Origin of the sequence: Shewanella sp. SW24 (assembly GCF_025653395.1) — a bacterium.
Taxonomy (GTDB): domain Bacteria; phylum Pseudomonadota; class Gammaproteobacteria; order Enterobacterales; family Shewanellaceae; genus Shewanella; species Shewanella oncorhynchi.
On the sequence record NZ_JAKKSH010000008.1, the window covers coordinates 1 to 115,343 of the forward strand.

General features: G+C 45.3%; 108 protein-coding genes and 2 pseudogenes (1 of these 110 running past the window's edge). 70 read left to right on the top strand and 40 right to left on the bottom strand.

The genetic code is table 11. The features are described from left to right. The 3 genes and pseudogenes from L5M17_RS08290 to L5M17_RS08300 all read left to right on the top strand — a co-directional run. Window positions 1-234, top strand: a pseudogene (locus L5M17_RS08290) (IS4 family transposase); the annotation flags it as partial. Window positions 235-243: 9 nt separating this feature from the next. Further along, window positions 244-996: pseudogene (locus L5M17_RS08295) on the top strand (efflux RND transporter permease subunit); the annotation flags it as partial. Between the two features lie 199 nt (window positions 997-1,195). Next, window positions 1,196-3,013: a sel1 repeat family protein gene (locus L5M17_RS08300; RefSeq protein ID WP_263146611.1), complete on the top strand. Its 1,818-nt coding sequence runs from the start codon at window positions 1,196-1,198 to the stop codon at window positions 3,011-3,013. A gap of 158 nt (window positions 3,014-3,171) precedes the next feature. Here L5M17_RS08300 and L5M17_RS08305 read toward each other — a convergent pair whose 3' ends face one another. Then, window positions 3,172-6,288: a M9 family metallopeptidase gene (locus L5M17_RS08305; protein WP_263146614.1), complete on the bottom strand. Its 3,117-nt coding sequence runs from the start codon at window positions 6,286-6,288 to the stop codon at window positions 3,172-3,174. Window positions 6,289-6,697: 409 nt separating this feature from the next. On the opposite strand from L5M17_RS08305, the gene L5M17_RS08310 reads away from it, so the two are divergent. Continuing rightward, window positions 6,698-7,699, top strand: a complete 1,002-nt coding sequence (locus L5M17_RS08310; RefSeq protein ID WP_263146616.1) for an NAD(P)H-quinone oxidoreductase — start codon at window positions 6,698-6,700, stop codon at window positions 7,697-7,699. 490 nt (window positions 7,700-8,189) lie between these two features. Next, window positions 8,190-8,594 carry a hypothetical protein gene (locus L5M17_RS08315; RefSeq protein WP_105251357.1) on the top strand — a complete coding sequence of 135 codons (405 nt, stop codon included), beginning with the start codon at window positions 8,190-8,192 and terminating at the stop codon, window positions 8,592-8,594. Window positions 8,595-8,728: 134 nt separating this feature from the next. Here L5M17_RS08315 and L5M17_RS08320 read toward each other — a convergent pair whose 3' ends face one another. The 5 genes from L5M17_RS08320 to cutA form a co-directional block, all read right to left on the bottom strand. After that, window positions 8,729-9,763: an aldose epimerase family protein gene (locus L5M17_RS08320; protein WP_263146618.1), complete on the bottom strand. Its 1,035-nt coding sequence runs from the start codon at window positions 9,761-9,763 to the stop codon at window positions 8,729-8,731. A 190-nt stretch (window positions 9,764-9,953) separates the two neighbouring features. Further along, window positions 9,954-11,099, bottom strand: a complete 1,146-nt coding sequence (galK, locus tag L5M17_RS08325; RefSeq protein WP_028761840.1) for a galactokinase — start codon at window positions 11,097-11,099, stop codon at window positions 9,954-9,956. A gap of 295 nt (window positions 11,100-11,394) precedes the next feature. Further along, the gene (locus L5M17_RS08330) at window positions 11,395-13,050 is read right to left on the bottom strand and encodes a cation:proton antiporter family protein (RefSeq protein WP_131524398.1); all 1,656 of its coding nucleotides are present in this window, start codon (window positions 13,048-13,050) and stop codon (window positions 11,395-11,397) included. A gap of 181 nt (window positions 13,051-13,231) precedes the next feature. Continuing rightward, window positions 13,232-15,067, bottom strand: coding sequence for a protein-disulfide reductase DsbD (locus tag L5M17_RS08335; RefSeq protein WP_263146620.1), 1,836 nt, complete (start codon window positions 15,065-15,067; stop codon window positions 13,232-13,234). Next, window positions 15,064-15,387 (bottom strand): divalent-cation tolerance protein CutA, encoded by a 324-nt coding sequence (gene cutA, locus L5M17_RS08340; protein WP_113940010.1) that lies wholly within the window; start codon window positions 15,385-15,387, stop codon window positions 15,064-15,066. Before cutA ends, L5M17_RS08335 begins: the two co-directional genes overlap by 4 nt. A gap of 225 nt (window positions 15,388-15,612) precedes the next feature. Here cutA and L5M17_RS08345 point away from each other — a divergent pair, with 225 nt between their 5' ends. Then, complete coding sequence (locus L5M17_RS08345) at window positions 15,613-16,197, top strand: FxsA family protein (RefSeq protein WP_113940009.1); 585 nt, start codon at window positions 15,613-15,615, stop codon at window positions 16,195-16,197. A 282-nt stretch (window positions 16,198-16,479) separates the two neighbouring features. Here the strand turns inward: L5M17_RS08345 and L5M17_RS08350 are convergent, their stop codons facing one another. The 3 genes from L5M17_RS08350 to L5M17_RS08360 form a co-directional block, all read right to left on the bottom strand. Continuing rightward, window positions 16,480-17,466 carry a DUF3187 family protein gene (locus L5M17_RS08350; RefSeq protein WP_263146623.1) on the bottom strand — a complete coding sequence of 329 codons (987 nt, stop codon included), beginning with the start codon at window positions 17,464-17,466 and terminating at the stop codon, window positions 16,480-16,482. A 695-nt stretch (window positions 17,467-18,161) separates the two neighbouring features. Next, the gene (locus L5M17_RS08355) at window positions 18,162-21,248 is read right to left on the bottom strand and encodes an efflux RND transporter permease subunit (protein ID WP_263146625.1); all 3,087 of its coding nucleotides are present in this window, start codon (window positions 21,246-21,248) and stop codon (window positions 18,162-18,164) included. 3 nt (window positions 21,249-21,251) lie between these two features. Continuing rightward, window positions 21,252-22,334 carry an efflux RND transporter periplasmic adaptor subunit gene (locus L5M17_RS08360; protein ID WP_263146628.1) on the bottom strand — a complete coding sequence of 361 codons (1,083 nt, stop codon included), beginning with the start codon at window positions 22,332-22,334 and terminating at the stop codon, window positions 21,252-21,254. Window positions 22,335-22,462: 128 nt separating this feature from the next. Here L5M17_RS08360 and L5M17_RS08365 point away from each other — a divergent pair, with 128 nt between their 5' ends. After that, window positions 22,463-23,452, top strand: coding sequence for a LysR family transcriptional regulator (locus tag L5M17_RS08365; protein ID WP_113940006.1), 990 nt, complete (start codon window positions 22,463-22,465; stop codon window positions 23,450-23,452). Between the two features lies 1 nt (window position 23,453). Here the strand turns inward: L5M17_RS08365 and L5M17_RS08370 are convergent, their stop codons facing one another. Continuing rightward, entirely contained in the window at window positions 23,454-24,821 is a 1,368-nt protein-coding gene (locus tag L5M17_RS08370) for an MATE family efflux transporter (RefSeq protein WP_263146631.1), read from the bottom strand. Between the two features lie 224 nt (window positions 24,822-25,045). On the opposite strand from L5M17_RS08370, the gene L5M17_RS08375 reads away from it, so the two are divergent. The 7 genes from L5M17_RS08375 (at window position 25,046) to L5M17_RS08405 (ending at window position 31,890) form a co-directional block, all read left to right on the top strand. Further along, the gene (locus tag L5M17_RS08375) at window positions 25,046-25,336 is read left to right on the top strand and encodes a co-chaperone GroES (protein ID WP_006086113.1); all 291 of its coding nucleotides are present in this window, start codon (window positions 25,046-25,048) and stop codon (window positions 25,334-25,336) included. A gap of 57 nt (window positions 25,337-25,393) precedes the next feature. Beyond that, the gene (groL, locus tag L5M17_RS08380; protein ID WP_263146635.1) at window positions 25,394-27,031 is read left to right on the top strand and encodes a chaperonin GroEL; all 1,638 of its coding nucleotides are present in this window, start codon (window positions 25,394-25,396) and stop codon (window positions 27,029-27,031) included. 605 nt (window positions 27,032-27,636) lie between these two features. Next, window positions 27,637-27,873, top strand: a complete 237-nt coding sequence (gene hipB, locus L5M17_RS08385; RefSeq protein WP_105253052.1) for a type II toxin-antitoxin system antitoxin HipB — start codon at window positions 27,637-27,639, stop codon at window positions 27,871-27,873. A gap of 3 nt (window positions 27,874-27,876) precedes the next feature. Further along, a complete protein-coding gene (locus tag L5M17_RS08390; RefSeq protein WP_263146637.1) occupies window positions 27,877-29,178 on the top strand; it encodes a HipA domain-containing protein in 1,302 nt (433 codons plus the stop codon). Between the two features lie 488 nt (window positions 29,179-29,666). Further along, window positions 29,667-30,140 (top strand): hypothetical protein, encoded by a 474-nt coding sequence (locus L5M17_RS08395; RefSeq protein ID WP_263146640.1) that lies wholly within the window; start codon window positions 29,667-29,669, stop codon window positions 30,138-30,140. Between the two features lie 670 nt (window positions 30,141-30,810). Beyond that, window positions 30,811-31,386 carry a hypothetical protein gene (locus L5M17_RS08400; protein ID WP_263146642.1) on the top strand — a complete coding sequence of 192 codons (576 nt, stop codon included), beginning with the start codon at window positions 30,811-30,813 and terminating at the stop codon, window positions 31,384-31,386. A 117-nt stretch (window positions 31,387-31,503) separates the two neighbouring features. Continuing rightward, complete coding sequence (locus tag L5M17_RS08405; RefSeq protein WP_263146645.1) at window positions 31,504-31,890, top strand: carboxymuconolactone decarboxylase family protein; 387 nt, start codon at window positions 31,504-31,506, stop codon at window positions 31,888-31,890. Window positions 31,891-32,049: 159 nt separating this feature from the next. On the opposite strand, the gene L5M17_RS08410 is transcribed toward L5M17_RS08405, so the two are convergent. Further along, the gene (locus tag L5M17_RS08410; RefSeq protein ID WP_263146649.1) at window positions 32,050-32,301 is read right to left on the bottom strand and encodes a DUF2999 domain-containing protein; all 252 of its coding nucleotides are present in this window, start codon (window positions 32,299-32,301) and stop codon (window positions 32,050-32,052) included. Between the two features lie 356 nt (window positions 32,302-32,657). Here L5M17_RS08410 and L5M17_RS08415 point away from each other — a divergent pair, with 356 nt between their 5' ends. The 3 genes from L5M17_RS08415 (at window position 32,658) to L5M17_RS08425 (ending at window position 35,435) form a co-directional block, all read left to right on the top strand. Continuing rightward, the gene (locus L5M17_RS08415) at window positions 32,658-34,154 is read left to right on the top strand and encodes an ATP-binding cassette domain-containing protein (RefSeq protein ID WP_263146807.1); all 1,497 of its coding nucleotides are present in this window, start codon (window positions 32,658-32,660) and stop codon (window positions 34,152-34,154) included. 472 nt (window positions 34,155-34,626) lie between these two features. Continuing rightward, window positions 34,627-34,923, top strand: coding sequence for a DUF134 domain-containing protein (locus L5M17_RS08420; RefSeq protein WP_263146652.1), 297 nt, complete (start codon window positions 34,627-34,629; stop codon window positions 34,921-34,923). Beyond that, window positions 34,920-35,435, top strand: coding sequence for a NifB/NifX family molybdenum-iron cluster-binding protein (locus L5M17_RS08425; RefSeq protein ID WP_263146654.1), 516 nt, complete (start codon window positions 34,920-34,922; stop codon window positions 35,433-35,435). Before L5M17_RS08420 ends, L5M17_RS08425 begins: the two co-directional genes overlap by 4 nt. A gap of 19 nt (window positions 35,436-35,454) precedes the next feature. Here the strand turns inward: L5M17_RS08425 and L5M17_RS08430 are convergent, their stop codons facing one another. Next, window positions 35,455-35,802 (bottom strand): thioredoxin family protein, encoded by a 348-nt coding sequence (locus L5M17_RS08430; RefSeq protein ID WP_263146657.1) that lies wholly within the window; start codon window positions 35,800-35,802, stop codon window positions 35,455-35,457. A gap of 288 nt (window positions 35,803-36,090) precedes the next feature. Next, on the bottom strand, window positions 36,091-36,723 hold the full coding sequence (locus tag L5M17_RS08435; protein WP_263146660.1) for an excalibur calcium-binding domain-containing protein: 633 nt from the start codon (window positions 36,721-36,723) through the stop codon (window positions 36,091-36,093). Window positions 36,724-37,134: 411 nt separating this feature from the next. Between L5M17_RS08435 and L5M17_RS08440 the strand changes: the two genes are divergently transcribed. Together L5M17_RS08440 and L5M17_RS08445 are read left to right on the top strand one after the other, a co-directional pair. Next, the gene (locus tag L5M17_RS08440) at window positions 37,135-37,521 is read left to right on the top strand and encodes a PadR family transcriptional regulator (RefSeq protein ID WP_105251375.1); all 387 of its coding nucleotides are present in this window, start codon (window positions 37,135-37,137) and stop codon (window positions 37,519-37,521) included. Between the two features lies 1 nt (window position 37,522). Beyond that, window positions 37,523-38,485: a hypothetical protein gene (locus L5M17_RS08445; protein ID WP_263146664.1), complete on the top strand. Its 963-nt coding sequence runs from the start codon at window positions 37,523-37,525 to the stop codon at window positions 38,483-38,485. Window positions 38,486-38,628: 143 nt separating this feature from the next. On the opposite strand, the gene L5M17_RS08450 is transcribed toward L5M17_RS08445, so the two are convergent. Beyond that, window positions 38,629-39,444, bottom strand: a complete 816-nt coding sequence (locus L5M17_RS08450) for a hypothetical protein (RefSeq protein ID WP_263146667.1) — start codon at window positions 39,442-39,444, stop codon at window positions 38,629-38,631. Between the two features lie 326 nt (window positions 39,445-39,770). Here L5M17_RS08450 and L5M17_RS08455 point away from each other — a divergent pair, with 326 nt between their 5' ends. The 9 genes from L5M17_RS08455 (at window position 39,771) to L5M17_RS08495 (ending at window position 47,897) form a co-directional block, all read left to right on the top strand. Next, window positions 39,771-41,828: a TonB-dependent receptor gene (locus tag L5M17_RS08455; RefSeq protein WP_411568939.1), complete on the top strand. Its 2,058-nt coding sequence runs from the start codon at window positions 39,771-39,773 to the stop codon at window positions 41,826-41,828. 274 nt (window positions 41,829-42,102) lie between these two features. After that, on the top strand, window positions 42,103-42,945 hold the full coding sequence (locus L5M17_RS08460; RefSeq protein WP_113939990.1) for an AraC family transcriptional regulator: 843 nt from the start codon (window positions 42,103-42,105) through the stop codon (window positions 42,943-42,945). 135 nt (window positions 42,946-43,080) lie between these two features. After that, window positions 43,081-43,794: a LysE family translocator gene (locus L5M17_RS08465; protein WP_219250602.1), complete on the top strand. Its 714-nt coding sequence runs from the start codon at window positions 43,081-43,083 to the stop codon at window positions 43,792-43,794. A gap of 97 nt (window positions 43,795-43,891) precedes the next feature. Continuing rightward, window positions 43,892-44,722: a hypothetical protein gene (locus tag L5M17_RS08470; RefSeq protein ID WP_219250601.1), complete on the top strand. Its 831-nt coding sequence runs from the start codon at window positions 43,892-43,894 to the stop codon at window positions 44,720-44,722. A gap of 805 nt (window positions 44,723-45,527) precedes the next feature. Then, the gene (locus L5M17_RS08475; RefSeq protein WP_263146673.1) at window positions 45,528-45,785 is read left to right on the top strand and encodes a hypothetical protein; all 258 of its coding nucleotides are present in this window, start codon (window positions 45,528-45,530) and stop codon (window positions 45,783-45,785) included. A gap of 3 nt (window positions 45,786-45,788) precedes the next feature. After that, window positions 45,789-46,469 (top strand): hypothetical protein, encoded by a 681-nt coding sequence (locus tag L5M17_RS08480; RefSeq protein ID WP_263146676.1) that lies wholly within the window; start codon window positions 45,789-45,791, stop codon window positions 46,467-46,469. Window positions 46,470-46,521: 52 nt separating this feature from the next. Further along, the gene (locus L5M17_RS08485; protein WP_219253626.1) at window positions 46,522-46,905 is read left to right on the top strand and encodes a hypothetical protein; all 384 of its coding nucleotides are present in this window, start codon (window positions 46,522-46,524) and stop codon (window positions 46,903-46,905) included. 101 nt (window positions 46,906-47,006) lie between these two features. Then, window positions 47,007-47,420: a hypothetical protein gene (locus tag L5M17_RS08490; RefSeq protein WP_198573772.1), complete on the top strand. Its 414-nt coding sequence runs from the start codon at window positions 47,007-47,009 to the stop codon at window positions 47,418-47,420. 81 nt (window positions 47,421-47,501) lie between these two features. Further along, complete coding sequence (locus L5M17_RS08495; RefSeq protein WP_263146678.1) at window positions 47,502-47,897, top strand: hypothetical protein; 396 nt, start codon at window positions 47,502-47,504, stop codon at window positions 47,895-47,897. Between the two features lie 188 nt (window positions 47,898-48,085). On the opposite strand, the gene L5M17_RS08500 is transcribed toward L5M17_RS08495, so the two are convergent. After that, on the bottom strand, window positions 48,086-50,026 hold the full coding sequence (locus L5M17_RS08500; protein WP_263146680.1) for a GGDEF and EAL domain-containing protein: 1,941 nt from the start codon (window positions 50,024-50,026) through the stop codon (window positions 48,086-48,088). A gap of 224 nt (window positions 50,027-50,250) precedes the next feature. On the opposite strand from L5M17_RS08500, the gene L5M17_RS08505 reads away from it, so the two are divergent. Then, on the top strand, window positions 50,251-51,009 hold the full coding sequence (locus L5M17_RS08505; RefSeq protein WP_263146809.1) for a phosphatase PAP2 family protein: 759 nt from the start codon (window positions 50,251-50,253) through the stop codon (window positions 51,007-51,009). A 54-nt stretch (window positions 51,010-51,063) separates the two neighbouring features. Here the strand turns inward: L5M17_RS08505 and L5M17_RS08510 are convergent, their stop codons facing one another. Then, window positions 51,064-51,612: a DUF2799 domain-containing protein gene (locus L5M17_RS08510; RefSeq protein ID WP_263146683.1), complete on the bottom strand. Its 549-nt coding sequence runs from the start codon at window positions 51,610-51,612 to the stop codon at window positions 51,064-51,066. A gap of 180 nt (window positions 51,613-51,792) precedes the next feature. Between L5M17_RS08510 and L5M17_RS08515 the strand changes: the two genes are divergently transcribed. Both L5M17_RS08515 and L5M17_RS08520 read left to right on the top strand, forming a co-directional pair. Continuing rightward, the gene (locus L5M17_RS08515; RefSeq protein ID WP_105251385.1) at window positions 51,793-52,107 is read left to right on the top strand and encodes a hypothetical protein; all 315 of its coding nucleotides are present in this window, start codon (window positions 51,793-51,795) and stop codon (window positions 52,105-52,107) included. Window positions 52,108-52,442: 335 nt separating this feature from the next. Continuing rightward, window positions 52,443-53,303, top strand: coding sequence for a PA4780 family RIO1-like protein kinase (locus L5M17_RS08520; protein ID WP_028759534.1), 861 nt, complete (start codon window positions 52,443-52,445; stop codon window positions 53,301-53,303). Window positions 53,304-54,019: 716 nt separating this feature from the next. Here the strand turns inward: L5M17_RS08520 and L5M17_RS08525 are convergent. Further along, complete coding sequence (locus tag L5M17_RS08525; RefSeq protein ID WP_106649408.1) at window positions 54,020-54,253, bottom strand: transposase; 234 nt, start codon at window positions 54,251-54,253, stop codon at window positions 54,020-54,022. 672 nt (window positions 54,254-54,925) lie between these two features. Here L5M17_RS08525 and L5M17_RS08530 point away from each other — a divergent pair. Beyond that, entirely contained in the window at window positions 54,926-55,615 is a 690-nt protein-coding gene (locus L5M17_RS08530; protein WP_173497922.1) for an OmpA family protein, read from the top strand. A 265-nt stretch (window positions 55,616-55,880) separates the two neighbouring features. Then, a complete protein-coding gene (locus L5M17_RS08535) occupies window positions 55,881-56,717 on the top strand; it encodes a molybdate ABC transporter substrate-binding protein (protein ID WP_263146688.1) in 837 nt (278 codons plus the stop codon). A gap of 79 nt (window positions 56,718-56,796) precedes the next feature. On the opposite strand, the gene mgtE is transcribed toward L5M17_RS08535, so the two are convergent. From mgtE to L5M17_RS08590, 11 genes are all read right to left on the bottom strand, one after another. Further along, window positions 56,797-58,161, bottom strand: coding sequence for a magnesium transporter (gene mgtE / locus L5M17_RS08540; protein WP_113939980.1), 1,365 nt, complete (start codon window positions 58,159-58,161; stop codon window positions 56,797-56,799). A 250-nt stretch (window positions 58,162-58,411) separates the two neighbouring features. Then, window positions 58,412-58,687 carry an HPr family phosphocarrier protein gene (locus tag L5M17_RS08545; protein ID WP_006083073.1) on the bottom strand — a complete coding sequence of 92 codons (276 nt, stop codon included), beginning with the start codon at window positions 58,685-58,687 and terminating at the stop codon, window positions 58,412-58,414. Next, complete coding sequence (gene rapZ / locus L5M17_RS08550) at window positions 58,674-59,528, bottom strand: RNase adapter RapZ (protein ID WP_105251390.1); 855 nt, start codon at window positions 59,526-59,528, stop codon at window positions 58,674-58,676. The genes L5M17_RS08545 and rapZ overlap by 14 nt, the downstream gene beginning before the upstream one ends. After that, a complete protein-coding gene (ptsN, locus tag L5M17_RS08555; protein WP_006083071.1) occupies window positions 59,525-59,968 on the bottom strand; it encodes a PTS IIA-like nitrogen regulatory protein PtsN in 444 nt (147 codons plus the stop codon). Before ptsN ends, rapZ begins: the two co-directional genes overlap by 4 nt. Before the next feature lie 2 nt (window positions 59,969-59,970). Then, entirely contained in the window at window positions 59,971-60,258 is a 288-nt protein-coding gene (gene hpf, locus L5M17_RS08560) for a ribosome hibernation promoting factor (protein WP_028759468.1), read from the bottom strand. A gap of 28 nt (window positions 60,259-60,286) precedes the next feature. Beyond that, window positions 60,287-61,765, bottom strand: a complete 1,479-nt coding sequence (locus L5M17_RS08565; protein WP_212600140.1) for an RNA polymerase factor sigma-54 — start codon at window positions 61,763-61,765, stop codon at window positions 60,287-60,289. A 107-nt stretch (window positions 61,766-61,872) separates the two neighbouring features. Then, window positions 61,873-62,604, bottom strand: coding sequence for an LPS export ABC transporter ATP-binding protein (gene lptB / locus L5M17_RS08570; RefSeq protein WP_105251392.1), 732 nt, complete (start codon window positions 62,602-62,604; stop codon window positions 61,873-61,875). After that, window positions 62,601-63,155: a lipopolysaccharide transport periplasmic protein LptA gene (gene lptA, locus L5M17_RS08575; RefSeq protein WP_105251393.1), complete on the bottom strand. Its 555-nt coding sequence runs from the start codon at window positions 63,153-63,155 to the stop codon at window positions 62,601-62,603. Before lptA ends, lptB begins: the two co-directional genes overlap by 4 nt. Then, window positions 63,142-63,702 (bottom strand): LPS export ABC transporter periplasmic protein LptC, encoded by a 561-nt coding sequence (gene lptC, locus L5M17_RS08580; protein WP_105251394.1) that lies wholly within the window; start codon window positions 63,700-63,702, stop codon window positions 63,142-63,144. The genes lptA and lptC overlap by 14 nt, the downstream gene beginning before the upstream one ends. Continuing rightward, entirely contained in the window at window positions 63,699-64,250 is a 552-nt protein-coding gene (kdsC, locus tag L5M17_RS08585; protein ID WP_263146691.1) for a 3-deoxy-manno-octulosonate-8-phosphatase KdsC, read from the bottom strand. Before kdsC ends, lptC begins: the two co-directional genes overlap by 4 nt. Then, on the bottom strand, window positions 64,250-65,227 hold the full coding sequence (locus L5M17_RS08590; RefSeq protein WP_168825500.1) for a KpsF/GutQ family sugar-phosphate isomerase: 978 nt from the start codon (window positions 65,225-65,227) through the stop codon (window positions 64,250-64,252). The genes kdsC and L5M17_RS08590 overlap by 1 nt, the downstream gene beginning before the upstream one ends. 643 nt (window positions 65,228-65,870) lie before the next feature. On the opposite strand from L5M17_RS08590, the gene mlaF reads away from it, so the two are divergent. Genes mlaF through murA form a run of 7 tightly spaced genes read left to right on the top strand, consistent with a single transcriptional unit; the run spans window position 65,871 to window position 70,502 of the window. Next, a complete protein-coding gene (gene mlaF / locus L5M17_RS08595; protein ID WP_063882287.1) occupies window positions 65,871-66,689 on the top strand; it encodes a phospholipid ABC transporter ATP-binding protein MlaF in 819 nt (272 codons plus the stop codon). Next, window positions 66,686-67,471 (top strand): lipid asymmetry maintenance ABC transporter permease subunit MlaE, encoded by a 786-nt coding sequence (gene mlaE, locus L5M17_RS08600; RefSeq protein ID WP_105251396.1) that lies wholly within the window; start codon window positions 66,686-66,688, stop codon window positions 67,469-67,471. Before mlaF ends, mlaE begins: the two co-directional genes overlap by 4 nt. A gap of 56 nt (window positions 67,472-67,527) precedes the next feature. Next, a complete protein-coding gene (gene mlaD, locus L5M17_RS08605; protein ID WP_028759401.1) occupies window positions 67,528-68,001 on the top strand; it encodes an outer membrane lipid asymmetry maintenance protein MlaD in 474 nt (157 codons plus the stop codon). A gap of 11 nt (window positions 68,002-68,012) precedes the next feature. Further along, a complete protein-coding gene (locus L5M17_RS08610; protein ID WP_105251397.1) occupies window positions 68,013-68,675 on the top strand; it encodes a phospholipid-binding protein MlaC in 663 nt (220 codons plus the stop codon). Continuing rightward, window positions 68,672-68,956 carry a lipid asymmetry maintenance protein MlaB gene (locus L5M17_RS08615; protein ID WP_105251398.1) on the top strand — a complete coding sequence of 95 codons (285 nt, stop codon included), beginning with the start codon at window positions 68,672-68,674 and terminating at the stop codon, window positions 68,954-68,956. Before L5M17_RS08610 ends, L5M17_RS08615 begins: the two co-directional genes overlap by 4 nt. A gap of 19 nt (window positions 68,957-68,975) precedes the next feature. Then, window positions 68,976-69,233, top strand: coding sequence for a BolA family protein (locus L5M17_RS08620; protein WP_006086065.1), 258 nt, complete (start codon window positions 68,976-68,978; stop codon window positions 69,231-69,233). Window positions 69,234-69,242: 9 nt separating this feature from the next. Continuing rightward, complete coding sequence (gene murA, locus L5M17_RS08625; RefSeq protein WP_105251399.1) at window positions 69,243-70,502, top strand: UDP-N-acetylglucosamine 1-carboxyvinyltransferase; 1,260 nt, start codon at window positions 69,243-69,245, stop codon at window positions 70,500-70,502. 98 nt (window positions 70,503-70,600) lie between these two features. On the opposite strand, the gene degS is transcribed toward murA, so the two are convergent. Together degS and degQ are read right to left on the bottom strand one after the other, a co-directional pair. Further along, complete coding sequence (gene degS, locus L5M17_RS08630) at window positions 70,601-71,683, bottom strand: outer membrane-stress sensor serine endopeptidase DegS (RefSeq protein WP_263146696.1); 1,083 nt, start codon at window positions 71,681-71,683, stop codon at window positions 70,601-70,603. A 115-nt stretch (window positions 71,684-71,798) separates the two neighbouring features. Then, a complete protein-coding gene (gene degQ, locus L5M17_RS08635; RefSeq protein WP_131524126.1) occupies window positions 71,799-73,151 on the bottom strand; it encodes a Do family serine endopeptidase DegQ in 1,353 nt (450 codons plus the stop codon). Window positions 73,152-73,563: 412 nt separating this feature from the next. Between degQ and zapE the strand changes: the two genes are divergently transcribed. The 8 genes from zapE to rlmB all read left to right on the top strand — a co-directional run bounded on the left by zapE (window position 73,564) and on the right by rlmB (window position 81,470). Continuing rightward, a complete protein-coding gene (gene zapE, locus L5M17_RS08640) occupies window positions 73,564-74,676 on the top strand; it encodes a cell division protein ZapE (RefSeq protein ID WP_263146699.1) in 1,113 nt (370 codons plus the stop codon). Window positions 74,677-74,966: 290 nt separating this feature from the next. Continuing rightward, complete coding sequence (rplM, locus tag L5M17_RS08645; protein WP_105251403.1) at window positions 74,967-75,395, top strand: 50S ribosomal protein L13; 429 nt, start codon at window positions 74,967-74,969, stop codon at window positions 75,393-75,395. 14 nt (window positions 75,396-75,409) lie between these two features. After that, the gene (gene rpsI, locus L5M17_RS08650) at window positions 75,410-75,802 is read left to right on the top strand and encodes a 30S ribosomal protein S9 (protein ID WP_006083052.1); all 393 of its coding nucleotides are present in this window, start codon (window positions 75,410-75,412) and stop codon (window positions 75,800-75,802) included. A gap of 138 nt (window positions 75,803-75,940) precedes the next feature. Further along, window positions 75,941-76,129, top strand: a complete 189-nt coding sequence (locus L5M17_RS08655; RefSeq protein WP_198573776.1) for a DUF2065 domain-containing protein — start codon at window positions 75,941-75,943, stop codon at window positions 76,127-76,129. 72 nt (window positions 76,130-76,201) lie between these two features. Continuing rightward, a complete protein-coding gene (locus L5M17_RS08660) occupies window positions 76,202-77,497 on the top strand; it encodes an adenylosuccinate synthase (protein ID WP_028759421.1) in 1,296 nt (431 codons plus the stop codon). 112 nt (window positions 77,498-77,609) lie between these two features. Beyond that, window positions 77,610-78,266, top strand: coding sequence for a flagellar protein MotX (motX, locus tag L5M17_RS08665; RefSeq protein ID WP_113939975.1), 657 nt, complete (start codon window positions 77,610-77,612; stop codon window positions 78,264-78,266). Between the two features lie 39 nt (window positions 78,267-78,305). Next, window positions 78,306-80,729, top strand: coding sequence for a ribonuclease R (rnr, locus tag L5M17_RS08670; RefSeq protein ID WP_263146702.1), 2,424 nt, complete (start codon window positions 78,306-78,308; stop codon window positions 80,727-80,729). After that, window positions 80,730-81,470, top strand: a complete 741-nt coding sequence (gene rlmB, locus L5M17_RS08675) for a 23S rRNA (guanosine(2251)-2'-O)-methyltransferase RlmB (RefSeq protein ID WP_028759536.1) — start codon at window positions 80,730-80,732, stop codon at window positions 81,468-81,470. A gap of 146 nt (window positions 81,471-81,616) precedes the next feature. On the opposite strand, the gene L5M17_RS08680 is transcribed toward rlmB, so the two are convergent. Together L5M17_RS08680 and L5M17_RS08685 are read right to left on the bottom strand one after the other, a co-directional pair. Next, window positions 81,617-83,059: an MFS transporter gene (locus L5M17_RS08680; RefSeq protein ID WP_198573779.1), complete on the bottom strand. Its 1,443-nt coding sequence runs from the start codon at window positions 83,057-83,059 to the stop codon at window positions 81,617-81,619. A gap of 242 nt (window positions 83,060-83,301) precedes the next feature. Then, a complete protein-coding gene (locus tag L5M17_RS08685; protein WP_168825486.1) occupies window positions 83,302-84,045 on the bottom strand; it encodes a YdiY family protein in 744 nt (247 codons plus the stop codon). A gap of 213 nt (window positions 84,046-84,258) precedes the next feature. Between L5M17_RS08685 and rpsF the strand changes: the two genes are divergently transcribed. The 4 genes from rpsF to rplI are packed head-to-tail and all read left to right on the top strand — an operon-like array spanning window position 84,259 to window position 85,697. After that, entirely contained in the window at window positions 84,259-84,654 is a 396-nt protein-coding gene (gene rpsF / locus L5M17_RS08690; protein WP_105251410.1) for a 30S ribosomal protein S6, read from the top strand. Between the two features lie 8 nt (window positions 84,655-84,662). Beyond that, window positions 84,663-84,968, top strand: coding sequence for a primosomal replication protein N (gene priB, locus L5M17_RS08695; RefSeq protein WP_105251411.1), 306 nt, complete (start codon window positions 84,663-84,665; stop codon window positions 84,966-84,968). A 12-nt stretch (window positions 84,969-84,980) separates the two neighbouring features. Beyond that, complete coding sequence (gene rpsR, locus L5M17_RS08700) at window positions 84,981-85,208, top strand: 30S ribosomal protein S18 (RefSeq protein WP_006083042.1); 228 nt, start codon at window positions 84,981-84,983, stop codon at window positions 85,206-85,208. A gap of 36 nt (window positions 85,209-85,244) precedes the next feature. After that, on the top strand, window positions 85,245-85,697 hold the full coding sequence (gene rplI / locus L5M17_RS08705; protein ID WP_113939970.1) for a 50S ribosomal protein L9: 453 nt from the start codon (window positions 85,245-85,247) through the stop codon (window positions 85,695-85,697). Window positions 85,698-85,941: 244 nt separating this feature from the next. Here the strand turns inward: rplI and L5M17_RS08710 are convergent, their stop codons facing one another. Next, entirely contained in the window at window positions 85,942-88,140 is a 2,199-nt protein-coding gene (locus L5M17_RS08710; RefSeq protein ID WP_263146705.1) for a S46 family peptidase, read from the bottom strand. A 125-nt stretch (window positions 88,141-88,265) separates the two neighbouring features. Between L5M17_RS08710 and dnaB the strand changes: the two genes are divergently transcribed. Next, a complete protein-coding gene (dnaB, locus tag L5M17_RS08715) occupies window positions 88,266-89,672 on the top strand; it encodes a replicative DNA helicase (protein ID WP_105251415.1) in 1,407 nt (468 codons plus the stop codon). 102 nt (window positions 89,673-89,774) lie between these two features. Continuing rightward, complete coding sequence (alr, locus tag L5M17_RS08720) at window positions 89,775-90,851, top strand: alanine racemase (RefSeq protein WP_263146709.1); 1,077 nt, start codon at window positions 89,775-89,777, stop codon at window positions 90,849-90,851. 424 nt (window positions 90,852-91,275) lie between these two features. Here the strand turns inward: alr and L5M17_RS08725 are convergent, their stop codons facing one another. Beyond that, window positions 91,276-91,740, bottom strand: a complete 465-nt coding sequence (locus L5M17_RS08725) for a chemotaxis protein CheX (RefSeq protein WP_105251417.1) — start codon at window positions 91,738-91,740, stop codon at window positions 91,276-91,278. A gap of 734 nt (window positions 91,741-92,474) precedes the next feature. On the opposite strand from L5M17_RS08725, the gene dusA reads away from it, so the two are divergent. The 3 genes from dusA (at window position 92,475) to L5M17_RS08740 (ending at window position 94,346) form a co-directional block, all read left to right on the top strand. Next, complete coding sequence (gene dusA, locus L5M17_RS08730; RefSeq protein ID WP_263146710.1) at window positions 92,475-93,494, top strand: tRNA dihydrouridine(20/20a) synthase DusA; 1,020 nt, start codon at window positions 92,475-92,477, stop codon at window positions 93,492-93,494. A gap of 209 nt (window positions 93,495-93,703) precedes the next feature. After that, on the top strand, window positions 93,704-93,994 hold the full coding sequence (locus tag L5M17_RS08735) for a hypothetical protein (RefSeq protein WP_263146713.1): 291 nt from the start codon (window positions 93,704-93,706) through the stop codon (window positions 93,992-93,994). Between the two features lie 151 nt (window positions 93,995-94,145). Continuing rightward, a complete protein-coding gene (locus L5M17_RS08740) occupies window positions 94,146-94,346 on the top strand; it encodes a PspC domain-containing protein (RefSeq protein WP_113941528.1) in 201 nt (66 codons plus the stop codon). Between the two features lie 131 nt (window positions 94,347-94,477). Here L5M17_RS08740 and L5M17_RS08745 read toward each other — a convergent pair whose 3' ends face one another. Continuing rightward, entirely contained in the window at window positions 94,478-95,215 is a 738-nt protein-coding gene (locus tag L5M17_RS08745; protein WP_263146715.1) for an enoyl-CoA hydratase, read from the bottom strand. A gap of 33 nt (window positions 95,216-95,248) precedes the next feature. On the opposite strand from L5M17_RS08745, the gene L5M17_RS08750 reads away from it, so the two are divergent. Genes L5M17_RS08750 through L5M17_RS08760 form a run of 3 tightly spaced genes read left to right on the top strand, consistent with a single transcriptional unit; the run spans window position 95,249 to window position 97,451 of the window. Continuing rightward, complete coding sequence (locus L5M17_RS08750; RefSeq protein WP_028761867.1) at window positions 95,249-95,731, top strand: copper chaperone PCu(A)C; 483 nt, start codon at window positions 95,249-95,251, stop codon at window positions 95,729-95,731. Window positions 95,732-95,742: 11 nt separating this feature from the next. After that, on the top strand, window positions 95,743-96,711 hold the full coding sequence (locus tag L5M17_RS08755) for a DUF2333 family protein (protein ID WP_105251468.1): 969 nt from the start codon (window positions 95,743-95,745) through the stop codon (window positions 96,709-96,711). Between the two features lie 2 nt (window positions 96,712-96,713). Continuing rightward, the gene (locus tag L5M17_RS08760) at window positions 96,714-97,451 is read left to right on the top strand and encodes a TIGR04219 family outer membrane beta-barrel protein (protein WP_263146718.1); all 738 of its coding nucleotides are present in this window, start codon (window positions 96,714-96,716) and stop codon (window positions 97,449-97,451) included. A gap of 76 nt (window positions 97,452-97,527) precedes the next feature. Here L5M17_RS08760 and tolC read toward each other — a convergent pair whose 3' ends face one another. Beyond that, window positions 97,528-98,835, bottom strand: a complete 1,308-nt coding sequence (gene tolC, locus L5M17_RS08765; RefSeq protein ID WP_105251469.1) for an outer membrane channel protein TolC — start codon at window positions 98,833-98,835, stop codon at window positions 97,528-97,530. A 244-nt stretch (window positions 98,836-99,079) separates the two neighbouring features. Between tolC and nudF the strand changes: the two genes are divergently transcribed. Genes nudF through parC form a run of 7 tightly spaced genes read left to right on the top strand, consistent with a single transcriptional unit; the run spans window position 99,080 to window position 107,023 of the window. Next, window positions 99,080-99,682 carry an ADP-ribose diphosphatase gene (gene nudF, locus L5M17_RS08770; protein WP_028759445.1) on the top strand — a complete coding sequence of 201 codons (603 nt, stop codon included), beginning with the start codon at window positions 99,080-99,082 and terminating at the stop codon, window positions 99,680-99,682. A gap of 6 nt (window positions 99,683-99,688) precedes the next feature. After that, window positions 99,689-100,129 (top strand): DUF1249 domain-containing protein, encoded by a 441-nt coding sequence (locus L5M17_RS08775; protein ID WP_105251470.1) that lies wholly within the window; start codon window positions 99,689-99,691, stop codon window positions 100,127-100,129. A 15-nt stretch (window positions 100,130-100,144) separates the two neighbouring features. Beyond that, entirely contained in the window at window positions 100,145-100,984 is an 840-nt protein-coding gene (gene cpdA / locus L5M17_RS08780; protein WP_105251471.1) for a 3',5'-cyclic-AMP phosphodiesterase, read from the top strand. A 26-nt stretch (window positions 100,985-101,010) separates the two neighbouring features. Continuing rightward, on the top strand, window positions 101,011-101,586 hold the full coding sequence (locus tag L5M17_RS08785; RefSeq protein ID WP_263142818.1) for a YqiA/YcfP family alpha/beta fold hydrolase: 576 nt from the start codon (window positions 101,011-101,013) through the stop codon (window positions 101,584-101,586). A 56-nt stretch (window positions 101,587-101,642) separates the two neighbouring features. Beyond that, window positions 101,643-103,529, top strand: coding sequence for a DNA topoisomerase IV subunit B (gene parE / locus L5M17_RS08790; RefSeq protein ID WP_105251473.1), 1,887 nt, complete (start codon window positions 101,643-101,645; stop codon window positions 103,527-103,529). A 52-nt stretch (window positions 103,530-103,581) separates the two neighbouring features. After that, entirely contained in the window at window positions 103,582-104,754 is a 1,173-nt protein-coding gene (locus tag L5M17_RS08795) for a PQQ-dependent sugar dehydrogenase (protein ID WP_105251474.1), read from the top strand. Further along, window positions 104,747-107,023: a DNA topoisomerase IV subunit A gene (parC, locus tag L5M17_RS08800; RefSeq protein WP_263146723.1), complete on the top strand. Its 2,277-nt coding sequence runs from the start codon at window positions 104,747-104,749 to the stop codon at window positions 107,021-107,023. The genes L5M17_RS08795 and parC overlap by 8 nt, the downstream gene beginning before the upstream one ends. 165 nt (window positions 107,024-107,188) lie before the next feature. Here the strand turns inward: parC and L5M17_RS08805 are convergent, their stop codons facing one another. Both L5M17_RS08805 and L5M17_RS08810 read right to left on the bottom strand, forming a co-directional pair. Further along, window positions 107,189-108,247: a porin gene (locus L5M17_RS08805; RefSeq protein WP_105251476.1), complete on the bottom strand. Its 1,059-nt coding sequence runs from the start codon at window positions 108,245-108,247 to the stop codon at window positions 107,189-107,191. Between the two features lie 435 nt (window positions 108,248-108,682). Continuing rightward, on the bottom strand, window positions 108,683-109,747 hold the full coding sequence (locus tag L5M17_RS08810) for a porin (protein WP_263146725.1): 1,065 nt from the start codon (window positions 109,745-109,747) through the stop codon (window positions 108,683-108,685). Window positions 109,748-110,173: 426 nt separating this feature from the next. Between L5M17_RS08810 and tcdA the strand changes: the two genes are divergently transcribed. Then, complete coding sequence (gene tcdA / locus L5M17_RS08815) at window positions 110,174-110,983, top strand: tRNA cyclic N6-threonylcarbamoyladenosine(37) synthase TcdA (RefSeq protein WP_263146728.1); 810 nt, start codon at window positions 110,174-110,176, stop codon at window positions 110,981-110,983. 86 nt (window positions 110,984-111,069) lie between these two features. On the opposite strand, the gene L5M17_RS08820 is transcribed toward tcdA, so the two are convergent. Beyond that, entirely contained in the window at window positions 111,070-112,695 is a 1,626-nt protein-coding gene (locus L5M17_RS08820; RefSeq protein ID WP_105251479.1) for an ATP-binding protein, read from the bottom strand. Window positions 112,696-112,863: 168 nt separating this feature from the next. On the opposite strand from L5M17_RS08820, the gene L5M17_RS08825 reads away from it, so the two are divergent. Next, window positions 112,864-113,475 (top strand): superinfection exclusion B family protein, encoded by a 612-nt coding sequence (locus tag L5M17_RS08825; protein ID WP_105251480.1) that lies wholly within the window; start codon window positions 112,864-112,866, stop codon window positions 113,473-113,475. Window positions 113,476-113,617: 142 nt separating this feature from the next. Here L5M17_RS08825 and L5M17_RS08830 read toward each other — a convergent pair whose 3' ends face one another. Next, window positions 113,618-113,749, bottom strand: coding sequence for a DUF3149 domain-containing protein (locus L5M17_RS08830; protein WP_105251481.1), 132 nt, complete (start codon window positions 113,747-113,749; stop codon window positions 113,618-113,620). A gap of 311 nt (window positions 113,750-114,060) precedes the next feature. Here L5M17_RS08830 and L5M17_RS08835 point away from each other — a divergent pair, with 311 nt between their 5' ends. Then, a protein-coding gene (locus L5M17_RS08835) for a bacteriohemerythrin (RefSeq protein ID WP_263146730.1) crosses the window boundary here: on the top strand, window positions 114,061-115,343 show its 5' portion. It continues 307 nt past the right edge of the window; the window shows 1,283 of its 1,590 coding nt (coding positions 1-1,283); its start codon is at window positions 114,061-114,063; its stop codon lies off the right edge, out of view.

The window sequence follows — 115,343 nt, forward strand, 5'->3', positions numbered from 1 at the left end:
TTGATGGTTCAATGCCTGTTGTGGCTAGTTGGTTTACACGCACAGCAACAGGGCTGGGATAAGCATTTTCAGGCCAATACCATTGGGCATCGAACGGTACTCTCAACGATTCGCTTGGGATTGGAGGTACTCAGGCGGCCTGATTATCAAATCACGGAGAAAGAATTGCTGGCGGCCTGGGTATTATTCGCCAATCAGTTGCTCAAATATGGCTATGCTATGGCTGATTTATGAGGGGATCCTTCAGGGCAAGCACTGCCATTGTCGCAATTTGTGTCGATTAAACAGACCACGGCAGAATCTAACATTAAGACGTTTATGGGTCTTGATAGCGCTGAATTGACGGCAGATATTATGCCCGGTTATTCAACTGATGAAATCAAAACCTACTTAGATGAACAATTGCCGACATTGCTTAATGATGCCCAAGGCTTTAAATACAATGGTGTGGTGAAGGATCTTATGGATTCGCAGGCGGGCACTCAGTCGCTATTCTTGCTGGCATTGGTGTTTATCTATTTGATTTTGGCTGCGCAGTTCGAAAGTTTTGTCGATCCCTTAATTATCTTACTGACAGTGCCCTTGTGTATTGTCGGTGCGTTATTGACCTTAGCCTTGTTTGGCCAGAGTGTGAATATCTATTCGCAGATTGGTTTATTAACCTTAGTGGGGCTAGTGACTAAACACGGTATCTTGCTGGTGGAGTTTGCCAATAAGCAACAAGACCAAGGTTTGAGTGCGATTGAGGCGGCGCGAAGCAGTGCCAAATCTCGTTTAAGACCGATTCTAATGACGTCTTTAACCATGATTTTAAGTGCGATTCCTTTAGCCTTGGCATCGGGACCGGGCTCGTTAGGATTAGCTAACATAGGTTTAGTCTTAGTCGGAGGTCTGTTAGCGGGCACTTTCTTCTCGTTATTTGTAGTGCCTGTGGCCTATGTCGCTATGGCGGAATTGAAGGCCAAGGATGTGCTTGCTAGACTGCGAAGTGCTTAAGTTGAGTTTTATGTGCTGGGTTTATCGCCCCTAGGCTGACAGGCATGGGTTCAACTTGCCTGTAAATACGTTATGATTTAAGCCAACGGCTAAACGCGTTGGCTTAATTTTTTGTCGATAACTTAATGATCTTTGTTGTATTTAAGCGAGTGTTTAAGTGCGAGTGGATTTGCCTCATCAGCGACGGAGAGCTGGCATTATGAGTTTGTTACATTGCCTTCATAGGGCTTTTTTATATTTGGCTTGCTCGGCTGGATTGATGTTTGCCTCTCCCGCCATGGCCTCTTTTTGGGATTCCTTATTTCGTAGTGAGTTGCCCGTCGATCAAGTGACTGCACCTGTAGATAGTCCGCGTTTCGAGTTTGTTGGTGTATTACCTGCTAATACGCAATTAGAACTTGTCGGTTATTACGTTTCATCTGTTTGTACCCGAAAGGAAATCCGTTTTCCCAGTGGTGATATTGCTAATCCCTACCGCGCGACATTCGAAGAAACCTCAGTGCTGCGGCAAGTGATTAGCAGTGGTAGCAAAGCGAGTGAGTTTTCGCTGCCCTTAGCTTTGAACGGTGGCGGCGATTGTCAGTGGCGGCTTGAGGATTTAATGCTCGATGTGACAATACTGCCGAACCATCCGTTGTGGCAAAGGGCTAAAGCACTTAAACAACAATATCTTGCTAAGTTGCAGCGCACTTCTGTTGTGGATGCGGCACAAGTTGCTAGCCAAACTACGTTGCCGACTCAAGTGTCACCCCACGATGATTTTTATTTAAGTCATGAACTTAATATCGATCCTATTTATGCGGGTAGCGAGGCGGATAATTCGTTGCTTGCGACTACGCCTTTATCTTTAGCGCCAGTTTACTATCCAGTATTTATTCATTCTCCTAAGGAAGACAAACCCTTCGAGGCTAGGCTGAAAAGTAGTTTGCAGCAAATTTCTAGCCTATGGGCTAGTCCTTATACTCAAGCGGTTCGTCGCGGTGATGAGACTGTGATGCGGGTGAATTTTAATCCACAGATTGCCGAACAGTATGAGGTCAATGTTTGGTATCAGCCTGATACGGTTGAGGTGAATTATCCCGATGGTACTCAATATACTTATGCTAACGGTGATGTGAAATTGTATGCCTATGGTAAACCTGAATCACAAATCAATACCTTAGCTCAGAGTTCAAAGGCTGCTGATAAACGATTGTTAGCACGTATCTATGAGCTTGGGCACGCCTTACCCAAGGATAAAATTAAGGCACAGAAATATTACCGTGAAGCCGCTGAAGCTGGCGATATTGAGGCGCTGCATTGGCTGCGAGATCAAGCGGGTTACGCGGGGCGTGCCGATGAAAAGATCTATTGGCTGGAGCGCGCCGCAAGCTTTGGCGATAATGCGGCAAAGCTTGAGTTAATCCGTTTACCTTTATCGGTTATTGAGCGTGGCTTGGTTAATACAGGTGCGGATAAGGTTCGTGAAACGCAAGCATGGCAGCAGTTAAATCAGCTAGTTGACCAAGGGTTGCCTGAGGCAAGAAGTCTGATGGCGTTTTATCAAGTGTTATCTTGTTCGCCCTATTTTAATGCTACAACGGCATTGGAAAATTATCGCCAAAGCGTTAAAGCTCAACCTGATTTAGCGCGAGATGCCGCCGAAACCTATTACTACTTTAAAGAGGACTTTGAGCAGAGCGAGGAGTTTTGGATAATTGCCGCCGAGCGAGATCTTTACGCCGCCGCTGAACTTGCCAATATCCTGTTATTGGAACCCTATCGAGATACGGTTAACGCGAGATACTGGTTAGAAAAAGTGACAACCTTGGGTGCCAAACAAGGCTTGCAAGCGGATATTCTAGGCAATGCTTACTTCCAGTTCGCAACCCTGTTAGATAAAGGCGAGGGTGGACCGGCCGATGCAAAAGCAGCGTTAACGCTTTATCAGCAGAGCATTGAAATGGCAGAGCGGTTTTCAAACGACTATGCAGCAAGGGCCAAGGAGAGAGTGCAATTGCTCGAAGGGATGCGCTAATAACGTATTGCCGCTAAAGACTCTATGACGTCAGTGTCGCTTATTCAGCTTATCTTCAATAAAAATCCCTGCAGAAGCAGGGATTTTGCTATTTATTCAAATGCTTGATTTATGCGTAATGGCTAAAACTGCTTACTTAAGCGATGCAAGTCATCAAACTAGCGTAAATCAACCTGCAGTGCGACTCCCGCACTCTGGGGCTCACTCTGCACTGTGATGTAATACCAACCCACGTTTGGTGCATTGACTGTGATACTTTCCCGCGTGTTGGCGGGTGTCACAGAGGCTGCATCGAAGTGTTGAGCATTCGCCCAAGTCGTCCCCGAAAACAGGCTAACATCACCACTGCCGTGGGCGGAGTTGATGCTTAGCTGATTCGTTCCCTCTGGTACCCAAAGGTAATAGTCGTTGCGCCCATCGGCGGTGCAAATGGCTTTGCCAGCACTGAGCTCACCATAACTTAAGGGTGATTGCGTCGCGCAGGCGTTGGCAATGAGCACTGGCTCGGGTGTGTTACTCGTGCCTGTGCTTAAGGTCAGTGTTACGCCGCTAAACTCAGTGGCAGTATCAATCGTGATATAACGCCAGCCACGATTGGCGCTGAAGCTAAGCGATTCTTGATTTCCTGCTTGAGCGCTCTTTGCATCGGCATTATCTGCGTCGGCCCACTGACTGGCATTGAAGTAAATATTGGCATCCCCAACGCCGCCCTTAGTGGTGACTGTGAACTGGGTATTATCTTCCTCAACCCAGAAGTAGAAGCTGTTACGCCCGCCACTGATGCACTCATTTTTGCCTAGGGTGAGCTTACCGTAATTTAAGGTCGCTGCGCCGCAATTGGCTGGTGGCTCAGGATCCACGCCGCCATCCCCCAGATCGGGGTCGATATCAGCAAATAGCTCAGTGGTGCTGACTTGCATATCGACACCACCAAAGTCCCCCGATAAGGTAATGTAGTGCCAATACTCGTTAGGGTTTAACTGCACCTTAATCACTTGATAATTACCATTACCGATACCAGCCCCTTGGTTTTGCTCAGGGCTTGCCCAGCCTCTAGAATCGAAATAAATGTCGGCATCTCCCCAACCACCGCCAATCTTGATCCAAAGCTCTTGGGCTGTGCGATCGGTATTGGTGAAGCTGAAACTGGCGCGGCCGAGTTTTGAATCGATACATTCCATCGGCACATTAATTTTCAGGCTGGCCGATTCAGTGTAACGGTAGGCTTCATTAGTCACTTGGCAAGGCGAGTAATCCTTACTGATAGTGCCTGCTGGTCCTGTCCAGTTGCCTTCGCGGCCACTAGGCTCAGCGTCGACATCACTCGGGCCCTTATCGACTATGCCATCGTCAGCCGTGCTTAAACCACTGGCGAGCCAACCCTGCCATTCGTTATCGTAACGTGTGCCGATATTATCCATAAAGGCTTGATATTCTGCATATTGATCGTTGCGTAGGTAGGCTAGAATCTGTCTCACATCGTCCCTGTGGTGTTCAAACATGAAACGCACCGCTAGATAGCCCCAGCGATAGATGCGGTCTTGGCCAGATTCATAGTTGTTTTTGAAGATGGTCGATAACATAAACTCACCGGTTTCGCCCATGGCAATTGCCGCAGGGTTTGCGTCACGGTAAGAGATGTATTCCGCGAGGCCTTCAATCCACCAAATGGTATTGGCCGAAGTGCCACGACTAAAGTCACCAAACAGGTTATAGCGTCCATCGAGGTAGTGTACGTATTCGTGTTGCAGGTTCCAGACGTGGAAATCCGGCGTGCGCCATTCGGCTTCATAGGCGATGAAACGTGCCTGATTTTTGAGTCCGGCGGGTGAGCCTTCTAAATACATGCCGCCATTGTCGGTACTGATACCAAATATACTGTTGGCTAAGGATTTATACTCAGACGAACTGCCGAAGATCACTAGCTCTAAGTCATCGTTGTTATCCTGCCCCACGGGTTGCATGCCCGTTTCGAGTTTACTGTGGAAATAACTTTCTTGGCTGGTCAGCACATCACAGGCCCATTTGGCTTGATCTTGATAGAGATCTTGGGCGCGGATCTTGAGACTGTCGGAGCATTTCCAATTAAAAGGTAAAGCATCGGCTTCTAACTGCGCCTTAAAACCACAGATATTGTAATCGTTACAATGGCTGCGATCGTAATAGTCTGCCATTTCTGCCGCCGCGTACCAAAGCACTTTGCTCGGTTCGGTTTTGCTGGTGCTGCTGAGGATGTTTTTGACCAGCTGGGTCACTCGCGGGCGCATGGCATCAATGTAATACAGCCTAGATAACTCTTTAACTGAGTTGACCAAAAGGTACTCTGCATTGGTGCCTAACAAGTTGCGATGTTCGAGTTGGAAGTTATTCAGCGCATCTAAAATCCCTTGATCACGCGCGAACAGCGCCTGCATGTCATCATTCCATTGGGCGCGGAATAAGGTGGTAAACACTGAGTTTGCTGCGGCGTTCATGGCGAAACTGGCTTGCCAGTAAGCGTCGTAGTCCGTAAGCACTTTGATAGTGACATGATTAAACTCGGCGCCGAGCTCGGCTGAGTCAATCAGGATTAAGGCTTCTTTCAACACGCCAGCATTAGCATCGGAGACTGTCCAAATCGCAGCGTTCGCAAATAAAGCGTTGAGGGCTGATTTTAAGCTGGCCTTAGCGGCGCTGCTGTAAGCGGGCACATCATTTGGGCTGTAAAACTGCACATAGAGGGCGGCGCGGACAAAGTAAATATGGGACTCAAGATGCTGAACATCGACCCCAGTGTAGTCCTTGGCTTTAGCGGCAATGGCATTAGCCACACTGATCACATTGGCCTCGCTAAATAGCGCGGTCGCAGCACTGCCTTTGAGGCTATAGAGCTTACCGACGCATTCGGGTGTCGATTGGCTCAGTTCATTGACTAGTGCCTGACCTGATTTCCCAACAAAGTCACTGCAGTCGCTGACTTGCATCGCGGCGCTACGATTCTGCAACTTAAGTGGGGGTTGCTCCGAGACCTCTATCTGACGTTTCTGGCGTGAATGAATCTTAGGCTGCTCTGTCATCGTCGGATCATTGGGGGATGCCATCAATGGCGTCTCCCGCAGTAGCGGTCTATGTGATTCAATTAAGCTAATTGGTGCAGAGGGCGGTGGCGGGACGGGTTGAGCTGGTGAACTGTTTGGTGTGTTGTTGCCTAATGGGGGGCTTGCATGAGTGTTATGGGCAAGAACGGGAGTTGCAATCGCTAAGCTAATTGCTGCGAAGAGTAGTGTGTTTTTCATTGTGTATCCGTAGTTATCTAGTCTGCAAAGCAGATCTTCCTTGGGCGTTATTTGATGCATTTAACACAGACTTGCATCAAACCTCATTGGATTATTTGCGTGATAACAATAGCGCGACAAACATCGCAGCCAGCAAATAATGCCTCAGAATAATGGCTGTAAGTTTTTAATATATCTAGTATTTGTCATAATATTTTTTTGATACATCTTTTCTGTTCAGCTTAGGTTCAGCTTTCAGTTCAAATGGTTAACGTCAGCCGCTTGATTTAGTGCGATGGAATATAGAATGGAATAACTGTGGCTATTTGGCTTGAAATTGCGCTAGCTTAGCCGCATTAAGGTTTAGCAAACGAACCGTTTAAGCATAGCAATCTGCTATTAGGTTGGTGCCATTCTCACAGGAGCTTTTATGTCAGCTTTACCAAGCGAGTACACCCATATTCATGTTGAGCAACCTGGGGCGCCCGAGGTGATGCGGCTATCGCGCTCACCTTTGCCTGTCCCTGCGGCGGGGCAAGTGTTGATCCGCGTGCATGCAGCAGGAGTGAATGGCCCCGATGTTAAACAAAGGGTGGGCGCGTATCCACCGCCACCGGGTGCATCACCGATTATTGGTCTTGAGGTTGCTGGGGATATTTGTGTCCTCGGTGACGGCGTGAGCCAATGGCAAGTTGGCGATAAGGTATGCGCCTTAGTGCCGGGCGGTGGTTATGGCGAGTATGTGCTCACCTATGCGGCCCATTGTTTGCCGATCCCGACGGGTTTTAGTTATGTGCAGGCAGCAGCGCTGCCAGAAACCTTCTTCACCGTATGGGGTAACCTGTTTATGCGTGCGGGACTCAAAGCGGGCGAGACGGTACTGATCCACGGTGGCTCAGGTGGCATTGGTAGTACGGCTATTCAGTTGGCCAGTGCGCTGGGTTCAAAAGTAATAGCTACGACGGGACAGGATGAGAAACGCGATTATTGCTTGAGCCTTGGCGCCGCTGAAGTCATCAACTATCGTACTCAAAACTTTGTTGAACCTGTGATGGCACTCACTCAAGATAAGGGCGTAAACGTGGTATTTGATATCGCGGGTGGTGATTTTATCAATCTTGACTTACAAGCCTTAGCGATGGACGGGCGTATGGTGTCGGTAGCTATGCAACGGGGGCCTAAGGCCGAGGTTGAGATTTTCCGCCTGATGGCAAAACGTATCATGTGGACAGGGTCGACCCTAAGACCGCAGAGCGTGGAGGCCAAAGCCGCCATTGCTGCTGAATTATTGGAGAAAGTTTGGCCGTTGTTAAACGCCCATAAAATTGTCCCCAATATTTTTGCAACCTTTCCATTAGCACAGGCTGCTAAAGCCCATGCTTTGATGGAGTCGGGTGAGCACAGAGGCAAAGTAATACTGACTGTCATTTGAGCTAGGCATACTTGGTTTTGCAGCGACATATTTGCTTTAAGTCGCTGCCATTCGAGTCAATCTAGAAGACATTCTGACATCATAGTGGCTTAGTCATTGTTCGGTAAATATGAGTTTGTAGCGCTGTAATTAAATCCTCATGGATAACCTTGATGGTTAACTTTACAGCAACCTAGAATTGTTAACGTTGATGACTCATCAAACACCATAGATATGATTGCTTTTTCTTGGGAATAAAACTTGCCGCGTCGATTTTTTAGACTAAAGTCGTTAATGATTAAACTTTTTGGGTACTTTGGCAGAAATTAATACGTAATTAGTGAAAATTTCATGGTATGAGGCATTGATTATCGGAAATATTCTGTAAAAATACCCAGTTGAAAACGTCAGAGACTTTCAGGCGCTATTCGTGGATCAAAGCAAGCGATGCTTCGCTTATTCAGGCTAAAAAACTCATGGTGTATGTGTTGATTTAAGGGTATTAGCATATATGTATAACACAGCAAAGAAACAGGTTTGGTATGGTGAGCTGAGAACATCGAAAGGCAACGCGATTGTCGTCCATGACAACCAGCTGCCCGATGCCTCCCCAGGACGTATCTACCTATACAATACCGATCGCGATGCGATCATTGAGTATGTGGAAGATATAGTCAAAGTGAACCTATACGACTTAGATGAGGCTGCGTTAAAAGCTGCTGAGGCTAAGTTTGGTGGTGCATGGAAGGCGGCAAGATCTCAATTTATGAGTAAACATCAAGCTCGCATTGACTTGAACAACGTGAAGGAAACTGCGCCTGTACGTAAGGCGAAGCCTGAAGTTGAACCAGAAGTCGAATCTGATGCCGTTGGCGTGGATTTTGACGATGATTGGGGCGATGATTTTGATGATTAACACAGTGTCGGCCTAAGGGCTAACACTGTGAGTGTAAGGAATAAAGTAGTGTTTATTTTATTCCTTATCGCTTTATTTATTCCCTTCTGCTAAACCGCGTTTTTCCTCGTTTTCTCAATTTTTATTGCGAATGGCTACGCATCGGCATCGAACTGATAACGACTGATGTGGTGATAAACCTTGCCTGGCATTAACCAAACGTTATCACCAAAGCGCTCGCCTTGGTTCGGTGAGTCTGGCAGCATCTGCGGCTCTAAACACACAGCATGATGTTGATTTAATACCTGTTGATTGCGACCTACAGTGCCATTTAAAAAATTAGCACAGTACAGCTGCACACTCGGTTGATTAGTATAAACCGTCATAGCGCGACCGCTGATGGGACTGCTTAAACAGCCAAAACGGGCGAGTGAGCCATCGGGATTATTCATCATATAACAGTGATCATAACCGCGAGTGCTTGCGAGTTCAGCGGCATGCAGCTTGTCACCTAAGCGTATTGGTTGACTTAAATCGAAAATCGACCCTGTCGTCTGGGCAATACCTGTGGGAACACTGACATCGTTCATGGTCAGATAGCGCTTGGCATCGATTTGCATCAGATGCTCGTGATTGGTCTCTGAACCATCGAGGTTGAAATAACTGTGCTGGGTGAGGCTTACGGGACAGGCTTTATCGACGGAGGCTAAGATTTCTACGTACAAATTATTGCCTGCGAGGCGGTAATCCAGCTGAACCGTGCAATTACCGGGGAAACCCATGTCGCCATCTGGGCTCATTAAGGTCAAACGCACACCGTCGGGGAGTTGACCTAGTTGCCAGTTTTTACGATTAAAACCCTCACGGCCGCCGTGCAAACAGTTAGTCGCTTGGTTTACATCTAATTGATAATCATGCCCTTGATAGTGCATTTTGCCGTTAGCGATGCGATTTGCAAAGCGGCCTGCAATGGCACCTAAATGAGCCGATTGGGTCAAGTAATCTTCGGCGCTATCACAACCTAAGACGATATTGGCACGTTCGCCGTGTTTATCAGGAGTCCACAGAGCGCGGATAATACCGCCTAAGCTGATGACTTCTAATGCGAGTATGCCATTGTCGATCCGAACCCGTTCGATTTCACCGCCGCGGGGATCTATCCAAGGATCCAAAACACTGAAACGTACCATTTAGCTTCCCTCTGTGTTGAATATGCTCACTACTTATTGTGTTAAATTAGTATGTTAACCCTATTATTTGCCATCAACAGCATAAAGTTCAGTGATGAATTCGTATGTTATCGACGGCGTAGTCACTCTATTCGGTTGTTTTTGGTTTAAGTGCGGCTAAGTGCTTGTTCTAGCAAATTGCCTGTTCTGGCTAGTTATCGATGCGGCCCGCGCCAGCGCTGGCGGAACATAAATACACTGTGGCATCGATGGCGGTTTTTTCGAAGAATTCATGTTCAACGGCGGCAACAACAGCGTCCGTCAGTTCATGGTCGACTAAGGCGACCACGCAGCCGTCGGTCATGCGGATGCCACCACGTTCGCCGATCACTTGGCTAACAATTTCAACTAAAGTATCAAATTCGGGCAGTGTGACTTCAAAATCATCACGCAGAGAAGCATGGGATTCTGCCATTAAACGACTGAATTTTTGGATGTTATTTTGCTCTAGGGCGCGGGCAGCATTTTGAGTTCTTTGGTTCTCAGTGACTACGTGTTTCGCCCGGCGGTATAACACTTCATCTAAATCGGCCTTTGCGCTTTCTAGTTGGCGTAAATCGAGGTGACGCAGAGCATCTAAGCCAAAGTACTCTGCCGCTTGTGCACACTCAGTGCGACGTTGCTCATTGGTCGCGGCTAAGCGTTGTTTCTCGATATGGGCATCTATGATGATAAGGCTTAGGTTTTCTGGAATGGGAATAGCTTCGCTATCGAGATCTAAGCAGTCAATCAGGAGTGCATGGTCTTGCTCACCCATGGCGCTGCACATTTGATCCATGATGCCACAGGCCGACTCAACATACCTGTGTTCGCCGCGCTGTGCGAGTTGCGCCACTGCCATTGGGGATAAATGCAGTTGGCTGGTATCACTAATGGCTGTACCGAAGGCGACAACGAGTGCGCCCGAAGATGAAAGACCTGCGGCAAGTGGCACATCGCCCACAATGGCTAAGTCTAAGCCCTTGGCTAATAAGCCAGTTTGCGCCATAGCCGCAGTAAAACCTTTGAGGTAATTCACCCAGCCATCTTGCGGGTCCATGTCGTTTTCTTGGCCGAAAACCCACTCTTTAATTTGTCCGGGAAACGCATCGGCGACGGCTCGAAACTTAGTGTCGTCACGGCGTTTTACCGCAATCACTGTATGAAAATTAATGGCTGCCGGGAGTACAAAACCGTCGTTGTAATCCGTGTATTCACCGATCAGATTGACGCGCCCTGGGGCTTGATATAAATCATCGGCTTTAGTGCCAAAGGTTTGGACAAATAACTTAGTGGCGCGTTGCGCAGGGTTTGACATGCTGTAAAAAATTCCAAAAAAGCTGAGCTAATTTCGTTACCGTCATCGATTTATATCACGACTGAGTCAGTGATGTAACTGAGATTTTTTGCTGAAATGGCGATAGGCTGCAATGAGTAAATCGATACTGGGATGAGGAGGCAAAATAGCGTATTGAGTGTTTTATCTAGTTAATTGATTTGTAAAGATTAGTCAGCATTTAGTTGGATGCCGCACAAACTAGCAGAGGATGTTACTGCTCGTTTGTGCGACCTGTTATGGCGTGATTTTAATTTAATGCAGCATTAGCAGGCACTTAACTACGTGGCTCCGCATTAAGTTTAGGATCAGGCACTTGTACAGTATCTTCCGCTTGAACTGTGTTTTTCTCCGAGTTTTGCAATAGCTCGTAAATCACATGATCCACAAAACCGGCACCTGCGGCTTCGTACAGGTTGTACACACTGTGTACACCCGATTCTCGAAGCGCCGCAGCATCGTCACTGTACTGCACAATTGCACTGATTTTGCCTTGATAATTCAGTTTTTTGAGTTGCTCAACTGCAAACATATTTCCCGCGTGGTGCGGCATGGCTAGCAGTACCAGTTCAAGATTAGGTGCTCTGTCGAGTTTTTCCCAAAAGTCGGTATCTGAGGCGTCACCTTGCACTACATTGCGACCCTTTGTTTTATGTAAGTCGACTAAGTCTTGCTTGTGTTCAATACCGAGAATTTCCCCATCAAATTGTTCCCTGAGTTCATCATAGGCACCGCTACCAATACGGCCCATGCCTAAGATTAAAAAGCGTGGATTGCCAATGGCGATGGGTCTGTCTTCTGGGTGTAACGGGCGTTTTTCGAGCTTGATTAAACGCTGCTGGAATCGCTGGTAGATATTACCGACGGTGGCGTTAAGTGGCGCGGCGAGTAAAAAACTAAAGCTTAATGCCACGGCGATGATCACTAGCCACTCAGGAGGTAACCAACCTTTATAGGTGGCTACTGCGGCGACGATTAAACCGAATTCACTGAAGTTACCTAGGTTAAACGAGCCCAACATAGAGGTACGTGAACGCAGTTTAAAGCGAGTCAGAATGTAGACAAACAACAGGATTTTAAGTGGCACTAACAACACCAATAGCGCCGCGAGGACGATATCCGATACCGTAGGTAAGCCATTGAGTCCTATGGTTAAGAAGAAGGCAACGAGGAAGAGTTCTTTAAAATAGAACAGGGATTTTGCCAGCTCGGAGGACTTTTTGTGGCCCGCCAACAAGATACCGATAATCAGTGCGCCGAGATCGGGTTTTAAACCAACAGATTCAAATAACCAAGCGCCAACCACGAGTGCCATAACTAGGCCGAAAAGGACTAAGAGTTCACCGTGGCCGACACGGTCGAACGCTTTATAGATGAGCGGTTTAGCTAGTGGCAGTAAGAGTAATGCAAAGGCCCATACCGAAGGTACATCGCCTTTAGAAATGGTTAAAAACAGTACGGCGAAGATATCCTGCATAATCAAGATACCAATAGCGACCCGGCCGTAGAGGGATTGCACGTCGCCTTTATCTTCTAACACTTTGACCGCAAATACGGTGCTGGAGAAGCTTAACGCGAAGGCAATTAACGTCAGTTGTTCTAGGTTCAGACTCGTGAGTTGGCTTAAGCCCAGTAAGCCGAAGAGTTTCAGAATCGGCACAAAAATCACGATCGAGAGTACTAAGTGCACACTCGAACCCGCCCATACTTCGGCCTTGAACAGGCTACGAATATCGAGTTTTAACCCTATGGCGAACAACAGTAAAGTGACGCCTAGGCTGGCGAGTTCTTGCAGTAATGGCAGGCTTTCTTTATCTATTCCTAAGATGAACAGTACAAAGCCTGCCACTAAGTAGCCGATGAGCGGAGGGAGTCCTATACGGCTGACGAGCATGCCGCAGATGAGTGTAATAATGAGGATGCCTGGTTCCATGATGCTCCAATCTAAAAAGTCTAAAATTGTAAGTGATTGTATAAGAAATCTATGACACTTGGATAAAAAAGCGGACTTTTAATGAAAAAAGTCCGCTTTTTATTGGTGTTGCGGTAAATACACTTGGCTGTTAAAACTCGAGTGAACTAAATCACTCTGGTGGTCTAAGCCTAAATCGTCACTATTTCACGAGATGATCTAAATGGGTTGCAAAATCTTTGGAGCCCATAAAACCAGTCACGCGTAAATCTTCCCTTTGCTCACCTTGTTCGTTAAACATCAACAGCGTAGGCAAACCAAGCACATTGTATTTTTCGAGTAAGGCCACATCGACCTTGTCACTCTTAGTCACATCCGCTTGTAGCAGTACGATTTTATTCATGCGGGCTAACACGTTGGCATCTTTAAAGGTGATGGCTTCGAACTCTTTACAGGCAACACACCAATCGGCGTACAGATCGAGCATCACTGGCTTACCTTGGGCGGTAGCGGCTGCAATTTCTTGCTCAAGATCTTCAATCGATTTAATGCGTTTAAAGCCATGGACTTCTTCGGTCGTCGCCGCAGTGCCTACGGAATTGTTATTAAAACCAAAGTGTCCCATCACAGCTTGGAATCCGTAGGAGAAGCTCGCCAGTAGCGCCAGCGTTAATAGGACTGAACGTACAGTTTGTTTCCAGTTAAATTCACTGAGTTTGTTCTGATGCATCAAGTAGCCGGTGAAGCTTACGCCCCACAGTGACCAAAGCACATCGGATACTACGCCTGTCCAAATGCGGCCAAGCATCACGATAGATACAGCGATCAGCAGGAAGCCGAAGATAGTCTTGATGATGTCCATCCAAGCGCCGGCTCTCGGTAATAATTTACCGCCTGAGGTGCCGATAATCAGTAGTGGTAATCCCATACCCATACTCAGCACATACAGGGCTAAGAAGCCTTGGAGTAGGTCGCCGGTTTGGGCCACATAAACGAGTGCACCCGACAGCGGCGCGGTAGTACAAGGTGATGCGACAAGGCCAGAAATCACGCCCATCAAAAACACGCCAACTAAGTTGCCGCCTTTTTGATTATTCGAGACTGAGTTCATCTTCTCCTGCCAGCTCGATGGCAGTTTCAAATCGTATAGGCCAAACATAGATAAGCTGAGCACAAAGAACAAAATCGCGAGTACGACTAATACGGCAGGATGTTGTAATGCCGCTTGGTATTTTAGTCCCGCCGATGCAACCACTAACCCTAAGATAGAGTAAGTGATTGCCATGCCTTGGACGTAAGCCATGGACAGGGTAAAGGCTTTTGCGGTTGAGAGCTTTTGCCCTTGGCCGACAATAATACCCGACAAAATCGGATACATAGGGAATACGCAGGGCGTTAATGCCAGACCGACACCTAGACCAAAGAAAATCACTAAAGTCCAAATTAAACTGTCGTTCGACAGCATTTGGCTCAGGGTATCTTGCTGAGTAATGGGTTGCGTATTGGCTTTATCGGCAGTGCTTGGCTCAGTGCTGGTTTGCTCAGTCGTCGTGGTTGATTCGGCGCCTGCAATTAAGCCATCGTTGGCTGCAATCGCCTTTAAAACGACTTCATGCTTGGTCGGTGGATAACACAATTTACCTTCGGCACAACCCATAAAGGTCACTGTGAGTGTGGCATTTTCATCGGCCTGTTTTAAACCAACGGGAATATCGACATAGGTATAATAGACTTCTTGCTTACCAAAATACTCATCTTCATGGGGCTTTCCCTTTGGTAGAGCGACCGTGCCTAACTCGGCACCATTGACGCTAAATTTAAGCTTGTCGCGGTACATATAGTAACCGTCGGCAATCACCCAATTGAGTTTGACCTGATTACCTTCCTGCTTGGAATCGAAGACAAATGCTTGATCGACAGGCATCAATTCAGGCTCACCCTTCATGAAGTCGAATTTGTTACCGAAAACCCCTTCACTATGAGCTAAGGGCGCAAGAAGCAATAAAGAAGTGAAAATAAGGCTGAGTAGTTTTTTCATGGCTGAGTGTTGTCTTTTATCCAATCTAAGTAGGCTGGTAGCCCGTGGGTCACAGGCACGGCAATAATTTCGGGTACTTGATAAGGGTGAAGCCTAAGCACAAGTTGTTCTAACTCTGTATATCGACTTTGTAAACATTTAATCTGTAAGCTAAATTCTTGCTCTTCACAGATTTTTCCTTCCCAAGCATAAATTGAACGTATCGGGGCGGAAATCTGAACACAAGCGGCAATACGCGACTCAATTAAAGCTCGGGCCAAAGTATTGGCTTGTACTTCATCGGGGCAGGTAGTGCTAACCACTAAATACTGATGCTGCATAGTGTTAGGTATCGTCTCTTAAGAATCTTAAAGTTCGCTTAAGCCAACTTCGTTAGGCTACTTTACGTGTTTTAATGGTCTCATACATTAGCGGGTTAACAAAAGGGTGAGCTAAATATCAGTGTTTTGCTCCCTTACTTGGTCCTAATGGTTATCCTGACTTGAATTAAGACCGGATAACCCCCATTTAGTTTACAGAGATAGTCAGATAAACCTGAGGTCGGTATGTTTTTCATTATATTTTTACTCTTTGTGCTGATCCCAGTAATAGAGCTGTCGGTGCTGATCCGTGTGGGTGAAGTGCTTGGCACTTGGACTACCATAGGTTTAGTGCTGTTTACCGCCGTGCTCGGGGTCTCTCTGGTTCGCAGCCAAGGCTTAAACACCTTAATGCAAGTACAACAAAAACTCGCCCGTGGTGAAGCACCGGGGCAAGAAATTGTCGAGGGCATGATGTTAGCTATGGCGGGCATCTTGCTCGTGATCCCCGGTTTTGTAACCGATGCCATTGGCCTATTATTCTTGACGCCATTAACCCGTCGCCCCATTGCAGCCTTGTTGTTCAAACGCATGCAGTTACGGGTTGTTGCCGGTTTACAGGGCACAATGCACGGTGGCTTTCAAGCGGGCCAAGGTCCCTTTGGGCCTAAGCCACAGGACCCATTTGGTCAAGCGCCATTTGATGATAGTGTGAAAAAGGACGGTAATGTGTTTGAGGGAGACTTTGAACATAAAGTCGATCCAAGTGATATCAAACCCGCTAGCCATCAACTCTCTGATAAAGCGCAGGACAAAGACCCTAAGTCTTAGTATGAGTCTCGTATTGTCTTAGTCGCTTGTTGCGTTAGTTTGTTATTGGATTAACTCAGTTGATTATCGCGTTTATTCGCTTGAGTTTTCTCCCTAATATCCCTTAGATACCAGTGGCCGACTGAATCAATCTGACCTGTGCCGCTGGTTCACCTCCCCCGTAATAGCCATTTCACTCTTAAAAAACTCCAATCCTAATAACCCGCCCACTCAGGTATAAGAGTTAACATGATATTAGATAAAAGCTTTTGGATCGCATTCATGTGATAAAGTAAGGTATTTTTAAATCATGACTCTGTATCCAAGAGAAAAAGCAATATCAGTGCTGTTGTCCATGTTGAGTAGGTTTTCGACGATAGTGAATTCAATTGCACTGTTATTCAGATAATACCTATAGCCTAGAAATACTTCGTGAGAAGGTTTTGAAAAGTCATTATCTGTTTTGAGTAAACCTTCATAATGATGTAATTCAATAAGCCAACCATGGCGTCCTATTAAATACTCATAACCTAAAGATAACATTACTGCATGATCTTTATAGTCTATTCCAGATAGACTTTCATCATTTTGTCTAAAGCTTATACCTGTTGTGGAGTAAAAATGATGCATTCCAGATGTATAGCTATAATTCAGCTGTAATGCTTGTTCAAAACGGTTATCTACAAATGGGCCAGAATTAACATGGTTGTAATATAAGCTGCCACCTAGTGATAGACCATAATTATCCTCACTAAGTAATTGATATTCTAAATAGAAATTTAGGGCATTCGTTAGCGTATCGCCAGAAAGATCAGGTTGATTGATACCATTCTTTGAAAATATTTGGTTTTTGTCTTTGATTGTATTGTCGCGGCCATTTTGACCCACACCAAATGCATCATGAAACCAGATAGTGACCGAGTCAAGATGGTTATCCCCACTAAAACTCCACTTATAATTAGTATCAAACATCCATTTTTCAGTGAGTTGCCACTTTATTCCGCCATTAAGAGAATTATGATAATAGTCAGCATAGTAATCGTCAGTTTCAGCCCATACACTTGCTACTGTTGCAGATCCGTATATCTCTTTTTTCCCTTCAGGCAGTGCAAATCCTGAACGAAGTAGAGGCGTTAAGCTACCCGCATGTGTAGGTGATTGGGCATGCACACGAAGTGGCCCATAATGACTATAATTGATATTTTCTGCGAAAGTACTCGGTAAAAATATTACCGTATAAATTAGATGTGCTCTAATAGTCACAAATAAAATTTTCTTTGCATATTTCATCGAAAACTCTTTTTTATCTAATCTCTATTAAAAGCAATGTTTTGTAGTGAGGCTGATGTTATGTATAAATGACTGAAAATTTTCTGTTTGAAGCAATAAAGTTTTTGATTAGACAGATTTCTAATTAATTTTAGAATTAAAAACTACAAAAAACATACCATAATAGTACAAGTGCGAGCCAGAATGACCTACAGATAAACGGGATTGTAGTGAGTATTAGTAAAGTGCTAATAACTGCCAGTAATATTGTCTGTTTACTCATTGTCTGGACGCTATCAAAGCGTAATTTCATGATGTTTCTCAAACATAAATTATTATGCTAACAAAGTAATAACATTGTTTATGTTGTTAGTTATAGGTAGTGGTATTTCAGATGGCATTGTAAATGAATAATCAGCACTAAATATACCGCTGCTATTTACTCGTGTAAATGTGTGTAACAGATAATTGTCCCGTATTAGCGGTGAAAATATGGAACTGATAGTTCATGTTTTTTAATTAATATATTTATTTATCAGTCATATTAGTTATCGTAATTAAAGACCAATCTCAGTTTGCCAAACTTGTTTATCTAATGGATGTGCTTGTTTAAATTGTCCCTCAAACCGTAATAGATCAAAAATGAAATGGCCAGCCAGCCACGAATGACTGACCGGCCGCGCCGGGAAGCGTTTTTGGATAAAATGCGGAGCAGGTTAGCTGGGTGATTGACCTCCTGTTGCCGTCGCTTTGATATTGAATACTAGGCTGTACATCACTGGCAGTACGATGAGCGTCAGCAGAGAAGCGAAGCCTAGACCGAAAATAATTGTAATCGCCATAGAACCGAAAAACGCGTCGGGGATCAGCGGTATCATCCCGAGCATAGTGGTTATCGCGGCCATCATCACTGGACGAACACGGCTGACACAGGAGTCGATTAAGGCAAAATAGGCTGGTTTACCTTCACTGAGCTCGAGGTTGATCTGATCGACCAAGACAATACCGTTTTTAATCACCATGCCCGACAAACTCAGTAATCCGAGTAGTGCCATAAAGCTGAAGGGCGCATCGAACAACAAGAGTCCCGCTGAAACCCCAATCAATGCCAGTGGCACAGTAAACCAGATCACTAAGGGCTGACGCACTGAGTTGAACAAGAATACGGTAATCAAAAACATCGCCAGATAACCTAAGGGAATTGAGCTAAATACCGACGCTTGTGCTTCACCTGCGGTTTCAAATTCACCGCCCCATTCCAAGCGGTAACCCGCGGGCAAGCTGATCGCTTCGACATGGTCTTTGATTTTGCGCAGTACAGAATCGGCAGTTTCATTGCTACCAAGCTTAGGATCGGCCATTACTGCGAGCATGCGCATGCGATCGCGGCGCATCACCAGCGGATTTTCCCACTCAGTGTTGAAGCTACTGACTACTTGGGTGGCGGGCACAAAGGTATTGTGTTCGCTGCTCCAAATTTGCAGCTTCCATAGGCTGTCGGCCTGCAAACGTTCTTCGGCGGGCGCTCTGGCGACGATGGGCAGCAAGTGGCTGGTTTCTCGGTATAAACCAATTTGCTTACCGCTAAAGTTAACCAATAGGGCATTGTCGAGATCTTGCTTACTGATCCCTGTTTCGCGCGCTTGGGCATTTTCCAGTTGCGGACGGATCAGGGGCACCTGATTACGCCAGTTGTGACGTATGCCATCCATGCTTGGTTCGGCGTGGAAAATCGCCTCGGCTTGAGCACCTAAAGCGCGCAGCACTTCTGGGTTATCACCGTAAAAGCGTGCCTCAATTTTGGCGGCGGGCGAAGGGCCGTTCTCCATGTTTTTTAAACGATATTGTGCCTGTGGGAAACGTTGATTTAACAAGGTTTCTAATTCTGGCATATAGGCTTTAACTGCGTCTAAATCCTGCATTTCTACAATCAACTGGGCAAAGGCGGGATAGCCTTTTTCTGGCTGATAGGGCAGTACGAAGCGCTGCGAACCTTGGCCAATAACGGTTGTTAAGTGTTTTAGCCCAACGTCTTTTTGCTCGTTCAGCGTAAGCATTAACTTCTCGATATCAGCGGTAAAACGCTCGGTCGCCTTGATGTCAGTCCCCTCTGGCATCCAGATATCCACAAAGAAAATCGGCGTGTTAGAAGCAGGAAAGAACACATTCTTGATATGACCAAAGCCCACCACAGCGCTGAAAAGCATAGTGATAACCAGCAGTATGCTCACCAGTCTAAAGCGCAGCGCTACAATTAAGCTTGTGCGATATAAGCTGAAGAACCAGCCCTTGTAGGGGTCTTGGGCTTCTTCATCGCTCGGCGCATCTTTAAATAACAGATGACAGAAAAACGGCGTGAGTGTGATGGCGGTGATCCAGCTGATAAACAGTGAAATCATCAACACTTGGAATAAAGAACGGCAGAACTCACCGGCGGCATTTTGCGATAAGCCAATGGGGGCAAAGGCAATAATGGCAATCACAGTCGCGCCCAATAACGGCCACTGGGTTTGGGACACTATCTGTTTGGCCGCTTCCAAACGGGTCTTACCGCGACGGATACCAATTAAAATGCCTTCAGTAACGACAATGGCGTTATCGACCAACATACCAAGGGCAATAATGAGTGCGCCGAGGGAGATGAGCTGTAGCTCAATCCCGAGCACTTTCATCACGATAAAAGTACCTAGAATCGTCAGCAGTAAGATCAGGCCCATCAACAGGCCTGAGCGCAATCCCATAAACAGCAGAAGCACGGCGATCACTATGGCAATGGATTCCATTAGGTTGATTAAGAAGCCGTTAACTGTCTCATCTACCGCCTGGCTTTGATTATAAACCGTCGCTAAATTCATGCCGATTGGGCGTTGCGATTCAAGCTCGGCTAAACGGTCACTGACCTTTTGCCCGATTTCGACTACATTCACACCACTAGAGAAAGAAATCCCCAGCGATAACGCTGCTTCGCCTTTATTGTGATAAAGCACGTTAGGGGTTTCGTCATAATCCCTTTCAATATTGGCAATGTCGCCAAGGTAAATCAGCTCAGAGCTACCCGGAGGGCTGACGATTAAACGCGCTAGATCCTGCACATTGCTAAATTCGCCCGTGGGATGAATGCGGATACGGTTATCGCCAATCACTAAGCTGCCCGCGTTAGAGACGACGTTTTGATTGTTCACTAAGCCATAGATATAGCTCTGATCTAACCCCAGTGCCGATAGCTTTTGCTGGGAGATTTCAATCACGACTTGCTCGGTGACGTTGCCAGCAACAGAAACCTTTTTCACTCCAGGTACTAGCACTAGCTCGCGGCGCAGATAGTCGGCGTAATTGCTCAACTCGCGGTTGCTGTAATCAGGTCCCGAAAGGTTAAATAAAATGCCATACACATCGCCAAAGTCGTCCATCACCTGTGGCGTTGCTGTGCCTGGCGGCAAGTTTCCCGCAGCATCATTGACTTTACGACGCACTTCATCCCACACCTGCGGCAGGCTGGTTTTATCGTAGCTTTCTTTAATCTCGATTTGGATTTGTGATAAACCCGCACTATTAATTGAAGTCACATGCTTAATGGCGTCGAGTTGCTGCAGGGCATCTTCGAGCGGTAATGTCACTTCTTCTTCAACTTGCTCAGGCGAGGCACCGGGATAAGCCGTGATCACTAAAGCTTCTTTAATGGTAAATTCGGGGAATTCTAGTTGCCCCAAACCGGTAAAACTGACGCCACCACCCACGAGTAGTAGCAACACAAACATCCAACTGATGACTTTGTGGCGTATCGAATACTCTGCAATGTTCATCAATTACACCCCACGCTGCCAGCGTAGTGGTTTGACTTTCATGCCATCGGATAATTGAGACACTCCAGCGCTGACGATGAGATCGCCCTTGTTGACGCCCGTTAAAATCTCAACACCTTGATTACTCACGCGTCCTAGCGTCACCATCGTCGGTTTTACTTCACCCGATTGCGCTTGATAAATCCACACTTGCACTTGGCCATCTTGGTCGCGCTTATCGATAGCGGTCACTGGCACTACCGTTGACGAAAGGGCACTAGGATCTTTGACTAAGGCTAAGGTCAACTCGGCACTCATTCCTGGAAGTAACTGAATATCTTGAGGTTGAGGTAACGAAAACACCACTTCATAGGCTTGGGTGCCCGGCGTGACTTGAGTCGAGTATTCTTTAAATTTGGCATCGAAACTTTGCTCGGGGAAGGCACTAAAACGCACCTTAGCTGTAAAATGAGCTTGATCGGTATATTGCTTCAAACCCGCCGCCATCGACTCGGGAACTTGAATGCTAATATCGAGCAAATTATTGTTTTGTAATGTTAATACCCCTTGGTTTGCTTGCACTATTTGGTGGTTATCCACTAAACGTTTGGCGACTGTACCGCTAAAAGGTGCCGTTAAATGGGTGTAACTCAGTTGATCGCGTGCAGCGGCTAAGGCGGCGGTGGCCGATTTGAGTTGCGCTTGAGTGCTATCAAACTCAGATTGTGAAATCAGCTTGCGATTGAGTAGCTCGACTTTACGTTTAAAGTCAGCGGCTAACAGTTCATGCTCCGCCTCGCGGGTCATTAAATTATTGTGGGCGTCCCTGTCATCAAGTTTTGCGAGTAAGCTACCTTGAGTGACTCTTTGCCCTTCAACTAATGCTAATTCTGTTAATTGTCCTGAAATGCGGAACGACAATTCTGCGCGACTATTGGCGGCAACGCGGGCTGGAAATGTTCTGAAATCTCCGTCTTCTACATTGAGTACTTCAAACAGTTTAACCGGACGAATTGTTGCCACTTGCACTGAACTTTCCGCAGGCGAACAACCACTGATCAGGGCTGGAAGCAGCATTGTCAGCGGCAAGAGTCGATATGATTTCATGGTGGAGATTTCCTAGTTAACAAATTGTCAGCATTTCTGGGCGCGAAGATACCAGCTAAATTAGTTGCAATAAACGGGATACTTTGGGATTATCAGTCCCACATAATGAGATTGAACTTAAGGTCAAAATGAAGACAGAGGACTTAGCGTTATTCCACCGAATTGCTGAAACCGGTAGTTTGATTGAAGCGGCGGATTTACTTAACTTACCTAAATCGACTGTGAGTCGACGTTTGCAAGCCTTGGAAGATGAGCTGAACATTAAATTGTTCCACCGTCAGAGCCGCTCTATGACGCTCACTTCTGCGGGCAGCCATTTTTACCAGCGCTCGCAGAATATTTTGGCTCAGCTCGACGAAACCCTTTTTGAAATGACCAATGACGATGCTGAGATCAGCGGGCATTTGCGTATTCAAATGTTCCCTATCCACAGCATGAAAATCTTGATGCAAGCCATTTTCCGCTTTATGGATATGCACCCTAAACTCACCTTAGAAGTCATCAGCAGTTCAGAATCCGTTGATATGGTGAAACATAATCTTGATGTGGCTTTTGTGGTCGAGCCTGCGTTGGATACCTTAGATTTAGTGGTGCGGCCAATTTTTACCACTGACTTACGTTTTTACGCGAGTCCTCAATATTTAGCGGCACATGGCACACCTAAAACACCGAAAGAGATTGAAGCACATAATGTGTCTATGTTCCGTTTATCCAACGGCAAAATCTTTAATGAGTTATTTATCGGTTCAGAACAAGAGGTGAGAGTCAGAGGTAATTTCTGCTCGAACAGTATTGAAGTGGCGGTTGAGTTTGGATTGCAAGGACGCGGCATAGTGTATGCGCCTGCTGAAGTCGTGGATGAATATGTACAAAGCGGTGAGTTAGTGACTTTGCTACCTGAAATCCAGCCTCACCAAGGCGAGTGTTTCTTAGCTTATCCATCAAGACGTTACGTGAGTTTAGCCTGTCGACGCTTTATCGACTATATCATGCAAGAGTTAGTGCCAAATGGCGTGCCGATCAACATGAGTGAGCAAGGCCCACGTCGATCCTGCAAAGCCTCTACGGGAGCGTTTTCAGACGATGTGTTGCGCTTTCCCGTTAAAAAATCAAGCTAGTTTACCCCTCGCTAATGGCGTTTGCGGTCGTGATCTTTGTGGGCTCACAGATCCGCTGCGCCAGCCAATAACAGGCAATTCCCATCAAAATATTGGTCACAGGTAACGCGAGCAGCAGGCCTTTAACGTCACCTATATACGATCCCAAGGCTGCTAGCGGCAGCATGAGCAGCACTAAGCGGCACAGATTGATGACTAATGAACTCATAGGCCTGTGGTAGGCATTGAGCGAGGTCGCGACAATAATCACTATACCCAAAGGCCCGTAGGCACAGGGCAGCACTAAGATATAAAAACTCAGCCATTCGATAACCTGCGGATCGGTACTGAATAAATGCGCGATAGGCTCGGCTAAAAAGATCAGGGGGATATAGAGTAAGGTTTGGAAAATAAAGATAAATTTTATCGATAACAGCAGGGCTTCTTTCGCTCTGTGTGGCTGTCCTGCCCCTAAGTTTTGCGCAATAAAGGGCATTAAACTCGACGACAGTGCCATCACCACTATTAATAGCACTGACTCTAACCGAGTACCGGCACCAAAGGCTGCTACGGCGCTGTGATCGATATGCGCCAACATGGCCATAATAATGGCATTGGCTAGTGGATTGATTAAATTCATCAAGGCGGCGGGTTGTGCTATATGGGCTAGTTTGCTCCAGTTCGCGCGCATTCTGTCTATGTCAAAGGCGGCCCATTCGAGCATTTTGCGCCTGACAATCAACAAATATCCCGACAAAGATAAGGCAATCAACCAAGCGAACAGGGTTGCAATTGCGGCGCCTTGGATTTCTAAACGTGGAAATGGCCCAATACCAAAAATCAGTAACGGATCGAGGATAAGATTGATGATTGCCGCCAGTGCCATGATCATCGCCGGCGAGCGAGTATCGCCAGTGGAACGTAAGCCTTGATTGCCTACCATCAACAATACCAGCAGCGGTGCGCTGACATACCAGTAAATCATATAGTCGTGGATCAGTGGCAAGCTGTCATCGTTTGCCCCGAGTAAGCGAAACAGTGGCTCGATAAAAATGCTACCCAGTGCGGCTAAACTGGCGATCAAGACAAAGGTGAGCAATAAGGCATCATGCAAGAACACTTTGGCCTTGTGGGCATTACCCGAACCGATAAGTCGACCTAAATTGGTCGAGACTCCAGCGCCAATACCAATGGCGATGCTCGAGATCACTAAGGTCACCGGAAAGGTAAAACTGATGGCGGCTAAGGCTTCAGTGCCCAATTGGCTAATAAAAAAAGTGTCAGCGAGGCTGAAACCTAGAATGGTCATAATGCCAATTAAGTTGGGGAGGCTCATGTTGAGCAGTACACGACCAATTGGCGCGGTGAGCAGCCCGTGTCTGTCTTTCATGGAAAAATAGTGCCTTGTTAGCGAGCGGAGGCGAGATTCTAGCAGGATTGTGCGGACTTGAAAAAACCGACATCAAAAAATTGAAGTTTTTTTTGTAAATGCCCTTGGATCTCGACACTGTCAGCCCCATATCTCAGACAGCAAAAGAGCAGACTAAGGTGTCTGTTTTTTTTATCACAAATAGGCTCGATTGTAGGGCATCAAATCATTAGGAGAGTTCATAGATGAATATTCGTCCATTACATGACCGCGTAATCGTTAAGCGTCTAGAAGTTGAATCTACATCAGCGGGTGGCATAGTACTGACCGGTAGCGCCGCTGAAAAATCAACTCGCGGTGAAATCCTTGCTGTGGGCAATGGCCGTATTTTAGAAAATGGCACAGTTAAGCCACTGGATGTCAAAGTGGGTGACGTGGTGATCTTCAACGAAGGTTACGGCGTTAAGAAAGAAAAAATCGACGGTCAAGAAGTCTTGATCCTGTCGGAAGCTGACCTGATGGCAGTAGTGGGTTAATCCTCAGCATCAATTCGACATTCCAATTAATCATTAAAAATTTAAAGGATAATCAAGATGGCAGCTAAAGAAGTTGTATTTGGTAATGACGCTCGCGTAAGAATGCTGGCTGGCGTAAACATTCTCGCAAACGCAGTTAAAGTGACCTTAGGCCCTAAAGGCCGTAACGTGGTATTAGACAAGAGCTTCGGCTCACCACTGATCACTAAAGACGGTGTTTCTGTTGCCAAAGAAATCGAGTTAGAAGATAAATTCGAAAACATGGGCGCGCAAATGGTGAAAGAAGTTGCTTCTAAAGCCAACGATGCCGCCGGTGATGGTACTACTACTGCAACTGTACTGGCTCAAGCCATTGTAGTTGAAGGCTTAAAAGCCGTTGCAGCCGGTATGAACCCAATGGATCTGAAGCGCGGTATCGACAAAGCCGTTATCGCTGCAGTTGCTGAATTAAAAGCCTTATCACAACCTTGTGCAGATTCAAAAGCGATTGCGCAAGTTGCGACTATCTCTGCAAACTCTGACGAATCTATCGGCGAAATCATCGCAACTGCGATGGAAAAAGTTGGCAAAGAAGGCGTGATCACAGTTGAAGAAGGCCAAGCGTTAGAAAACGAATTGGACGTAGTAGAAGGTATGCAGTTTGACCGTGGCTACCTATCTCCATACTTCATCAACAAGCCAGAAACGGGCAGTGTTGAATTAGATCACCCATTCGTACTGTTAGTAGACAAAAAAATCTCTAACATTCGCGAACTGTTACCTATCCTTGAAGGTCTGGCAAAAACCGGTAAGCCATTACTTATCGTTGCTGAAGACGTTGAAGGCGAAGCATTAGCAACCTTAGTTGTGAACAACATGCGCGGTATCGTGAAAGTGGCTGCCGTTAAAGCACCTGGCTTTGGCGATCGTCGTAAGGCAATGCTGCAAGACGTAGCAATCCTGACTGGCGGTACTGTTATTGCTGAAGAAATCGGCCTAGAGCTTGAAAAAGCAACCCTGGAAGATTTAGGTACAGCTAAGCGTGTTGTGATCACTAAAGACAACACTACCATCATCGATGGTAACGGTGAGCAAACACAAATTGCTGCTCGTGTAAGCCAAATCAAACAACAAGTTGAAGAATCAACTTCTGACTACGACAAAGAAAAACTGCAAGAGCGTATGGCTAAATTAGCTGGCGGCGTAGCAGTGATTAAAGTTGGCGCAGCGACTGAAGTTGAAATGAAAGAGAAAAAAGCCCGCGTTGAAGATGCACTGCATGCAACTCGCGCTGCGGTAGAAGAAGGCGTGGTTCCTGGCGGCGGTGTTGCTCTGGTTCGCGTAGCTTCTAAGATCGCTGACGTTGAAGTATTAAACGAAGACCAAAAACACGGTGTGGTTATCGCACTGCGTGCAATGGAAGCACCACTGCGTCAAATCGCCACGAACGCGGGTGAAGAAGCGTCAGTTGTTGCTAACACGGTGAAGAACGGCAGCGGTAACTTCGGTTACAACGCTGGCAACGACACTTACGGTGACATGTTAGAAATGGGTATCCTTGACCCAACTAAAGTGACCCGTTGTGCATTGCAATTCGCTGCGTCAATTGCAGGTCTGATGATAACTACAGAAGCTATGGTTGCTGAGATCCCACAAAATGCTAGCCAAGATATGGGCGGTATGGGTGGGATGGGCGGAATGGGCGGCATGATGTAATTTTTGCTGGTCTAAAACGTTGATTACGGCGTTGCTGCTCGCTCACATACACACAACGTATGCTACGCTCACAGCGCCTTGTACTGAACGTTTTATCCTGCGCAAAAACGTCAGACCCCTAGGCCTAAGTTCTTAGTCTGCTAAGAGTGACACCTAAAAAGAAATCCCTGATGCTTAACTGTGTCAGGGATTTTTTGTATCTGAGGGGCTAAGGAAGTGTTGCTTAACCACTCTAGATTGTATTGGGAGCAGAAAGCTGAACGTCGTGGTAAAGCGCCTTGTTCTAACTCGATTTATCCAACGTAAGATACTTTGCAGGTCTGGAGCCTAAAAGCCTCAAACCAAAGTTCTTGTAAAAGAAAACCCCGATGCTGGTAACAGTGTCGGGGTTTTGTTTTTGCTCTGGCAACTTGGGGAAGTATTGGGTGTACTTACCTACACTTTTTGAGATTTAAGCACTGAAATGACCATAAAAGTGTAACATTGTACACTTTTAGGTGGCTTGTCATTTTCAACAATCCAAAAGTGTAGTTCTGTACACTTTTATATTGAATGGGGCTGGTTTTAGGGCTAAGGTGTATGAAGTTACACTTTTGGAGATGATGATGGCATCACCGCTAAATCAACAATCCCTCGGCTTGTTAATTAAAGAACGAAGGAAAAGTGCTGCTCTTACTCAAGACGTGGCGGCCATGCTGTGCGGCGTAACCAAAAAAACGCTGATCCGAGTTGAAAAAGGTGAGGATGTTTATATCTCAACCGTATTCAAAATTCTTGATGGTCTGGGGATTGATATCGTTTCGGTTCAAACCAGCGACACCGAAACTAACGGCTGGTATTAACCTATGAGTACTTCCAAAAAGCTCACGTTAGAGATGCACCTCGGTGATTTAATTATCGGGGAGTTATCCTTTGATGCGACGACCGACACCTTTGCGGTGGATTACACCAAAGACTGGCAACAAAGTGGATTCCCACTATCCCCAACAATTCCCTTAGATGGCACAGGAAGTAGCAGTCAGATATCGATGTTTTTGGTTAACTTATTACCGGAAAACAAAGGATTAGATTATCTAATTGAATCTCTTGGCGTCTCCAAGGGAAATACGTTTGCCTTGATCCGTGCAATTGGTCTGGATACCGCAGGTGCTGTTGCTTTTGTTCCTAAAGGGGCTTTGCTGCCTGAAACACAATTACGGCCAATTAAGGCTGAAGAAGTTATTCAGCGAATTGAAGATCCCACAATGTGGCCTATGGAAATTTGGGACGGCAAACCTCGACTGTCGGTAGCGGGTGTACAACCTAAATTAAACCTGTTTTATAACGGTGAAGAATTTGCATTTGCCGAAGGCGCGCTTTCATCAACCCATATTGTTAAATTCGAAAAATATCGCCATTTAGTGCTCAATGAATTTATAACGATGCGCTTAGCTAAGGCGATTGGAATGAATGTTGCTAATGTTGATATCGTTCATTTTGGAGATTACAAAGTACTCTGTGTCGAACGCTTTGACCGACGTTATATACCAAATGCGCAAAGGGTATTAAGAAGGCATATTGTCGATAGCTGCCAAGCTCTTGGTTTTAGTGTTAGCAAAAAATATGAACGTAATTTTGGTTCAGGGCGTGATGTTAAAGATATTCGTGAAGGGGTAAGTTTTAACAGGCTCTTTAGTCTCGCAGCAAAATGCTGTAATCCAGTGGCTGCTAAACAGGATATGTTGCAATGGGCGCTATTCAATTTACTGACCGGTAATGCCGATGCACACGGTAAAAACTACTCGTTTTTTATGACGCCAAGCGGAATGGAGCCAACTCCTTGGTACGATTTGGTCAGCGTGGCTATGTATGAGGATTTTGAACAACAGCTTGCGATGGCAATCGATGACGAATTTGATCCAAACAGCATTTACGCTTATCAATTGGCCGCATTTATTGATGGCTTAGGTTTACCAAGAAATTTATTAATCAGTAACTTAACGACAATAGCGCGAAGAATACCGCAGGCAATAGCTGAGGTGGTTTCAATGCTTCCAGCCCTCGATGAGAGTGAAACATCATTTGTGGCTCTTTACAAAGCGCAGTTGCTGGCGAGATGTGATCGTTACCTTAGTTTTGCCGCCGAGGTCAGGGATGTCAAAGTGTAGCTCTAGCTACATCTTATCACCCAGCGGTAATTTCGCAGGGGGGAGTGAAATACTGTGGCCTTGGCATCGGCAGTTAAACCCAAAAGAGTTATGTCTGCCCCATCTTTGTCGTTTGGCCGCAACATCTTTTAAAAATTTATTAATGTTTTCGATGCCTGTCCCATCTTTGTCGATGTCATGGGCTGGCTATGATCGCCATGGCTAAGCAATTCCCAAACTGAAGGGGGCAAAACCGGCTTACCTTAATAAGCAGTTAGTCGATTTCAAAACAGGCTTACGCCTCGATCCCTTAATGCAATCACAGATCAGTGCGTTAACGGCCGAGCAATTACAAGATGTGGCGCTGTTTTACAGTCAGCAAGAGATCCCCAATCTCAGTGCAAATTAGTGCGGCTAGCCTTTTGATTGCTGACAAGTGCAAGCGAAGTGGTTAGCATCATTGTCATCGGCTCATGGCGACTACACTTCTGGGAATAGCTTTGATGGTAATGGCATTGATAAATAAAAGAAAAATAGCATCTCTTATTGGCGTTCTGGTTTTACTACCAGTATGGGGATATGCCCTGCAAGCGCCTGAGGTTAGCGAAGCGGATAACTGTCAGCATGTCAGCGGTTCCGAACAACACTCTGACCACTGTGAACGCAATGCGGATCATACCGCCTACGATAAATTCGATGGCGTGGTATACCGTGGCGTCATTAATGCTAAGCCCATCACGCTGGAAATTATTGGTCAAGGCAACCAATATCGAATGACCGTTGATGGCCATGTGACGCTTGGGGAGCTGAATACCGAGCGCGGGTTTGAGCAGGATGAAAACGCTTCGCTCTTTATCCTTAACTGGCAACAGCCTGAAGCAGAACAGATAAAGTTTGTTAAATTATCCAGAGACCATTCGGTACTGGTGTGGGTTGATGCCAATGGCCAGCTTGATAACACCGCAACCCTGCATACGCGATAAAAAAGAAGCGACTTGTATACCCTTTCAAGATGAACATTTAACTCTTAAGCCAAAGATGGGATAAGCATCGCTTTTTAGGTAAATCTAACGAGCCATCCATTGTGAAATTTGCAGAGTGTATGCTTATACAAAGGCATACAGATAACTGGAGAGTTGGTTGAATTAAGCATTGGCATGTAAGTGACTGTTGACGGCATGGCCGCTCTTTCACATCCATGTGATCGCGGCATTTGCACTTCCGTATGCAGCAGATGCCGTCGTCGAGCCCTCATGGATACTTCTTGTGAAATAAAAGGGGTGGCGTGTCACTGGAATGACAGTGCTTAATCATCAGCTTCCGCTGTTAAGCAGCAAACGAGCAGCAAAATAGTCTTCCGACCTTTGATAAGATCGAAAGCGAGGACAGACATATTTCTTTCTGAGTTATTTACAAGAAAAATATAGGTATCTTTGAGTATTCCAAGCTTCTATCACTTGGCCGTAGGGTGATATAAAAATGGCAGTCTTACGTGTGATAGATTGGAGACTATCTCGATGATAAATTGGTTGAATACTCGTATATTGGCAGACATTTAAGCTGAACAAAAATAGTGGGTTAAGCTCTTTTTCTCAATTACAATGCACTATTTTCATTCGCTAAATGCGGCATTAAACGAGCAGGAAACCCAGTATGAATATCCCAATGATTACCGCGCTTCAGAGTGCTATTACCGAAGCGCTCGAGAGTATACCAACCTCTGAGGCGGAGCATATCTATGCATTATCTTTCTATATCAACAACGAATATGACGATCCCCGTCTACCTACGCTGACAGTCGGCTATAACACAGTCGACGAGTGGCATGCCTCGATTCCAAAGGCTTCTAGCTCTGACGAAGCAAAATGGAACTATGCCTTCTGGCTTCAAAACGAACTCCTCGTCTTTGGGGATCCTGACTCTCAGACTGCGGATATCTTAGCTCGCTGGGTGGCCGATCTCGGTCTCGGGTACAGTGATGCGGAGGAAGATGTCGATTTTGATCGCTGCCTTGAGCTCGGTCAGGAGATAACCGAGCAATTTGTTGCCGCAGTATGCGTTGTCGCTTCTACACTCCATTCCAACTTAACCGTTAGTCGCGTTTTTGGTCGTTCGGTACCCATCATAGTTCACGAGCTCGAGTACTATAACGAGATCGCAGATCAGACAGAGGCCTGTAACCCTCCCAGACTCGCCGAAGAGTTCGTTTCTTGGGTGCGCTCAATCTAACGTTAGTTATTAGTTATAGGTGGTAAGGATATAGGGCAGATTGGTTGGCGGCGGTTCAATAATTCTAATCACAGAGCTTAATCACATAGCTAATCACATAACAAAAAGGATGCATCGATGAACGATGGGCAATACAAAAAGGGGCTTGAGGTGCGTCGTGCTGTGATGGGCGATAGCTATGTGGATAAGGCGCTCAATAGTGCGACGGATTTTACCCAGCCGCTGCAAGATTTAGTTACGGCCAATTGCTGGGGTGAGGTTTGGGTGCGTGATGCCATTTCAAGGCAAACGCGCAGTTTGATTACCATAGCGACGCTGGCGGCATTAAAGGCGCCGACTGAGTTAAAGGGCCATGTGCGGGGCGCGCTAAACAATGGCTGCTCGGTTGAAGAGATCCAAGAAGTCTTACTGCATTGCACCGTTTACTGCGGTATGCCTGCGGGGATTGAGGCTTTTCGAGCGGCGAAAGAAGCGATTGAGGAGTGGCAGGCGCAACACAGTTAGCTCACTTGGTATTAATCATTTTGAGCGTCAATGGCTTTGAGGTTTAGTTGCTGTGAGATTTAGTTACTTTGCGGTTTAGTGGTTTTAACATTCGCTAGGGGAGCTGAGTTACGCGGATTCCCCTAGCGCATGATGGCTACAAACTTGAACAGTCTGCGCTTATTTTTGTAACTGGGCTTTTGCGGCTTCTACTTTTGAGAAATCCAAACCGAGTTCAAGCACGGCTTCTTTGAGCAAGGCCGGTTTCTGCATCACTAGTCCCAGCAGTTGTTGTAATTTTTCGGCTGGGATGCCTAATTGACCGAGCGTGCCCATCGCCATTAATGGATTTTCGGTTAATGTTTGAAACAGTTCTTGAATTTTAGCGTTACTGACGTTGTGTTCTTTTAAGATGGCAATAATGGGATTCATTGCATTACCTTGTTGATATGAAAGTTAAACAGGTGCCGATTTTATCACAGTTCTGCCAGAGTGGTTGCCTCACACATGCGTACCTGTTGGATGTTGCCACGCTTTGCCTATGCCATTAAGCGCATTAGATTTTATTCCCAATAAGCTTTACTCTGGTGACGTATTCCCCAAAATCTGCCGATAAAACCTGAGCGACTGTCGTGCATCTTGAGCCGTTGCATTGGATATTATGGCTCTAGATATCATGACTCTAAGATATTGTGGCTCTAGATATTATTACCTTAGATATCATGGAGCAATACGATTGGGTAATCGCTGGCTTTTATCATCCCTTAAAAAAGAAAGGAACTGTGGTTATGCTTGATGTTGTCGCGAACCAAGACAAAAGTATTGTGGTTAAACAGTTGCGATACGGGCGTGATAATGAGGTGTTAGTCGTCGATGAGTGGCAACTGCATCCTGCTGAACATTGGGCGATTTTCGCGACCGACAGTTATTGTGGTTCCTTGCTTGGGCGAATATTAACGGGTGATATTCTGCCCGATGAAGGGACGATTGCTGGCCTGCCGCAACGTATCGGCTGGGTGTCACTTGGACTGCAACAAGCATTGCTGGAGCGCGAGTTAGAAAAAGACGAACTGGATTACGGTTCGAGTGTCGAATCCTTAGTGTTGGAATGCTGCCAAGATGCCAAGCAACTCCCAGCATTATTACAAAAGGTTGGACTTGAGCCGCTGCGCCTGCGTGGTTTTCGGCAGTTATCCACGGGCGAAACGCGCAGAGTCATGCTGGCACGTGCACTGGCAATGTTACCGCAATTGCTGATTTTAGATGACCCTTATGCTGGGCTCGATGCTGAACATCAGGCGAGTTTATCTGAGCTGCTGAGTGAAGTGGCCGAGCATAGCCAGTTGCTGATCATTACCTCTCGCCAAGAAGAATTGCCGCCGTGCATCAGCCATGTGGCGCTGTTTAATGGTGAGATGCTCAAATCGGGGCAGAGTGTGCACAAACTCAGCCCGTCGATGTCGATTGAGCAATGGCACAATCATCCTGTGATGGCGCAGTTGAATGCGTTATCGGCGCAGCGTAGTGATGAACTCTTGGCCTTGATGGAGCGGCAAAGGCACAACGCCGAGGCGTTTGATCCTCTGGTCGAGATTAAAAATGGCAAAGTGGAATATGTCAGTGGGCTGATTTTCAGCGGCGTGAATTGGCGCATCGAGGCGGGGCAACATTGGCAAGTTCGCGGCCCAAATGGCTGTGGTAAAAGCACTTTGCTGGGGCTGATTTTAGGCGACCATCCCCAATGCTATAGCAATGACATCACGCTCTTTGGCCGACCTCGCGGAAGCGGCGAGAGTATATGGCAGATTAAACAACGGATTGGCATAGTATCGTCGGCGCTACACTTGCAATATCGCGTCAGTTGCTCGGCATTAGATGTGCTGCTTTCGGGCTTTTTTGACTCTATTGGCCTGTACCATAAACCCACTAAACCTCAGCTGGATTTGGCGAAGGAATGGTTGGCTATTTTGCACATGACAGGGCTGGCGAGCACGAGCTTTAAGAAGCTCGATTATGGTCAGCAGCGGTTATTGCTGATAGGTCGTGCCTTGATTAAACAGCCACTGTTACTGATTTTAGATGAGCCGTATCAGGGCTTAGATTTTATCAATCGCACCTTAGTGATGCGGGCGCTGGAGATGATAGCCGAGCATCATCTGAGCCAATTGCTTTACGTGTCGCACCATAGGGAAGATGCCTTACCTGCGATTAAAAACTTTGTCGATTTTATTAAGCAAGATGACGGCTATTCGGTACAGGTGAACTACTGTGAGTCTGAGGATTAAACCCTTTTAAATCAGTAAATGCCACCTATCACAGCAGCTTAACGGCTGCTTATTTGTTTTGAGAGTTTGTCATTATCCCTCAGCACTCCAACGCAGATTAAAACTGACCTTAATGGGCGCTAGCCATTGAGTGTGTTAGTCACGCCAGACAGCAGTTCTGTTAATTAGTCATGCTTGATATAGGTAACTGTGAGCCGTCTTACAGTTTTGAATGTCGTTGGCGCGAATAATAGTTTCTGGCCTAGGCCAGAAACTCGTGACAGTTTTATGGTTCCTCCACCGAACTTATTCATCAAGTCAGTTATCACGCTTGAGAATCCAGAACGATGGACTCCCTTAGCTAGATGAGCCTTAGATGAGCTTTAGTTGAGCCCTAGATGAGCCTGAGTGTCGTGCGCTGTAAACAAGATGTGCACTAAGACCTAAAACACGATTTCAAGATATTTAAGACGACTTAAAGATAAAAACATTTATGCCAAGACCCAAAAAATGCCGTCAATTATCGAGCTGTGTGCCCTGTAGCCTATTTAAGCCTAATGGGATCCCTGCGGTTAAATTAACTCATATTCAATTAGAGGCCGATGAGTTTGAGGCCCTCGAACTGGGTGACGTCAAAAGATTAAGCCAGATCGAAGCCGCGGCCTTGATGGGGATCTCTCGGCAAACCTTTGGATACCTTCTCGCCAATGCCCGTAAAAAGGTGGCGACGGCTATCACTCAAGGTCAAGCCTTGAGGCTGCCAACCCAAACAGACAAGGAGTTATCATGATTATTGCCATGCTGATGAGCCGCGAACGCCTCGCCAGTCACTTTACTAAAGCCCTACAAATTGGCTTTTATAATGAACAGTTTCAGCTGATTAAGCTGGTCGATAACCCGGCAATTGAGGGTGACTGTAGTGCTAAAAAAGCCTTATTAGAGCTGATTATTCAACAAGGTACCGACATTGTACTTGTGCAGAATATCGGTGAGCGCATGTTAGGAAAGTTGCTCGATGCGGGGATTAGCGTGAGTAAAGGCAGTGCGAGCCAAACAGTGGTGACTTTGCTGGCACAAACGGCGGATCTTAATCTTAGGTTGACGGATGCATCTCAAGGTCGCGCTTCACTCAAACATGCAGCCAAGGGCGGATGCTGTCATTCTACAGGTGACGGCTGCGGTTGCAGCGGCAAGGCTAACGCAGCCACAGGCTCAACACGTCTAATAAATACACTAGCAACACAGGTTAAGCTTGATAAGTCAGTGCATTACGCTGGGTTTAGACCCTTGGTAAACAAATAATCTCAGTGTTTAATTTGAATTATTCCGTCACGATTAAACCATAGGGGCGGGCAAGCGCCCCTCGAATATCCGCTAACGAAAACACCTTGGAAAAACGTCCAAAGGTTTTGCCATAAAACACACATTCCACCACAGGCAAGGCAAATACATTGCGGCTCGCCGCTATCTCACCTTGGGCTTGGCAATCAATATAGGCCATCCGCATTTGCGGGAACTCTTGCGCCAACATCTCAGCAATTCTCGGTTTGAGCGTTTGACACACACCGCAGTCCGGCGCGCCAAATAACAACAGCACCGCAGCATGCTCAGTTAACATGGACTCAAGCATCTCAGGTGAGTCAATTTGCGTGATGATATCAGTGTACATGCGTTGCCATTTGGAAGTTGTTATGGGTATGAATTCATGGGCTAGTTTGCGTATTTCTAGGGTTAAAGCCAGCCCATTGTTACCACGCTACTACCGATAAATTGACCAAGGTAGAATAAGCCAAGCATGAGAAGCCCGATACTGGCAGCAATCACTCCGATTTGCTGTATGCCTGTCAGGCTATCTCGCCATTGTTTTAGATTATTTATCATTTCACTACTAGTGACCTGCTACCTGCTACCTGCTCAGGCTTAAGGTTATACGCGTGACTTTACATATGTCGCATCGCTAACTGCACCACTGGCGCTCGCAGGGAATGCCATCATCGTCACCATCCATTTGAGTATTGGGGCAATGTTGGATGTAGAAAGTCGCCTCAGCACAGGAACTCATGTGGCTGCAATGGGTTTTACCCGCTTCACATTGGAATCTTGGTGTTGCAGTTTCATATATGGGCATTCTCTTAATGTCTTCATTCGTGAGGACTGGTACTTCATCGATTGCAGGAGCTTCGTTGAATCCTTGGTATTGTTTAAAGCCAAAGATAACTATGGCCACGATTATCAGCAGCGGGATTATCGTATTAAAAGAGGATTTTCGTGAGTTATGGTGATGCGCTTTGTCTTTGTTATTGAAGTTGAAGGTTTCATTGCGTGATTGGACATGAGAGTGGGAGCGCGGTGTTGCACTCGCTGCAACGACAGCGACGCCTTCAATTGAGGCGATAACCGCTTTTCTCTTGCCGTCATTTTGCACTTCCGTTTGATACAGAATGCTGTCGCCCACTATGGGTTTTCTCGCCATCTTTTTCAGCACTGAAATGTGAATAAACACATCTTGGGCTGCATTTTTTTCAGGCTGAATAAAGCCAAATCCCTTTTCATCGTTCCAGCGTACCAGTACGCCTCTATCCATGAGCATTTTCTATGTCCTTAATTTAACCGCTTAATATTTTTAGTTATTGAATATCAATACTTACTTGAGTCGTTCAGATTTATCTTTTTTAAGGAGCAAACCGTACTTAGGTTGACGAATCGGCTATTCAATGTTGGATGCTAAGTTACTCAAGCAAAGGAAGTTTTGCAATTTTTTATCTTGAATTTGCTTATGTGTGACTCATTCGCATTGAGTGTATGGCGGTGGGGAAATGTGAGCACTTAGCAGAAACGGTTGGCATTTTGGTAAATTCAATACAAACAATAGATTGCATTAATAATAAACAAATTGATCAAAAAATGTGCATGAAAACTTGCGATTTTACTGTGTGCTACATAGTATTTACTGTGTGGTACACAGTGTGTGTGACACAGTGTTAAGGACAGGAATTCGACAATGACAAGTTCACAGCTAGTCAAAATGCGACTCGAGTTGCGCCGTGGGGTATTAGTGTTGGCGGTACTGGGATTATTAAAACAAGCCCACTACGGTTATTCGCTCCGCAAACAGTTGCAGGAAGGTGGTATTGATATTGACGAAGGGACTCTGTATCCCTTAGTGCGCCGCCTAGCCGATCAAGGATTGTTGGATAGTGAGTGGCGACAGGCCGAAGGGCGTGAGCGTCGTTATTACCAATTGTCGTCATTGGGGGCTGAGTTACTCAGTCAACTGACCGATGAATGGCAGCAACTTAATGGCGCCTTGGCTTTTTTACTGGAGCAAAGCGCTGACACTAATGGCTCTGATATGAAAAGCTCAGACGAGAGTGCAGAGGAGATTTGATATGGAATTAGTCGATCGCTATATCGCCGCGGTGCAGCGAGAATTGCCCGAGAACAAACGTCAGGAAATAGGCCGTGAATTAAAAGCCAATATCTGCGACCAATTGGATGCCCTATCTGAACAAGGTGAATTGACTGAAGCGCAAATTGTCGCGGTATTAAAGCAAATGGGTCATCCCTGTAAGGTCGCGCAGCAATTTGTTCCGGCAGTGCCTATTATTGCCTCTGAGGATATTCCGCTTTTTAAACATACACTTTTCACTGTGCTTGGGGTCTTGTTTGTGCTGCAGGTTGTGGGCGGCACGACTCAATGGTTGGGCTCGGCAGGGGGGGATCTATTAGGATTTATCCACCATATTGCTAAAGGTTTTATTGGCGATGCCTGTCTTGCCTTTACCGCTATCCTGTTAGCCTTTTGGAGTTTCTCGGCTCAGGGGAAACCCCTATCTGGCAGCAATTGCCAAAAATGGCAGCCGCAGAATTTGCCTAAGGTTGGGCCCGGTTGGCAGCATATTAGTTTAAGCGATGTGTTTACCGATCTGGCGACATATCTTTTTCTCTTACTTGTGATCTGGTGTTCTGTGTGGATGAGTAGCGAGCAATTAGCCGCGCGGACTGTGATTTTCAGCGCCAATGCTCAGCAATTGTTGCAATGGTTTAGCCCTATTATTTTACTGTCTATGGCGAATAGTCTCTGGCAACTACGCCGCCGAGTGTGGACTACTGAATTGTTACTGACGAATATGGGGATCAATCTTGCTTATGCCTCGTTCTTAGTCTTTCTGGCCTTTGGTTCGCCACTATTACAAAACCAAGTACAAAACCAAGGCGCTGAATTAAATGGGGAATTTACGTTATTACAGTTAGAACATTGGCTAAGTTATAGTCTAGTGATTGCCGCTATGTTCCCTGGCTATGAGGTGATTCGCGATGGGTTGCGTTGGCGTAAACTCGCAAGCAAGTAAGGTTTAACCTAGGTTTTATAGGTGAGCTTTATGCGCTTTTTTATCGAATACATGGCCTGATCAATATGATTGAACAGGCTTTTTACATTAGTGCCATCTTCTGTGGAGAAAAGTAAGCCACGACTTTTACAGTCGATGCTGATTTATTCTGGGGTATCGCCATTATTCATTTCATTATTAAGCGATTTTTGGGCCTGTTGTTTGTAGGTGTCAAATATGCCTTCTTGCTTCATCTGTTTTAGCTCCCGGGCAAGATTAACGGCGAGTGTTGCGTGACGTTTATTTAAGTAACCATAGCTGGTGAGTTCTTCTAGGGTGGCAATCGCGATTATTTTGCTGCCTTGAAACTCAGGCGTTTGTAATAGATCCAATGAGCTTGCCTCCGTATCAATATAGATATCGATTCGGTCGCGGAGCATTTTACGAAAGGAGCTCGCGGGGGACGAAGATTCAGTCAGACGCTCCTTAGGAATGAGTCCCTTTAGCTTTTGTTCTGCGAGGAACACGCCTCGATAGTATTCGATCTTGTATCGACTCTTTTGCAGTGCTTGCCAGTTAGGTATTTTGATTTCGGGATTGTGCGCGAAGGCAATTAAATGGGTATCGATAACCGGTTCTTCAATTCGAATGAGGTTAGTAAACTTTTCGCCATAATGAGATACACGCCCCGGCTCGCCATCCACTTTACCTGAGTCCGCCATCATACTGGCGCGGGCTGCGGGAACCACTTGATAGGAGAAGTCATATCCTAAGCGTTCAAAGGCTTGGGCGTAAATCAGTTCAGCCCATTTAAAGTAGAAGTTATGTTTGGGGTCCTCATAAAACGCCATCGTAATGATAGGTTTATCAGCAATCATCGCTGTGGTTTCTGCAGTTGATTTGCTGGTGGCATGAACCGAGACACAAAAGAAAAGGCCTACCCACACACTCCAAATGTGCATATTGCTCCATCGTTGCATAGCGTGTCTCTAAAAGTGTTGAGTTATTTAGAGTATAGCTAGCCTGATAAATGGTTCATTTTTATTCAAGCAAGATTATTTTATTTCCATGATTTCGCACTAACACACGGTTGAAATGTGATCTGCTGGCGGACATTTTGTCCTTTTGGGTTTAAAAATGTGCGATACGGCACATAGAAATGATATTTGCCTGTATTTTGCTGGTTTTTTATTCATCAGAGTTTGAGCTTGATCGGTTTTTTGCTTGTAAATAAGGCGTTAAATCCTTGCCGTCTATCACCTGTAGTAGGAAAGAAAGGATGAAATCGGGACTGGGATTATCAGGAATGCGGTTATCAAAGCTTTGGTTATCAATGACGTGGTTATTACCTCTTTGTTGTTTATCGAGTGCTGTAGTGGCAGAGGCGGCAACGGACAATATCGAACGCCTTGAGGTGCGCGGCAGGCAAATTAACACCTTAGGCCATAGTACTTCGGCATCTGAGGGAATAGTCGGCGCGGCAGAAATCGAGAGTCGACCCCTATTACGAACCGGCGAAATCCTCGAATTTGTTCCTGGGATGATAGTCACTCAGCACAGTGGTTCGGGTAAAGCGAATCAGTATTTCTTACGCGGCTTTAATTTGGATCATGGCACAGACTTTAATACTCGAGTCGATGGTATGCCTGTGAATATGCGAACCCATGGGCATGGTCAGGGTTATACGGATCTTAACTTTTTGATCCCTGAACTTATAGGCGAGATCCGTTATGCCAAAGGCGCTTATTATCCTGAGGTGGCCGATTTTTCTGGCGCGGGTACTGCCCAATTACTGCTGGCTGATCAACTCCCCCATAACCAAGTTGGGGTGACGTTGGGTGAATATGGCTGCCAGCGACTCGTGGCGACTCAGGAGCTAAACACTGACATGGGGCGTTTTATTTGGGGTGGTGAGGCACAAACCTATGATGGTCCGTGGACGGATATTGATGAGGATGTGAGTAAGATCAGTGTCGTCGGGCGTTATTTAACTCGGCTCGGCGAGGGTGACTTGAGCGTCACTATGATGGCCTACGACAACAGCTGGAATTCGGCGGATCAGATCCCCGCCCGTGCGGTGGATTCTGGGTTAATTGATTTTTATGGATCTTTAGATAAAGACGTCGGCGGTGAATCTAACCGTTATAGCGTTTCAGCTAATTACGATGCGGGTGATTGGCAGGGAAATGTCTACGCCATTCGCTCGACTATGAATTTATTCTCTAATTTTACCTATTTCTTAAACGATCCCATCAATGGTGATGAGTTTGAACAAGTCGATGAACGCACGATTTGGGGCGGCGATCTTAAGCGTGATTGGCAAACTTCGCTTGGTGGCACTCAACTGAATTACAGTGTGGGCGGCGATGTGCGTTATGACGATATTGGCGCAGTGGGTTTGTATAACACTCAGGCGCGACAACGGCTAAATACGGTAAGGCTCGATGAAGTGCAAGAGTTGTCGAGTGGCATCTTTGGCAAAGTTGAGTGGCTGCCAGCTGATCAATGGCGTTTTAATCTTGGGCTGCGTTACGATTATTTTGATGTGCAGGTCGACAGTGATAATCCGCTTAACAGTGGCGATGCGTCCGATGGTATGTTCAGCCTCAAAGCCGGTGCTTCTTATTTGTGGAGCGATAATCTTGAGCTATATGTTAATGCAGGCCAAGGGCTGCATTCGAACGATGCCCGCGGTGCAACGATCAAGGTTGACCCTGTGAGTGGCGATGAGGTCGAAAAAGTCGATCTCCTCGTACGTTCAAATGGCGGCGAATTTGGGGTGAAATACTATGACAGAGACTTTATTAATTTCTCTGCTGCGGTCTGGTATCTGCAACTAGATTCAGAATTAGTATTTGTGGGCGATGCGGGTAACACTGAGCCGAGTCGTGCATCTGAACGTTATGGTGCTGAATTAACGGCTTATTATTGGCTGAATGAGGCAATCAGTATCGATATGGAATTAGCGTGGACTAACGCCAGATTTACTGAAAATGAATTTGAAGAGGGCAAGTATATCGATGGCGCAGTTCCCTTTGTTGCCAGTGCAGGCATCACCTATCGACCCGACGGCGATGGCCTGTATTCGAGTGTACGCGTGCGGCACCTTGGCGAGCGGGTGCTCGACAGCTTTAATGACCACAAGGCTGATGCGACCACATTAGTTAACCTCGCATTAGGATACGAGTTCCGCCGCTTCGATACTAAGCTTGAGCTGCTCAATGTGTTTGATAGTAAAGATCACGACATAGATTATTTTTATGCTTCTCGTTTGCCCGGCGAAGCAGCCGAAGGGGTTGAAGATCAGCATTATCATCCTGTTGAGCCACGAATGGTGAGAGTCAGCGTGAGTTATCATTTTTAGTGATATTCATCTGTTAAGGCGATATCGAAGATTATTACGTATGTCGCCGAGCAAAAAATGTATCTCAATTAAGCGTCCAGATAGTTGGGCGCTTTTTTCTGCTGCACTCATTTAAGCGCTAATTTAAGCACTAATCTAAGCCCAAATCGCTTCAAACTATGTGGCTGCAATAATTTACTATTCCCGTGCTGACAATGGAGGCTAGAATGAGGACGAGTCGATCTGAGTTTCCCCCCTGTTTTACAGCTGATGCTATAGGTAATCGCCGCGAGTTATGAGTACTGCAACACCCATTGAAAACATTAATTATTGGCGTCATCCTAGCTTATCAGGCATAGAACTGAGTCAGGCGGAATTTACGCATTTCAGTTTTGATAAACATGTGCATCTGGATTACCACTTAGGCGTAGTCACTCAAGGTGCGCAGCAGTTTGTGAATAAGGGCAGCAGTTATCAGCTTGGTCAGCATAGTTTATCGACCTTAAATCCCGACGAAACCCACGATGGTCAGAGCCGCGATGCCGACGGTTATCGGGTGAAAGTGATGTCGATCCCCGTGGAATATATGAATGAAGTCAGTCAAGAACTGGGTTTGAAGGAGCACTTTTTCAGCGCGCCTATGGTGGATGACCCGACGCTTTATCAATATTTTATTCAACTACACGAGCTATTAATTCAAGGCCAATGCAGTGCGCTTGCGGGAGAGTCCCACTTATTGAATTTTATTCATCTGCTGCTGGAGCGTTACCCCAGCGGTATTTCATCTTGCCTATCTAAACCGAATCAACCGCAGGGGTTATCTAAGTTGCAGGTGAGCTTAGTGAAGCAGCGAATTCACGATGAGCCTTGGCATAATACTCAACTTGAAACCTTAGCCAATGAAGTGAATTTAAGTAAGTTTCAGTTTTTACGGCAATTTAAACAGGCAACAGGGATGACTCCCCATGCTTATCTCAAGCGGGTGCGTTTAGAGTTGGCGAAAAAGTCCTTAAGTCATGGTGCTTTAGTGGCGGATGTGGCGCAGCAGTTCGGATTTTTCGATCAAAGTCATTTAAACAAAGCTTTTAAGCAGGCATTCCTATTATCGCCAGTGCAATTTCAGCGGCGTATGCTCTAATTTCCCCGTCTTTCGACGCCGCTGGTTTTTAAAAAACACTGAATAGTGCAATTTATTACAATTCAGCGCTGCGACAAATTGCCATACTGGCTGCCTCAGTTATCGTTATTAACTTTTTTGCGGAGCCGCATATCTATGGATTTATCTTTATTACTCACCTTGGCTGTAATCCATGCCGTTGCTTTAATCAGTCCCGGACCCGATTTTGCCATTATGGTGAAGATTGCGACTCAGCAGTCCAGAAGCACTGCGGTTGCCGCCGCTGTGGGGATTTCAATAGCCATTTTAGCTCATACGATTTTGAGTCTGACCGGTGTGAGTCTACTCATTAAGAGTTCGCACACTCTGTATCTCTTAGTGCAAATTGTGGGCGCTTCTTACCTCGCTTGGATGGGGTTTGGTGCCCTGCGTGCCGGTCTTGCGATACTCGCTAAACGTAAAATGAGTGCCAGAGTCCATGCAGGGACAAATGATGATGCTGTTATTAGCGCTGGTGACGTTGAAGGCGTGGCGTCTGTTGCTGGTGGCTTAGGTGGCGCTATGTCGCGCAGGCAAGGTTTTTTGACTGGGTTTTATACCAATCTATTGAATCCAAAAGCATTAGTGTTTTTCTTAACCCTGTTTTCGGCCTTGATTACCCCAAGTGTTACAACGAGCACTAAAATCGCTTCCGCTATTTTGTTGTTGTCTTTGTCATTGGCATGGTTTGGCTTTTTAGCGGTAATGTTGTCAAAGGCGCAGGTGCAACTTAAATTGCAGCGACTAACACCGGTTATCGATGCGGTTATTGGTGTCATCTTTATGTCGGTATCCTTGGCGATTTACTCAAACCTATTATTAACCGCTTAGTCAGGCGCAGTGTAAATCACCTTAGGTTTTAGTCTGAGGCACTTATGGTATTCTTGGCCTTTAGTCTCAGCAGAGACATTTGAAGTAAGGGATAAAGATGCCATTCGCCTCACGACTCAAGGGAAGCAAATTAGCTGTTTTCAGCCAAGTTACACTGATGAATATCGCGTTTTATGCGGCGTTAATATTCAGCGTTATGGGTTTAAGCATCAATGCAAACGCCGCGGATGAAGCCATGCCACAGGAATATATTCCTCTGGTGCAGGGACTTATCGACGCCGCCAAGGCCAATGATCTTGAGGCGATTGCTAAGCGTGTGGCTTACCCGCTTAAACGTGAATATCCTATCCCCGCGATTCAAAATACCCAGGAAATGATCGCACGTTTCGATCAGGTTTTTGATCCTAACCTGCTTGAGCAGATCGCCCATTCTAAGATTGAAGCTGATTGGCAGACGATGGGCTGGCGCGGCATTATGCTCGGTAGCGGTGTTGTGTGGCTGGATTTTGATGGCAAGATCATCGCCATTAACTATCAAACACTGGTAGAGGTAAAACTGAAAGCAGAGCTTATTGCTAAGCAACAAACGGCATTACATCCGAGTGTGAGTGAATTTGTCAGCCCAGCGTTATCTTGGGAGACCGCCAAGTTTACCATTCGTGTCGATGATATGGGGAACAGCCAATACCGCTATGCCGCATGGGCAAAGGGTAAGTCATTGAGCGAAAAGCCAGATTTAGTGCTGAATAAAGGCAAACTTGTATTTGATGGCAGCGGGGGGAATCATTCATACCAATTTCGCAGCGGCCCATACCAGTATTATTGTTATGTCACCGTCTTAGGCGGCAGCGATAGTCCTCTAGGCGAGCTAGTGGTGTTTAAGAATGACCAAGAAATACTGACACAAGCTGTCATTAAAGCAGACTAGTCTCGTTTCCCTATCCCTATGAGTGAGATGTAAAGCCGCGACCCTATGTTGATGGTCGCTGCTTTAATAATCCTAATGACTTCCTTTAGCTAGAAGCTATTGCCCCAAAGTGTGTTTCGTAGTTTGAATGCTTTAATCAAAATCAAAGTCGTGGGGCTTCACCCCACACCCGACCAAGGAGGACTGCTCGTCCTATCAAAAACGTCCATGTTAAATAGCCAGCTCGATATCCATATCTCGCGTTCAAAGCGGCCGTAGGCCTTCGCCCTTGGATGCTCCAAGACGCCCCCAACGGAGTTGAAAGCCCCTTGTGCTCATTGCCAAATTTGCTATCGCTTCCGAAGGATGCGCTTTACATCCATGTAAAGCCCTCCAGTTCGGCAGTCCTAGCCTCTCGCTCATAAGCGCGAAAATCACCGATGTTCATTCGCCCCTGCACTTGCGAAAGCTAGTCGGTCATCCATGACCGAACTCACGCACTCTTTATTAAATCAAGAGCTCTATTCGCCCTGCGGCAACTCCGAGTGGAGGTGTATTCCTTGGAGTTTTGAGTCGTTAGATAGCGATTGATCAGCAAAAAATAAGCGCGAAAAATGAGAAAGCTAAAACAATATCAAGTGATTACCCATCAAACTGTATAAAAAACCGCTACCGCAAAAAAGCAAATTCCTATAGCATCATTTATACCCATTTACATGGATGTGGCAGTGGCCATATTTGAGATTTAGTCAACAAGCGATTTATGCCCTGCAAACAGCGCAGCGCATAAATACTAAGACGTTAACTGCTACCTAGAATTGAGATTATGCGCGTAAAACTAAAAAAGATAGCCGACAATTTGAGCGATGAAGAACATTCATCTATCGCGGATGAAATACGCCAAGGAAAAATCGATGGTATATCTCTATCATACTTAGGTGGTGCTTTTGGTCCTACATGGTCTGCGGGTAACGATTACAGTTTAGATTTCCTGAAACACTATTCGGGCATTAGAGCTTTAGAGATTTTTCTTCCTGCGCTAACAAGTATTGATGCTATTGCTGAGCATGTAAACGAAATATAGTTTTTGAGTCTGGGAGAGCTTAATAAAAAAACTGTATCTTTAAGGCCTCTATCAGATCTGAATAAGTTAAATTCTCTGAGTTTGGTCAAAAATAAGAAAGATATCGATTCTATAGCTACGCTCACTAGCCTTAGAGACCTAACCCTTTCAGGGTATCAAGAAAAACAAATAGAGCATGTTGCTAGTCTGAGTAATTTAGAAAGTTTATATTTGGGTTTCGGCACATTTGAAGACCTAAATGCTATTAAAGGATTATCTAAGTTAACAAGCCTAGAAATACTTTGGGTAAAGAAATTACACGACCTAAGTGCCCTGGAAAACCTGACATGTCTTGAGATATTGCATTTAAGTACTCTAAAGCAAGTTACATCCATTCCAGATGTTTCCAATCTAAAGCGCCTTAAGAGCTTGGTCATGGATACCATGAATGGACTTTCCTCTTTGTCAGGTATTAAAGGCAGCTCAATTAACGAATTGGCTGTAATTAATTCGAAGATAGATCCTGTATTGTTTTCTGAGCTAAATAATAGTTTGCCAGTGCTGCAGCGGCTTGTACTTGGTCTCGGAACTAAAGGGAAAACAAATGAAGCATCTAGTTTCTTTGATGGTTCCGTTATATGCGACACATTTAATGATTTAAAATACAGTACAGTCAGAGGCTATAGAATTGAGTTCTGCAGTTAACAAGGCGCTGCTGTCGGACAAATTTTCCGCTGCGCGGCGTGAGGCATACACAATGAGCCGTAGATACCTTAATCTTCAAGAAGCCGAGTCGGCGCTTAAGCGAGGGAAAGCAGTTGAGTGCTTTCTTGGTGGCTGTGAACGGTATGGCCGTGCTGGTATTCAGTGGCTAAGCGTTCGAGGTCCCAAATCCGAAATAGATGTTTCAGTTTACGAAACTGCTGATTTGGGTGATGAATCATTCCTTAATATTTATGAGTTTGGTCCATTAGATCCAGACCTAGAGCTAGAGGATGCCAATGAGGTCAAATCATTCACTTCATTTGGCCAAGCGATAGAGTTTATTGAGCAACGATTCGCAGGATCATCTGAAAGGTTATTGAACGAGTTTATGATTCAAGATGAATATGCCGACTATATTTCGAGGGGCCGGAAGTAGAAATGCCTAACAATCGCAGGCACAGCGACGGCCTTTTCGTTGCAGCTCCGCCTTCACTACAAAGCCGCGCGTGCTGCGGGCGTTAACTTTATGGAAGAACTATGCACCCTCAAGCACCGCTTAAATTTTGCTATCAGGCCCTTACAAAAAAGGCGGCAAGCTATTATCGCTGGTGGGTTATCGGCACTATGTTACTTGTTCTTGCTGCATTCGTTGGTGTTACAGCTTTTGAAATGGCTGAGTGGTTATTATTTTTTACCTTTGTCCTTGCAGGGATGGTAATGACTATCACAACGCTAAGGCTTTTCTTAGTGAAACTCTTTGAAGAGAATGCTGATGCGATTAATCTGTTCTCTAGTTATTTTCCATCTCTGCTAGGCACCCGTAGATTGGAGTTAGCTTGTAAGATAACAAATTCAGTTTATTACGGAGTGTTTTATCTTTGTTGTTATTTCTTGTTGGCAGCTATTTTTTTGTTCCCGCTGTCTTTAGTTGTAGAGTATGCAAAAAGTTAACAAGGCAAGTCAGCATCGCACCTTCGGTGCTGGACTCGCTAACGCTCGCCGCTTGCGGCGTTATGTTCTCAGGGAGAGGTTGTGAATTTGGAGCACTTTTTACGAGCCGTGTTTATTGCTATAGCAATATGTTTTGTTCCAATTATGCTGGTTTACTGGAGTAATGAATCTGACTTAATAACAATGGATTTTAAATACTTCTATGGATCAATACGTTTTGTTTTAGTGTTCTATTTTATATTCTCAATTATTGGATGGATGTTAATTGGCTTTCCTGTGCATTGGGTGGCAGTAAAGTTCTTTAATCAGAATAAATGGTGTTATTTTTTAGGGATTCTAGCTTTCGGTATTCTGATTTCACTACCTTCTATGAAAATTGAATTGTTTTTGTTTTATGCAGGTATTTCGGGATTACAAGCAATCTTATTTTTGTGGTGGTTAGCAAGAGAACATAATAAGTTGCTTAAACGGACGTAAAACAGTTGGCTTGCGTTTGTAAGGTGATAACCCATAGAAATTTTAATCCGAACTCCACGAATTAGAGTAAAAAAACTAGCTCACTTTTGTACAAATGTGAGTTATAACATTCTGTGGAAATGACTATTCACGTAGCATTATTCAGTCGGTTTTAATTCGCGAAATAAAAAAGAGCATTAAGGATGAACTTAATGCTCTTTTTTATGGATAAATGCCTGCTCAAACTGTGTTGCGGTAATGGGTTTACCGTAGAGATAGCCTTGGCCTAAGTCGCATTCTTCGTGACGAATAAAGGCATCTTGTTCTAGGGTTTCTACGCCTTCGGCGATCACTTCCAAGTTCAGTTTCTTACCAATGGCAATAATCGCTTTAGTGAGCTCCCTATCTTGTTCGTTTTCTTCTAGTTTACTAATAAAGCAGCGATCGATTTTTAAGGTGTCGAAAGAGTATTTTTGTAGATAACTTAAGGATGAGTAGCCTGTGCCAAAATCATCTAGGGAGATGCGGATACCGAGTTCTTGTAGTTTTTGGATGGCATTGTGGGCAATGTGTTCATCCTGCATCAGCATGCCTTCGGTAATTTCAAGTTCTAAGGCGGTGGGGGGCAATTGATAGAGGGTGAGTAAGTCGGCTATGTGTTCGCTAAAGCGGGGATTGCGCATTTGCAAAGGGGAAATATTGATGGCGATTTTAAACTCTTGGCCTACCTCGCGACACCATTTTGCCGCCTGAGACAGCGCGGTATGCAATACAAAATTGCCAATATCGATAATCTGGCCATTACGTTCAGCTAAGGCGATGAATCTGTCTGGGGCGACATTGCCAAGGATGGGATTATGCCAGCGCAGCAGGGCTTCGGCACCAATCACTTGCTTCGTCTTTAAGTTAATAAAGGGTTGGTAATGCAGACTTAATTCGTTCTTGTTCAGCGCATCGACCAAGTGGGATTCCAGTTGATAGCGTAGGTTTAAAGCGGCTTGCGTATCTTGATTAAAGAAGCTGTGAGTTGAGCCATCAGCCTTGCTGATCGTCATGGCCGCTCCGGCTTTTTGCAGCAGGATGGCGGCATCGATACCATCCATAGGCGCTTGTGCTATGCCCATGCTCGAGGGAATCGTGATTACAAAATCAGCCACACCAAAGGGCGTGTTACAGCAGTTAAGCACTTTATTGATGAGTTTATTGGTTTCGTTATTTGAAGGTTTGTGGGCTTGAATAATCACAAATTCGGCGCCGGCGATGCGGGCGATAAAGGTATTTTCATCGGTATAGTGCTGTAAACGTTGGCTGAGAATAGTGAGAATTTTATCGCCAATCAGGTAACCATAACTGTCGTTGATGGATTTGAAATTACGCAGCCCAAGATAGAGTACTGAAATCTTTTCTTTGCGATTCACTTCTTCGAGCATGATCGACAGACTATTAATCAAATTGATGCGGTTGGGTAATCCCGTGAGCGGATCGTAGCTTTTATGGTATTCCAGTGAGGTTTCGGTGGAGGTGCGGTTTTCGATTTCTTTGATGAGCTTGCCGCTAAGTTCGGCGAGTTCATGGGTGCGCTGTTGTACTTTTTGCTCAAGCTGCTGATTGTGCAGTTGTAGCTTAGCCTGTTGATAGAGAGTGACTAGGTTAGCTTCGATACCATTTTGAAACCGAGCGAGTAAGCTGCGAAAAGATTGGGGGTAATTATGCTCTTGGCTATCGAGCATGCAGATAGTACCAAAGGCACTGCCATCTGGCCAACGTAAAGGTAAACCACAGTATGCGATCATGCCGAGTTTAATGTCAGGATTTTTGTCCCAGTTTTTATCTTTTAGGGCGTTAGGAATGTGGAGTTCCTTACCTTCTTTGATCACTGTTTCGCAGTAAAGCCCGTGGCCTAAACTGTCTTTATCATGTTTTTTATAGGGATTACCTAGAGTGCGGCTCGAGGTAAAGACCTCAATATCGGTTTGATGGACACGCATGATCAAAGCGGCGGGGGTGTCGACTAATTCAGAGAGCAAATCTAAGGTTTGTTGCCAGTTATCAACCATTTCTTGGGGAACAACGATTTTGTCTGTGTCGATCGCAATGTCGGCAAATAAACGATCTTTTTGAGACTGGTTAATGGCGAGGTTGTATGGCATGAATGCTCAGTCCTAGAGGCGCGATACTATGCATAAACTATAGTCTTTTTACTCATGATGTGAGTCTTTTCGATAAATTTAGTTACTGCAAAATCTCGGTTCTATCTTAAATGCTGCGCTGTTAGATCTCTTAAGTGTTAGGTAAGAATTCAACGGTACTCTAACACTAAATGTTCTGATTTTTGGATTTATTAGTGAATAACTATCTGAAAGATAAAGTTATGATGACATTTATGGATTTTGCTAAGGGGCATTTAATTACGCCGCTTTTAGTGTTTGCAGTGATCATAGTGGGGCTTGAATGGACTCACGCTGATATGAAAGTCGCGACTTTGTTATTTCATTGGCAAGGAGGTATCGACTCTTGGCCATTGAGAGGATATTGGTTGACCGAAGATTTACTGCATGTCACTGGGCGTAACTTTGTCATCTTGTTGGCGGTGAGTGTCGTAGTCGGCATTGCCTTTAGTTTTCGAAGTGACAGGGTAAAACCGTACCGTAAGGGCCTGATTTACCTATTTAGTAGCGTATTGGCGAGTGTGTTGCTGGTCCGAATTGGCAAAAGCATTACTCACATGACCTGCCCGTGGGATGTGATTGAGTTTGGCGGCCATATGATACATTCATCCTTGTTTTCTCGTTTACCTAAAAGTGCTGAGTTTGGTCAATGTTTCCCTGGTGGCCATGCCAGCGGCGGGTTTGCTTGGGTTGCCTTGTATTACGTGCTGCGTGAGTATCGCCCGCATTTAGCTAAGTTTGGATTAATCTTTGGTTTGAGTTTAGGCCTAGTATTTGGCATTGGCCAAGAGTTACGCGGCGCCCACTTCTTGAGTCATGATTTATGGAGTTTAGCCATAGCATGGACGTCCGCGAGCCTACTCTACTATGTGTTTTTTCTGCGCTCGCCTGCGTTTAGAAAGTCTAAATTGGTCGCTTTGGGTCAAATGTTCAAGGTTACAAGTAGTGGAATACCGCAAAAATAACGAGCTGCGAAGCTAACGCCCTGAGTCCTTATTGGGTTCAGTGTTTTTTATGGCTTAAAATCTAAATTCGAAGCGCATATCAGGTCTGCGTAGGCGAGATCTTTCATCTAACAGTTGGTTTTTTTCGTTGAGTAGGCTGTTTTTCTGTTTCAATAAGTCAGCCTTGTCGGTGAGATTATTGATCTTGCCATCAAGACTGCTTATTTCTCTCTCTATGGTATTTAAGCGATCGGCAATCTCAGTTAAACGTTTGTTGGTCAGGTATTGTTGATGGCCTTGGTTATAGCGCTCAACAAACTGGTTATTACTGCAAACCCCATAATAACTTTCTCCCGCTAAGCCCACGCGGTAGCCATTTTCTGGCACGCAGTAACTGGCTAACCCTTGCTGGTATCCTTGTTTCCACTGCGCGGTATCGACAGTGAGATTAAATTCACGACAATCTTTTTGATATTGATTTAATTGCCCAGAACTTGTCCCACGGTTGCCATCGGCAAGCCCAAGGGAAAACCAATCACTATTGGCGCATTCTTCAATAGATAAGCTGCTGCATTGAGTCAGGGATAAGACTGAAAGTGCGAGGAAAATGCTGGGATAGTGCATGGATAAGTTCTCTATATGTTGTGGCGTTTAGGATAAAGGCTCTTATGGGGGAGATCTAGCTATATATACCGCCATTTATACGGTCATAGATGCGTTTTGTTGGGTAGAATCCATCACAGTTTAGCGGATGAATGCATGATAACCAGCTGATATTGTGTTAGTTTGTGGTTAACACTTTAAATGTCTGCTTTGGTGCTCGCTATGATTTCACTTATTTCATCTGCGTATTCTGCTTCATTACCGGCAGTTAAGTCGGCTCATCAATCCCTTGATACCGCCGAGCCAAGCGGACTTAAATCCTTTACCTATGGTGCATTAGGGCTGGCGGCTCCCAAAGCTGAGGTCAGTTTTGATGGCACTGCAAGGAGTAAAATATCTGAGCCTAGTGCGGATGATGTAGATGACGTTAAGAGTTCAAACGACACTTATTACAGTGCAGGCCAAATATTGAAAGCGGCGGCGACCGTGGGCAGTGTGATTGCCTTGTTTGTTTGAGTTAAGTTCCTGCACCAATTTAGCTATGGGTATTATTTCAACTGGCTTGGATTGGCATATTCGGCGCGGAATATGGCTTGTCGTTTTGAGTCTGGTTTTACTGGGGTGAGCATAAAAGAATATTCTTTTAGTTAAAGCGGTATTTTCAGTCTCTTTCTTTGCCAACGCGCTGAGTAAATCTGGTATTGTGTTTAACACGCAAGTGCATTAGTTTTTACTTAAAATTCGTTTAATAATCCTAAACTATATTCATCAAACTTCCGCTGGAGACCGCTTTTGTATGAAGATTTGCCCGCAGTATTCCATATCATGCCTAAGTAAGGTATAAGGGCGCTATGAAAACTCCGAAACGAATCCAACCCCTGGTTGATGAAGGACTGGTCGATGAGGTCATTAGCCAGTTAATGAGCGGTAAAGAAGCGACTGTGTACGTTGTACGCAGTGGTGATGATATCCGCTGTGCCAAAGTCTATAAAGAAGCGGACAAGCGCAGTTTTAAGCAAGCTGTGTTATATCAAGAAGGTCGAAAAGTCCGTAACAGTCGTCGCGCGCGCGCGATGGAAAAAGGGTCTAAATTTGGCCGCGATCAGCAGGAAGAAGCTTGGCAAAATGCTGAAGTTGAAGCACTTTACCGTTTAGCGAATGCGGGTGTGCGTGTGCCAACGCCTTATGGTTGTTTCGATGGCGTGTTGCTGATGGAGTTAGTGACGGATGCCGAGGGCAATGTCGCGCCGAGATTAAACGATGTTAGTATGTCGGCAGAAAAAGCCTTGAAGGATCATGCGTTGGTGATGACCTATGTCAAACGTATGCTCTGTGCGGGGTTAGTGCACGGTGACTTGTCTGAGTTTAACGTGTTAGTTGACAGTGAAGGGCCAGTGATTATCGACTTACCTCAGGCCGTCGATGCCGCTGCAAATAACCATGCTAAATGGATGTTAGCGCGTGATGTGAATAACATGACTCAATACTATGGTTTGTATGCTCCTGAGCTGTTAAAAACACAATACGCCAAAGAAATTTGGGCCTTGTTTGAAGCCGGTGAATTGAAGCCTGAAACACCATTAACGGGTGAGTTTACCGAAGTGCTGGTCGAAGCCGATGTTAGTGCGGTCTTGGAAGAAATCCAAGCGGCCTTTGAAGAGGCACAAGAGCGTAAGCAGCGGATCCAAGAGGCAAACGAAGAAGACTATTAATCGTCAGTCGTTGTTTTTCACCCATAAAAAAGACGCTCAAAGTAGCGTCTTTTTTATGCTAAAAATTAAGTGGATTATTATTTTTATTGTTGATTTTATTATTGTTATTTAATTTTTTGCGTTAGCCAATCCTTGGCTTAATCCCCTATGGAAGCTGGGGCCATCCTTGTTGCTACAAACAAGCTAGCAATCATCGAACAGTGTAATAAAAGGACAAGAGCTGAGAGAGAAATATGTTCATGACTTGGGGGAGCACAATTCACATATTTAATCTTTGGGGAAGATAACTCCCTCAATCCTTGCCGAAACCTTGGTCACTCTTCAGTCAATCTATGTAATACCAATCACGGCCTTCCTTGGCGCACTACACTCATTGCAGTGCTGGATCATCATTGATCCTGTGAATAAAATGACAAGGCCAGAGAGAGAAATATGTTCATGACTTGGGGGAGCACAATTCACATATTTGATCTTGGGGGAGATAACTCCCTCCCTAGTCTTGCCGAAACTTTTGCATTGTCCCTATCCGTTTGTTGCTGTTAATACTATTTCCCAATCTTCGCTGGGTTCATCAATTTGGACGACAAGGCCGGACTAAAAAGGGCGCTGTTATTATTGTTGTTAGCACATCTTTTACATCGTTAGCGTTATCAGCAGGGCGATATGCAATCTCGTCCGGCCTTGTCTATTCGGGCACGTTTAGCTTGTTGTACAGGCTAACCTATCGTGCGTAGCTCTTGATTGAGCTGTTTAATTTTTTTCTGTAGCTGGGCAATCTCACTCATTAATGCGCATTCTCTTTGCTGGGGTTGCAGATCGCTTTCTCGCACCCATTGGTAGACTGCCTTGGCAGATAAACCGTATTGACGTGCAACATCCGACAGTAAGCGACCTTGTACTTTAACCTCGGTGATAACATGTAGCTTGAGACTATTTTCTGCGATTCCCATGAGCGTTCCCTCTTTTACTGCCTTCGAACCAAAATATGACCGTTTGCGTTGCCTTTTATTGATGATATTGACGCTGTTCTAAATCCCACAGGCTCAGACCTAGGTGGCGCAGACAAATCCATTCGTGGCGACATAGTGCGATAAAGTTCATGACTGTTTTCATACTTCCTCCTTTATGACCCTAAATACTCGAGTGCATTTTCTGTCTCGATAGGTCCATTTAATTTGGATTAATCCTGTTGAAGTCGACTTGAGTTTTCGGCGATTTCTACCGCGTCTGACTGTCTACTCACTTAGTAGTATGTAAAATTCGTGCCAATATTCTAATTTTTATTTTAATGTTTAAAATCATTGGCTTGTATATTCGATTAAAACGGCGTGATTTTTTAGTGCTGCCAAAAAAGGTGCAAGGCGCACTATTTCGGTGCCATTGGCTTGATATGGAGCAGGGCGGTCTAAGCCATGATTGAAGCCCGAAATCTGTATCTTTGCTGACTAAAATCTGGATTAGCATAATTGAAGATGGATAAAGGATTGTCTCCAGCGCAATTGCTTATATACTGCCTGCTTTGTGGCAATCCCTAGGTCATTCGTATTACCTAATGGACGTGATATTTCTTGCCCTTTTGAGCGGTATTCACAGTCATCAATCATATAAAGAGGTTATAAATGATGAAGTGTTTTCAGGCAGTGCAATCTAAACCATCCCTGTTAGCCATAGTGGTATTGACGACCGCGCTAGTTGCATCGGGTTGTACAACAATCAATCCCTATTCAAACGAAGAACAAACCGCTAAAGCGACCAGTGGCGCATTGATTGGTGCCGTCGCGGGTGCCGCAATTGGAGTGGTATCTTCGAGCAAGAGCGACCGCGGTAAAGGCGCCTTAATTGGTGCTGCATCGGGCGCTGCCGTCGGTGGTGGTATTGGTTATTATATGGATGTGCAAGAGACCAAATTACGCCAACAATTAGCCTCAACGGGCGTGAGTGTGACCCGTAACGGCGATAACATCATTTTGAATATGCCTAATGAAGTGACCTTCGGCGTAGATCAAACCGAGTTAAGCGACGGTGCTAAACGCGTGCTGAATTCAGTGGCGGTTGTGGCCAAGGAATACAGCAAAACGCAGCTCAACATATTAGGTTATACCGACAGCAGTGGTTCAGACTCTTACAATTTACGTCTGTCACAGGTCCGTGCTAGCGAAGTGGGTAATTACTTGATGAATAAAGGCGTTGCCTCTGCCCGTGTAAAATCAAAAGGTATGGGTGAAGCGAGTCCTATTGCATCAAATGCCAATGCAAATGGCCGAGCACAAAACCGCCGCGTTGAGATCGTACTAATACCAACGGGTAAATAGTCTGGTCTAAGCACTAAGTTCTCGCTGAAAAAGTCGCCTTGGGCGACTTTTTTGTTTTCAGTGGTGGGCTAATTGAGTGATTAGCTTGCCGTGCTTCAATTAGACAATTTGTCCTTTATGAAGCGCACCTTGAGTGACCAGCACCACAAACATATCACTGCTAATTACCTTGGGATGACTTCAGCTTGATCCCTTTATCGATTTCACGTTCTGTATGGGGATAAGTCACAAGAATGACTTTTAGTGCCTAAAGGAGAATATGACTATGATAAGTAAAAATGTGTTAATAGCCTTGAGTTTAAGTCCTGTCATCATGGTGACTGCTGTACAAGGAGTGCCGATGAAAGCCGAAGTGACCACAGGAGCCGCGCCGATAGAACTGCGCGCCGCAGGCAGTTTAAAGGCTGCGATGAGTGATATTATTGCTGCTTATCAAGCACAGTCGCAAATGAGTGTTGTAGCGCAATATGCGCCCTCAGGTTTATTGTTAAAACGTATTCAAGAGGGCGAGAAAGTCGATATCTTTGCCTCGGCGAATATGAAACATCCACAGGCATTAGTGGATTCGGGTCAGGGCGAAGCGGTGCAAATGTTTGCCCGTAATCAACTCTGCGCTGTTGCTCAAGACACAGTTCAGGTGACGAGTTCGACGTTACTCGATACCTTGTTAGATCCTAAGATTAAAGTCGGCACCTCAACCCCGAAAGCCGACCCCGCGGGTGATTATGCCTGGGCCGTTTTTGCTAAGGCCGAAGCGGTAAAACCCAATGCGAAAGCCGCGTTAGAGACCAAGGCATTACAACTGACGGGCGGCCCTGAGAGCGTTAAACCGCCTAAAGATCGCAACCCCTATGGCTGGGTGATGGAAAACAAGCAAGCGGATATCTTTTTAACCTATTGCACTAATGCTGTGCTGGCTAAAAAAGAAGTGCCGAGTTTACAAATCATCGATTTACCGCAGGAACTCGCCGTGGGTGCCGACTATGGTTTACTGGTTTTACAAGGCGCTAATACTGCCGCTACGCCGTTAGCTGAGTTTATTCTATCGACAAAAGGCCAAGCGATTCTGAGCAGTTATGGTTTTCAACCTCCGGCAAAATAGCCTTCTTTAGTTTTCCAGCGGGATAAAAAACGGCACCTTTGAGGTGCCGTTTTTGTTATTAGCTCAAACTGTTAAAGCGTTAGTTCATCAGGTAGAGCGTCGCTAACCCGAGGAAGGCGAACAGGCCAACCACGTCAGTGACTGTGGTGAGCACCATACCGCCAGCGAGGGCAGGATCGATTTTAAGTCTTTTTAAAATCAATGGAATACTCGCACCTGCAAGCCCAGCTACTGTCATGTTGATCAGCATGGCGCTACCAATTAATCCCGCCAGTGCCATATCATCCTTCCATAGCCACACGGCGACAAAGACTAAAATCGACCACATCAAACCATTGAGAAAACCAATCGATAGCTCTTTACCGATAAGCCAGCGAGCGTTGCTTTGGCCTATATGGCCTAAAGCAATACCACGGATCACGAGCGCTAAGGTCTGATTACCGGCAACACCGCCCATGCTAGGGACAATCGTCATTAGGATGGCGATAGTGGCAAATTGCTCAATAGTGCCTTCAAACATATTGCTGACCGACGATGCGAGCAGGGCGGCGAATAAGTTAATCGTGAGCCAGAGTGAGCGACGTAGGGTACTTTTTAGCACAGGACCAAAGGTATCTTCATCTCCGTCCATCCCCGCCATACCCATCATGGAATGTTCAGCATCTTCGCGGATAACATCGACTACGTCATCGATTGTGATACGCCCGAGCAGCTTACCATCACTGTCGACGACAGGTGCCGATACCCAGTCATTGCGTTCGAATTTCTGCGCGACTTCGCTGTCGGACATGCTCACAGGAATACTTTGAATATTGGGATCCATGATATTGCGAATTGTGGTGCTTGGCGCGCAAGTCAGCAGATCTGCCAGCCTAACACCGCCAAGGACTTTGTCCTGTTTGTCGACCACATATAAGGTATCTGTGGTGTCGGGTAGGTTGCCCCTTTGCCGAAGATAGCGCAGCACCACATCGATATTCACATCGGGTCTTAAGGTGACTGTATCTGTATTCATCAAGCTGCCGGCGGTCTCATCTGGATAAGATAGGGCTTGTTCTACCCTCAGGCGATTTTGCTCCGTCATCGACTGCAACACTTGTTTGTAAACGGCGTCGGGAAGACTTCGCAGAATATAGGCGAGATCGTCGGTGTCCATGCTTGCTGTCGCTTTCGCGACTCGCTCAGGGCTCATGCTACGGATCAGTGGGTCTTTGAGTTCTTCACTCAACTCATCGAGTATGTCGCCTATTTGTTCCTGATCGATGAGCTGCCACAGTACTTGTCTGGCACTTGGCGGTGATGATTCTAAGATCAGCGCGATATCTGAGGCGGCCATTTTTTGCAGCATATTGCGCACGTGTACGAACATGCCGCTGCTAAGCGCTTGGTTTAACTGGTCAAGACTATGTCCGGTGTGATCGTTTTCTGCATTATCTACGGGCATTTGTCCTCCATTGTGCGGCAAATTGGTTTGAGATCTTAGTGTTGGGCTAGGATTTTACGGTGACTAAGCGTCAGTCGATGACACAGATTAAGACGGCTAAGGTAAGGCCAGCGCCAGCGCAATGACCGCTAGTGTAATCGCCTGTGGCTTGTATCGTCGAGCGACAAATGTTTTGCCATGTGTGAATGGCAAGTTTTTTAAACTAGACATGAAGTGAAACTAACGATGAAGTGCTTAGTGTGAAGTGAAACTAACAGGCTTCGTCAAACTTAGCGTCGATTAAGGCACAAATGGCATCGAGAGCCGGCTCTGCATCTGGGCCTTCGGCGATAAGCTTGATGGTCTTACCCATGCCAGTTTCAAGCATCAGTAAGCCAAGCACACTGGCGGCCGATGCTTGTTTATCGCCTTGGATTAAGGTGATGGTCGCATCAAACTCGGAAGCCAGTACCACCAACTTAGTGGCGGCACGGGCATGTAAACCGAGCTTATTACAGATGGTTATCTGACGTTCAAGCTTTGGCATTGTTGAGCTCTCGATGACGGGCATACACTTTATGTTTACCGTTACTAAAGCGTTTGGCCAATTGCTCTGCGACGTAAACCGATCTGTGCTGTCCACCTGTGCAGCCAATGGCCACAGTTAAATAACTGCGATTGTTACGCTCGAGGTGCGGCAGCCAAGTCTCCAGTAAATTTTCGATTTGCCAGATGAACTTATTGACCAGTGGTTGGCGATTTAAGAATTCAGCCACGGGTTCATCTAAGCCAGTCAATGGCCGCAGCGCCAACTCCCAGTGGGGATTGGGCAGAAAGCGTACATCGAACATAAAGTCTGCTTCGGTGGGCATTCCGTGCTTAAAGCCAAAGGACTCGAAGTTGATCACGAGTTCTTTATCGACACTACCAAGGAGAATTTGTCTGACTTGGTCGCTTAAATCATAGATATTCAGATTCGACGTATCTATGTAGTGATCGACCAGTTTTGACATAGGCTCGAGCAGTTTCCCCTCCAGCTTTATCGCTTCTTGCAAAGACACTCGGCTCTTCGACAAAGGATGCAAACGGCGGGTTTCGCTGTAACGCTTGAGCAGAATTTTATCGCTGGAGTTAAGGAAGAAGCTCGTTAACTCAGTATCTGGAGGTAGGCTAGCGAGTTGTTTTACTAAGACCTTATCCTGCTCAGGCATGTTACGCACGTCGACACTGATGGCGACGAGATCGTTACTGCCTTTGAGTTGCTCAAGCAAACTGCCAATCAATGGCAAGGGAAGGTTATCGACACAATAATAGCCGAGATCTTCGAGTACCCTAAGGGCGACAGATTTGCCTGAGCCTGAGCGGCCCGACACTATGACCAGTTTCATCCAGTGATTACCTGATAGAGTTCCGTTTCATCATGCGTCTTGCGTAATTGCTTTAATATTTGCTTGTCGCTCAGCTTTTCGGCCATGCAAGACAAGGTACTTAAGTGCTGCTGACATTGGTCTGCAGGCACCAGTAGTGCAAATAAAATATCAACAGGTTGCTTATCGATAGCATCAAATGCTATCGGCTCTTCACACTTAATTAGTATGGCAATGGGCTGATCTATATCGGCTAGTCGACCATGTGGAATGGCGATGCCGTTACCTATACCTGTGCTCCCCATCTTTTCGCGCGCCACTAGGCTTTCGAATATCTCTTGAGATGAGAGGGTCGGGTACTGGGCAGCGACTAAGTCGCTGATGAGTTCCAGTACCTTTTTCTTGCTGCCCGGAGTGGCGCAGGTAGTGCACTCCGGCCGCAGTATGGTACAAAGTTCCATTATTAGTGTTTTGTTAACTTCTCTTTGTGTTTAATAACCTGACGGTCAAGCTTGTCAATCAGGGCGTCTATAGCGGCATACATGTCAGCATGCTCTGAAGTAGCAAAAACTTCACCACCTATGAGGTTTATTCTCGCTTCAGCAATCTGTTGCATTTTCTCAACATTGAGCACAACGTGCACATTATTGATCTGTTCGAAATGGCGTTCAAGTTTTGAAAACTTTTCTTCTACATATGCACGTAACGATTCGGTAATTTCGATATGGTGCCCACTTAGGTTTATTTGCATAGAAACGTCCTCCGATATCCACTGTAGGTTATAAACTTTTACGCTGATTAGAAGGTGGAATAAGCATAGCCTCTCGGTACTTCGCAATGGTTCTGCGGGCTACGTTGATCCCTTGTTCTGCCAGAAGTTGTGCCATCTTACTATCGCTTAATGGTTTTTTCTGGTTTTCCGCTGCCACCAGTTTCTTTATAAAGGCTCTGATTGCTGTGGATGAGCACTCACCACCATCGTCAGTACCGACGTGGCTAGAGAAGAAGTATTTTAGTTCAAAAAGTCCCTTAGGGGTATGCATGTATTTTTGAGTTGTGACCCGTGAGATGGTGGACTCATGCATTTCTACCGCTTCAGCAATATCGTTAAGCACCATAGGCTTCATGGCTTCTTCACCATACTCAAAGAAACCTTGCTGATATTGCACTATGCAATTAGCAACTTTAAGCAAAGTGTCGTTACGGCTTTCTAGACTCTTAATAAACCATTTAGCCTCTTGCAGATGGCCGCGAATAAATTGGCTATCGGCTTGGTTTTTTGTGCTGCGTGCCATAGAAGCATAATGTTGATTTACATTGATTTTGGGCATGCAGTCAGGATTAAGCTCAACGACCCAGCGGCCATTTTTCTTCGACACAGACACATCTGGGATAACGTATTCGTCATTATTGGGTGTGATCAACAAACCTGGGCGAGGATTGAGAGTTTGGATAAGTGCTATACCATCCCTTAATTCATCCTCTTTTAATTTAGTCTTACGCATCAATAACCTAAAGTCTCGGGCGGCGATCAGATCTAAATGATCTTTGATCAGCATACGGGCGTTTTCTAGGTTGGGAGTATCAGCGGCGAAATGCGACAGTTGGATCAACAGGCATTCACTTAAATCGCGGGCGGCAACGCCTATGGGATCAAAATGCTGAATACGCTTGAGTACGGCTTCGACTTCGTCAAGCTCAACTTCAGGATTGCCCATGGCTTCGAGAATTTCTTCAGTGCTTTGGGTGAGATAGCCCTGATCGTCGATGGCATCAATAATGGCGGTGGCAATGGCTAAATCGGTTTCAGAAAACGGCGTGAGGTTTTTTTGCCATTCTAAGTGTTCGTACAAACCTTCACTGGTCTCGCCTTGGAAGGGCATATCGTCTTCACGACTGCCGCCGGGGCCTGAGTTTGGGGAGGCGGTAAACACTTCATCCCATGTGGTGTCCATGGGGAGCTCATCGGGCATGGATTCTTTGGTTAGCGACTCTGCCGTGTCTATGGTGGAGCTGTCTTTTTCTGGTGGCAGAGTGCTAGATTCACTGAAATCCGTATCGGATAGCGTTTGGTTTACAGGGTTTTTAGTGGCGTCGAATTGATCCTCTTCCAGCTCGAGAAGGGGATTAGAATCTAATGCTTGCTGGATCTCTTGCTGCAGTTCCAGTGACGACAGTTGCAACAGACGTATAGCCTGTTGTAGTTGTGGCGTCATGGTTAACTGTTGACCCAGTTTGAGCTGGAGTGACGCTTTCATGTTACCGCTGATCCCTACGTTATTATTGTTAGATGAGGTCGCTTATTATTATCTTGAGTGAAGCCCAATGGCGGTATAAATTGCCTCCATTGGCTTCGCTCGATTAACTATAGCCTGAATTGTTCACCTAAGTACACAGCCCTAACTTGCTGATTGTCTAAGATCTCTGCTGGAGTTCCTTCGGCAATCAGGTTTCCGTGACTCACAATATAAGCATGTTCACATACATCTAATGTCTCGCGGACATTATGGTCTGTGATCAGTACGCCAAGGCCGCGACTTTTGAGTTGTTCGATAATCTTCTTGATGTCGATAACCGAAATAGGATCGACGCCGGCAAACGGTTCATCGAGCAAAATGAACTTAGGATTAGCGGCTAAAGCCCGCGCAATTTCGACGCGACGACGTTCGCCACCCGACAATGACATGCCTTGGCTGTCACGGATGTGGGTGATATGAAACTCTTCGAGCAGATGTTCTAGTTCTTCTTCTCGTTCTTCGTTTTTAAGTTCTTTACGAGTTTGCAGTACGGCCATGATGTTGTCATGAACAGTTAGCTTACGAAAGATACTGGCTTCCTGCGGTAAGTAACCTATGCCTTTGCGGGCACGCAGATGCATAGGATCTGCGGTTAAATCATCATCGTCGATAAAGATATGCCCCTTATCGCTCTTCACTAGCCCGACAACCATGTAAAAGGTCGTGGTTTTACCGGCACCGTTTGGACCGAGTAGGCCAACGACTTGACCGGTTTTTACCGTCAGACTGACGTCTTTAACCACTTGGCGACTCTTGTAACTTTTTGCCAGATTTTGTGCTCTTAAGGTGATTTGGGTCATTTAGAGTCCTGCTTTTTTACAGGTTTATCCGCCGGAGCGTCTGATTTAGCATCATCTTGATAGTTTTCAGGCTGAATAATAGTGATCACGCGATCGTCACCACTGCCAGTACTCTCGGCCATCAATTTCTGTTGAATCATGTTATAGCGGATTAAATTGCCTGTAACTTGGCTACCTGCTTGATCTAATGACGCCATACCTTTCAGTGTTAAGGTGCGGCTTGCCATATCGTAACGAATTTCTTTCGCGCTTGCCGATGCTGGGCGACCATCGTCTAATATTTGGCTATACGTAGCAGGGTTGCCTGTGGCGACCAAAGTTTTGCTATTTTCACCTTCAGCGGAAAATGCACGCAGTTCATTTGCTTGGATTTTTATTGAGCCTTGGGTAACTTCAACTGGACCAAAGAAGATGATCTGGTTGTTTTTGATATCCGCAGTTTGGCTCACAGCTTTAATTTTGACTTCTTGCTTTAAGTCGCCCACTTTCGCGAAAGCACTCATGCTCATAATTAGCATTAGGCTGGCAAGTAATACGTTATTTTGCTTCATATGTTCCTACTACCTGACTGGTCAATTGCACTTCTTGCGCGTTGAGGTCGGCATAAAGGCCTTGGCCTTGAATATTAAAATCTTTCCCTGTGACGTAAATGGTACGGTCAGAGGTCATTATCATAGTGTTGAGATCGAGTTCCAGATAACTGGTGGACAAGGTCTGAATCGGTTCTTCTGGGCTAATGGCATCGATAATAACATTATTTTCTAATACAACCTTGCCAGTTTCCTTGTTTAGCTTGCCCTGATCAGCCCTGAGCTGCCATTGTGCTTTACCTTGGTCTGGATAAACAAGATAAACAGGTTGAGTAAAGAAAGTTTGATTCGTTGAATCATAATGTTCCATGTGTTTCGCCGTCACACGGCTATTCACTAGTCCTTGCTCATTGAACTCAACACTGCGCAGATCTTCAACGATGAAATCTGGGGTATTTTGATCTTTTACTCTGTTATCGGAATCACCGCTGTGTTTGTTCTGGACCTGCCAGTAAAGCGCTAGTGCGGTTCCAAAAAAAGCGATAATCGCGAGTGTCACACGACTCATATACTCATTCCATGGGCCGAAGTGAATTTATTTTGACTTAGGAGTAACAGATCTGTGAGTTCACGCAGTGCACCGTGGCCACCATTGAGCATAGTCACAAAATGGGCGTGTTGGCGTACATAGGGGTGGCCGTCAGCAACACTGACCGCTAAACCGACGACATTCATCACGGGGAGATCGACAATATCATCACCGATATAAGCCACTTCTTCTGGGGTGACACCATAAAGTGCGAGCAATGCTTCATAGGGCTCGAACTTATTGTCTACGCCTTGGTAAATATGGGTAACACCAAGGGCTGTCATACGGTTTTCAACGATTTTGGATTGACGTCCTGTGATCACGGCGAGGTTGAAACCGCTGGTGAGTAGTGATCGCACGCCATAGCCGTCGCGGGTATGGAAAGCTTTGAGCTCTTCGCCGCTATTACTCAAGTAAATACGGCCGTCGGAAAACACCCCATCGACGTCACAGATTAACAGTTTAATCTTTTGCGCGCGTTGCCACACATCATCACTGATTGGGCCGTAAAATCCTTGCTGTGGCATTAAATGACTCCTGCTTTTACCATATCGAGCATGTTAAGAGCGCCGATAGGATGGCGATCTTTATCGATAACAATTAATCCGTTGATATTTTTTGAGTCCATCACTTGCAGTGCTTGGGCGGCCAATACATTATCCGTGATCGTGACGCAGTTACGGGTCATCACATCGGCAATGGGCGTCGTGCGTAAATTCACTTCGGCATCAATAACGCGGCGTAAATCACCGTCGGTGAAGATACCAACCAGCTTGCGCTGATCATCGATAATCGCCGTCATGCCTAAGCCTTTCTTGGAGATTTCGTACAGAGCTTCTGTGATGCAAATATCGTGGTTAACGAGCGGTAAGTCATCACCGCTGTGCATGACATCGCAGACTTTTAACAATAACTTGCGTCCTAAAGCACCGCCAGGATGGGACATTGCAAAATCATCACGGGTAAAGCCTTTCGCTTGTAGTAGCGCAATGGCGATGGCATCGCCCATCACTAAGGTCGCGGTAGTGCTCGACGTTGGGGCAAGTCCAAGTGGGCAAGCCTCTTCTGGGACTTCGATACATAAATGCACTTTAGATAATCGCGCCATATTCGATTCGGGTTTACCCGTTACCGCAATAACAGGCACGCCCATACGTTGGATGACCGGCATTAAGGTGAGGATTTCACTCGACTCACCAGAATTTGAAATCGCTAAAATCACATCGTTATCGGCCAATACACCCAGATCGCCGTGGCTGGCTTCACCCGGATGCACAAAAAATGCGGGCGTTCCTGTGCTGGCGAGGGTGGCAGAAATCTTATTGCCGATATGGCCCGATTTGCCCATTCCCATGACAATCACTTTGCCTGTGCAGTTGAGGATCAACTCGCAAGCTTCTGCAAATTCAGCCGAATCAACATATTGATAAAGATTGTCTAGGGCTGACTTTTCAATGTCGATAACTTTACAACCCCATTGGCGCAGTTGTGATTTGTCTACCATGTCTATCTCTCTTTTTGCATTGTCTTTGTCGCCCCATTGATGGGATTGGAATAGCACAATTTGGTACGCGATAAAGATGATATGTAATAGGCTTTCTGCCAAGTATTAGTTTGTTTTCAGACAATTTAGCTTATGTATTGCTGTGGTTAATTACCGAAAACAGCAAAACAATTGCGGCAGGCTAGAGCGATTGATCCGACTCGTCAAGTTCAGCTGCGTTAGCTATTCATGCACAATAACGTGTTTAGCGGCAGAAGGTCTTGAGCAATATCATCGTCTTTGTCGTTTATTTCAATGGATTTATCCCATATCGCAGCGGGTATTACCCTATGGGATGCCTCTATTGCGCAATTGCGTATCGACTCTCCCCGATAAAAGTGGGCGAAGAGTGAGCTAAGTGCGAACGAATTAGCCAATACTGCCAATTCTGCAACTAGGTTGAAAACATTAAGTAACATTTTACCTGTGCAGAGTGAAAACTTAGGGCGCATTTTCGCTGTAAATGAGGCAAATTGAAAGTATCGCAGGGCGATAGTGTCGATTCGGTTGTAGGTTAAAGCGCAATTACGTACAATTTGCGGCTCTTCGATTGGTCAGTCTAGGAAGACTAGGATCACCTCATTTGCAAATGTCGGAATCAAGCATGACTCAAGAACAAACGCCGTTGGTTGAGATCCGTAATTTGGGGTTTAGCCGCGGTCAGCGTGTGATATATGAAGATATTAGCCTGTCCATTCCAAGGGGCAAGGTGACGGCGATCATGGGGCCGAGCGGCATAGGCAAAACGACCCTGTTGAAATTGATTGGCGGCCAATTAACGCCTGACCATGGACAAGTTTTATTCGACGGTCACGATATCCATGGCGTGAGTCGCAATGAATTATTTAGTCTGCGTAAGCGGATGAGCATGCTGTTTCAAAGTGGCGCGCTGTTTACCGACATTAATGTGTTCGATAACGTGGCGTTTGCACTGCGTGAACATTCTGGACTGCCTGAAGACATTATTCGCACTATCGTGCTGATGAAGCTTGAAGCCGTAGGTTTACGTGGTGCAGCTCAGATGATGCCAAGCGAGTTATCCGGTGGTATGCAACGCCGCGCCGCATTGGCTAGAGCCATAGCGCTTGAACCTGAAATGGTGATGTACGATGAGCCTTTTGCAGGGCAAGACCCAATATCGATGGGCGTGTTAGTAAAGCTTATTCGTGAGTTATCCGATGCGCTGAATCTGACTTCAATTGTAGTGTCCCACGATGTGGATGAAGTGCTTGGCATTGCCGATTATGTATATGTGGTGGCTGACAAAAAAGTCATCGCCCACGGTACCCCTGAAGAATTAAAGTACGCTGATAATCCGCAGCTGAAACAGTTTATTCAAGGTGCTCCGGACGGCCCTGTGCCGTTCCATTATCCGGCAAATGATTACCAGCAAGAATTAATGGCAAAAGGAGTTGGCAAGTGAAGTTAATCGACAGTATTGCCGACTTAGGCCGCAGCGCGATTGAGCTAGTGCTCGGCTTTGGCCGTGCAGGCCTTATGCTGTGGGGCGCGATTTTTCGCTGGCCACGCGTGCGTAAAGGTTTTCCATTATTAGTGCGCCAGATTTATGTGGTCGGTGTGCAATCTATGGTGATTATTTTAGTCTCAGGACTCTTTATCGGCATGGTGCTCGCACTGCAAGGCTACAACATCTTAGTTGGTTTTGGCACTGAAGAAAGCTTAGGTCCTATGGTGGCGCTCAGTTTACTGCGTGAGTTGGGGCCAGTTGTTACCGCGTTATTGTTTGCGGGACGGGCGGGTTCAGCATTAACCGCTGAAATTGGTTTAATGAAAAGTACTGAGCAGCTTTCCAGTTTAGAAATGATGGCTATTGACCCATTAAGGCAGATTATTGCACCGCGCTTTTGGGCTGGAGTGATCAGTATGCCATTGCTGGCGTTGATGTTTACCGCTGTAGGTATTTATGGCGGGCACCTTGTTGGCGTGGAATGGAAAGGGATCGACAGTGGTGCGTTTTGGTCGATTCTGCAGGCGTCTGTCGAATGGCGTCAGGACATAGTTAACTGCTTGATCAAAAGTGGTGTGTTTGCCGTAGTGGTCACTTGGATTGCGTTATATCGCGGTTATCAAGTGATCCCAAATCCGGAAGGCATCAGCCGTGCAACGACCCAGACTGTCGTTCAGTCGAGCCTCGCTGTATTGGCATTGGATTTTTTACTGACAGCCCTGATGTTTGGCCGCTAACGGAACACTGCGGATTTCGACACAGGTTAGATGGATTAACAGAGTGGTAGCTGAACATGTTGACACGAAAAATTGAATTATTAGTGGGTGTGTTTCTTTTAACAGGATTGGCCGCTTTTTTGGTCTTAGTCTTTAACGTCGCCAATATTGAAGTGAAAAGCAGCGATAGCACTTATACCATACAAGCCAATTTTACCAACATTGGTGGTTTGAAGGTGCGTTCGCCAGTCAAGGTTGGCGGTGTTGTCGTTGGCCGAGTGAGCAGCATAGATTTAGACCCAGTTAAGTTAGTGGCTGTGGTCACATTAGTGATGGACAAGCGTTACGATAAATTCCCTGAAACCAGTAGTTTAGCCATTTTGACTTCGGGTTTGTTGGGCGAACAATTCTTAGGGTTAACACCGGGTTTTGTCGACGATGATGTCAGTATGCTGAAAGACGGCGATAAGATTGACGACACTCGCTCGGCATTAGTGTTGGAGGAGCTGATTGGTCAGTTCTTATATAGTATGGGTTCGAAGGATAAATAGGGGTTACCGCTATGTTTAAAAACTTATCTCGTTTTTTATTGCCGTTAGTGATGGTTTTAGGGGCAACGAGCGCAGTCGCCGCTGATGTGGTTGTCGATACGACAGATCCGTATGCCATGGTGAAAGCCGTTGCCAATAAAACCTTCGATCGTTTTCACAAAGATAAAGCATTAATCGACGCAAATTCAGACCATTTAAAGGTGATTGTTCGTGAAGAACTCATGCCTTATGTCGATTATAAATACGCTTCTTATAAGGTATTAGGCCAATATCTTAAGGATTCAACCGAAGAGCAACGCAATCGTTTCGTCAATGCTTTTGAAGGTTATTTAATCTCTACTTATGCTCAAGCCTTTACTGAATATACTAATCAAAAAGTGGAATTCTCACCTGGGATTGATTTCAGCAAAGAGAAAATGGTCGATGTAAACGTGCAGATCATCGAAGCCGGTCGCCCACCGATTAAACTATTGTTTAAGGCGCGCCGTTTAAAGGATGACTCGTGGAAGGCATTTGATTTAGTTGCCGAAGGTGTGAGCTTACTGTCTTCTAAGCAGTCGGAAATCTCTAATCTAATTCGCCAACAGGGTATCGATCCCGTGATTAAGATGCTCGAAGATCGCACTAAAGAGAAAGTGGTCATGAAGGCTAAGTCTGGGAAGTCACAGTCGTGATTGAATTTGTGCAACAGGGGACAGTTTGTCATCTCAAAGGGCGCATAACCCAAGCCGATGTCATTACACTTTGGCCACAGCGGCAACAACTGCTAAATGAGTCAACCCAGATATTGTCTCTGTCTGGGCTCGAATACAGTGATAGCGCTGGCATGGCATTTTTGCTGGCGTTAGTGCGTGAACATCGCAGCCAACTTGTATTGAGTTCTGCTTCACCACAACTTAAAAAACTAATTGATTTATATGATTTAGATGCCTTCTTTACCGAAGAAGCGCATTGAGAATAGGGTAATAGATTTCATGGAATGCAGCTTAATCGAACAGATTTTACGTGATGCGTTAGGGCTTGAAGAAGTTCACGCTAGCTCGGATGGTAGCCATTATAAAGTGATCGCCGTAGGTGAATGCTTCGATGGTATGAGCCGAGTCAAACAGCAACAAGCCATTTATGCACCGTTGACGGCACACATTGCCAGCGGTGAATTACATGCATTAACGATCAAAACTTTCACGCCGACTCAATGGAAACGCGAAAAAGTTTTCAACATGCCTAGCTAGTGAGGAAAAGTGGATAAACTAACAATTCAGGCAAGCCCCCCGCTTGCCGGTGATGTGATTATTTCAGGTGCTAAAAATGCAGCTTTGCCTATTCTGATGGCGGGTGTATTGGCTGAAACCGATTTTGTGGTTTCTAACGTGCCCAATCTGCGTGATGTGAGTACGAGCTGTAAATTATTACGCTGTCTCGGCGCTGAAGTGACTGAACTCGGTGACGGACAGATCCGCATTTCTACCACTAATCTGAATGAGTTTTGCGCTCCCTATGATCTAGTGAAAACCATGCGTGCTTCTATCTTGATCTTAGGGCCGTTATTGGCTCGTTATGGTACGGCTGACGTGTCATTGCCTGGCGGCTGTGCCATTGGCGCAAGACCAGTGAACTTGCACTTACATGGCCTCGAAATGATGGGCGCCAAGATTGAAGTGAAAGAAGGTTATATCAAGGCCCGTGTCGATGGTCGTCTTAAAGGCGCACATATCTTTATGGACATGGTGAGTGTTGGTGCGACCGAAAACTTACTGATGGCCGCAGCGTTAGCCGATGGCGAAACCGTGATTGAAAACGCGGCCCGTGAACCTGAAGTGATCGATCTCGCTAATTGCTTAATTGCCATGGGTGCAAAAATCACTGGTGTAGGCAGTGCGACACTGCGTATCCAAGGGGTTGAGCGTTTACAGGGCTGCAATTACCGAGTTATGCCAGATCGTATCGAAACCGGTTCCTTCCTCGTTGCTGCCGCGGTGACCCGTGGTCGTATTCGTTGTTTAAAAGCCGATCCTGCTTCACTGGAGTCGGTTATCGCAAAACTTGAAGATGCAGGCGCGACGATTACTACGGGCGAAGATTGGATTGAGCTCGATATGCAGGGTAAACGTCCGAAGGCGGTGAATATCAAGACGGCACCTTATCCTGGTTTCCCAACCGATATGCAGGCGCAGTTTTGTGTGCTCAATGCCTTAGCACAAGGTACGGCAACCATAACTGAGACTATCTTCGAAAATCGTTTTATGCATGTGCCTGAACTTATCCGTATGGGCGCTACCATGGAGCTTGAAGGCAACACCTGCATCATTCAAGGGATTGAATCTTTAAGTGGTGCTCAGGTCATGGCGACGGATTTACGTGCGTCAGCGAGTCTAGTGATTGCTGGCTTAGTGGCCGATGGTAAGACGATTGTCGATCGTATCTATCACTTAGATCGTGGCTATGAGCATATTGAGAATAAGTTTCAAGGTTTAGGCGCACAGGTTGTGCGTATTCAGTGATCTGTTACTGATTTAAGCTAATTTTGAATCATTAAAAAAACCAGCTAAAAGCTGGTTTTTTGTTTTCTGCCTTTGAGCGCGTAATACTGAGTGACACTCTAGTTATCGATCACAACCTTCTCATCGATAATCACAGGCAACTCTTGTTGTTTACCTTGGCGTATCACAGTCATCATCACTTTCTTACCCGGTGTGGTTTCAGCGATGCGGTCCATTAGCATTTCAACGCCTGGCACATCTTCACCATCGTATTTAATAATCACATCCCTTGGCATTAGCAGGGCTCGGGCCGCAGGGCCATTAGGATCGACACCCGTAACGAGCACACCTTTGAGATCGGGTAGATTAAGGATTTGTGCCACGACAGGATTAATCGGCTCGCCAGAAATTCCTAAAGCGCCACGGATCACGCGACCATTTTTAATCAACTTACCCATGATGCTGTGGGCTAATTTAATCGGGATAGCGAAGTTAATCCCGTGGCCGCCGCCTTCTTCACCCACTTGGAATGCTGCGGTATTGATACCGATAAGGCTGCCGTTAGTGTCAATGAGTGCGCCACCCGAGTTACCCGCATTAATCGCTGCATCGGTTTGTAGGAAGTCTAAGTAACCTGAACTTAAGCCGTTACGCCCCGTGGCACTGATGATGCCTTGGGTAATGGTCTGGCCTAAATTGTAGGGATTACCAATAGCGAGTACGACATCACCGACTTGAGGCGGACTGTCGAGATTAACGGGGACAATCGGTAAGTTATCGCCTTCAATTTTAAGTACCGATAAATCGGTTTCAGGATCGAAGCCAACCACTTCAGAGGTAAATTTGCGTCCATCTTGCAGGGCGACAACAATCTCATCGGCTTTCTTAATGACATGATAATTAGTGAGAATATAACCTTCTTTACTCATTATCACCCCAGAACCTAGACCTTGAAGTGAGCCTGAATTAAGCGGCCGATTCTGATCTATGCTGAGGCTATAAATATTCACAACGGCAGGAGCTGCACGGCGTACCGCCTTGGCAAAGGATAGCTCGACTGTGTTGTTGGCACGGGTTTGTAGCAGACTACTACCGAGGGATTGGTTATCGATATAACGTGTCACCAATAAAAACATGGCCGCCATGATAAGGCCGAAAAGGGTGGCTTTACCGAGATATAACAGAGTGTCTTTTATAGTCATGGCAGGATGGATCTAGAAAAAGGTGAGTTAGATTAACATGTTTAATCGATGTAAGCATAGGGAACCTAAGCTCCCTATGCTCATCTATGGCAGAAAAAATGGCCTATTTTGTCGATTAACGTAGGACTAAATACAACATGCTCTTATCACGCATTATCTTCAGTGCCACGGCACCTTCTTGATCTTTAAGTTGTGCTTTAAGTGTCTTAAGATCTTTAATCGCAGTACGGTTAATACCGACAATCACATCTCCTTTTTGTAAGCCACTCATGGCCGCGGGTGAGCCTTGTGCGACATCGGTAATTTCAATGCCCTTAGATGAGTTTTCTAAGGACGCGCCTTGCAGCATAGGATGCACGGCACCAGCCGCTGTTTCACTGGTTTGGCTCGCTTCACCTAAGGTCACTTTAACTGTTTTCTTATCACCGTCACGGATGAGTCCTAACTCAACGTTAGCACCTGCACCCATAGTGGCGACTTTAGCCCGCAGTTCTTGGAATGACTTAATACCACGGCCATCAACGCTGATGATAATATCACCTGCTTTTATACCGGCCTTCTCTGCGGCACTGCCCTTGGCTACTTCATTCACGAAGCCGCCGTGTTGAGTGTCTAAACCGAAACCTTGGGCGAGTTGGCTATCGAGATCACGTCCCGAAATACCTAATACACCGCGGCGTACTTCTCCGTGTTCGGCAATTTGTGCCACGAGGTTTTTCACCATATTAGCAGGGATGGCAAAGCCAATACCGACGTTACCGCCGCCCGGTGCTACGATTGCGGTGTTAATCCCAATTAACTCGCCGTTAAGATTGACGAGTGCGCCACCCGAGTTACCACTGTTAATCGCGGCATCGGTTTGAATAAAGTTTTCCAGCATTTCAATGCCTAAGCCGCTACGGCCTAAAGCACTAACAATGCCCGAGGTGACGGTTTGACCTAAACCGAAGGGATTACCAATGGCAACGGCAAAGTCACCTACGCGTAAATCATCGGAATCAGAGGATTTGATTGCGATGAGATTTTTCGCTTCAATTTGCAATAATGCGATATCTGACTCTGAGTCAGTACCAATCAGTTTTGCTTTTACTTCACGGCCATCGTGAAGACCAACTTGAATATCATCAGCACCGTCAATCACATGGTTGTTCGTGACGATATAGCCTTTTTCTGCGTCAATAATGACGCCTGAGCCTAAGCCTCTAAAAGGACGCTCTTGCACTTGCTCTTGTGGTGCATTAGGGCCGAAAAAGTAACGGAAAACATCAGGTACTCTTTGCTTAGAAACATGAGTCCCCGTTACCGCTACTGATACGACTGCGGGCGTCGTACGCTCAAGCATAGGCGCAAGACTTGGAATGGATTGTCCCTCAACCGTCTGTGGAATGGCGGCCTGTGAGACGACAGGCATTATAGTCAGGGTCGCGGCTAACATTGCGGCTGAAAGTACAGATAATTTTGTTTTCATCTATTCATAACTCCAAATAAGGGTTGAAAGATCTGGATGTAATGCATCAGCAATCGTGCGAGTGCCAGATCAAATCTGTATCGGTACCGGCTATTTGCCTAGGTAATCACTCTGACTCGCACCTTATTGAAAAAGTTCATTATATTAATAAATGTTAATTTTTTTAGCCTATTTTTTCGGCTGTTTCATACTTGTTTCTGAACATAAATCTGTGGGCGATATTAGGATTTTTCAAGCCCTAATATAAGCAGATTTTGCCGATTAAAATGACCTACAGCATAGAGGCTTATTAGACGTTTGTATGCAGTTTAGCGTTAAGGTAAAAGTCGTATTCTGCATTAATATATCCTGCGTCATATTGGCCGTGCTAATATCGTCACAGTTTTAATAAAGGACATAAGAGAATTTAAACGTGCCTCAGTTAAGCCCTTGGCAGCATTATCAAAAAGATCTTACTCGTGATGGTTTTTCCCATGATCCGGCTCAAGAAATTGCCGTTAAGGCGTTACAACGCGTCTATGAAGACTTAACTACGGCAGAAGAGCCGAGTTCTATTGTGGGGAAATTGTTTAGCGCATTAGGCTTAACATCGGCACCAGCATCACCTAAAGGCCTGTATCTTTGGGGCGGAGTAGGACGCGGTAAAACTTACCTGATGGATACTTTTTTTGATGCCTTGCCTGGTGAACAAAAATTGCGGGCTCACTTCCATCGCTTTATGCATCAATTGCATTTAGATTTGGACGAGTTAAAAGGCGTTCGCGATCCTTTGTTGGTGATTGCGAAAAAGATGGCTGCAAAATATCGCGTTATCTGTTTCGATGAATTCTTTGTCTCTGATATTACCGATGCCATGCTATTAGGTACGCTGTTTCAAGCGTTATTTAAAGAAGGCGTTGTACTGGTTGCAACTTCGAATATTATCCCCGACGACTTATATAAAAATGGCTTACAGCGCGCACGTTTCTTACCTGCGATAGCCTTAATTAATCAACATTGTGAAGTACTCAATGTGGATTCTGGCATTGACTATCGATTGCGTACCCTTGAGCAAGCAGAGATTTATCATCATCCGTTAGATGCACAAGCTGATGCCAATCTGATACGTTATTTTAGTCAGTTAGCGCCTGAGTCTGAGGTGCTTACTGGTGACATCGAAATAGAAGGCCGCAGTATTAGTATTCGACAGCAGGCGCAGGGCGTATTGTTGGCCGATTTTAGAGCGCTCTGTGATGGTCCACGAAGCCAGCGTGATTACATGGAACTTGCGCGGATTTATCACACTGTCCTCGTGAGTGGCATAGAACAAATGGGCGCCTTTTTGACAGGCGATGACATCGCAAGACGTTTTTTAGCTATGGTCGACGAATTTTACGAGCGCAATGTAAAGCTGATTGTATCGGCTCAAGTGCCACTCGAAGATATTTATGCCGATGGTTTGCTTAACTTCGAATTTAGGCGTTGCCGTTCACGCTTAATTGAGATGCAATCCCACGATTATTTAAAAACCGAACACCTGCCGTAACCCAGTAGTGTAAGAGTTTTGCATTAGCTGCAGCCTTAAATCACCAGAGGCTTGTTAATCCTTAGGATGACAAGTCCGATTGGTCGATATTTTATAATTTTTATCAAAATATCAGGTGATTTTTAACTCAGCTTTGTCTATACTCCGCCACCTGCCCACGTTACTCCGCCAATTGGGCGGAAGTTGTAAGCCGAAGTCGGTGCTCGAAGGGGTACTAAAAGGCAATTTTGTGTTGTTTGCAAATGCAGACAGCATGTGAGACAGAAAATTAACTTTGGGTTTTTGTAATAATGAAGACTTTTACTGCTACACCAGAAACTGTAACTCGTGACTGGTTCGTCGTCGACGCAGACGGCAAAACTTTAGGTCGTATCGCTACTGAAATCGCTGTCCGTTTACGCGGTAAGCATAAGCCAGAATACACTCCACACGTTGATACCGGTGATTACATCATCGTTGTTAATGCTGAAAAAGTGACTGTTACTGGTAACAAAGCGAAAGGCAAAACGTACTACTCGCATTCAGGCTTCCCTGGTGGCATTAAGCAAATCAGCTTTGAAAAGCTGCAAGCGCAAAAGCCAGAAATGATCATCGAGAAAGCAGTTAAGGGTATGTTACCAAAAGGTCCTCTGGGCCGTGCCATGTTCCGTAAACTGAAAGTTTACGCTGGCGCAGAACATAACCACACTGCACAACAACCTCAAGTTCTTGATATCTAAACGGGATTAAGCAAATGGCTGCAACTCAGTACTACGGCACTGGCCGTCGCAAAACCTCTACAGCTCGCGTTTTCGCTAAAGCAGGTAGTGGCAACATCGTTGTAAATCAACGTCCTTTGGATCAGTATTTTGGTCGTGAAACTGCTCGTATGGTTGTTCGTCAACCTTTAGAGTTAGTTGAAATGACTGACAAGCTGGACATCTATGTAACTGTTAAAGGCGGTGGTATCACTGGCCAAGCAGGCGCAATCCGTCACGGTATTACCCGTGCTCTGATGCAATTAGATGAAGCACTGCGTCCATCTCTACGTTCTGCTGGTTTCGTTACCCGTGACGCTCGTAAAGTTGAGCGTAAGAAAGTGGGTCTACGTAAAGCACGTCGTAAGCCACAATTCTCTAAGCGTTAATTCGTTTTTGGAATATCAAAAAACCCAGCCTATGCTGGGTTTTTTATTGGCTAAAAATTGACGGTATAAGAAAACTCTTTGGTTGGAGTATGCTGATATACAATAAATTTATATTAAGCGAGTGAGTTTGAGGTAAGCATGACTTTTCAAATTTTTATGCTAGCAGTGGCACTTGTGTTGGTTTTGGAAGGCCTTGGGCCATTATTATTCCCAAATAAATGGCGTCGTTATTTAAATGAACTCTCCCATCAAAATCAGCAAGTTATCCAGCGACTTGGTGGGGCATTAGTCACGGCTGGAGTCGTTCTTTGGGTTATTTTTGCATGAAAAATAGCCTGCTTGCCCTTATTAACTAAGATCTGTTAAAATTCTTTTTTAACCGCAACCTTGCAGCAAATAATGGGCAAAAACGTAGTTGTTCTCGGCACCCAATGGGGTGACGAAGGAAAAGGTAAGATTGTCGACCTTCTAACAGAACAGGCAAAATATGTAGTGCGCTATCAAGGCGGCCACAATGCTGGTCATACCTTGGTTATCGACGGTGAAAAAACCGTTCTTCATCTGATCCCATCGGGTATCCTGCGCGATAATGTGAAATGCATTATTGGCAACGGTGTGGTGCTTGCACCTGACGCCCTGATGAAAGAGATCAACATGCTGAAAGATCGTGGAGTTCCTGTTGAGGAACGTCTGTTGATCTCTGAAGCGTGTCCGCTGATCCTTCCCTTCCATTGTGCCCTTGATATTGCCCGTGAAAAAGCGCGCGGTAATAAAGCTATTGGTACAACTGGCCGTGGTATTGGACCTGCGTATGAAGACAAGATCTCTCGTCGCGGTCTGCGAGTAGGCGACCTGTTCAATGCTGAACTGTTTGCTGAAAAGCTGAAAGAAGTTATGAAATACCATAACTTTATGCTGACAGAGTACTATCAAGTCGAAGCGGTTGATTACGAGCAAACGCTAGCAGATGCGTTGGCTATGGCCGATTATCTGAAGAGCATGTGTGTTGATGTGACTGAACTATTGGATACTGCGCGTAAAGCCGGTGAGCCAATTCTGTTCGAAGGCGCTCAAGGTACATTACTCGACATCGACCACGGAACATACCCATTTGTAACCTCTTCAAATACCACTGCCGGTGGTGTTGCGACGGGTTCAGGTTTTGGTCCGCGTCACTTAGACTATGTCTTAGGTATCATGAAGGCTTACACCACTCGCGTAGGTGCAGGTCCATTCCCAACTGAACTATTATGTGAAGTCGGCGATCATTTAGGTACTAAAGGTCATGAGTTTGGTGCAACAACGGGTCGTAAGCGTCGTCCAGGTTGGTTGGATGCTGTAGCAATGCGCCGCGCAGTTCAAATCAACAGTGTTAGCGGCTTCTGCTTGACTAAGTTAGATGTACTTGATGGTCTGAAAGAAGTGAAGATTTGTGTCGGTTATCAGAATCCTGATGGCACTATCTCTAAAGTCACTCCGCTTGCCGCTGAAGGTTATGAACTGGTTACGCCGGTTTATGAAACTATGCCGGGTTGGAGCGAGTCGACTTTTGGCGCGACATCAATTGAGCAACTGCCTCAAGCAGCGATCAATTATATCAAGCGTCTTGAAGAGTTATTAGAAACACCTATCGACATTATCTCTACGGGTCCTGATCGTAACGAAACCATGATTTTGGTTAATCCGTTCAATTAAGATCTGTTAAGGCCGTGTTTCACGGCCTTTTTCTCTGCTTCTTTATGCCTTTCTCTGTTTCATTCTGCGGTTAGAAATTCAGCTCAAGCTCAAGAAATAGGTTATACTGCCGATGCAAGTATTCATCCTACTGTCATTGAGAGTCGTTATGCTACGTACAGCACTCGTTGCGCTACTGCCTTTAGTATCTTCAATGTGCTTTGCTGAAACGCAGGCGGTGGATATTTATAGTCAAGATCAATTGCTTGATTTGATCCGTAGCAATCAATACTTAGCGAAAGTGAAACGTGATGATTGCCAGTTAGTCCAAGACATTGAGGCGCGAGCCCAAGTCTTAAAACAGCCTTTATATCAATTTCTTTGGGGCGAAATGCTCAATCATGGAACGTGTGTGAAGGCTAACCCTGTGAAGGGTATTGCTTTGTTACGTGACTCGGCCGAACAAGGTAGCTCAGAAGCGATGTTAAAGCTTGCCGAGTATTATCAGAGTGGGAAATTTGTCATCCGCAATAAAGACAGAGCAGTGCATTATTTACTGCCTGCGGCTGCAAGTGGCAGTTTATCCGCTCGTATGATGTTAGTTCGTTTATTCGGTGAAGGTTATGGTAGTCCTAGGGATTACGAGATGGCCTATCACTGGTTATATAACGATGTATTTGCGGACGAGGCGACTAAGAATAAAGCCTTGTCTTTACTGCAGGTGTTAGCAGCTAAAATGCCCCCCAGTGCAGTGGCGCGGGCCCAGCAAGAACAGTTGCGAACCCGTTAAGTGGTCTCTTAATCTAGAGACACATTATTTGGATATTGAATGATCAAAGACCCTCATTTTGAGCGTGAACAGGATAAGTACGAAAACCCTATCCCAAGCCGTGAGTATATTCTCGATTACTTACGTTCTCAAAAATCACCTATCACTCGTGACAGCATTGCCGCGGCGTTAAACATCCAAGAGGAAGAACAACTTGAGGCCTTGCGCCGTCGCCTACGTGCGATGGAACGCGATGGCGAACTGGTGTTCACTCGTGGGCAGAGCTATGGCTTACCCGAGAAAATGGATCTGATCCCCGGCACTGTGCTCGGACACAGAGAAGGCTTCGGCTTTTTCAAACCCGATGAAGGCGGTGATGACTTATTTATTTCGAACCGCGACATGCTGATGTATTTCCACGGTGATAAAGTGCTGGCGCAAAAAGCGGGCACAGATCGTCGTGGCCGTCGCGAAGCGCGTTTGGTTCGTCTGATCCAGCCGCGAAGTGCCGCGATTGTTGGCCGTTATCATGTCGATAGCGGTATGGCATTTGTCATTGCCGATGATAAGCGTATTACCCAAGAAATTTTAGTCGCGAATGAAGATCGCAATGGCGCCCGTCAAGGTGATGTGGTTGTGGTTGAATTAACGCGTCGCCCAGGCCGTTTTGTTAAGGCTGCGGGTAAAGTGACTGAAGTGCTCGGTAAGCAAATGGCGCCGGGTATGGAAATCGAAATTGCCCTGCGTAATTATGATTTACCCCATACTTGGTCACCTGTGATTGAGAAGAAACTGCGCCGTATTCCCGATGAAGTAACCGACGCCGATAAAGTCGGTCGTGTGGATTTACGTCATCTGCCATTAGTGACTATCGACGGTGAAGACGCCCGCGATTTTGACGATGCTGTGTACGCGGAGAAAAAAGCCGGTGGCGGCTGGCGTTTATGGGTTGCGATTGCGGACGTTAGTTACTATGTGCGCACCGATTCCGCCTTAGATACCGAAGCGCGTGCCCGTGGTAACTCAGTGTATTTCCCGTCGCAAGTGATCCCTATGCTGCCGGAGAAAATCTCTAACGGCCTATGTTCGCTTAATCCCCACGTCGACCGTTTATGTATGGTCGCCGAGATGACCGTATCTGCTAAAGGTAAGTTATCAGGTTATAAGTTTTATCCGGCTGTGATGTATTCCCATGCCCGTTTCACTTATACCCAAGTGGCGGAGATGTTAGAAGGCGGCCCGATTGCGCCTGAGCATGAAGCCTTGTTCCCGCATCTACAGTGTTTACAGTCATTGTATTTAGCGCTCGATGAGCAAAGAGCCGAGCGTGGTGCGATTGCGTTTGAGACCATGGAAACACAGTTCATTTTCAATGAGCAGCGTAAGATTGATAAAATCGTTCCGCGTGGCCGTAATCAAGCCCATAAAATCATTGAAGAATGCATGATTTTAGCCAACGTTTCTGCGGCTAAATTTGTGAAGAAACACAAAGGCGAAGTCTTGTATCGCGTACATGAAGCGCCATCTGAGCAAAAGCTAGCGAACTTTAAAGAGTTCCTTGCTGAGCGTGGCTTGACTATGACTGGTGGTCTTGAGCCAACGCCGTCCGATTATCAGAACGTAATGCTGCAAATTGCCGACCGTCCCGATGCTGAACTTATCCAAGTGATGTTGCTGCGCTCTATGCGTCAGGCAATTTACACTCCGGATAACGAAGGTCACTTCGGTTTAGCCTTAGAAGAATATGCGCATTTTACCTCGCCCATTCGCCGCTATCCGGATTTAGTGTTACATCGTGTGATCCGTTATTTACTGGCGAAGGAAAGAGGCGAAGCCACTGAGAAGTGGACGCAGGATGGTGGCTATCACTATCAGCTCGATGAGCTCGACCAATTAGGCGAAGAGTGTTCGACCACAGAACGTCGTGCCGATGAAGCGACTCGCGATGTTAGCGATTGGCTCAAGTGCGAGTTTATGCAAGATCACGTCGGCGATACCTTTGAAGCTGTGATTGCCTCAGTGACCAGTTTTGGTTTGTTTGTGCGCTTAAATGAACTGTTTATCGATGGCTTAGTGCATATCTCAAGTCTTGGTAGCGATTACTACCAATTCGACCCTATGCGTCAACGTCTTATCGGTGAGCACACAGGTCAAGTTTATCAAGTCGGCGATCCTGTGACGGTTAAGGTTGCTGCAGTCAACTTAGATGACAGACAGATTGATTTGGTTATGCTGGGTGATGACGGCAAAGGTGGTAAGCGTAATGCATCTGCCAGTCGTGATAAGCCGATGACAGCCCGTGAGCGCGTTAATCGTGAAGGCGCTAAGCAAGGTAAAGCAGGCAAAACCGCGGTATCTAGCGCCAAGGCTGAAACAGGCAAAACCAAACCTAAGGCCAAAGCTGGCACTAAAGCTAAAAAAGCAGCAGTAAAAGATCCGGCTAAAAAGCCAAAAGCCGCTAAGCGGAGCACGAGAAAGAAATAAATGAAAAAACAAGATATTATTTTTGGGATCCACGCAGTTGAAGCCCTGTTAAAACACAGCCCTGAGCGCATTATTGAGTTGTGGCTGTTACAAGGTCGTGACGATGAGCGCTTAACTGTGCTGGCCGATCAGGCCAAAGCCTTTGGCACGACGATTCAAGTCGCTTCTCGTAAAGCCTTAGATGACAAAGCGGAAAGCAGCCAACATCAAGGCATAGTCGCGCGCGTTAAAGCGGCGAAAGTATTGAATGAGCAAGATTTAGATGTGCTGCTTGCTAACACTGAGCAAGCATTCCTGTTGATCTTGGATGGTGTGACGGATCCCCATAACTTAGGCGCTTGCCTACGTAATGCCGATGCGGCTGGCGTACAAGGTATTATCGTGCCTAAAGACAATTCAGTTGGCTTAACTGCGACTGTGAGTAAAGTGGCATGTGGCGCTGCGGAAACAGTACCTTTATTCCAAGTGACTAATCTTGCGCGCACTATGCGTCACCTGCAGGATAAAGGTGTGTGGATTGTGGGCACTGCGGGCGAGGCAGATTGCGAGCTTTATCAAGCGGATCTCAAGGGATCATTGGCGATTGCTATGGGAGCTGAAGACAAAGGCTTACGCCGATTAAGCCGTGAGTCTTGCGATTCACTGATCTCTATCCCTATGGCCGGTAGTGTGTCTAGCTTGAACGTATCGGTTGCAACGGGTATTTGCCTATTTGAAGCAGTGCGTCAGCGCCGCAGCTAATACACTCACGTTTGCCTGATTTCGAACATGAGGTATCAGGCTTGCAGTAACGACTTGTTGCAGTAACTATCTGTTTTAGTTAGAGCTTACAGAAATAAAAAGGCCGATTAACTTTAAACAGTTAATCGGCCTTTTTATTGGCCTTTTTATGTCAGCGCTTTGTCTAGGTTGATCTGATGGCTATCGGCGTCATCCGTTTGAACGGCTTCAGGCTCTGCTTGCTCGATATCGAAACTGAAGGCGAGTTGCTCCTCATCACTGTCATTTGCGTCGATAATATCGTCATCGACACCATCAGCCCCTAAATCATATTCCGCTTCATCTAGGTTAGCACTGGGTGTCATATGTTCTTGAATCGATTCGACATCAACTCGTGGATCCAGCGCTGCCGCCAGTGGTGACGAGACTAAGTCACCCGTCGCCATTATGTAGTCTTGGGTGACATTGGTTTCGACTTTTTGCTGTGAATGTACATAACGTAAACGCACAAAGAGTATTAAGGTACAGGCTGACATAAAGCCATATAACATGTTATTGCCAAACCATTGCATTAATGTCGATGCGATAAGCGGACCGATACTGGCGCCTAAGCCGAAGGTTAATAATATTGTTGCTGATAAGCCTACCCGCTCATTTTGCTCTACTCGAGAGTTGGCAAGCGCTGTGGCGAGCGGATAGAAAGTGAAACCTAAAATACCAAATAGGAAAGTCATCACCAGTGAAATCACCGGATGATAGGGGGTTAAGGCGATAGCTAAGGCTAAGATACCGAGCAATATACAGTTGATACGGATAAGGCGACTGCGGGACATAATGTCGGACAATTTTCCCATTGGCCATTGTGCCAGTAATCCCGCTAAAATCGTTGCCGTCATATACGTGGCGACTTTTTCAGGTGGTAAACCTAAGTTACTGGCGTAGGCGGGAGCGAGACCATAAAACGAACCCACTATCATGCTACCAATCGCGATTGTCGTGAGTGCTTGTGGCGCTTTTTTCCAGTAATAGGCAATTTTGAGTGGGGCAGGAACTAAGGGCGCAGGGTGAAGACGACGCGTGAGTGAAATCGGTACGATACAGAGTGAAAAACAAATTGCGATAAGCAGTAGTGGCTCTAGTCCTAATTCGGGGAAAATACTGATCGCACCTTGGCCCAAGATTAAGCCGAAGTAAGATACGATCATATAACTGGCAAACACTGTGCCCCTTTGATTACTTTCAGCTTGTTCGTTAAGCCAACTTTCTAACACCATGTATTGGCACATCATTCCCATGCCGACTACGAGTCTGAGGAGCAGCCAAACCGCTAGCTCATCCACGAGTGCATGGCCTAATGCCGATGCAGCGACTATGCCTGCACTGGCGACAAAGGCGCGGATATGACCCACTTGAGCGATAAGTCGATGACCAATCTTAGAGCCAGCCACTAGGCCAACATAGTAGGCCGACATCATGCCGCCAATCCATATTTGTGGCACATTCATCACTGAGAGCCTGAGCCCAAGATAGGTGGTAAGCAAGCCGCCGGCTAATACCATTAATAACGTGGTGCTATATAAAGAGGCGAAAGTGCGCAGCGGATTAGTCATATACAACTCCGAAAACACAAACTAGATTGATAATGAGGAGTGAGTATATCAGGGGTTAGTGTTTATGTTGTGTTGCAAATTGTTGGTAAATCTTGATTAATTGCGCATTTCTGCTCAAAAAATCACTGAATTATGTCGGAACAACTCAAGGGGATGCTTGTAAAGCATTCACATAGACGCCAGCCGAGTAGGCTATTAGCGTCATCTTACTCTATGTATTTCGTCGTATTTTTTAAAAAGAGTTATCTAAAAGTGTAAAGCAAGTTGAAGGTGGTGATGGTATCCATGGGTTGGCTGCCTTCTGGTACCACTTCAGTGTATTTGATGTTCATACCGATCTTAAATGCCCAATCTTGGAACACCAGATTTTTATAGTTCATATCTAAGGTGAGGGTGTTGTTGTTCTCGCCCACTTCCGCGGTGAGATCGGCATTGAGACTGCTGTATTCCTGTAGTTTTTGAGAGAATTTGGCAGCGGTACGAAGAATGACATCTTTTTCGGCATCAGGGCTGGGGATGGTTACCGACTCTGCAGGTAAGTTATATCGATAACCTGGGCCGAACTCGAGACTGAGTTTTGTTTTATAACTACTGATAGCATTGAAACCGTAACCACTCGAAAGCGTTGATATTTGCGTGTAACTACCGAATTGATCCCAAGTAAAATCACCACGTCCGAAGACATAACCCTTAGTCAGTTTATAGTTCGATTGTAACTGTAGCTCATATTTTTCGGAGGTTGTTTGACTTTTTTCTGAGGCAAAATAGGCTTTTAGTGTGGCTTCTTGCTTGGTTTGCTTTGTATCGTAAATCAGTTGGGTTCGACCATTAAAACTGCTGGATTCGGTATTGCCTGTGTTCAGTTGCAAGCCAGCTTCGATTTCCGCGGTAAAATCGCTGGGCGGTTCCTGATAATCAGGTGGAACAAGCGCAAGCGCTGGAAATGAAAGGAAAAACAAACTGATTGGCGCAATAACTTTTAGCATTATGTTTTATTCTTGGTTAGCTGATTTCAGACGTCCGAATGTAGGCGAACCGCCATCATACCTGTATTGATTGGCGAGGCAAAGTTATTGCTTGAGTTTCTGGCTTGCTTTCTGTACTATCTCGCGCTCAAATCAGTCACTATTTTTCGTTCCTTGCCTCCATTTGGTCTGACTGAGCCAATACCGAGGCTACATAACCGTAAGGAGCAATAAATGCGTCATTACGAAATCGTATTTATGGTTCACCCAGATCAAAGTGAACAAGTACCAGGTATGATTGAGCGTTACACAGGTGTTATCACCGAAGCTAACGGTACAATCCACCGTTTAGAAGATTGGGGCCGTCGTCAACTGGCTTACCCAATCCTTGACCTGCATAAAGCTCACTACGTTCTGATGAACGTTGAAGCTAAAGCAGAGACGATCGAAGAGCTAGAAACAGCTTTCCGTTTCAACGACGCAGTTCTGCGTAACATGGTAATGCGTACTAAAGTTGCCGTTACTGAAGCATCTCCAATGGCTAGAGCTAGAGATGAGCGCGATTCACGTCGTGGCCCAGCTGGCGAACGCTCATATGATGAAGCTCACGCTGAAGAAATCGCTGAGTAAGGTAATCTGTGACCACCAATAACTTGGTGTTGTCAGGAACGATAACTCGTTCAAGACGCTTTAAAAGCCCAGCTGGTATTGCACACAGTGTGATTATGTTGGAACACAAATCGCAGCGTTATGAAGCCGAAATGCTCCGCAACGTCTACGTACAAATTCAAGTGATATTGAGTGGCCCACGCTTTGAAAGCGTCGCAGAAGATCTGAAAGCAGGTGTGGAAGTACAAGTGCAGGGCTTTATGACGCTTCAACAGGGGCGTAATGGTCAGAACCGCTTAGTCATCCATGCCGAAAATGTCGAATTGAAAACTTAGGAGACTGTCAACATGGCACGTTATTTCCGTCGTCGCAAGTTCTGCCGTTTCACCGCTGAAGGTGTTGCAGAAATTGATTACAAAGATATCGTTACTTTAAAGAACTACATCACTGAAAGCGGCAAGATTGTTCCTAGCCGTATCACTGGTACTAGTGCTAAATATCAGCGCCAACTAGCTCGCGCTATCAAGCGTGCTCGTTATCTTTCTCTACTGCCATATACTGATTTACATCAGTAATTGCAGTATTCCTAATCGAATATAGAGGATTTGATAATGAACGTTATTCTGCTTGATAAAATCGCTAACCTAGGCAACTTGGGTGACCAAGTTACTGTTAAAGCTGGTTACGCTCGTAACTACCTTTTGCCACAAGGTAAAGCTGTTGTTGCTAACGAAAGCAACGTTAAAGTATTTGAAGCTCGTCGCGCTGAATTAGAAGCTAAATTAGCTGCTGAATTAGCTGCTGCTAACCTACGTGCTGAGAAAATCACTGCACTGGAAGCTGTTGTTATTGCTTCTAAAGCGGGTGATGAAGGCAAACTGTTTGGTTCAGTTGGCAACCGTGACATCGCTGATGCAGTGACTGCTGCTGGTGTTGAGCTGGCTAAATCAGAAGTTCGTTTACCATTAGGCGCTCTGCGTACTACTGGCGACTTTGAAGTTGAAGTTCAGTTACACACTGAAGTTAAAGCTGTTGTTAAAGTTTCTATCGTTGCAGAAGCTTAATTACTCCTTGCTTTAATCTTAAGAGAAACACCGCTTCGGCGGTGTTTTTTTATAGCTGAAATTTAGGTTTTGATATCGGCTCTGCGATGGATTTAAGCGATAGGTGATACGCGCCTACTCATTCAATCTCATCATCCCAAAGTGTATTCGCTGCTAAAAATACGAGCCCAAATAAAAGCCGCTTACTGCATAACAGTGAGCGGCTTTTGACTAGATGGGTTAAATCCGTGTTTGGCTCAGAGTATTAATTTCTCACTAAATCCAATTCTTGGATTAAGTTATCGGCATGATCCACTTCATCCATCATCCACAGGATATAGCGAATATCCACGTGCACTGCACGGGTGATGGTTGGGTTGAAGAACCAATCTTTAGTGATAGCTTCATAGGTTGAGTCGAAGTTAAGGCCCACTAACTCACCTTTTCCGTTGAAGACTGGTGAGCCGGAGTTACCACCTGTGGTGTCCACACTCGATAAGAAGTTAACAGGTACTGAGTTAAATTCTTCTGGTTTATCTAAACAAGAGAAGAGTCTGCAAATCCAGCCGCGGGGATCTTGATAAACCGACTTCACCAGATGATCGCCAAAACGTTGTTCGCTAATCGCATCGAGGAGTTTTTTCGGCGCATTATAGGGCTCAACGCCTGTGTGTTTTGCGACTATGCCATCAAGACGAGTAAACGGCTGTTTATAGAGCGCATCACGTGATTGATAACCATCAACCATGCCATAGCTGATCCGTAGCGTACCGTTGGCGTCAGGATAGACTGGCCAGTTGTTTGCTTTGTAGTATTCGATTACGGCCGCCATATAATCAGGGCGAGCACTAGACAGCTTGCCGTCTAAGATTTTTTCTGACTTTTCCTGTGCCATATTCGTGTCGTAAAGTGCTACGGCTAAACGAATAAAGGGATCGGCACTGGTTTCGAAAGCGCTAGCATCGGCATTCATCCACGCGAGGCGCTTAGCTTGGTCTGTGAGCGTAGTGAGTGTGTACAAACCATCGAGTTTAGCTGCGAGATCGGCATCTTTAGTGTTCACACTTAGCATTTCATCGAGTGCTGCTACGCGATTTGATTGGCTAAGGTAAGCATTTAAATCCTGTAGCCACAAAGTCTTATCAACAGTGACATCAAAACTTGAATCGATACGTTTAAGACGTGAGCTTAGCATAGCAATATCACGTTCTTGGTAGCCTTGCTCACGCTCGGCATCGGGCTTTTGTTTTTCTTTAGCAAGACGGTAGAGGCTGTTTGCTGCGGTTAACAATGTGCTCGATTGGGCATTGGTAAAGTAGTAATTACTTTGGAATGCTTGTTGTTGCTCGGCGAGTAACACTTCTAACTCAGCAATGAGATTTTGATTTAGCTTAGGGTTTTGTTTAAGCCAAGCTAAAAAATTATCTTCACGGCTTTGCTTAATGCCAATGATATCCGTTGCTTTAAAACCCGCTAATAGGCCGTTGAGTTTCTTCATCCGGTTGGCCATTGAGGCCATATTACCTGCGTACTTAATAGCGATATCGGCATCTTTTTGTCCCATAGCCTCGATAGTATCAATCTGTAATTGATAACGCTTAGCTTGGGTTGGGTACAACCAATCACTGGCAAATTTAAGTTCACTGGTCAGGTTGTAACGGCTAGTCGTGCCTGGGTAACCCGCCACAAACACGCCATCACCGGCTTTTACGCCATCGGCATTGACCTTAAGGTAGCTCTTTGGTTGGTAAGGAATGTTATTGTCGCTATACGCGGCGGGTTTGCCATCTTTTCCGACGTAAGCTCGTAGGAAGGCAAAATCACCCGAATGGCGTGGATATTCATAGTTATCAATATCGCCACCATAGCCCCCAACACTTTCAGGTGGTGCGTAGACTAAGCGCACATCGCGGATCATCAATTGCTTGATTAAGTAGTATTCTAAGCCGTTATGGAAACTGCGCACATTACAACGATAGTTAGCATCGGCTTCACAGCTTTTGATGAGCGCTTTACTGTGATTTTGAATGTCTTCGTAACGACTTAGCGGGTCTTGGCTGAGGTCTTTATTGATTTGCGCGGTGACATTGGTCACTGCTTCTGTGATGTATAAACGTTCGTTAGGACCGGCAGAGGGTTCCTTGTCCATCGATGTTGCTAAAAAGCCTTGTTCTAGGTAGTTATGCTCTTGCTTAGTGTTATATTGTATCGCCTTGTAGGCACAATGGTGGTTTGTCACAACTAGCCCTTGGGGGGAGACAAAACTGGCGGTACAATAGCCCAGCCCAACCACAGCGTTCATTGGATAACTTGTCAGATCGGCCAGTTTTTCTGCCGGAATATCGATTCCGCGTTCACTGAGTTTGTCTGCAATTGAAGGCATTTGATAAGGTTGCCATTGTCCTTCGTCGGCAGTTGCTATGCCGGATGTCAGTACTAAGGCCGCAACCAATGCAATACGCATGTTCTTTCCTTATTGATTGTTAGAGTGTCCGTTGGAATGAAATAACAGGCGAGTGTAAACATCCTGTTTGCTTGACGCGGGTTTTATATCATATTTTGTTAAGTTGTTGGAAATCGGGAGCGTTAATGTCACAACAAGGTGCTTTTAAGCCTAAAAGTAAGCCAAGAGATTTGCAGCTTGATGGACTCAAGCTGCCACCGCATTCAATTGAGGCTGAACAATCGGTATTAGGCGGCTTGATGTTAGATGCCGAAGCGTGGGACAGGGTCGCAGAGGCTGTAGTAAAAGAGGATTTTTACTCTCGCTCACATAAGATGATCTTTTCTGCCATGCACAGATTGGTCGATTTAGGGCAACCGATCGATTTGATCACGGTTTCTGAACAGCTCGAAGTTGAGAACCAATTAGAAGATGCCGGTGGTTTTGCCTACTTAGGTGAGATTGCGAAAAATACCCCAAGTGCGGGTAATATTTTATCTTACGCTGAAATCGTCCGTGAGCGGGCCGTGGTCCGTGATATGATCCGCGTCGCACATGAGATTGCCGATGCGGGCTATAACCCAGAAGGTCGGGACTCGGGTGAATTACTCGACCTTGCTGAGAGTAAAGTCTTTAAGATCGCCGAGATGCGAACCAATGCTAATGAAGGTCCCGAAGGCATTAAAACCATTCTGGAAAAAACCGTCGATAAGATTGAACAGCTTTACAATAACCCCCATAACGGTGTGACTGGAGTATCGAGTGGCTTTAACGATTTGGATAAGATGACCGCTGGCTTCCAGTCCGGTGACTTGATTATCGTTGCGGCGCGTCCTTCTATGGGTAAAACCACCTTTGCGATGAACTTGTGCGAACAGGCCGCAATGAATGAAGATAAACCCGTACTTATTTTCAGTCTCGAGATGCCGTCAGAACAGATTATGATGCGTATGTTGGCCTCCTTGGGCCGCGTCGATCAAACTAAGATCCGTACTGGTCAACTCGATGACGAGGATTGGGCGCGGGTTTCATCGACCATGGGTATCATGCTCGAGCAAGGCAAAATGTATATTGATGATGGTTCGGGATTAACCCCGACAGAAGTTCGCAGCCGCGCGCGTCGTATCGCCCGTGAGTACGGTGGTTTATCTATGATCATGATAGATTACCTGCAGTTAATGCAGGTGCCCGCCTTAAAAGATAACCGTACCTTAGAAATTTCTGAAATTTCACGCTCGCTGAAAGCATTAGCCAAAGAGTTGGAAATCCCGATTATTGCCCTGTCGCAGCTTAACCGCTCGCTCGAACAAAGGGCCGATAAACGTCCTGTTAACTCGGATTTACGTGAATCAGGCGCTATCGAGCAAGATGCGGATCTCATCATGTTTATTTATCGCGATGAAGTGTATAACAACGATTCTCAAGATAAAGGCACGGCAGAAATCATCATTGGTAAGCAACGTAACGGCCCCATTGGTCGGGTGCGGCTCACTTTCCAAGGGCAATTTTCGCGTTTCGATAATTATGCTGGGCCGCAGTTTGAAGAAGATTAATTGACGTTTAAAAACAGTCAGTTTGCGTTTGCAGAAGATGAGCTGTATTGATGTATTTTTTATATCCGTGACTTTTTATTTCCTGAGTAAACAAGGTAAATTTTGAACCCTTTTCCCCGTGCAGAAATTAGCAGTAGTGCACTGCAAACCAATCTCGCTGCGTTGCGTCAACAGGCACCAGCGAGTCGTGTGATGGCCGTCGTTAAAGCGAACGGTTATGGTCATGGATTATTGAATGTCGCTAATTGTTTAGTCAGTGCCGATGGCTTTGGCCTAGCACGATTGGATGAGGCCTTAGAATTACGAGCGGGCGGCGTGACAGCGCGTTTGTTATTACTAGAAGGTTTTTTCCGCGCCACCGATCTCCCGTTACTCGTCGGGCATGATATTGACACTGTAGTGCACCACAGCTCTCAGCTTGAGATGTTAGAGCAAACTGTGTTGTCAAAACCTGTCACTGTCTGGCTTAAAGTGGATTCAGGCATGCATCGTTTAGGTTTTACGTCCGAACAATTTTCAACGGTTTACGCAAGGTTAATGGCCTGTCCAAATGTGGCAAAACCGATCCATTTGATGACACATTTTGCCTGTGCGGACGAGCCTGAAAACACCTATACCTCAGTACAGATGGCGGCTTTTAATACGTTAACGGCAGGCTTGCCCGGATTTAGAACCTTAGCAAACTCTGCTGGTGCCTTGTATTGGCCTCAGAGCCAAGGCGATTGGATCCGTCCTGGTATTGCACTCTATGGCGTATCTCCTGTTACTGGTGATTGCGGTGCGAATCACGGGCTAGTTCCTGCGATGGAATTAGTATCACAGTTGATTGCGGTACGGGATCATAAAGCCAATCAGCCAGTCGGCTATGGTTGTTTCTGGACCGCGAAGCAAGATACCCGTTTAGGTGTCGTGGCGATTGGCTATGGTGATGGTTATCCTCGCAATGCACCGGAAGGCACACCCGTGTGGGTCAATGGTCGCCGTGTACCCATAGTCGGCCGTGTTTCTATGGACATGTTGACTGTTGACTTAGGTCAAGGTGCCCAAGATAAAGTAGGAGATAGTGCATTGCTGTGGGGTAAGGCATTACCCGTGGAGGAAGTCGCTGAACATATCGGCACTATCGCTTATGAATTAGTCACTAAGCTTACGCCAAGGGTTGCTGTTTGCTTAGCTTAACCCTGACAAATGGAAGTATTCTGGGACACTTTTTAGCAAGAAAACGGTGATTAAACACCGTTTTCTTTTATGTAAAGTGTCAGGATGAATAATTGCCACTACACGAATGGTTACTGCAAATAACACTATGAATTATAGTTATTTGTTAGCGGGAGAAATGTCGAACCTGTAGGACTGAGATAAGCAAAATAGTGGTTTGCAGTTCACAGTTGGCGACGCAATATGTTTTGGACCTGAGGATGAAGCTGTGCTGAACTGGTGTTAGGCGGCAAAATAGACGATAAAAATACCTCAATTCAGGTTACGGTAAACCAGCCGTTCTGATCTTTGTTATCTGGCTTTAAATAAGCGAATGAAACATAAGATCCAGAGCGACAGGATAGTTAATGTATTTTGAGCTGACTGGCTTGATGCATTTTAGCTGTTAGTTTTCAAAACATATTTCAATATAAGCAGTACCATGCGGGCTTGTAAATGGCATGATAATCTTAGTGCCATTAGCTTTATGGGAAATAGTATGGCCTTTTCCTGATACGACCATAGGAGTGGCCATTTCAAATTCATAGCCTTTTTGACCCAAAAGATTTTTTGCGCCACCAGTCACCATATTCGTAATTTCGCCTACTAAGTCAGTCACTTCCTCGTTAATTTTACCCGGGTTTTCGCCCAGCATATTCTGCATTATCTGCAAAACAAGCTTTTGTTCGAAGGTAATCGACAGTGATCCTTTTGTTTGGGGTCCTACAAGACCGATTAGACCGGACACATCACCCTTAGCTAAGTTATCTACTTTGATTTGGGGTTTGCCCGGCGTCAAATCCATGCTCGCCATCGTAGATATGACATTGAGCAAAGATTGGAGGAAAGGATTAATAAAATTAACGTTCATGCCTAAGTTTGTCCTCTTTTGAGCCTAAACCATGGAGTAATGGCATTGCTTAAGGCTATTAGAAAAGTTGCTTATCGACAGCAATCTTGATCACACTCTATCAGCTTAGATGAGACAGCTATAAATGTGAGGCTAATTTAAAGATATTCTTATCATTTATCTGAGTTATAGGCAGTTAAAGCTCCATATAACCGTGTCCTTTATTGTTTAGACAGTTTTGTATGATGGTTCATAAGTTTGCTTGGAAGACGCTTATCGTCAAATAGCGTTGTTTTACGTCTCATATATACAAAAATGGGCTGCATTAGCCCCATTCATAGTGGCTCATGAGTGCCGATGCTGCAAAGTTTTTTAGCCTTTTTATGGAGTAACTCGACTTTTATTAGTACTTGAACTTGTGAGAAGGCGTTGCTACTCAACTCTCTATCCCATCGCGTCTTACGTAATCCCATTTTATATGGCTATTTTCGGCATTGTGGAGTGCTATCAAAAAGGCGTCTTGGCCTTGAGTGTCTTAGCTGACTTTGTAAAAGTACGATGTTCGCTGTAAACTGTCTCACTTTTTGCTTCACCCTAACGACGCATTTGTAGTGTGTTGTTCAGTACGTGTTTTCAGGTCAATTACTGGGAACACCATCTTGAGCGCTCAATCTTATAATTTGGGATACCTCACAGGATGCCCGGCAATTAGACAAATGCACAAATGTGTAAAAACAGCTTAAAATGTGAGCGTGATGATTCAATCTAAAATGAGTAAAAACCCTGTTATATCAGCTATTCCAATCGTTAGGACCTTTTCCATTGCGCCCATGTTGGACTTGACGGACCGTCATTATCGTTATTTTGCACGTTTGATGTCGGCTAATGCTTTGTTATATACGGAGATGGTGACAACAGGAGCGATATTGCATGGTCGCGGTGATTACTTGGCGTATAACCAAGAAGAACATCCTTTGGCGTTGCAGTTAGGTGGCTCTAATCCCTTAGATTTGGCTCGTTGCGCTAAACTCGCTGCTGAGCGAGGCTACGATGAAGTTAACCTCAATGTGGGTTGTCCTTCCGATCGAGTGCAGAATGGTCGCTTTGGCGCGTGTCTGATGGCGGAACCTGAGTTAGTGGCTGAGTGTGTTGACGCCATGAAACAAGTCGTTGATATTCCTGTGACTGTGAAAACGCGTATCGGAATTGATGAACAAGATAGTTATGCGTTTTTAACCCAGTTTATTGATGTGGTCAGTGCAAAAGGGTGTACGGATTTTACTATCCATGCGCGTAAGGCGTGGCTTCAAGGATTAAGCCCAAAAGAGAATCGCGAGATCCCGCCGCTCGATTATGAGCGTGTGTATCAACTTAAGCGTGATTATCCTGCACTTAATATTGGTATTAATGGCGGCGTAACAACTCTCGAGCAAGCACAAATGCATTTAGTGCAGCTCGATGGAGTAATGATGGGGCGCGAGGCTTATCAGAATCCTTATATTCTGGCGCAGGTGGATCAAATATTGTGTGGCAGTCAAAAAGCAGTGATTAGCCGCGAGGCTGTGATTGAGGCTATGTTGCCTTATATTGAAGCGCATTTGCAGTCTGGTGGGCGACTTAATCATATTACTCGCCATATGATCGGGTTATTCCAAGGCTTACCGGGTGCCCGTGCGTGGCGTCGTTATTTGAGCGAAAATGCCCATAAAAACGGCGCTGGGATAGAAGTGGTAATGCAGGCTTTTCAGAATATTCAGGCTGAAGTTGTAGAGTAATTCCACTCAACTTAAAAGATGGTGAAATTTACTAATTTGAGTAGTATTTTTCACCACTTGTTATTTTCCAATCCATCCCTATATCTCATCTTGTCCACATAAAATTTTTTAAAATGATTAAAATCATAATCTTAAGAATATTTTTATAAGTTGGCACGCAGTTTGTAATACTCCTTTCGTCAAGTTAATTAATCGAAAGGGATGCCATCATGTTTACGTTAACCATTAAAAAATCAGTACAAATGAGTGTGTTATTAGGCGCGTTAGTCGGTAGCGTTGCAGCACACGCAGAAGCCGCACCAATATCAGATGTTGTGGGAACTATTGAGCAAACATTAACTGCGCAGACACAGGAATTGTTCGTCAGTGTAAAGCGTGAATTTGTGATGTCATTGCAAACACAACTGGCTGAAAGTATTTATGACTTCAACAGTCAACTTAGCTTAAACGCTGAAAATAAAGGTGAATCGGCAAGTGCCGATGAATATAGCGCTAAGTAAAGGATCTGCTTATGTGGTTTGTAGCACCTTTGATGACATTGCTACTGTTACCTGTAATTAGTCTTGCGTTGTTTTCAGGCATTATTTGCTGGTTTCAGTGGCATAGTGTTAGTGATAAATAAGTTAGCGATCAACTGAGCCGAGGTTTTAGATGAAACGATTAAAAGTGCGTATGGAGAGTCCAGAGCGGTTAGTGTGTGGTGTTGCTGCAGGCATGGCGTGGAAATTTGATTGGTCTTGTTTTTGGACTCGTGCGGTGTGGGCTGGTGCAGTTGTATTTATGCCGGGTGTGAGTTTGTTGATTTACTTTGTTTTAGCACTGTTAGTTGATCAATGGAAAAAACCAGCCTAAGCATGCAGTGATGGCTGGCGTTCGATGAGCTCATAAATGGCTTGTTTTGATTTAAAATGTTGCAATTAAACCTATCAACAAGAGGGCACTTTGACCCTCATGCGACATGTATGTGCATACTGCCTTGCAGGCTACTTTTTCAAAAAAGCCTGAAATCTGCTTTTGGCTTCTTCACTTTTTAGCCTAGCGCTAAATTGTTCAAGTTCTTGGTGCATTTGGTGCTGTACACGATTTTTATGCGGGCGCATTAATTGACGTGTGATTTGTAGTGCTTGTGGCGGTTGATTGGCCAATTTTTTTGCCTGAGATAATGCATAACTGAGTAAATCTTCATGGGCCACAATTTCGTTGATCATATTGAGTCTATGGGCCGTCTCGGCATTAAAACTTTCACCAAGTAGCAGTAACTCAGCCGCTTTTTGATAACCAATGAGTTCTGGTAAGAGTAGGCTAGCCCCGGCTTCCGGCACGAGAGCCAAGTTGACGAAGGGAAGTTGAAATTTCGCCGTGTTGTCAGCGTATACCAGATCGCAATGTAGCAGTACGGTTGTACCTATACCGACGGCGGCACCAGAAACGGCAGCTACCAGAGGTTTTTTGAGTTCGAGTAGACAAAATAAGAAACGTACTGCGGGATGATTTGGCCCTAAGTCACTATTTTTCAAAAAGTCAGCAACATCATTGCCTGAGGTGAAACAATTATCTTGGCCATGGAGCATAAAGGCACGAATGTCGTTGTCTGCTTCACCTTCGATCAGGTATTCTGTCAGTTGTTTATACATATTAAGATCAAGTGCATTGCGTTTATCAGGGCGATTAAAGCTAATAATACGCACGCCCTGATCATCCTGAACCTGTATATGACTCATGGGTTGTTTCCTTTACGACGACATTGGGTAGACATGGAGTTTAAGACATTGAAACCAATATTCAAACAGCTGTTTAATTGTCTAGTTTTATCTTGTGCATCATTTTCAGCGTTGGCGAACGTAGTCATGACTGAAGGTCATATACGCGCCATGCCTGAGACAGTACCAAATACTGCCGCTTACTTTACGCTTGAAAACCACACAGATAAAGCGATTCGTCTTATCGGTGTCAGTACGACTGTGGCAAAGGATGCCCAATTACACACGATTATCGAAGACCAAGGCATGGTGAAGATGCGCCATGTTGAAGGTTTTGACATCCCCTCCCATGGCACATTAACGTTAACGCCGTCAGGGGATCACGTCATGTTGCTTGGCTTAAAAGCGCCATTGGTGTTAGAGCAACAAGTTGAACTGCAATTAGAGTTTGACGGTGGCGAGAAAATGGCAATTACCCTGCCTGTTAGTAAAGCAGCAGAAAACGCCGCAGAGCAAGAGCATCATCACCATCATTAAGGAGTCGCTTGATGCAAATTACATGGAAAAAAGTTACCGGGGTCGGTTTATTTTTAGTATTAATCGGTTATGGCGTGAGTGTATGGTGGAGTATCGAACCGGATCCGATTAGCCCTCAACAATTAACAGCATCCAATAAGAATATTGTTGGGTACGCTACCACTACATCGCTAATCCTCACAGTCGAAAATTTACTCGATAAGCAAGGTGGTTGGTTATCAAACGATGTGATGCCACCTTCCATCTTCATGGATAACATGCCCGCATTTGAATATGGTGCTTTGGAGCAAGCCCGTGATTTAGCCTTGATTATGCGTAAAGAGTTTAGCCGTTCACAGTCACAATCTGCGGCGGACAAAGATTTAGGCGAAGCCCAATCTAAGCTCAATATTGACCACACTAGCTGGTTAGTACCCAGTGCCGAAAGCGAATATCGCGATGCAATCAAATTGCTGAAGCTTTATCGTGCCCGCATGATGGACCCAAATAATCAAGATGCACAGTTTTATGCCCGTGCTGACAACCTTAATGAATGGTTGAAAGAAGTGCAGAAACGTCTGGGCAGTATGTCGCAGCGTTTATCTGCCAGCGTTGGCCAAGAGCGCTTAAATACAGATCTAGCTGGTGACAATTCGGCGCGTCAATCAACCCCAAATTTGACCAGCCATCAGGTAAAAACCAGTTGGTGGAAAATTGATGATGTCTTCTATGAGAGCCGTGGTGCTTCATGGGCGTTGTTGAACTTTATGCGCGCAGTTGAAGTTGACTTTGCTGACGTATTGAAGAAGAAAAATGCTGAAGTAAGCCTAAGACAGATCATTCGTGAGCTGGAGGCGACTCAGCAAACTGTCTGGAGCCCTGTTGTGCTGAATGGCAGCGGTTTTGGCTTAGTCGCTAATCATTCATTGGTTATGGCTAACTATGTGTCGCGTGCTAATGCCGCGGTGATTGATTTAACGAACTTGCTATCTCAAGGTTAATTATGAAAAAAACTCTCCTCGCCAGTGCGGTATTAGGATTCTGTATGACCTCATCTGCCCAAGCGGCAACTGTGGTTGGTTTTACTATTGGTGGTGATTACTGGCGCGCCGATACTAGCGGTACTTTTGCTGATAAAGGTCAACCACAACAAACATTTGATTACAGTTCATCTGCTCAAGGCAGTTATTGGATTGCAGTTGAGCACCCATTGCCATTTGTCCCTAACATTAAAATCCGTGAAAATAGCTTAGATCAGAAAGGCGGCATGTCGGATGCTGATTTCAACTTCAATGGTCATGATTTTAAAGGTAATGTTACTGCTTATACTGATTTGAGTAACACAGACTTCGTGCTGTACTACGAAATATTGGACAACGACATAGTGTCGTTGGATCTCGGTGCAGCATACAAGTTAATGAATGGTTCACTGCGTGTTCAAGATCCTGGCCATCCAGAAGAGAAAGATGTCGATAGCGGTATTGTGATGGGTTACGCCAGTACGCATGTAGGTATGCCTGGCTTAGGCTTGTACGGTTTTGCTGATTTGATGCAGGGCGTCAATGAGTCAAGCGTGCACGACTATGCAATTGGTTTAGGTTGGCAATTTGATGGTTTGGCCGTCGATACGCGTGTACGTGTAGGCTACCGTGAATTTTTATTCGATGTGAGTAATTTCTCGGGTGTGAGTGCTGATACTAAATTTAAAGGTTATTTTGCGGGTGTTGAAATCAACTTCTAATTTTGTTGATTTTAACTTCTAAGCATAAAAAAACCGCCAAATGGCGGTTTTTTATATTTAATGACTGAGAGCGTTGTTACTGTGCAATCAAGCCATTATTGATGGCGATAACATCATCTTCATTCAATGTACCCGCAGCTTGCTTTAGTGCAACAACTGAGTTGATGTAGCTATAGCGCGCATCGGATAATTTACGTTTTGAGTCGTACAAGTCACGGGTACGGTTCAAAACATCAACGATAGTACGAGTACCCACTTCGAAACCCGCTTGAGTGGCTTTTAGGGCACTTTCTGATGAAATAACCGATTGCTCATAAGCTTTGATTGAGCTGATAGAAGCACCTACGTTGTTGTAGTTATTACGAACGTTTTTCACTACACCACGGTAAATTTGCTCAAGCTTTTCACTTGCTTCAACATACTGGAATTGTGCTTCATTAACTTGTGAGCTGACTTTAAAACCTTCGAAAATCGGAATGCTTAAGTTGACACCAACGCTGACATTATCAAAATCAGGTTCGTTGAGATTACCCATTTTTTGCTCAAGACCTTTGTTGTAACCAGCATTTAAGCTTAAAGACGGCATGTGGCCTGCTTGATAAAGCTTAATGGTCTCTTGGGCAATATCTTTACCAATACGTTGAGTCATTAAATCAACACTATTGGTTTCAGCAATTTTTAACCATTCGCTAGATGACGTTGGCGCTGGCGTAACTGCTGAGAAACGGTTGGTATCTAACACATTAATCGTCTTGTGATCGATGCCGGTGATTTCACGTAAGGCTTCATAACTATTGGCGAGCGTGTTTTCGGCTAAAATTTCAGTGGCTGAGGCTAAGTCATATTGCGCTTGAGCTTCATGCACATCGGTAATCGCGGTTAAACCCACTGCGAAACGTTGTTTAGTTTGTTCAAGTTGACGCTCGATTGCGCGTTTTTCTGCACCTTGGAACTCGTAGTTGTCTTTCGCCGTTAATACATCGAAATAGGCTTTAGTGATACGAGTAATCAAGTTTTGTAATGCTGAAGCATAAGCGGAATCAGCTTGAGAAGCGGCTTTCTCAGCAAGACTTAAACCAACCCAAGCACTGTGATCATAGATGACTTGATTTAATTTCAGGCTACCGACTAGACCACTTGCATCATCCTTCGGATCATTCCAAGCTTTGTCATAACCGACGTTTGCACTAATGGTTGGCAACAGCGGAGCGCGGTTTTGCTCGATTTTCTCAAACAAACCATTACGCTGGGCTTGGGCTTGCAATACGAGCGGGTCGCTGGTCAGTGCTTGCTGATAAATTTGCAACAAATCATCTGCTTGCACCGCTGAAGCGGAAGCCGCAAGTGTTAATGCTGCGCATAAATTATGGATCTTAAATTTCATTTGCTGTCCTTATTAGACAAAATCCCCCCACGGAGGAATATTTTAACTTCGTTTAGACTAAGTAATGCCTTTACCAAGGCGGTTTGCGCTTCCCGACGCTTCCCGATACAGCTAAAACTTAATGACCTAGAGTCTAAGAACTCTGACACTTTCAAGTCAAATTCGAAGTGTAACAGATTTTATTTTAAAAATGTGCTCAAATTGCCTTGATTATAGGCGCAAATTTAACTTTTAAGGATAGAGTATGAAACCCCCTGTTTTTTCGCAAACGGATATTGAGATCTTAGGAAAAAAATCCCTTTATCAAGGTTTTTTCTCAATGGACGAATACACTTTCAAGCATAAATTATTCGCTGGTGGCTGGAGTAAGCCTGTCACTCGCGAAGTGTTTGAACGGGGTCATGCTGTGGTCGTCCTTCCCTATGATGCCAAGCAAGATAAAGTCGTACTCATCGAACAGGTACGCTTTCCTGCATTAGCAACCGCTAAATCTCCTTGGCTTCTTGAGTTAGTCGCGGGTATGATTGCGCCCGCAGAAACGCCTCTGGATGTTGCACACCGAGAATTAATGGAAGAAACTGGCTTAATGGCTAAGCAAATACACAGTGTAAATAGCTATTTAGCGAGTCCAGGTGGTAGTACAGAACGTTTCTATTTCTATTGGGCTGATGTCGATTCAAACGATGCCCGTGGATTGCATGGATTAGCTGAAGAGCACGAAGATATTCGATTGCATGTTATGAGCCGCGAGCAAGCTTATGAGCGAGTGGTTGCGGGCGAGATTGATAATGCGTCGACCGTTATTGGATTACAATGGTTACAATTAAACTATCAGCAACTGGTTTAAGTTGGGATGAATTTGGCTACTTCGAGTCTAAAACGGCGCTATAAACCCAACGTCAGTGATTTTTTAGCACTGTGCGGGCGTAATTATGGTTACATGTTGAAATGGTTACCGTTAGAGATAGCTATCGGTGAGTCATGGCGACTCGAAGGTGAGTTTGGTATATTAGTAGTACGAATTTTAGAAAATACCAAATATACTCAGCTAGTTGAGATATCTCGTCCCATCGAAATCAAGGAGTTTATCAATACTCCCAAGGTGTTAGTGAGAATTTATCACGATGCTAAATTAGCAGAAGTGTTAACTGGCCAACAGATTTACCAATTACGCCCAGTGTATGATTATCCCAATGTACGCATGTATCAAAGTGATGAAAAGTACCAGGTGAATGCATTCCTGGAAGAGTTATTAAAGATTGGTTACCAACACAGTGTCGTGTGCCAGTCTTAGAATTGGGTATTCAATGTGCTGAAAGAGGCTGTCTCTTACTCCATAGCTGAAGGGGAAAGCGTGCGTATCGTGCAAGTCACAGATCCGCATCTTTTTGCCGATCCTGAAGCTCAGCTATTAGGAGTTAATACTAGCAAAAGTTTTGCTGCCGTATTAAATACGATTAGAGCTGTGGACTATCCTGCTCACTTGATGCTCGCCACAGGCGATTTGAGTCAAGACTATTCGGCTGAGTCCTATCAGCAATTTGTGAAAGCAGTCACCCCCGTTGGCTTACCTTGCCATTATCTTCCTGGAAATCATGACGATCCACGGATCATGTATCTGCATATGCAGGGTGAACAGATTTTTGGGCAGCAGCGTATTCTGGCGGGAAACTGGCAAATCCTCATGTTGGATTCAACCGTGCGGGGAAAGCCTGGCGGCAATATGGCCGAGACTCAGTTCGAATTAATTGATGAAGCCATTGCCGCACATCCTGAATGCCATACTTTACTGGTGATGCATCACAATCCCATCGTTGTGAATTGTACTTGGTTGGATCAGCACTGCATGGACAATGGCGCCGAGTTTATCGCGCGAGTGGCAAAGTATCCGCAGGTCAAAGGATTGCTCTGGGGACATGTGCACCAATGTATTGATACCCATCATAATGGGCCCCATGGCACGTTGCAGTTGATGGCGACACCTTCCACTTGTATTCAATTTAAGCCGTTATCGCCTTATTTTGCCTTGGATGGCGTTCAACCGGGTTATCGTTTGCTGGAGTTGAAAGCCGATGGTAGCATCAACACTAAAGTGTATCGCGTACCGGGTAACCATTTTTCCCCCGACAACAACTCTAGCGGTTATTAACGCGAATAGCCGCAGCCTGAGGAAATATGCTGCTTTATATTCACGGTTTTAATAGCTCTCCATTTTCAGATAAAGCTGTGATGACGGCTAAGTACATGGCGCTGCATCACCCTAGTGTGGCCTTCCATCAGCCCCAATTGCCTAATACACCTAAGGCTGCGATGGTGCTCTTAACCGCTTATGTTGAGGCGGCGATTGATGCCAAAGAGCCATTAGCTTATATAGGCTCATCTTTAGGTGGGTATTTCGCCAGCTATTTAGCCGAAACCTATGGTGGCAAAGCGGTGTTAGTTAATCCTGCGGTAAAACCCTTTGAGTTGTTCGATGAGTTTATGGGGCCGCAATTCAATCCTTACACTGAACAGCATTATCTTGTCTTACCTGAGCATAAGTCTGAAGTCGCTGAATTTAATACGGCTGTGATCCGCAATCCGGATCGTTTTTTGGTATTATTGCAGACAGGTGATGATGTGCTGGATTATCGCGAAGCGGTCAATAAGTATCATCACTGTCAATTGCGAGTTGAAGCGGGTGGTGATCACAGCTTTGTTGGTTATGAGTCGCATCTGCAAACTGTAAGCCAATTTTTACACTTACCTTGACAAACTGACATGCCGAGCCGCAACATGGCCGGATATAACAACCTATAGCGTGCCCTATGACAAATCAATACACCTCTGACGCCATTGAAGTTCTCAACGGACTCGATCCTGTTAAACGCCGTCCAGGTATGTATACCGACACCTCCAGACCGAACCATTTGGGCCAAGAGGTCATAGATAACAGTGTCGATGAGGCATTGGCAGGTCACGCGACAAAAATTGAAGTTGTTCTACATACAGATAACTCCCTCGAAGTCACTGATGATGGCCGTGGTATGCCAGTGGATATCCACCCAGAAGAAGGCATTCCTGGGGTTGAGTTAATTCTGACCAAATTGCATGCTGGCGGTAAATTTTCGAATAAAAACTACCAGTTCTCCGGTGGTTTACACGGTGTTGGTATCTCGGTGGTTAACGCTTTGTCGCGCCGTGTCGAAGTCACTGTTCGCCGTGATGGCCAAGTGTATGACATCGCTTTTGAAAATGGATTTAAGGTTGAAGATTTACGCCCAACAGGGACCTGTGGTCGTCGTAATACGGGGACTAGAGTACATTTTTGGCCCGATGCGAGCTATTTTGATTCGGCTAACTTCTCAAATTCAAAACTGATTTATCTGCTTCGTGCTAAAGCGGTACTGTGTCCAGGTTTACGGATTAAATTCACCAATAAACAGACAAACGAAGTCCATGAATGGTTCTATGAAAGCGGCCTAACTGATTATTTAAAGGCGGCTATCGGTGACAATTTAAGATTGCCAGAAGAGCCGTTTGTGGGTTGCTTTAAAGGCCAACTAGAAGCCGCAGATTGGGCCATTACTTGGTTGCCTGAAGGCGGCGAATCTATTGGCGAGAGTTATGTTAACTTAATTCCGACTCCGCTCGGTGGTACCCATGTGAATGGTTTCCGCCAAGGTTTATTGGAATCTATGCGGGAGTTCTGTGAGTTCAGAAATTTAATTCCCCGTGGTATTAAACTTTCACCCGAAGACATTTGGGATCGCGCCGCGTTTATATTGTCGGTGAAGATGCAAGAACCGCAATTCGCTGGTCAAACAAAAGAAAAGCTTTCTAGTCGCCAATGCGCTGCTTTTGTGTCTGGCGTTGTGCGTGACGCATTCTCACTCTGGTTGAACTCAAATACCGAGTTAGCTGAATCCTTAGCCGAAATGTGCATTAATAATGCCCAGAGCCGCTTAAAGGCCGCTAAAAAAGTGGCCCGCAAAAAGGTGACTTCGGGACCTGCACTGCCGGGTAAGCTAACAGACTGTAGTGGCCAAGATCCGATGCGCGGAGAGTTATTCCTCGTGGAAGGGGATTCTGCGGGTGGTAGTGCTAAACAAGCTCGCGATCGTGAGTTTCAAGCCATCATGCCGCTGCGTGGCAAAATCTTGAATACCTGGGAAGTCGATGCTTCGCAGGTATTAGCTTCACAGGAAGTTCATGATATTTCGGTCGCGATTGGTTGCGATCCCGATAGCAGTGATATCTCTGAATTACGTTATGGCAAGATTTGTATCCTTGCGGATGCCGACTCAGACGGACTGCACATTGCTACCTTGTTATGCGCGCTATTTTTGAAGCATTACCGTATCTTAGTTGAGCAGGGTCATGTGTATATTGCTATGCCGCCGTTGTTCCGTATTGATATTGGCAAAGAGGTGTATTACGCCTTAGATGAGGCAGAAAGAGCGGGTATTTTAGACCGTATTGCCGCTGAGAATAAAAAGGGTAAGGTACAAGTCACCCGCTTTAAAGGTTTGGGTGAGATGAATCCTTTACAACTTCGTGAAACAACGATGGATCCAAACACCCGTCGTTTAGTACAGTTGACGATAGATGACATCGAAGAAACGGATGCTTTGATGGATATGTTGCTCGCTAAGAAGCGTTCGCCGGACCGTAAAAACTGGCTTGAAGATAAGGGTGACATGGCTTTACTTTAATGTTGTGCACTATTGCCGATAACAATAAAACATAGGCATAAAGAAAATTACAATGTTGTATATTAAAACTAATAATTATAATTGCTTAAAGGTGTTTTCTGCCGGTTTTACGCTCTTAGCGAGTGTGACGTTATTGCTCTGCAATAGCGCCTTTGCGGGTTCCCAATCGATCATGATTACCGTCGCTAAGGGGTTTGGTTTATCGCTTTATGCCTCGGATATTGGCGATGCTAAGCAGATGGCGATGGGGGCTAATGGCACTTTATTTGTCGGTTCCAATAAGAGCGGCACTATCCATGCTCTCGTTGATAGTAATCAAGATGGTCGTGTCGATAAGCGCTATGTGATAGCCAAAGGGCTTGAATCACCCGATGCGATTGCATTCCACAATGGTGACTTGTTTGTCGCCACTGAAAATCAAATAGTACGCTTTGTTGATATTGAGCAAAGATTGCGCCGCCCGAGTCGACCCAAAGAGATTTACAGTGACTTGCCTTACTCAGAGAAGAAAAGTTCTCGGGCAATTAATTTTGGCCCAGATGGCCGTTTATATGTGTCTATTGGTGCGCCCTGTAACGTCTGTGAAGCGCCAGTGCCTTACAGTAGTATCATAGCGATCAATGTTGATACAGGCGCGAGTGAGCAGATTGCGGCTGGTGTGCGTGATGCAAGTGGATTTGATTGGTCGCCAATAGACAAAAAATTATGGTTTGCCGATCAAGGCCGTGATTGGATGGGGGACAACTTGCCACCCGATGAGATTAACCGCATCGATGTGATAGGGAGTCATTATGGCTTCCCTTATTTACATGCCAGTAGTGTTGTCGAACCTGCCTATGAAAAACCGAAAAATTTAAAAATCACTCTGCCAATGTATGAGTTGCCAGCCCATGTTGCACCCACGGGACTTGCATTTTATCGCGGCAGTCAATTTCCCGATATTTACCATAATCAGTTGTTTGTCGCCGAAAATGGCTCGTGGAATCGTTCGAGTAAAGTTGGCTATCAAGTGGTGATGTTGAAGATTGAAGATCAAAAAGTGGTGAGTCGTGAAACGGTTGTTAGTTTCCTTGACGGTGAATTTCCCGTTGCTCGACCCTTTGCGCTGTTATCGGCATCCGATGGTGCTATGTACATCTCCGATGATTTAAAAGGTAACGTGTATCGCTTGTTTTATAAGGGCGATAGTACTGAAGAAACACAGGAACTAGAAGAAAATGAGTGACGCTATCAAGTTAAGTCTCGATGGGGTAGAGCAAATGCCATTGCGGCGCTTTACCGAAGAGGCTTATCTGAACTATTCCATGTACGTCATTATGGACCGAGCCCTGCCACACATTGGTGATGGACTTAAACCGGTACAGCGTCGAATTATCTATGCGATGAGTGAGTTAGGTTTATCGGCTCAATCTAAGCATAAAAAGTCGGCTCGTACGGTTGGTGACGTATTAGGTAAATACCATCCTCACGGCGATAGTGCCTGTTATGAGGCTATGGTATTGATGGCGCAGCCATTTTCATATCGCTACCCGTTAGTCGATGGCCAAGGTAACTGGGGTGCCCCCGATGATCCTAAGTCATTTGCGGCTATGCGTTATACCGAAGCACGTCTCTCTAAATTCTCTGAAGTGTTACTCAGTGAACTGGGACAAGGTACGGTCGAGTGGGGTGCTAACTTCGACGGTACTTTGAAGGAACCTAAAGTACTGCCTGCACGTTTACCGCATATCTTACTCAATGGTATTACTGGTATTGCCGTAGGTATGGCGACGGATATTCCGCCGCATAACGTGAGAGAATTAGTCTCCGCCTGCGTAGCATTGCTCGATGATCCTAAGCTTGAACTCGAGCAATTGATGGCCTTTGTACCAGGTCCTGATTATCCAACTGAAGCCGAGATTATTACCCCGTCTGCCGATATTGCAAAAATTTATGAGTCGGGCCGTGGGTCATTAAGAGCACGTGCGGTTTACACTGTCGATGGCGGTGAAATCATCATCACGGCGCTGCCGCATCAAGCCAGTAGCGGTAAAATCTTAGAGCAAATCGCCGGTCAAATGCAGGCGAAGAAATTGCCTATGGTGGCCGACTTACGCGATGAGTCGGATCATGAAAACCCTGTGCGTCTTGTGGTGGTGCCGCGCTCCAATCGCGTTGATTGCGATCAACTGATGGCGCATTTGTTTGCGACCACGGATTTAGAAAAGAGCTTTAGAGTTAACTTAAACGTGCTGGGTCTCGATGGACGTCCGCGAGTTAAAGGGTTGAAAACCTTATTAACTGAGTGGTTAGAGTTCCGCGTTGATACGGTTAAACGTCGTTTAGAATATCGTTTAGACAAGGTGGTATCGCGGTTACATATACTCGAAGCCCTAATGATCGCTTTCCTCAACATTGATGAAGTGATCGAGATTATTCGTTTTCACGATGATCCTAAAGCTGAGTTGATGGCCCGTTTTTCACTCAGTGATAAACAAGCTGAATCAATCCTCGAGTTAAAGTTACGGCATTTAGCTAAGTTAGAAGAATTTAAGATCACGGCCGAACAAAATGAGCTTGAAGCTGAACGCGAAAAACTGGAGCAGTTATTGGGCTCAGAGCGTCGCTTGAAGACTTTGATCAAGAAAGAATTAATTCAAGATGCCGAAACCTATGGCGATAATCGTCGCTCGCCAATCGTATTGCGTAATGAGTCCAAAGCATTAACTGAACAAGAGTTAACGCCGACAGAAGCGGTGACGGTTGTCTTATCTGAAAAAGGTTGGGTGCGTTGTGCTAAGGGCCACGATATCGATCCTTTGTCGCTCTCCTATAAGTCTGGCGACCAATATCTATGTAGCGCGATGGGACGTAGCAATCAGGCCGCAGTGTTTATTGATTCGTCTGGGCGGGCTTTTGCGACGGATAGCCATACTCTGCCATCGGCCCGTAGCCAAGGTGAGCCTATTACGACTCGCTTCAATATGGCACCTGGCGAAACCATGCAGCATGTGTTGATGGGTGAAGAAGACCAATGTTACTTGTTAGCAACGGATGCGGGTTACGGTTTTATTTGTTCATACAACGATATGGTGTCGCGCAATAAAGCGGGTAAAGCCTTGCTGAGTCTACCAACAAACGCTAAATCATTAACGCCTAAGTTGATCGACCGCACTAAAGAAATGTCACTGCTAGCGATCACAAACGAAGGGCGGATGTTACTGTTTTCGCTAGAAGCGTTACCGCAATTATCCAAGGGTAAAGGTAACAAGATTATCGGCATCCCTACGGAAAGAGCCAAGAGTCGCGATGAACTTATGACACATTTACAATTAGTGCCGAGTGATACGCCGGTTACCTTGTGGGCAGGTAAGCGCAAGCTCACACTGAAGCCAAGCGATCTTGAGCATTATCGAGGTGAACGTGGTCGTCGTGGTGCAAAATTGCCTAGAGGATTACAACGTGTCGATAGCGTTGAATTAGGTGACGGTAGTGATGCTTTAGCGAGCATCTAATGTTTTGTAATAGTTTCAATGCTGTAAAAATTAAATGGGTTAACTAAAACCACCTTAGTTTGGCTTAGGTGGTTTTTTATTTTTTGCGCTTTGGGATTAGATTTGATACATAAAAAAACCTACTGTATTGCTACAGTAGGTTTCTATTATCTCTTAGGTAAGAGATTAGAAGTCGTAACGTACGCCTACAGAGAATACGTTGTCATCTTGTAGATCTGTTTTAGCATTAGCAACAGTAAAATCACCACGGTACATAGCGTATTGACCATAGATCATAGTTGATTTCGCTAAGCGATAATCAGCACCAATGTTGAAGTTTTGGAAATTGATGTCATCAGCACCTTTTACGCCGCCCAGTTTAGTGTAAGCACCACCTAAACCAGCTTCATCAATGCCGTATTCAGCCTTCAGGTTTACACCGTTCAGATCATAAGAAACGTTAACAAAGTAAGTGTTACCTTCGATGTCATTGTTCACAACATCTTCAGAGTTTTGGAATAAACCACCAACTTTGAATTGACCGAATTTTGCTTGGCCAACTAAACGGTATGCATCAACACCAGCAATGCCTTTGTTATAGGCTACTGCAGCATAGTAATTCTGTTCTTTAAACTTGCTGTCACCTAGAGTTGCGCTTAATGCATATAGGCTTTCAGAAGTCTTAGCTGTAGTGTCGTTATCATCAAATTGATAGTTAGCGTTTAATGTCACTAAGCCTGCAATTTTTGGTGAATAGTACCAAGCACCATCGGCAGTACGAGTTTGGGCACTGACTAAACGGTCGATATCGGCGTTAGTGTTACCGAAAATATCCACAGCACCTTCGGCTTGTTTGAATACTGAGTCATTACGACCCACTAACACAGTACCAGCGTTAGTTTTTAAACCTAAGAAAGTGTTACGTGCTTTGAAAACATCACCTGCACCAGAAGTGTTTTCAACTTGGAATTCCATTTGGTAGATAACGTCAAAGCCATCAGCGATTTTTTCTGAACCTTTAACACCTAATAGAGAGAAGTTGTTTTCTAAATAAGTACCTGCGTTATTCTCATCGGCATAGTTTGCTTCTAAGCCGTTAGTACCTGATTGTAGAGTGGCACCTGTGTCAGTATGGGTTAGAGCAAGCTCTAAACGACCATAGAAGCTTGGGCCTTCGGCTAGCGCACCGAATGAAGCCAATGCTAAAACTGATGCAACTGATGCAGAGATGAATGTCTTTTTCATGTTTTGTGCTCCCTCGAACCTAAGTTCTTATCCATTTTTCATGGTTTTTGTGTGGTTTAACGCATTTGCTACCTGAGTCGGTAACAAAGTTGCCGCCGATTTTTACAGTTTTACGACTCGCAGGCTGTGGCGCAGATCATGTTTTTGGCTCTCCTTGCCTATATTCGGGCCATTTCTGGGATCTTTCCTTATATCTTGACTGCAAATTTACCTGAAAGGGGTAAAACTCTATTTTTCACTTACTACTTAAGTGGTAGGTAAGGCGGATTGCCTTAGATAGTGCGTCGGCGAGGGTAACTGTAGCATATACTAATGCTGTAGCAAGTCTGTCATATTGGTTATAGATTTGTGTTTGGGGGCGATATCTAAGCAGAAAAAGCGGCCGAAGCCGCTTTTTTATCAATAAATAACCTTGGGGTTAGTTGATTAATCTATTTAAAAATCAACGCGTAAACCGACAGTAAAGATGTTGTCATTCAGGTCTTGCTTTACATCGGCCAACATAAGATCACCATCGAAGCGTGTGTAGTGACCATAGACCATAGTCTTAGTGCTCAGGCGGTAATCTGCACCCACACTGAACTGTTGCAGGTCAACATCACGGACCTGTTCTAGGCCACTGTTGTCTTGGTCACCAACATAACGGCTCACGTACTTGCCTAGACCTGAGTCATCTTTGCCGTACATCATCTTTAGTTTTAAGTCGCCAATTAAGTAGGCTGCGTTGACAAAATAGGTATCGCCTGAGAGATTGGCAAACTTATCATCTACATGCTCACTGTGTTGATATAAGGCACCTAAGATTACGTCACCGAATTTAGCTTGGGCCACACCACGGTAGGCTTCAACGTTATCAATACCATCACTATAGGCGGCAGCGACATAGTAGTTTTGTGCTTTAAAGGCTTTATCCCCTAAGGTGGCGCTCAGAGCATACATTTGATCTTTGCTATACACGTCGTTGCCATTGCTATCCACTTGGTCATAGTTATCACTCATCAGATAAGTGGCATTAAGCGTCACGAGATCGGCAATTTTAGGTGAATAGTAAGAAATGCCATCGGCTGAGCGTGTTTGGCCTGCAACCAGTAAGTCGATATCAGCATTGGTATTACCGAAAAGATCGAAGCTACCTTCAGCTGCTTTAAATACGGTATCGTTACGACCCACTAAAGCCGTACCTGCGGCACTTCTGATACCTAGGAATGTATTACGGGCATTGAAGGTTTTATTTGAGTTGTCAAAGTTTTCGACACCAAATTCCATTTGATAAATGATGTCAAAGTAAGGGCTTACAGTTTCAGAACCTTTTACGCCTAACCAAGAGAAGTTGTTTTCAAGAACAGTGCCCTCCTTTTGGTTTTGAGTTGCATAACCTGTGTCTGAATTGGTAATGGCAAGATCAGCATGACCATAGAATTCAGGGCCATCGGCGAGTGCTGTGAATGAATAGAGTGTGAGGCTAGAAATAATAGCCGTCGTCAGTAGATTCTTTTTCATCTTCATTTTCCTGTGCTTATCGCTGTTATATGCATTGATAACTTCAGTATCTATGCATGCTGTTGAGCTTTTATGCGGCAAAGTCTGCACAGACTTGAAATGATAAAGTGTGATCTTGATCATGTTTCATATAAAGGATGGCTTATTCAACATATTGTTTTACAAGTGAAATACATGTTTTTATTAAGTCGATTACCAAATTACTCGGTTGTAAATGATGGGCCTTTGCTTTTATTACACTCATTTAGTATTCGTATCCCTTTGCATCTGGTGTTTGGTGGCTGAGGATCTGATTTCGGTTTATGTCGATATCGTTTAGAATCCACGGCACATTTCTGGTGTTGCTTTTAAGCTGTCCCAGCTGGTGTTTACTGGATGCTGGGGCAAGCGTTCCTGCTGTTATTGGGTAATATAAGGTAAGTATTTATGACTGAGGCCTATCAAAATCGATTTGGCGGAATTGGCCGTTTGTATGGACAAAAGGCGTTGGCTAAATTTGCCACATCCCATGTGATGGTAATTGGTATTGGTGGCGTCGGTACTTGGGCGGCTGAAGCCTTAGCGCGGAGCGGCTTAGGGCAGATAAGTTTGATGGATTTAGATGATATCTGCGTCACTAATACTAACCGACAAATACATGCTCTTAGCTCTACTATCGGCGGTTCTAAAGTTGCTGTGATGGCACAACGGATCCGTGAAATTAATCCTGATTGCCAAGTGAATGAAATTGAAGATTTTATTACATTGGATAATCTAGGCGAGTATTTGCTTGGAGCTAAAGAGGGTGGCAATATTGATTATGTTATTGATTGTATTGATGCCGTTAAGCAGAAGGCTGCGTTAATTGCTTGGTGTAAACGTCAAAAAATTAAGATAGTGACAGTGGGCGGTGCGGGTGGACAGACAGATCCGACGCAAATTCAGTTAACTGATCTCGCTAAAACCTACCAAGATCCTTTGCTAGCCAAAGTGCGTAATATTTTGCGCCGCGAGTATAACTTCTCTAAAAACGTGCAACGCCGGTTTGCTATCGATGCTGTTTTTTCCAGTGAGCAGTTAGTGTATCCCCAAGCCGATGGCTCAGTGTGCGGTACTAAAGCGGCGGCTGATGGCAGCATGAGGATGGATTGTGCTTCTGGTTTTGGGGCTGTGACTATGGTCACTGGGACATTTGGTTTTGTGGCGGCAAGTCGCGTATTAGCGCGATTGGCACAGCAGGCTCAAGAGGCGGTTTAAACTCTTAACCTAGATTCAGTCAAGATATCACCACTTTCAAGCGCGGTGATGCCCCTTCAATATTATGTAATTTCATTAGGTTATACCTAGATATAAAAATCTTGTTGATTATTGACTGGTTCACATTGAGTGTATGGAAATTTAATATCAAATTGTGGGCCGCCTAGTTTTGAGTCTGCGCGATAACTCATAGTGCCTTTCAACAGTGTTGCGGCATTAAAGGCCGCTGATAATCCTAAGCCAGTACCACCTTTATTACGATTTGTAGTAAAGAAGGGTTCGAACATGTGCTCAGCAACATCGGCTGGAATGGCTAAGCCATTATTTTGAATGCTGATTTGAATTGATTCTTCATCCAAAGTCGCACTAATGTGGATAAGATTGTCTTCATGTCCTTGGAATGCATGGGTAAAGGCGTTCGAGAGAATATTACTAACAATTTGATTTAACAAACTGATATTGGTTTTGATATTGAGTGTAGGCTCCACGTTGATCTCCGTTGAGGCGTTAACATTGGGATGCATAATTAATGTCGACTCTAGGATTTCATGTAGCTGCTGGTTTAGATTACAGCATTGGTGTTCTTCGTGACTGCGATCGATGGCGATCGTTTTAAATTTTTGAATTAAACTACTGGCTTTAGTGATATTACGGACAATGAGTTCACAGCTTTCTTGGTACTCATTAAGTATTTCATTTATCTCATCTAATGTGGCTTGATCGCTGTGGATCAGGTCGATCAGTTCTTCAATATGGCTGAGCTGCGCACTTGCCGCCGTCAAACAAATGCCAATTGGGGTGTTTATCTCATGTGCAACCCCTGACACGAGTCCACCCAAGGCCGCCATTTTTTCTTGCTCAACTAAAACCTGTTGTGCTCGTTTTAGTGCGCTAAGGGATTGTTCTAACTCTAGTGTTCTTTCTTTTACTTGCCTTGCGAGCTCTTCTTTATAGCTACGTTCGAGCTTGAGTAGCCGCTCTCTATCTTCTAAGGCTATTTGCAGTTCCGTCTTAGAATTCTTTAAGGCGCTAAATGAGCTTCTAAGTTGTACTTGCATGCTATTGATGGAATCGGCGACTTGTTTGAATTCATCAATTTTTTCATGACGGTCAAATTGTAGTGGCTCGTATTCATGGTCTATGTCGATATTTTTGCAGTATTGGCTGAGTTTATCTAAGTGTTTAGTAATGTTGAACCACACTAAAAATAGAATAAACCCAGCCACTAAGAAGGTTTTAATGCCATTAGAAAGCAGAATGATAATGGCCTTATCATACAAGCGTTGATAGATAGCATCGACATCGACTTGTATTTCGAGTGTGCCGACATTGATGTTTTCAGTCGGTGATTTATAGACTAAAGGAAAGGTTTTATCTAAGGAGTGTTCTTGTTTTTGCTCGCCTGCATTCCATGCTTGGCCGCTGTCATCTTTAATCGAAATATAGTTAATATCGGGCAGCTGAATTAGCCCATTGAGCTGAGTGTTAATGAGCCGCTCGTCAATAACCCAAATACTGGCGGCGAGCACATCTAAGTTCACCTTTTCCATGTTGGAAAATACTCTATCGATACGCACTACATCATTGCGATAATCACTGATCAACTGATACGCAGTGGTGATTAAGGTGATAACAGAACTAAAAAGTACAATAGACAGGGTAAGGTGCCTGCCTATGGGGCTTTTGATAAGTTGGCTAAAGAATGTCAGCATCTTAAATTTTCTTTATGCAATAGCGGCTTGAGATGCTTATAAGCATAGACCTACAGATCCAGAAAGTGCATTTTCTCGCAGATAAAATCAACGAAATATGTCTTCATTTGTGGCATTAAATTTGCTTATTAGCCGATAAGTTCAATTTTTTGTCACTGGGATAGCACTATGTTTAAACTCAAGCTGGATTCAGTTAAGTTTTTTAGCCCGAAGAAAATGATGTTTAGAGTCATGCTGTGGCTTATGGTGAGTTGTTCTGTCTTACTTCTTATTCCCCCTAATGTGCTGGCAGTGCTGGCGCTCGATAAATTTGTGCCAGAACATGCACAGTTTGTTGGATTAGGTCTAATCGTTTCTATCGCTTATTTTTTGAGTCAATTAATTAACTTAGGTTTAGATGAGTCTATCCGTCATTTAAGCGATAAGCGTGTTATTGAGACGATTGAAGCTAAAGTGAATCTACTTGATCCCGCTGAGCGAGCTTTAGTGAGGGAATTCTTTCTTCAAGGCGCCACGATTTTGACTCTGCCGCAAAATGAACCCGCTGTAAAAAGTTTAGTAAATGCCTGCATCTTAGAAAAGCTCGGTAACGAGCGCCATTATGCGATTCAGGGACCGACCGCTGACTATAAGATTGCCATGAAAGCGCGTATGTACCTCAACCGTGATGTGCTGCGTTTGCCAGCAGGTGAGCCGAGCCAAGAAGAAATGCAGTCGTTGATTAAGGCGCGCCCGCAATTTTTGAATGGATTAGTACAAAACAGAAAACACGCTGCATAGGCGTGTTTTGTCTCGCTCGGATGAGTGCTGGCTTTAGATGAGTTGCAGTATTCTGAAAAGCGAGACAACAAAAAATGGGGGTGATAAAACCCCCTAGATTTTGCATTTATACAAGAAACATGAAGAACAACTGGAGCAAAAACTATGGTTTCGGTGCCGACTTCACAATGAACATCCAAGTGATATAAGACACTATCCCTATTGTGCTAAAGATAACGATCATTGAAAGTAAGCCTATGGGGTTACCAAACATTAGATCTAACCAAAATGCCATGACTGAAATCCTCTTTCCTGTGAAGTCCTCGCTAAATTAGCGGTATTCGATAGCTAAAATACTGATCTCGATCAATAAAAAATCGACATAGGAATACAAAGTCATAACCCTTAGTTAACTCTGTGATCTTGGTCAAATTTAAGGGTATGCTTAACAGCGACGAGTTCAAATAATTTAGCTTTGTTTCTTCTTCCGTTAGCGTCTAGGATTAACCTATTCAACTCGATCGATATTCAGTTAACGCGCTATTCCATTTATTCGTTCTTGTTTTTATATGAAGGCACGATATCAGTTTTTTAAAGGAGTAAAAAATGGATTCTAAAAAAAGTCACAAGGATTCAATGGGATATAATTCTATCTTTGCGCCACTCTTGTTGCTGATTTATCCCCTCTATTGTTTGGTGATCACAGGGCACTTTGTTGCCATTTTGTGTTTAAGCGCGCTCGCCGGCATTTTAATATTCAACATCAATAAATTAATTCGTAATTTGAGACAACTTGAGCGTGCAGCACACCACTTAGGCGAGGGAGATTTGAGTTATCAATTGGAAGAGAAAGATGCGGGTGTGTTCATTAAGGTAGTACATAACATTAATCGCATGGGTGAGGATGTCAGCCGTACGATTTTGTCTTTATCTGATACCTGTGAAGGGATGAAAAAAGTCGCCTCGGATATCAAGGTTATCAGTGAACAGGCAAAGCAAGGCGTGTTAGAGCAAGAGCATCAAACGGAACTGGCAGCCAGTGCGATGACGCAGATGGTTTCAAGCGTACAAGCCGTATCGCAAAATGCGGTGAGTGCTGCGCAGGCAGCTGATATTGCCCAAAGTTCTGCTAAGCGCGGCGATCAAATCATGAATGGCATAGTCACTAAAATTGGCGCTATGTCGCAACAGATCCATGATACTCGAACCGTGATCGAGCACTTGGCCGCCGACAGCAATAATATCAGTAGCATTATTGAAACCATTTCGCAGGTGGCCGAACAGACCAATTTACTCGCTTTAAATGCTGCCATTGAAAGTGCGAGAGCGGGTGAACATGGTCGCGGTTTTGCTGTAGTCGCCGATGAAGTGCGTAATCTCGCTAAACGAACATCCGAAGCCACGGTTGAGATCCAGCAGCAAATCGCCGCATTACAAAAAGGCGCACAACATGGTGTTGAAGTCATGTTGAAAAACGTGGCGATTGCCGACGAAACGGCTGATATGGTTGATCAAGCTCACAGTGCACTCGGGCAGATTGTCGCTCAGGTGGAGACCATTACCGATATGTCCCACCAAATTGCCACAGCATCGGGACAACAACATACAGTAGCAGAGGAAATTAATAAAAATATCAGTGTGATGGCTGAGCTAGCCCTGAGTAATGCCTCCCATACCAACAACACTAACTTATCGAGTTTGAAAGTGTATAACATGTCGCAGGAAATCGGCTCCTTGCTGCATCGATTCCATGTGAATGCGGCATTTTTTAATTCGAGTCAGGCGCAAAATAAACTCTTTGTGAAATGGGGGCCTGAGTTAGACATAGGAATGCCTGAGATCAATCGTCAACATCAGCGCTTAGTCTCATTGATCAATGAATTACACCG

Excerpts from the sequence above, each read along its gene's own strand:
- L5M17_RS08775 (WP_105251470.1), top strand. The coding sequence starts at position 99,689 with ATGAATTTGGCTACTTCGAGTCTAAAACGGCGCTATAAACCCAACGTC.
- L5M17_RS08685 (WP_168825486.1), bottom strand. The coding sequence starts at position 84,045 with ATGCTAAAAGTTATTGCGCCAATCAGTTTGTTTTTCCTTTCATTTCCA.
- L5M17_RS08355 (WP_263146625.1), bottom strand. The coding sequence starts at position 21,248 with ATGAACATTGCAGAGTATTCGATACGCCACAAAGTCATCAGTTGGATG.
- L5M17_RS08825 (WP_105251480.1), top strand. The coding sequence starts at position 112,864 with ATGTTTAAACTCAAGCTGGATTCAGTTAAGTTTTTTAGCCCGAAGAAA.
- parC (WP_263146723.1), top strand. The coding sequence starts at position 104,747 with ATGAGTGACGCTATCAAGTTAAGTCTCGATGGGGTAGAGCAAATGCCA.
- rlmB (WP_028759536.1), top strand. The coding sequence starts at position 80,730 with ATGAAAAAACAAGATATTATTTTTGGGATCCACGCAGTTGAAGCCCTG.
- cutA (WP_113940010.1), bottom strand. The coding sequence starts at position 15,387 with ATGCAGCATCAGTATTTAGTGGTTAGCACTACCTGCCCCGATGAAGTA.
- L5M17_RS08785 (WP_263142818.1), top strand. The coding sequence starts at position 101,011 with ATGCTGCTTTATATTCACGGTTTTAATAGCTCTCCATTTTCAGATAAA.
- L5M17_RS08465 (WP_219250602.1), top strand. The coding sequence starts at position 43,081 with ATGGATTTATCTTTATTACTCACCTTGGCTGTAATCCATGCCGTTGCT.
- L5M17_RS08330 (WP_131524398.1), bottom strand. The coding sequence starts at position 13,050 with ATGGAACCAGGCATCCTCATTATTACACTCATCTGCGGCATGCTCGTC.
- L5M17_RS08660 (WP_028759421.1), top strand. The coding sequence starts at position 76,202 with ATGGGCAAAAACGTAGTTGTTCTCGGCACCCAATGGGGTGACGAAGGA.
- L5M17_RS08520 (WP_028759534.1), top strand. The coding sequence starts at position 52,443 with ATGAAAACTCCGAAACGAATCCAACCCCTGGTTGATGAAGGACTGGTC.
- dnaB (WP_105251415.1), top strand. The coding sequence starts at position 88,266 with ATGTCACAACAAGGTGCTTTTAAGCCTAAAAGTAAGCCAAGAGATTTG.
- L5M17_RS08655 (WP_198573776.1), top strand. The coding sequence starts at position 75,941 with ATGACTTTTCAAATTTTTATGCTAGCAGTGGCACTTGTGTTGGTTTTG.
- degQ (WP_131524126.1), bottom strand. The coding sequence starts at position 73,151 with ATGAAAACAAAATTATCTGTACTTTCAGCCGCAATGTTAGCCGCGACC.
- L5M17_RS08460 (WP_113939990.1), top strand. The coding sequence starts at position 42,103 with ATGAGTACTGCAACACCCATTGAAAACATTAATTATTGGCGTCATCCT.
- L5M17_RS08310 (WP_263146616.1), top strand. The coding sequence starts at position 6,698 with ATGTCAGCTTTACCAAGCGAGTACACCCATATTCATGTTGAGCAACCT.
- rnr (WP_263146702.1), top strand. The coding sequence starts at position 78,306 with ATGATCAAAGACCCTCATTTTGAGCGTGAACAGGATAAGTACGAAAAC.
- L5M17_RS08435 (WP_263146660.1), bottom strand. The coding sequence starts at position 36,723 with ATGCTCATGGATAGAGGCGTACTGGTACGCTGGAACGATGAAAAGGGA.
- nudF (WP_028759445.1), top strand. The coding sequence starts at position 99,080 with ATGAAACCCCCTGTTTTTTCGCAAACGGATATTGAGATCTTAGGAAAA.
- L5M17_RS08400 (WP_263146642.1), top strand. The coding sequence starts at position 30,811 with ATGAATATCCCAATGATTACCGCGCTTCAGAGTGCTATTACCGAAGCG.
- L5M17_RS08455 (WP_411568939.1), top strand. The coding sequence starts at position 39,771 with ATGCGGTTATCAAAGCTTTGGTTATCAATGACGTGGTTATTACCTCTT.
- L5M17_RS08760 (WP_263146718.1), top strand. The coding sequence starts at position 96,714 with ATGAAAAAAACTCTCCTCGCCAGTGCGGTATTAGGATTCTGTATGACC.
- groL (WP_263146635.1), top strand. The coding sequence starts at position 25,394 with ATGGCAGCTAAAGAAGTTGTATTTGGTAATGACGCTCGCGTAAGAATG.
- L5M17_RS08500 (WP_263146680.1), bottom strand. The coding sequence starts at position 50,026 with ATGCCATACAACCTCGCCATTAACCAGTCTCAAAAAGATCGTTTATTT.
- L5M17_RS08395 (WP_263146640.1), top strand. The coding sequence starts at position 29,667 with ATGGCATTGATAAATAAAAGAAAAATAGCATCTCTTATTGGCGTTCTG.
- L5M17_RS08755 (WP_105251468.1), top strand. The coding sequence starts at position 95,743 with ATGCAAATTACATGGAAAAAAGTTACCGGGGTCGGTTTATTTTTAGTA.
- L5M17_RS08810 (WP_263146725.1), bottom strand. The coding sequence starts at position 109,747 with ATGAAAAAGAATCTACTGACGACGGCTATTATTTCTAGCCTCACACTC.
- parE (WP_105251473.1), top strand. The coding sequence starts at position 101,643 with ATGACAAATCAATACACCTCTGACGCCATTGAAGTTCTCAACGGACTC.
- L5M17_RS08735 (WP_263146713.1), top strand. The coding sequence starts at position 93,704 with ATGTTTACGTTAACCATTAAAAAATCAGTACAAATGAGTGTGTTATTA.
- hpf (WP_028759468.1), bottom strand. The coding sequence starts at position 60,258 with ATGCAAATAAACCTAAGTGGGCACCATATCGAAATTACCGAATCGTTA.
- L5M17_RS08590 (WP_168825500.1), bottom strand. The coding sequence starts at position 65,227 with ATGGTAGACAAATCACAACTGCGCCAATGGGGTTGTAAAGTTATCGAC.
- rpsF (WP_105251410.1), top strand. The coding sequence starts at position 84,259 with ATGCGTCATTACGAAATCGTATTTATGGTTCACCCAGATCAAAGTGAA.
- L5M17_RS08345 (WP_113940009.1), top strand. The coding sequence starts at position 15,613 with ATGTTTTTCATTATATTTTTACTCTTTGTGCTGATCCCAGTAATAGAG.
- L5M17_RS08390 (WP_263146637.1), top strand. The coding sequence starts at position 27,877 with ATGAGTACTTCCAAAAAGCTCACGTTAGAGATGCACCTCGGTGATTTA.
- L5M17_RS08620 (WP_006086065.1), top strand. The coding sequence starts at position 68,976 with ATGGAATGCAGCTTAATCGAACAGATTTTACGTGATGCGTTAGGGCTT.
- L5M17_RS08300 (WP_263146611.1), top strand. The coding sequence starts at position 1,196 with ATGAGTTTGTTACATTGCCTTCATAGGGCTTTTTTATATTTGGCTTGC.
- L5M17_RS08610 (WP_105251397.1), top strand. The coding sequence starts at position 68,013 with ATGTTTAAAAACTTATCTCGTTTTTTATTGCCGTTAGTGATGGTTTTA.
- L5M17_RS08530 (WP_173497922.1), top strand. The coding sequence starts at position 54,926 with ATGAAGTGTTTTCAGGCAGTGCAATCTAAACCATCCCTGTTAGCCATA.
- L5M17_RS08510 (WP_263146683.1), bottom strand. The coding sequence starts at position 51,612 with ATGCACTATCCCAGCATTTTCCTCGCACTTTCAGTCTTATCCCTGACT.
- L5M17_RS08420 (WP_263146652.1), top strand. The coding sequence starts at position 34,627 with ATGCCAAGACCCAAAAAATGCCGTCAATTATCGAGCTGTGTGCCCTGT.
- L5M17_RS08545 (WP_006083073.1), bottom strand. The coding sequence starts at position 58,687 with ATGCCAAAGCTTGAACGTCAGATAACCATCTGTAATAAGCTCGGTTTA.
- dusA (WP_263146710.1), top strand. The coding sequence starts at position 92,475 with ATGATTCAATCTAAAATGAGTAAAAACCCTGTTATATCAGCTATTCCA.
- L5M17_RS08430 (WP_263146657.1), bottom strand. The coding sequence starts at position 35,802 with ATGTACACTGATATCATCACGCAAATTGACTCACCTGAGATGCTTGAG.
- L5M17_RS08750 (WP_028761867.1), top strand. The coding sequence starts at position 95,249 with ATGGAGTTTAAGACATTGAAACCAATATTCAAACAGCTGTTTAATTGT.
- L5M17_RS08365 (WP_113940006.1), top strand. The coding sequence starts at position 22,463 with ATGAAGACAGAGGACTTAGCGTTATTCCACCGAATTGCTGAAACCGGT.
- L5M17_RS08360 (WP_263146628.1), bottom strand. The coding sequence starts at position 22,334 with ATGAAATCATATCGACTCTTGCCGCTGACAATGCTGCTTCCAGCCCTG.
- hipB (WP_105253052.1), top strand. The coding sequence starts at position 27,637 with ATGGCATCACCGCTAAATCAACAATCCCTCGGCTTGTTAATTAAAGAA.
- rapZ (WP_105251390.1), bottom strand. The coding sequence starts at position 59,528 with ATGAAACTGGTCATAGTGTCGGGCCGCTCAGGCTCAGGCAAATCTGTC.
- L5M17_RS08445 (WP_263146664.1), top strand. The coding sequence starts at position 37,523 with ATGGAATTAGTCGATCGCTATATCGCCGCGGTGCAGCGAGAATTGCCC.
- L5M17_RS08680 (WP_198573779.1), bottom strand. The coding sequence starts at position 83,059 with ATGACTAATCCGCTGCGCACTTTCGCCTCTTTATATAGCACCACGTTA.
- rpsI (WP_006083052.1), top strand. The coding sequence starts at position 75,410 with ATGGCTGCAACTCAGTACTACGGCACTGGCCGTCGCAAAACCTCTACA.
- L5M17_RS08515 (WP_105251385.1), top strand. The coding sequence starts at position 51,793 with ATGTCTGCTTTGGTGCTCGCTATGATTTCACTTATTTCATCTGCGTAT.
- mlaD (WP_028759401.1), top strand. The coding sequence starts at position 67,528 with ATGTTGACACGAAAAATTGAATTATTAGTGGGTGTGTTTCTTTTAACA.
- tcdA (WP_263146728.1), top strand. The coding sequence starts at position 110,174 with ATGACTGAGGCCTATCAAAATCGATTTGGCGGAATTGGCCGTTTGTAT.
- L5M17_RS08830 (WP_105251481.1), bottom strand. The coding sequence starts at position 113,749 with ATGGCATTTTGGTTAGATCTAATGTTTGGTAACCCCATAGGCTTACTT.
- galK (WP_028761840.1), bottom strand. The coding sequence starts at position 11,099 with ATGTCAAACCCTGCGCAACGCGCCACTAAGTTATTTGTCCAAACCTTT.
- L5M17_RS08350 (WP_263146623.1), bottom strand. The coding sequence starts at position 17,466 with ATGAAATATGCAAAGAAAATTTTATTTGTGACTATTAGAGCACATCTA.
- L5M17_RS08820 (WP_105251479.1), bottom strand. The coding sequence starts at position 112,695 with ATGCTGACATTCTTTAGCCAACTTATCAAAAGCCCCATAGGCAGGCAC.
- L5M17_RS08525 (WP_106649408.1), bottom strand. The coding sequence starts at position 54,253 with ATGGGAATCGCAGAAAATAGTCTCAAGCTACATGTTATCACCGAGGTT.
- L5M17_RS08315 (WP_105251357.1), top strand. The coding sequence starts at position 8,190 with ATGTATAACACAGCAAAGAAACAGGTTTGGTATGGTGAGCTGAGAACA.
- kdsC (WP_263146691.1), bottom strand. The coding sequence starts at position 64,250 with ATGCCACAGCAAGGATTTTACGGCCCAATCAGTGATGATGTGTGGCAA.
- rpsR (WP_006083042.1), top strand. The coding sequence starts at position 84,981 with ATGGCACGTTATTTCCGTCGTCGCAAGTTCTGCCGTTTCACCGCTGAA.
- L5M17_RS08490 (WP_198573772.1), top strand. The coding sequence starts at position 47,007 with ATGCACCCTCAAGCACCGCTTAAATTTTGCTATCAGGCCCTTACAAAA.
- mgtE (WP_113939980.1), bottom strand. The coding sequence starts at position 58,161 with ATGCCCGTAGATAATGCAGAAAACGATCACACCGGACATAGTCTTGAC.
- lptA (WP_105251393.1), bottom strand. The coding sequence starts at position 63,155 with ATGAAGCAAAATAACGTATTACTTGCCAGCCTAATGCTAATTATGAGC.
- degS (WP_263146696.1), bottom strand. The coding sequence starts at position 71,683 with ATGACTATAAAAGACACTCTGTTATATCTCGGTAAAGCCACCCTTTTC.
- L5M17_RS08425 (WP_263146654.1), top strand. The coding sequence starts at position 34,920 with ATGATTATTGCCATGCTGATGAGCCGCGAACGCCTCGCCAGTCACTTT.
- lptC (WP_105251394.1), bottom strand. The coding sequence starts at position 63,702 with ATGAGTCGTGTGACACTCGCGATTATCGCTTTTTTTGGAACCGCACTA.
- ptsN (WP_006083071.1), bottom strand. The coding sequence starts at position 59,968 with ATGGAACTTTGTACCATACTGCGGCCGGAGTGCACTACCTGCGCCACT.
- L5M17_RS08405 (WP_263146645.1), top strand. The coding sequence starts at position 31,504 with ATGAACGATGGGCAATACAAAAAGGGGCTTGAGGTGCGTCGTGCTGTG.
- L5M17_RS08805 (WP_105251476.1), bottom strand. The coding sequence starts at position 108,247 with ATGAAAAAGACATTCATCTCTGCATCAGTTGCATCAGTTTTAGCATTG.
- rplM (WP_105251403.1), top strand. The coding sequence starts at position 74,967 with ATGAAGACTTTTACTGCTACACCAGAAACTGTAACTCGTGACTGGTTC.
- tolC (WP_105251469.1), bottom strand. The coding sequence starts at position 98,835 with ATGAAATTTAAGATCCATAATTTATGCGCAGCATTAACACTTGCGGCT.
- L5M17_RS08370 (WP_263146631.1), bottom strand. The coding sequence starts at position 24,821 with ATGAAAGACAGACACGGGCTGCTCACCGCGCCAATTGGTCGTGTACTG.
- L5M17_RS08485 (WP_219253626.1), top strand. The coding sequence starts at position 46,522 with ATGAGCCGTAGATACCTTAATCTTCAAGAAGCCGAGTCGGCGCTTAAG.
- L5M17_RS08450 (WP_263146667.1), bottom strand. The coding sequence starts at position 39,444 with ATGCAACGATGGAGCAATATGCACATTTGGAGTGTGTGGGTAGGCCTT.
- mlaF (WP_063882287.1), top strand. The coding sequence starts at position 65,871 with ATGACTCAAGAACAAACGCCGTTGGTTGAGATCCGTAATTTGGGGTTT.
- motX (WP_113939975.1), top strand. The coding sequence starts at position 77,610 with ATGCAAGTATTCATCCTACTGTCATTGAGAGTCGTTATGCTACGTACA.
- L5M17_RS08725 (WP_105251417.1), bottom strand. The coding sequence starts at position 91,740 with ATGAACGTTAATTTTATTAATCCTTTCCTCCAATCTTTGCTCAATGTC.
- L5M17_RS08320 (WP_263146618.1), bottom strand. The coding sequence starts at position 9,763 with ATGGTACGTTTCAGTGTTTTGGATCCTTGGATAGATCCCCGCGGCGGT.
- L5M17_RS08795 (WP_105251474.1), top strand. The coding sequence starts at position 103,582 with ATGTTGTATATTAAAACTAATAATTATAATTGCTTAAAGGTGTTTTCT.
- L5M17_RS08475 (WP_263146673.1), top strand. The coding sequence starts at position 45,528 with ATGCGCGTAAAACTAAAAAAGATAGCCGACAATTTGAGCGATGAAGAA.
- L5M17_RS08375 (WP_006086113.1), top strand. The coding sequence starts at position 25,046 with ATGAATATTCGTCCATTACATGACCGCGTAATCGTTAAGCGTCTAGAA.
- L5M17_RS08305 (WP_263146614.1), bottom strand. The coding sequence starts at position 6,288 with ATGAAAAACACACTACTCTTCGCAGCAATTAGCTTAGCGATTGCAACT.
- L5M17_RS08710 (WP_263146705.1), bottom strand. The coding sequence starts at position 88,140 with ATGCGTATTGCATTGGTTGCGGCCTTAGTACTGACATCCGGCATAGCA.
- L5M17_RS08470 (WP_219250601.1), top strand. The coding sequence starts at position 43,892 with ATGCCATTCGCCTCACGACTCAAGGGAAGCAAATTAGCTGTTTTCAGC.
- L5M17_RS08565 (WP_212600140.1), bottom strand. The coding sequence starts at position 61,765 with ATGAAAGCGTCACTCCAGCTCAAACTGGGTCAACAGTTAACCATGACG.
- lptB (WP_105251392.1), bottom strand. The coding sequence starts at position 62,604 with ATGACCCAAATCACCTTAAGAGCACAAAATCTGGCAAAAAGTTACAAG.
- L5M17_RS08740 (WP_113941528.1), top strand. The coding sequence starts at position 94,146 with ATGAAACGATTAAAAGTGCGTATGGAGAGTCCAGAGCGGTTAGTGTGT.
- L5M17_RS08440 (WP_105251375.1), top strand. The coding sequence starts at position 37,135 with ATGACAAGTTCACAGCTAGTCAAAATGCGACTCGAGTTGCGCCGTGGG.
- L5M17_RS08535 (WP_263146688.1), top strand. The coding sequence starts at position 55,881 with ATGATAAGTAAAAATGTGTTAATAGCCTTGAGTTTAAGTCCTGTCATC.
- L5M17_RS08505 (WP_263146809.1), top strand. The coding sequence starts at position 50,251 with ATGACATTTATGGATTTTGCTAAGGGGCATTTAATTACGCCGCTTTTA.
- L5M17_RS08745 (WP_263146715.1), bottom strand. The coding sequence starts at position 95,215 with ATGAGTCATATACAGGTTCAGGATGATCAGGGCGTGCGTATTATTAGC.
- L5M17_RS08410 (WP_263146649.1), bottom strand. The coding sequence starts at position 32,301 with ATGAATCCCATTATTGCCATCTTAAAAGAACACAACGTCAGTAACGCT.
- L5M17_RS08415 (WP_263146807.1), top strand. The coding sequence starts at position 32,658 with ATGCTTGATGTTGTCGCGAACCAAGACAAAAGTATTGTGGTTAAACAG.
- L5M17_RS08335 (WP_263146620.1), bottom strand. The coding sequence starts at position 15,067 with ATGAAAAAACTACTCAGCCTTATTTTCACTTCTTTATTGCTTCTTGCG.
- rplI (WP_113939970.1), top strand. The coding sequence starts at position 85,245 with ATGAACGTTATTCTGCTTGATAAAATCGCTAACCTAGGCAACTTGGGT.